The sequence below is a fragment of the Bradyrhizobium guangxiense genome (genome assembly GCF_004114915.1).
GTDB classification, from domain to species: domain Bacteria; phylum Pseudomonadota; class Alphaproteobacteria; order Rhizobiales; family Xanthobacteraceae; genus Bradyrhizobium; species Bradyrhizobium guangxiense.
Genome location: NZ_CP022220.1, coordinates 576,715 through 692,057, shown reverse-complemented (window position 1 = coordinate 692,057; position 115,343 = coordinate 576,715). Strand labels below are relative to the sequence as shown.

The 115,343-nt window shown below is 59.7% G+C and carries 68 protein-coding genes and 39 pseudogenes (1 of these 107 running past the window's edge); 45 read left to right on the top strand and 62 right to left on the bottom strand.

Annotation, left to right across the window (positions count from 1 at the left end; genetic code table 11):
* The 8 genes from X268_RS37785 to X268_RS37750 form a co-directional block, all read right to left on the bottom strand.
* A protein-coding gene (locus X268_RS37785) for a carbamoyltransferase family protein (protein WP_128929908.1) crosses the window boundary here: on the bottom strand, window positions 1-1,776 show its 5' portion. Its footprint begins 258 nt before the window's first position; 1,776 of the gene's 2,034 nt are visible here — the first part of the coding sequence; its start codon is at window positions 1,774-1,776; its stop codon lies off the left edge, out of view.
* A 139-nt stretch (window positions 1,777-1,915) separates the two neighbouring features.
* Window positions 1,916-2,704, bottom strand: a complete 789-nt coding sequence (locus X268_RS37780) for an ABC transporter permease (RefSeq protein WP_128929907.1) — start codon at window positions 2,702-2,704, stop codon at window positions 1,916-1,918.
* Window positions 2,701-3,615, bottom strand: coding sequence for a nodulation factor ABC transporter ATP-binding protein NodI (gene nodI, locus X268_RS37775; protein WP_128929906.1), 915 nt, complete (start codon window positions 3,613-3,615; stop codon window positions 2,701-2,703). The genes X268_RS37780 and nodI overlap by 4 nt, the downstream gene beginning before the upstream one ends.
* 8 nt (window positions 3,616-3,623) lie before the next feature.
* Window positions 3,624-5,336: a nodulation protein NodU gene (gene nodU, locus X268_RS37770; RefSeq protein WP_128930192.1), complete on the bottom strand. Its 1,713-nt coding sequence runs from the start codon at window positions 5,334-5,336 to the stop codon at window positions 3,624-3,626.
* A gap of 30 nt (window positions 5,337-5,366) precedes the next feature.
* Window positions 5,367-5,975 (bottom strand): SAM-dependent methyltransferase, encoded by a 609-nt coding sequence (locus X268_RS37765; RefSeq protein ID WP_128929905.1) that lies wholly within the window; start codon window positions 5,973-5,975, stop codon window positions 5,367-5,369.
* A gap of 80 nt (window positions 5,976-6,055) precedes the next feature.
* Window positions 6,056-7,366 carry a chitooligosaccharide synthase NodC gene (nodC, locus tag X268_RS37760; protein WP_128929904.1) on the bottom strand — a complete coding sequence of 437 codons (1,311 nt, stop codon included), beginning with the start codon at window positions 7,364-7,366 and terminating at the stop codon, window positions 6,056-6,058.
* Window positions 7,367-7,373: 7 nt separating this feature from the next.
* The gene (gene nodB, locus X268_RS37755; protein WP_128930191.1) at window positions 7,374-8,018 is read right to left on the bottom strand and encodes a chitooligosaccharide deacetylase NodB; all 645 of its coding nucleotides are present in this window, start codon (window positions 8,016-8,018) and stop codon (window positions 7,374-7,376) included.
* A gap of 11 nt (window positions 8,019-8,029) precedes the next feature.
* On the bottom strand, window positions 8,030-8,623 hold the full coding sequence (locus tag X268_RS37750; protein WP_128929903.1) for a NodA family N-acyltransferase: 594 nt from the start codon (window positions 8,621-8,623) through the stop codon (window positions 8,030-8,032).
* 725 nt (window positions 8,624-9,348) lie between these two features.
* On the opposite strand from X268_RS37750, the gene X268_RS37745 reads away from it, so the two are divergent.
* On the top strand, window positions 9,349-10,290 hold the full coding sequence (locus tag X268_RS37745; RefSeq protein WP_128929902.1) for a LysR family transcriptional regulator: 942 nt from the start codon (window positions 9,349-9,351) through the stop codon (window positions 10,288-10,290).
* 205 nt (window positions 10,291-10,495) lie between these two features.
* On the opposite strand, the gene X268_RS37740 is transcribed toward X268_RS37745, so the two are convergent.
* The gene (locus tag X268_RS37740; protein ID WP_128929901.1) at window positions 10,496-10,912 is read right to left on the bottom strand and encodes a MerR family transcriptional regulator; all 417 of its coding nucleotides are present in this window, start codon (window positions 10,910-10,912) and stop codon (window positions 10,496-10,498) included.
* Between the two features lie 560 nt (window positions 10,913-11,472).
* Here X268_RS37740 and X268_RS37730 point away from each other — a divergent pair.
* A pseudogene (locus tag X268_RS37730) lies at window positions 11,473-12,011 on the top strand (IS30 family transposase); the annotation flags it as partial.
* 151 nt (window positions 12,012-12,162) lie between these two features.
* Here X268_RS37730 and X268_RS41060 read toward each other — a convergent pair.
* From X268_RS41060 to X268_RS41050, 3 genes and pseudogenes are all read right to left on the bottom strand, one after another.
* Window positions 12,163-12,360, bottom strand: a complete 198-nt coding sequence (locus tag X268_RS41060) for a DDE-type integrase/transposase/recombinase (RefSeq protein ID WP_167506288.1) — start codon at window positions 12,358-12,360, stop codon at window positions 12,163-12,165.
* Between the two features lie 45 nt (window positions 12,361-12,405).
* A pseudogene (locus X268_RS41055) lies at window positions 12,406-12,450 on the bottom strand (hypothetical protein); the annotation flags it as partial.
* Window positions 12,432-12,824, bottom strand: a complete 393-nt coding sequence (locus X268_RS41050) for a transposase (protein WP_128929899.1) — start codon at window positions 12,822-12,824, stop codon at window positions 12,432-12,434. The gene X268_RS41050 and the pseudogene X268_RS41055, both read right to left, overlap by 19 nt.
* A gap of 655 nt (window positions 12,825-13,479) precedes the next feature.
* On the opposite strand from X268_RS41050, the gene X268_RS37715 reads away from it, so the two are divergent.
* On the top strand, window positions 13,480-14,532 hold the full coding sequence (locus X268_RS37715; RefSeq protein ID WP_245478039.1) for a pyridoxal phosphate-dependent aminotransferase: 1,053 nt from the start codon (window positions 13,480-13,482) through the stop codon (window positions 14,530-14,532).
* Window positions 14,533-14,569: 37 nt separating this feature from the next.
* Window positions 14,570-15,583: an LLM class flavin-dependent oxidoreductase gene (locus X268_RS37710; RefSeq protein WP_128929897.1), complete on the top strand. Its 1,014-nt coding sequence runs from the start codon at window positions 14,570-14,572 to the stop codon at window positions 15,581-15,583.
* A 1,024-nt stretch (window positions 15,584-16,607) separates the two neighbouring features.
* Here X268_RS37710 and istB (X268_RS37700) read toward each other — a convergent pair.
* The 4 genes and pseudogenes from istB (X268_RS37700) to X268_RS41100 form a co-directional block, all read right to left on the bottom strand.
* Window positions 16,608-17,415 (bottom strand): annotated as a pseudogene (gene istB, locus X268_RS37700) (IS21-like element helper ATPase IstB).
* A pseudogene (gene istA, locus X268_RS37695) lies at window positions 17,412-18,881 on the bottom strand (IS21 family transposase). The pseudogenes istB (X268_RS37700) and istA (X268_RS37695) overlap by 4 nt, the downstream one beginning before the upstream one ends.
* A 281-nt stretch (window positions 18,882-19,162) precedes the next feature.
* Window positions 19,163-20,188 carry an IS110 family RNA-guided transposase gene (locus X268_RS37690; protein ID WP_164934317.1) on the bottom strand — a complete coding sequence of 342 codons (1,026 nt, stop codon included), beginning with the start codon at window positions 20,186-20,188 and terminating at the stop codon, window positions 19,163-19,165.
* A gap of 330 nt (window positions 20,189-20,518) precedes the next feature.
* Window positions 20,519-20,833: pseudogene (locus tag X268_RS41100) on the bottom strand (integrase core domain-containing protein); the annotation flags it as partial.
* 271 nt (window positions 20,834-21,104) lie between these two features.
* Here X268_RS41100 and X268_RS41040 point away from each other — a divergent pair.
* A complete protein-coding gene (locus X268_RS41040) occupies window positions 21,105-21,236 on the top strand; it encodes a transposase (RefSeq protein ID WP_237867166.1) in 132 nt (43 codons plus the stop codon).
* 169 nt (window positions 21,237-21,405) lie between these two features.
* Here the strand turns inward: X268_RS41040 and X268_RS37675 are convergent, their stop codons facing one another.
* Together X268_RS37675 and dctA are read right to left on the bottom strand one after the other, a co-directional pair.
* Entirely contained in the window at window positions 21,406-22,077 is a 672-nt protein-coding gene (locus tag X268_RS37675) for an FkbM family methyltransferase (protein WP_128929894.1), read from the bottom strand.
* A gap of 839 nt (window positions 22,078-22,916) precedes the next feature.
* Entirely contained in the window at window positions 22,917-24,146 is a 1,230-nt protein-coding gene (dctA, locus tag X268_RS37670; RefSeq protein ID WP_206733223.1) for a C4-dicarboxylate transporter DctA, read from the bottom strand.
* A gap of 985 nt (window positions 24,147-25,131) precedes the next feature.
* Between dctA and nolL the strand changes: the two genes are divergently transcribed.
* Both nolL and X268_RS37660 read left to right on the top strand, forming a co-directional pair.
* A complete protein-coding gene (nolL, locus tag X268_RS37665; protein ID WP_128929892.1) occupies window positions 25,132-26,262 on the top strand; it encodes a nodulation factor fucose acetyltransferase NolL in 1,131 nt (376 codons plus the stop codon).
* A 9-nt stretch (window positions 26,263-26,271) separates the two neighbouring features.
* Window positions 26,272-26,558 (top strand): annotated as a pseudogene (locus X268_RS37660) (transposase domain-containing protein); the annotation flags it as partial.
* A gap of 1,897 nt (window positions 26,559-28,455) precedes the next feature.
* On the opposite strand, the gene X268_RS37650 reads toward X268_RS37660, so the two are convergent.
* Together X268_RS37650 and X268_RS37645 are read right to left on the bottom strand one after the other, a co-directional pair.
* Window positions 28,456-29,262 carry a helix-turn-helix transcriptional regulator gene (locus X268_RS37650; RefSeq protein WP_128929890.1) on the bottom strand — a complete coding sequence of 269 codons (807 nt, stop codon included), beginning with the start codon at window positions 29,260-29,262 and terminating at the stop codon, window positions 28,456-28,458.
* 2,635 nt (window positions 29,263-31,897) lie between these two features.
* Window positions 31,898-32,157 (bottom strand): annotated as a pseudogene (locus X268_RS37645) (transposase); the annotation flags it as partial.
* A 252-nt stretch (window positions 32,158-32,409) separates the two neighbouring features.
* Between X268_RS37645 and X268_RS37640 the strand changes: the two are divergent.
* Window positions 32,410-33,626: pseudogene (locus X268_RS37640) on the top strand (IS110 family RNA-guided transposase).
* Window positions 33,627-33,938: 312 nt separating this feature from the next.
* On the opposite strand, the pseudogene X268_RS37635 reads toward X268_RS37640, so the two are convergent.
* Window positions 33,939-34,188: pseudogene (locus X268_RS37635) on the bottom strand (transposase); the annotation flags it as partial.
* Between the two features lie 72 nt (window positions 34,189-34,260).
* On the opposite strand from X268_RS37635, the gene X268_RS37630 reads away from it, so the two are divergent.
* Window positions 34,261-35,649 carry a transposase gene (locus tag X268_RS37630; RefSeq protein WP_128929889.1) on the top strand — a complete coding sequence of 463 codons (1,389 nt, stop codon included), beginning with the start codon at window positions 34,261-34,263 and terminating at the stop codon, window positions 35,647-35,649.
* Window positions 35,650-35,700: 51 nt separating this feature from the next.
* Here the strand turns inward: X268_RS37630 and X268_RS37625 are convergent.
* Window positions 35,701-36,447, bottom strand: a pseudogene (locus tag X268_RS37625) (IS256 family transposase); the annotation flags it as partial.
* A gap of 776 nt (window positions 36,448-37,223) precedes the next feature.
* Between X268_RS37625 and X268_RS37620 the strand changes: the two are divergent.
* Together X268_RS37620 and X268_RS37615 are read left to right on the top strand one after the other, a co-directional pair.
* A complete protein-coding gene (locus X268_RS37620; RefSeq protein ID WP_164934295.1) occupies window positions 37,224-37,895 on the top strand; it encodes a response regulator transcription factor in 672 nt (223 codons plus the stop codon).
* Between the two features lie 56 nt (window positions 37,896-37,951).
* Window positions 37,952-38,332: a response regulator transcription factor gene (locus tag X268_RS37615; protein ID WP_128929888.1), complete on the top strand. Its 381-nt coding sequence runs from the start codon at window positions 37,952-37,954 to the stop codon at window positions 38,330-38,332.
* Window positions 38,333-38,639: 307 nt separating this feature from the next.
* Here X268_RS37615 and X268_RS41035 read toward each other — a convergent pair whose 3' ends face one another.
* From X268_RS41035 to X268_RS37595, 5 genes and pseudogenes are all read right to left on the bottom strand, one after another.
* Window positions 38,640-39,353, bottom strand: coding sequence for an ATP-binding protein (locus X268_RS41035; RefSeq protein ID WP_128929887.1), 714 nt, complete (start codon window positions 39,351-39,353; stop codon window positions 38,640-38,642).
* Window positions 39,354-40,267: 914 nt separating this feature from the next.
* Window positions 40,268-40,448, bottom strand: a pseudogene (locus X268_RS40445) (hypothetical protein); the annotation flags it as partial.
* A 346-nt stretch (window positions 40,449-40,794) separates the two neighbouring features.
* Window positions 40,795-41,721 carry an AAA family ATPase gene (locus X268_RS37605; protein ID WP_128929886.1) on the bottom strand — a complete coding sequence of 309 codons (927 nt, stop codon included), beginning with the start codon at window positions 41,719-41,721 and terminating at the stop codon, window positions 40,795-40,797.
* A 217-nt stretch (window positions 41,722-41,938) separates the two neighbouring features.
* A complete protein-coding gene (locus tag X268_RS37600; protein ID WP_128929885.1) occupies window positions 41,939-42,853 on the bottom strand; it encodes a transposase in 915 nt (304 codons plus the stop codon).
* Between the two features lie 131 nt (window positions 42,854-42,984).
* Window positions 42,985-43,296 (bottom strand): hypothetical protein, encoded by a 312-nt coding sequence (locus X268_RS37595; RefSeq protein ID WP_128929884.1) that lies wholly within the window; start codon window positions 43,294-43,296, stop codon window positions 42,985-42,987.
* A gap of 1,566 nt (window positions 43,297-44,862) precedes the next feature.
* On the opposite strand from X268_RS37595, the pseudogene X268_RS37585 reads away from it, so the two are divergent.
* The 4 genes and pseudogenes from X268_RS37585 (at window position 44,863) to istB (X268_RS37570) (ending at window position 51,609) form a co-directional block, all read left to right on the top strand.
* Window positions 44,863-45,919: pseudogene (locus X268_RS37585) on the top strand (IS110 family RNA-guided transposase).
* 2,105 nt (window positions 45,920-48,024) lie between these two features.
* Window positions 48,025-49,050, top strand: coding sequence for an IS110 family RNA-guided transposase (locus tag X268_RS37580; RefSeq protein ID WP_164934317.1), 1,026 nt, complete (start codon window positions 48,025-48,027; stop codon window positions 49,048-49,050).
* Window positions 49,051-49,331: 281 nt separating this feature from the next.
* Window positions 49,332-50,801 (top strand): annotated as a pseudogene (gene istA / locus X268_RS37575) (IS21 family transposase).
* Window positions 50,798-51,609, top strand: a pseudogene (gene istB, locus X268_RS37570) (IS21-like element helper ATPase IstB). Before istA (X268_RS37575) ends, istB (X268_RS37570) begins: the two co-directional pseudogenes overlap by 4 nt.
* A gap of 706 nt (window positions 51,610-52,315) precedes the next feature.
* On the opposite strand, the gene X268_RS37555 reads toward istB (X268_RS37570), so the two are convergent.
* Entirely contained in the window at window positions 52,316-52,522 is a 207-nt protein-coding gene (locus X268_RS37555) for a cold-shock protein (protein ID WP_128929882.1), read from the bottom strand.
* Window positions 52,523-53,541: 1,019 nt separating this feature from the next.
* Window positions 53,542-53,996 (bottom strand): annotated as a pseudogene (locus tag X268_RS37550) (IS110 family transposase); the annotation flags it as partial.
* A 203-nt stretch (window positions 53,997-54,199) separates the two neighbouring features.
* Here X268_RS37550 and X268_RS37545 point away from each other — a divergent pair.
* Window positions 54,200-54,461: pseudogene (locus X268_RS37545) on the top strand (transposase); the annotation flags it as partial.
* A 579-nt stretch (window positions 54,462-55,040) separates the two neighbouring features.
* Here the strand turns inward: X268_RS37545 and rpoN are convergent.
* The gene (rpoN, locus tag X268_RS37540) at window positions 55,041-56,645 is read right to left on the bottom strand and encodes an RNA polymerase factor sigma-54 (RefSeq protein WP_128929881.1); all 1,605 of its coding nucleotides are present in this window, start codon (window positions 56,643-56,645) and stop codon (window positions 55,041-55,043) included.
* Between the two features lie 1,262 nt (window positions 56,646-57,907).
* Here rpoN and X268_RS37535 point away from each other — a divergent pair.
* Complete coding sequence (locus X268_RS37535) at window positions 57,908-58,993, top strand: amino acid kinase family protein (RefSeq protein ID WP_128929880.1); 1,086 nt, start codon at window positions 57,908-57,910, stop codon at window positions 58,991-58,993.
* A gap of 580 nt (window positions 58,994-59,573) precedes the next feature.
* Here X268_RS37535 and ectB read toward each other — a convergent pair.
* On the bottom strand, window positions 59,574-60,854 hold the full coding sequence (gene ectB, locus X268_RS37530; RefSeq protein ID WP_128929879.1) for a diaminobutyrate--2-oxoglutarate transaminase: 1,281 nt from the start codon (window positions 60,852-60,854) through the stop codon (window positions 59,574-59,576).
* Between the two features lie 445 nt (window positions 60,855-61,299).
* Window positions 61,300-62,025, bottom strand: coding sequence for an outer membrane protein (locus tag X268_RS37525; RefSeq protein WP_128929878.1), 726 nt, complete (start codon window positions 62,023-62,025; stop codon window positions 61,300-61,302).
* An 866-nt stretch (window positions 62,026-62,891) separates the two neighbouring features.
* Between X268_RS37525 and tnpB (X268_RS41030) the strand changes: the two genes are divergently transcribed.
* From tnpB (X268_RS41030) to X268_RS41015, 7 genes and pseudogenes are all read left to right on the top strand, one after another.
* Complete coding sequence (tnpB, locus tag X268_RS41030) at window positions 62,892-63,158, top strand: IS66 family insertion sequence element accessory protein TnpB (RefSeq protein WP_367401008.1); 267 nt, start codon at window positions 62,892-62,894, stop codon at window positions 63,156-63,158.
* 69 nt (window positions 63,159-63,227) lie between these two features.
* Window positions 63,228-63,853: pseudogene (locus tag X268_RS41025) on the top strand (transposase domain-containing protein); the annotation flags it as partial.
* Window positions 63,854-64,136: 283 nt separating this feature from the next.
* A complete protein-coding gene (locus X268_RS37505) occupies window positions 64,137-65,162 on the top strand; it encodes an IS110 family RNA-guided transposase (RefSeq protein WP_164934317.1) in 1,026 nt (341 codons plus the stop codon).
* 281 nt (window positions 65,163-65,443) lie between these two features.
* Window positions 65,444-66,913: pseudogene (gene istA, locus X268_RS37500) on the top strand (IS21 family transposase).
* A pseudogene (locus X268_RS41095) lies at window positions 66,874-67,361 on the top strand (ATP-binding protein). Before istA (X268_RS37500) ends, X268_RS41095 begins: the two co-directional pseudogenes overlap by 40 nt.
* Window positions 67,362-67,467: 106 nt before the next feature.
* On the top strand, window positions 67,468-67,623 hold the full coding sequence (locus X268_RS41090) for an ATP-binding protein (protein ID WP_283818306.1): 156 nt from the start codon (window positions 67,468-67,470) through the stop codon (window positions 67,621-67,623).
* Between the two features lie 221 nt (window positions 67,624-67,844).
* Window positions 67,845-67,947: pseudogene (locus X268_RS41015) on the top strand (IS66 family transposase); the annotation flags it as partial.
* Window positions 67,948-68,079: 132 nt separating this feature from the next.
* Here the strand turns inward: X268_RS41015 and X268_RS40415 are convergent.
* A pseudogene (locus tag X268_RS40415) lies at window positions 68,080-68,190 on the bottom strand (IS110 family RNA-guided transposase); the annotation flags it as partial.
* Window positions 68,191-68,274: 84 nt separating this feature from the next.
* Here X268_RS40415 and X268_RS37485 point away from each other — a divergent pair.
* The gene (locus X268_RS37485) at window positions 68,275-68,952 is read left to right on the top strand and encodes a hypothetical protein (protein WP_128929877.1); all 678 of its coding nucleotides are present in this window, start codon (window positions 68,275-68,277) and stop codon (window positions 68,950-68,952) included.
* Window positions 68,953-69,080: 128 nt separating this feature from the next.
* Complete coding sequence (locus X268_RS37480; protein ID WP_128929876.1) at window positions 69,081-70,109, top strand: IS110 family RNA-guided transposase; 1,029 nt, start codon at window positions 69,081-69,083, stop codon at window positions 70,107-70,109.
* A 338-nt stretch (window positions 70,110-70,447) separates the two neighbouring features.
* Here the strand turns inward: X268_RS37480 and X268_RS37475 are convergent.
* From X268_RS37475 to X268_RS37465, 3 genes and pseudogenes are all read right to left on the bottom strand, one after another.
* Window positions 70,448-71,128: pseudogene (locus X268_RS37475) on the bottom strand (transposase); the annotation flags it as partial.
* A 948-nt stretch (window positions 71,129-72,076) separates the two neighbouring features.
* Window positions 72,077-72,235 carry a hypothetical protein gene (locus tag X268_RS39790; RefSeq protein WP_164934297.1) on the bottom strand — a complete coding sequence of 53 codons (159 nt, stop codon included), beginning with the start codon at window positions 72,233-72,235 and terminating at the stop codon, window positions 72,077-72,079.
* 656 nt (window positions 72,236-72,891) lie between these two features.
* Window positions 72,892-74,184 carry an MATE family efflux transporter gene (locus tag X268_RS37465; protein ID WP_237867200.1) on the bottom strand — a complete coding sequence of 431 codons (1,293 nt, stop codon included), beginning with the start codon at window positions 74,182-74,184 and terminating at the stop codon, window positions 72,892-72,894.
* A gap of 1,816 nt (window positions 74,185-76,000) precedes the next feature.
* Here X268_RS37465 and X268_RS37460 point away from each other — a divergent pair.
* Both X268_RS37460 and ccrA read left to right on the top strand, forming a co-directional pair.
* Window positions 76,001-77,542 (top strand): acyl-CoA synthetase, encoded by a 1,542-nt coding sequence (locus X268_RS37460; RefSeq protein WP_128929873.1) that lies wholly within the window; start codon window positions 76,001-76,003, stop codon window positions 77,540-77,542.
* Window positions 77,543-78,059: 517 nt separating this feature from the next.
* Window positions 78,060-79,337: a crotonyl-CoA carboxylase/reductase gene (gene ccrA, locus X268_RS37455; protein WP_245478021.1), complete on the top strand. Its 1,278-nt coding sequence runs from the start codon at window positions 78,060-78,062 to the stop codon at window positions 79,335-79,337.
* Between the two features lie 41 nt (window positions 79,338-79,378).
* On the opposite strand, the gene X268_RS37450 is transcribed toward ccrA, so the two are convergent.
* The 10 genes and pseudogenes from X268_RS37450 to X268_RS37410 all read right to left on the bottom strand — a co-directional run bounded on the left by X268_RS37450 (window position 79,379) and on the right by X268_RS37410 (window position 87,150).
* On the bottom strand, window positions 79,379-79,933 hold the full coding sequence (locus tag X268_RS37450; protein WP_232995630.1) for a plasmid pRiA4b ORF-3 family protein: 555 nt from the start codon (window positions 79,931-79,933) through the stop codon (window positions 79,379-79,381).
* A 43-nt stretch (window positions 79,934-79,976) separates the two neighbouring features.
* Window positions 79,977-80,129, bottom strand: a pseudogene (locus X268_RS37445) (transposase domain-containing protein); the annotation flags it as partial.
* Window positions 80,130-80,242: 113 nt separating this feature from the next.
* The gene (locus X268_RS37440) at window positions 80,243-81,244 is read right to left on the bottom strand and encodes a tyrosine-type recombinase/integrase (protein WP_128929872.1); all 1,002 of its coding nucleotides are present in this window, start codon (window positions 81,242-81,244) and stop codon (window positions 80,243-80,245) included.
* Window positions 81,241-82,166: pseudogene (locus X268_RS37435) on the bottom strand (tyrosine-type recombinase/integrase). Before X268_RS37435 ends, X268_RS37440 begins: the two are co-directional and overlap by 4 nt.
* Window positions 82,163-83,401 (bottom strand): tyrosine-type recombinase/integrase, encoded by a 1,239-nt coding sequence (locus tag X268_RS37430; RefSeq protein ID WP_128929871.1) that lies wholly within the window; start codon window positions 83,399-83,401, stop codon window positions 82,163-82,165. Before X268_RS37430 ends, X268_RS37435 begins: the two are co-directional and overlap by 4 nt.
* 41 nt (window positions 83,402-83,442) lie before the next feature.
* Window positions 83,443-84,637: pseudogene (tnpC, locus tag X268_RS37425) on the bottom strand (IS66 family transposase).
* Between the two features lie 36 nt (window positions 84,638-84,673).
* A complete protein-coding gene (locus tag X268_RS40405) occupies window positions 84,674-84,949 on the bottom strand; it encodes a transposase (protein ID WP_232995629.1) in 276 nt (91 codons plus the stop codon).
* A gap of 51 nt (window positions 84,950-85,000) precedes the next feature.
* Window positions 85,001-85,354, bottom strand: a complete 354-nt coding sequence (gene tnpB, locus X268_RS37420) for an IS66 family insertion sequence element accessory protein TnpB (protein WP_128929870.1) — start codon at window positions 85,352-85,354, stop codon at window positions 85,001-85,003.
* 375 nt (window positions 85,355-85,729) lie between these two features.
* The gene (gene istB, locus X268_RS37415) at window positions 85,730-86,491 is read right to left on the bottom strand and encodes an IS21-like element helper ATPase IstB (protein WP_128929869.1); all 762 of its coding nucleotides are present in this window, start codon (window positions 86,489-86,491) and stop codon (window positions 85,730-85,732) included.
* Window positions 86,492-86,505: 14 nt separating this feature from the next.
* On the bottom strand, window positions 86,506-87,150 hold the full coding sequence (locus X268_RS37410; RefSeq protein ID WP_128929868.1) for a transposase: 645 nt from the start codon (window positions 87,148-87,150) through the stop codon (window positions 86,506-86,508).
* A 246-nt stretch (window positions 87,151-87,396) separates the two neighbouring features.
* Between X268_RS37410 and X268_RS37405 the strand changes: the two genes are divergently transcribed.
* The 3 genes and pseudogenes from X268_RS37405 to X268_RS37395 all read left to right on the top strand — a co-directional run.
* Window positions 87,397-88,077 (top strand): hypothetical protein, encoded by a 681-nt coding sequence (locus X268_RS37405; RefSeq protein ID WP_128929867.1) that lies wholly within the window; start codon window positions 87,397-87,399, stop codon window positions 88,075-88,077.
* A 275-nt stretch (window positions 88,078-88,352) separates the two neighbouring features.
* Window positions 88,353-89,447, top strand: a complete 1,095-nt coding sequence (locus X268_RS37400; protein ID WP_164934298.1) for a C45 family autoproteolytic acyltransferase/hydrolase — start codon at window positions 88,353-88,355, stop codon at window positions 89,445-89,447.
* A gap of 65 nt (window positions 89,448-89,512) precedes the next feature.
* A pseudogene (locus X268_RS37395) lies at window positions 89,513-90,081 on the top strand (IS5 family transposase); the annotation flags it as partial.
* Between the two features lie 136 nt (window positions 90,082-90,217).
* Here X268_RS37395 and X268_RS41010 read toward each other — a convergent pair.
* The 6 genes and pseudogenes from X268_RS41010 to X268_RS37375 all read right to left on the bottom strand — a co-directional run bounded on the left by X268_RS41010 (window position 90,218) and on the right by X268_RS37375 (window position 93,969).
* The gene (locus X268_RS41010; protein WP_430648446.1) at window positions 90,218-90,451 is read right to left on the bottom strand and encodes a transposase domain-containing protein; all 234 of its coding nucleotides are present in this window, start codon (window positions 90,449-90,451) and stop codon (window positions 90,218-90,220) included.
* A gap of 12 nt (window positions 90,452-90,463) precedes the next feature.
* Window positions 90,464-91,173, bottom strand: a pseudogene (locus tag X268_RS37390) (IS66 family transposase); the annotation flags it as partial.
* Window positions 91,154-91,318 (bottom strand): hypothetical protein, encoded by a 165-nt coding sequence (locus X268_RS39785; protein WP_164938225.1) that lies wholly within the window; start codon window positions 91,316-91,318, stop codon window positions 91,154-91,156. The pseudogene X268_RS37390 and the gene X268_RS39785, both read right to left, overlap by 20 nt.
* A gap of 82 nt (window positions 91,319-91,400) precedes the next feature.
* On the bottom strand, window positions 91,401-92,057 hold the full coding sequence (locus X268_RS37385) for an IS3 family transposase (protein WP_128929865.1): 657 nt from the start codon (window positions 92,055-92,057) through the stop codon (window positions 91,401-91,403).
* A gap of 33 nt (window positions 92,058-92,090) precedes the next feature.
* Window positions 92,091-93,395 (bottom strand): IS110 family RNA-guided transposase, encoded by a 1,305-nt coding sequence (locus X268_RS37380; RefSeq protein ID WP_128929864.1) that lies wholly within the window; start codon window positions 93,393-93,395, stop codon window positions 92,091-92,093.
* 262 nt (window positions 93,396-93,657) lie between these two features.
* A complete protein-coding gene (locus tag X268_RS37375; RefSeq protein ID WP_128929863.1) occupies window positions 93,658-93,969 on the bottom strand; it encodes a transposase in 312 nt (103 codons plus the stop codon).
* A gap of 166 nt (window positions 93,970-94,135) precedes the next feature.
* Between X268_RS37375 and X268_RS37370 the strand changes: the two genes are divergently transcribed.
* The 6 genes and pseudogenes from X268_RS37370 to X268_RS37345 all read left to right on the top strand — a co-directional run bounded on the left by X268_RS37370 (window position 94,136) and on the right by X268_RS37345 (window position 99,243).
* Window positions 94,136-94,267, top strand: coding sequence for a transposase (locus X268_RS37370; protein ID WP_371746382.1), 132 nt, complete (start codon window positions 94,136-94,138; stop codon window positions 94,265-94,267).
* Between the two features lie 130 nt (window positions 94,268-94,397).
* Window positions 94,398-95,258 (top strand): tyrosine-type recombinase/integrase, encoded by an 861-nt coding sequence (locus X268_RS37365; protein WP_164935788.1) that lies wholly within the window; start codon window positions 94,398-94,400, stop codon window positions 95,256-95,258.
* A gap of 9 nt (window positions 95,259-95,267) precedes the next feature.
* Window positions 95,268-96,461, top strand: coding sequence for an IS91 family transposase (locus X268_RS37360; protein ID WP_128929833.1), 1,194 nt, complete (start codon window positions 95,268-95,270; stop codon window positions 96,459-96,461).
* Entirely contained in the window at window positions 96,458-96,697 is a 240-nt protein-coding gene (locus tag X268_RS37355; RefSeq protein ID WP_128929832.1) for a hypothetical protein, read from the top strand. Before X268_RS37360 ends, X268_RS37355 begins: the two co-directional genes overlap by 4 nt.
* A 270-nt stretch (window positions 96,698-96,967) precedes the next feature.
* Window positions 96,968-97,888: an IS21 family transposase gene (gene istA / locus X268_RS37350; RefSeq protein WP_128929861.1), complete on the top strand. Its 921-nt coding sequence runs from the start codon at window positions 96,968-96,970 to the stop codon at window positions 97,886-97,888.
* A gap of 129 nt (window positions 97,889-98,017) precedes the next feature.
* Window positions 98,018-99,243, top strand: a pseudogene (locus X268_RS37345) (IS256 family transposase).
* Window positions 99,244-99,778: 535 nt separating this feature from the next.
* Here the strand turns inward: X268_RS37345 and tnpB (X268_RS37335) are convergent.
* The 3 genes and pseudogenes from tnpB (X268_RS37335) to X268_RS37325 all read right to left on the bottom strand — a co-directional run.
* The gene (tnpB, locus tag X268_RS37335) at window positions 99,779-100,060 is read right to left on the bottom strand and encodes an IS66 family insertion sequence element accessory protein TnpB (protein WP_245470929.1); all 282 of its coding nucleotides are present in this window, start codon (window positions 100,058-100,060) and stop codon (window positions 99,779-99,781) included.
* Between the two features lie 496 nt (window positions 100,061-100,556).
* Window positions 100,557-100,658: pseudogene (locus tag X268_RS41005) on the bottom strand (hypothetical protein); the annotation flags it as partial.
* A gap of 27 nt (window positions 100,659-100,685) precedes the next feature.
* Window positions 100,686-101,609: pseudogene (locus X268_RS37325) on the bottom strand (IS3 family transposase); the annotation flags it as partial.
* A 66-nt stretch (window positions 101,610-101,675) separates the two neighbouring features.
* Here X268_RS37325 and X268_RS37320 point away from each other — a divergent pair.
* Window positions 101,676-102,035 (top strand): annotated as a pseudogene (locus X268_RS37320) (IS110 family transposase); the annotation flags it as partial.
* A gap of 331 nt (window positions 102,036-102,366) precedes the next feature.
* Here the strand turns inward: X268_RS37320 and X268_RS40400 are convergent.
* Window positions 102,367-102,924: pseudogene (locus X268_RS40400) on the bottom strand (IS110 family RNA-guided transposase); the annotation flags it as partial.
* On the opposite strand from X268_RS40400, the pseudogene X268_RS37305 reads away from it, so the two are divergent.
* Together X268_RS37305 and X268_RS37300 are read left to right on the top strand one after the other, a co-directional pair.
* Window positions 102,925-103,916: pseudogene (locus tag X268_RS37305) on the top strand (IS21 family transposase); the annotation flags it as partial.
* Window positions 103,913-104,257: pseudogene (locus X268_RS37300) on the top strand (ATP-binding protein); the annotation flags it as partial. The pseudogenes X268_RS37305 and X268_RS37300, both read left to right, overlap by 4 nt.
* A 34-nt stretch (window positions 104,258-104,291) precedes the next feature.
* On the opposite strand, the gene X268_RS40395 reads toward X268_RS37300, so the two are convergent.
* The 3 genes and pseudogenes from X268_RS40395 to X268_RS37290 all read right to left on the bottom strand — a co-directional run bounded on the left by X268_RS40395 (window position 104,292) and on the right by X268_RS37290 (window position 106,877).
* The gene (locus tag X268_RS40395; RefSeq protein WP_232995628.1) at window positions 104,292-104,528 is read right to left on the bottom strand and encodes a helix-turn-helix domain-containing protein; all 237 of its coding nucleotides are present in this window, start codon (window positions 104,526-104,528) and stop codon (window positions 104,292-104,294) included.
* Window positions 104,483-106,717: pseudogene (locus X268_RS41000) on the bottom strand (recombinase family protein). The gene X268_RS40395 and the pseudogene X268_RS41000 overlap by 46 nt, the downstream one beginning before the upstream one ends.
* Window positions 106,707-106,877, bottom strand: coding sequence for a hypothetical protein (locus X268_RS37290; protein ID WP_206733234.1), 171 nt, complete (start codon window positions 106,875-106,877; stop codon window positions 106,707-106,709). Before X268_RS37290 ends, X268_RS41000 begins: the two are co-directional and overlap by 11 nt.
* Window positions 106,878-107,465: 588 nt before the next feature.
* Between X268_RS37290 and X268_RS40995 the strand changes: the two genes are divergently transcribed.
* The 4 genes and pseudogenes from X268_RS40995 (at window position 107,466) to X268_RS37270 (ending at window position 110,380) form a co-directional block, all read left to right on the top strand.
* Window positions 107,466-107,813 carry a transposase gene (locus X268_RS40995; protein WP_430648436.1) on the top strand — a complete coding sequence of 116 codons (348 nt, stop codon included), beginning with the start codon at window positions 107,466-107,468 and terminating at the stop codon, window positions 107,811-107,813.
* Window positions 107,810-108,163: an IS66 family insertion sequence element accessory protein TnpB gene (gene tnpB / locus X268_RS37280; protein ID WP_128929788.1), complete on the top strand. Its 354-nt coding sequence runs from the start codon at window positions 107,810-107,812 to the stop codon at window positions 108,161-108,163. The genes X268_RS40995 and tnpB (X268_RS37280) overlap by 4 nt, the downstream gene beginning before the upstream one ends.
* Window positions 108,164-108,212: 49 nt before the next feature.
* Window positions 108,213-109,762: pseudogene (tnpC, locus tag X268_RS37275) on the top strand (IS66 family transposase).
* 42 nt (window positions 109,763-109,804) lie between these two features.
* On the top strand, window positions 109,805-110,380 hold the full coding sequence (locus X268_RS37270) for a YecA/YgfB family protein (protein ID WP_128929787.1): 576 nt from the start codon (window positions 109,805-109,807) through the stop codon (window positions 110,378-110,380).
* 34 nt (window positions 110,381-110,414) lie between these two features.
* On the opposite strand, the pseudogene X268_RS37265 reads toward X268_RS37270, so the two are convergent.
* Both X268_RS37265 and X268_RS37255 read right to left on the bottom strand, forming a co-directional pair.
* Window positions 110,415-111,280: pseudogene (locus X268_RS37265) on the bottom strand (IS66 family transposase); the annotation flags it as partial.
* An 883-nt stretch (window positions 111,281-112,163) separates the two neighbouring features.
* Window positions 112,164-113,676: pseudogene (locus X268_RS37255) on the bottom strand (ISNCY family transposase).
* Window positions 113,677-114,299: 623 nt separating this feature from the next.
* On the opposite strand from X268_RS37255, the gene X268_RS40385 reads away from it, so the two are divergent.
* Window positions 114,300-114,764, top strand: coding sequence for a group II intron maturase-specific domain-containing protein (locus X268_RS40385; RefSeq protein ID WP_232995625.1), 465 nt, complete (start codon window positions 114,300-114,302; stop codon window positions 114,762-114,764).
* A gap of 288 nt (window positions 114,765-115,052) precedes the next feature.
* On the opposite strand, the pseudogene X268_RS39775 reads toward X268_RS40385, so the two are convergent.
* Window positions 115,053-115,239: pseudogene (locus tag X268_RS39775) on the bottom strand (IS66 family transposase zinc-finger binding domain-containing protein); the annotation flags it as partial.
* Between the last annotated feature and the right edge of the window lie 104 nt (window positions 115,240-115,343).

Here is a 115,343-nt window from a genome sequence, read left to right as displayed (position 1 = left end):
TGCGGTGACGTGATCCGGGGTACGGCGAAGTGAAGTGTAGGCCGGTAAGGAAACGCGGAGCGCAGCCCAGTCCTCCGGCGTGGCGACGCGCTTCGTGATGAGAAGCGATCCGATCACGAGGGCGTCAAGATCTGTCGTAAGGAACGTGACCATTGCGTCGGTAACCGACTGCACGATCGGTTCGACATTGTTGTTGAAAGATGTATTGAGGAGGACAGGGACGCCCGTCCGCTTGTGGAATTGATTAATCAGCTCCCAGTACCGCGGGTTCGATCTACGTGACACCGTCTGCAGCCGTGCTGTACCATCGACGTGCGTAACCGCACCAAGCACACTTCGCTTGCAATCACGAACTTGAACGACAAAGTTCATGAACGGAAAAGCTCCCGCGGTCTTAGGAAGATCGAAAAACTCAGCGGCATGTTCCTCCAATACGGAAGGTGCAAACGGCCGGTAGCCCTCGCGTTTTTTAACGATGGCGTTTATGCGGTCCTTATTCTTTGCTGGTCTGGGGTCAGCAACAATGCTGCGGTTACCGAGGGCGCGCGGTCCAAATTCGGAGCGGCCTTGGACCCAGCCAACAACCGAACCGTTGGCTATCCATTCAGCTACCACGCTCGCCACGTTCGCGCTTCTTTGCACGTCGATATGCCCGCGCCATGCAGCAACCTCTCGCTCTACAGCATGGTCATCCCCAAGTGCCGGGCCCCAATAGACATGCTGAAGCCGCTCACGGGGTGCGGGACGTCCTTGTTCTTCGGAAACCATGAGAGCAGCGCCGAGTGCGCATCCAGCATCGTGCGCCGCGGGCTGCACGAAGATATCATCAAATAGTCCTGTATAGAGCAACTTACCGGTCATGGTGCAGTTGTGGGCGACACCACCAGCCAAGCATAGCCGCTTCATGCCGGTCACCTCACGGTAATGCCTGAGAACATGAAAAACAATACGTTCCAAGGCCTCCTGCAAGGCTGCACTAACATCTTTATGCTCTTGGGTGAACGGCATTCCCTTGCCGCGAACGTGTATGTCGTGCTCTAACGCCGGAGCGATGTCGTTCAAATGTATCTTGTAGCCACCGTTCTCCTTTAATTCGTAGAATTGCTGAAATAGTTCTCGGAAACGCGAGGAGTCCCCGTACGGAGCAAGGCCCATAACCTTGTACTCGTCGAACAAGCCATAACCGAGGCACTTGATTGCCTCTAAGTAAAACAATCCGAGGGAACCGTCCTCTGGGAAGGTATGTAGTTGAGTAAGACGACTTCCCGATCCAATGGCCACCATCCCGGAGAGGAAATCACCGCCGCCGTCGATTGCCAAGACTAGACCTTCGTCATAGCCGGACACAGCAAAAGCACTTGTTGCATGCGCATGATGGTGACTGACGAATGACAAGCGCGATGGCTCGATCTCTGTATCAAACTCCTGCGATAGCATAAGCTGTAGAAGGGTTCTGGCGTCGAGAGGGATGCCACTCTGCGTCTCCGAACCAAACAAAAGCCGAAGCATCGCGTTGCAATAGGACTCGGTTGCATAGAATGCGATGCGATCGATGTCCTTTAATTGCGCTCCCGCAGCAGCCAGGCAGTAGCGGATGGCCTGGGCGGGAAATTTGTTGGAATGCTTAATTCGGTTTAGGCGTTCTTCTTCAACCGCGGCTAACACACGCCCGTCACGCACCATGACAGCTGCGCCATCATGCAAGAATGTGTGCGAGAGTGCAGGTCGATATTCATGGACCTTATCCAATCCGCCGCTCAATCCAAGACACAGCATTCTATCCTCCAGCAAGTGTGGTAGTAATCATGATCTTTAGGGCGGCCGGGTAATGAAACGTCCGCGACGTTGAACGCGAATAGGCCGGCAAGCGCAGGCCGAGAAACAGGGTGTGCGTTCATTAAGCGGCTGGGCATCGTCAGTGTGATAAGCGTCGCCGAAATAGCTTTGCCGACAGTAAGAAGAGCAGTACTGCGTAAGCGAAAAGGACACCAACATGCGCGCCGATGCTATCGAGTGGTAGCCCGAGCATTGCAGGCCGTATTAGCGCAATCGAATGTTCCAAAGGTAACGCGGCTGCAGCCAACTGGAGAGCGGGCGGAAGGTGCGCAACGGGAAAGACTGCCCCGGATAGGAACACCATAGGGGTCGAGATGAGAGTCTGGTAGAACACAAAATAGTCGTAGCTTGGGGCAATCGCGACAACGACGAGCGCCGCGCTCGCGAACGCAAGGCCGGTGAGGGCGAGAGCGGGGAAACAATAGAACGTGGATAATAAGGTGCCATAGCCAAGCCCCGTAGCAACAAGCGCGATTCCGGTGCCCGCCAAAGTGGCCTTGCTTGCTGCCCAAACCAATTCACCGAGGAGGATATCACCCAGCGTGAGCGGAGTGCACATCATTGCGTCCCAGGTTCGTTGGCTGCGCATGCGAGCGAACGTTCCGTACAGAGTTTCGAAGCTTGCCGCGGTCATAGCGCTGGTTGCCACCATTCCGCCGACCAAGAAATCGACATATGAGTGACCGTCTACATTGCCGACAATCAGGCCGAGCCCAAAGCCGAGACCCAAGAGGTTGGTCAACGGGTCGGCCAAGTTGCCAAGCAGCGAAGCAGCGGCGGCCTTCCTCCATGCCAGATAGTTGCGGCGCCACACGCTGATCCAACTGAGTGCGTCCGATGGCAAGGCTGCTTTGGATATCGTCTTCATGCGTCTATCCTGTGTCCCGTCAACCGCAGGAAGACGTCTTCCAGGTTAGGCGGCCGCTCCAGAAGGCGCAGACCGGTGCATCCACGAAGCCGAAGCCGCACCGCCGCCTGATCCGGCGCGTAGCAAAACAGCGTCTCTCCCCTCACCTCGATGCGCGAAGCGTGAGGCTCTATTATCGCACGGAGCTCGAGTGGGTTTCCGCCGTAGACCTCGAGGACATCACAGCCAATCTGAGAGTCGATCAGAGCATTGGGCGCACCCTCGGCGATCTTACGTCCATTCTCTAGCACGCAGAGGCGATCGCAAAGTCGTTCAGCCTCTTCCATGAAGTGGGTCGTCAGCAGGATAGTCTTTCCTCGAGCGAGCAGAAGACGCAGGCGTTCCCAAATCAAGTGGCGGGCGTGGGGATCGAGGCTGGTCGTGGGTTCATCCATGATGAGCAGTTGTGGATCGTTGATCAGGGCACGGGCCAGCACGAGACGTCGCTTCATGCCGCCGGACAGATCCGCGACCCGTGACTCTGCTCTACCCTCAAGTCGCGCAAATTCGAGCAGCGAAGGCACAGCCTCCTCACTTTCGCGCGTATTCAGTCCAAAGTACCGTCCAAATATGAGGAGATTTTCGCGCACAGTGAACGCATCCTCGAGATTATCAACTTGTGGGACGACGCCGATGCCCGCGCGCGCCAAACGGGCGCGTGCCGGCACCTGCTCACCCAAAACAGTGATCCGGCCGGCATCGGGCGATATGAGGCCGAGGATCATCCGAACGATCGTGCTTTTACCCGCCCCATTTGGACCGAGTAGCCCGAAACACTCTCCCTTAGCGACGCTAAAGGTCAGACCCCGTACGACGCCTCGATCATGATAAGTCTTTTGGACGTCAGTCAGTTGAATCGCTGGATTGGACATAGGCTGTCTTAGTCAGTGACCAGAGCGGAATTGGATAATGTCAGACCAGCTTCGACGGATCGTTGCCAGAGAAAGCCGTCGCACCAAACATGGTCGACGCGACCCCAGTCACAAGCGCTAGCAACATCAGGAAAAAACCCCCGGCCAGGATGGTTGGCGCTCGTGTTGCAGAGCAGCGGAATTCCTGTAAGTTTCTCATACTCGACCAGAAGAGCAGCGATCTTTTGCGGAGACGTTCGGGAGATTGTTTGCAATCGGGCAGAACCATCCAGGTGCACGATAGCGGGAACTTTTGTCCGCCATTCGCGACGGGTTTGATGGTCGAAGAGCATGTAAGGATCTGGGCTGCCGGGATCGAAAATTTCAGCAGCCCGGTCCTCGAGGCAAATAGGAGCGACGGGACGAAATCGTTCCCGTAGCTTGATATCGTTCAGAAGGTCTTTCATCTCCTTGGAGGTTGCAGCCGCAATAATACTGCGGCCGCCGAGTGCTCTGGGTCCGAGCTCCGCGAGGCCGGTGAGGAACACTACGGGCTTGCCTGTAGCGATGAGAGCCGCAAGCTCTACGATGGTACAGGGCAAAGCCTCCCATTGGCCTGATGGGTTGCTTCCGGTCAAGGCCGGTCCGCTGTGAACTGACCACTCCAAAGGAGTCAAAGCGTTTGGCTCGGCCATGGCGGCGCAAGCCGCGCCAATTGCTGAGCCGCTATCATTTGGAAACGGGGGTACCCAAACTGAATCAAACAATCCCGTCGCGCGCAGAGCACTATTCCACTTTATATTAAGTCCACACCCTCCAGCGATGCACAGGTGCCGTAAGCCCGGAAGACCTGAGTGCCGTAGCAGAGCAAGTCCTATTTCTTGCTCCAGCAGCCGCTCCAGAAAAACGTGAAAAGATGCGAGTACATCTTCGGAAGGCGTACCGGTGAGCCGACGACCGCATGCCTCGAAAAACCAGTCAGTGGCGGCAAGTAAGGCTTCAGGATCGTTTATGCTGGCACGGTAAGCGCGAGCACGCTCGGAAGGACCGGCTAGACACGCTTCATACATCTCTTGAAAGACTGCCAGAATGCCCTCATCGAGAGCGCCTAGCCCGATATACGCCATAAGCTTACCTGCGACACCAAGATCCCAGCCTGCCCTGCTGGCTTGACGATAGGGCCCGAAGTGCTGCCCAGCGATAGCATAGGCATGGCCGATGAAAGGGAAAAGAGTGTCGAGGAAGCGGGCTCCGGTCGGATCTACATGATACAGGCGCGGAAAGATGCAGCCGTCCCACACTAAGCACAATGCAGGGGCTCGGGCTTTGGCGAAAGCACTGGTACAGTAAGCGCCGGCCACGTGGCCGGCTACGTGAGCATAGCTATGATAACGTAAAGGCACCCGATCGAGGACGAGGCCCGACCCGGCATAGGGCGTGAGGAGCGTGTTTTCGTGGGACTCGATATATGGCGCTCCCTTAATGGTGAGCGGCACCCCTTCACTTAGGACATCAAATTGCGAGTGCGTCAGCCCGTCCCAGCCGTCGATGACAAATCGGTCAACATCCGTGGGCCTTAAGCCGTGTTCGGCCAGCGCGAGAGTGACTGCGCAGAGGTCGGTGATGGCTTGATAGCGTGGATTATTGGCTCTCTTTTCTTGCTCTATGCAGAAGAGCAAGCGCCCATCTTCCACAACGGCAACCGCTCCGTCATGTGTCAGCTTGATTCCACAGATTCGCATAGTCACTCCGTGTTCGCCGCAGCGAATGCACTAGTCTGGCAAGTTCGACTTAGTGCGAAAAGACGCAATCAAACAATCTTCGTCGATGCTCGCGCCACGGCATTGTACGCGCTCAGTCTCGACCAGATGTTCATTCAAAACATCAAGCATTGTTTCGGCACCCGCAGGATGCCCCCAACGCTGACAAGAGGCGTCACGCGCTGATCCGAAAACGAGCCGTCCGCTGGGCGCCAGCATTCGCGTGAGCTTCTCGATGGCGTCACCCATCTGGCCGGTATCTTCAAGATAATAAAGCACTTCCGCCACCACGATCAGGTCGAATGGATTAGTTGCGTTGAGGTCCCGCACGTCAGAGATGTGCCAGGCGATATGAGGCCATTGAGCTTGCTCCCTTGCTCGAGTGATCGCACGCGGCAGAACGTCGATTGCTACGAGTTGCTGGCAGTGGGGCGCCAGCTTTGCCGTGAAGACGCCCGCTGCGCAACCCACCTCAAGCGCGTTACCGACCGCGCCTTCCGCGAGGCACAGACGGAGCAAGTGCGCGTGGCGCTCTTGCTCGAATGGGTTCGCGTTGAGCCGCCACGGGTCGTCCGCCTCCATCTCCCGCTCGAGCAAGCGCAGTACCTTATCGAATGTCATTCACCCTTCCTTACTTTAGTGCGCTTGTTTTCGCCGCGTTTGAGCGCGGTCCTAGATCACAGGCCGAGCGTTGGAGCGCCTTAACGGGTGGTCCCCTCCCCGGTGACCGCCAGCGCTGCCGGCTGTCGCCGAGCGGCATCATGGTGACAGGCGTCACGTTCGTGGATCGTTTCCGGAGCCCCGCAGAGTGATGCCGGAGGCGTCGTACGGGAGAGCCAGTTACTGTTATCCAATGTACACAATGCATAGGCTTTCAAGGGAAGCACTAGGAACAGATTGATTGGCGTGTGCAACGCGAAGCCAAGAAATCGCACCTCACGAGCACGAATCGCCGCTGTGGTGCACCGCATCAGCGTTAGCGATGAAATAGCAACGATCGTCAACCATGGTATGGTGTGCGTGGTCGCAAGCTGAGCGAGCCCGGTCATTATGGACAGAGCCAAAAGAAGAGGGCCAAGGTTCTGTCCGATAACATCTAATGTGAGATAGCCATTAAGATGAGGCAGCAGCCGCAGTGCTAGCAGCGTGTCGCGGAACGTACTGCGTGCCCAGCGTAGTTGTTGACGCAAATAAGGTCCGAGCCTGTCGGGAACGACGGTTGCGGCTATCGCATCTGGAACGTATTCAGTTCGAAACCCTGCCTGCAGCATAAGTATTGTGAGGTGACGATCCTCGCCGAAATCACTGGGCTTCCCGCGGAAATATTGCGTTTCATACTTGTCGAGCAGCGATGTAAGAGCCGAACGGCGATACATGGCGCAGGGTCCGCAGCAGCACATAACAGCACCGAAGCTGGCTTGTGCAGCGCGTTCTTCGTTACAAGCAAGCCAGTACTCCATGTCGATGAGCCGCGTGAGCCAAGTGCGATCCCGATTGGTCGCGACCAGATGGCCCATAGCGGCACCAACTTCCGGCTCGTGCATGCTAGCTGCTAGTTTTGTGACGACATCGACTGCGAGCGTCGTATCAGAGTCGACGTTGAGAACCAGGTCTCCAGATGACTGCCGGATGGCACAAATCTGCGCCTTCCTCTTGCCTACGTTCTTTCGCAGAATGATAAAGCGAAATCGTGTATCTTGCGCGTAAGCGTCGTGGACAGCTTTGACAGCAGCGAGGTTTTGAGAGCCATCGTCAACGACATAGACGCGCAGTCGTCCAGTAAAATCCTGGGCGGCAATCGAGCCTAAGCACGCCGACAGGGTGTCTGGCGTTTCATTGTAGCAAGGAACGATAACGTCGACACTGGGCATCGTTTCGTGATCGACGTCCGTGAGTGGCGGCGATGAGGCCCGGCTCTTTATTGCATAGATCATTTGAGCGCTCTTATAAAACGCTGAAAGGATTGTGTATGATCCAATCGCGGCAGTGCTGGCGGTCACAAGCAGGCTCATTCTGGTCTCAGTGAAAGTGAGGAATGGGACGAATTGCAAAGCCGCGACTGTGCAATGCGGGAATTAGCTGGCTGACGGCGCATACTGTCTGATCGCGCAGCCTTTGATCATGACCCCAATTGCGTTCATCGGGAGGGCAGCCATCGTGCAAAAGAACAATGGCTCCAGGTTGGATGGAGCTCAGTACCGCGCTGACGATCGCATCCGCACCAGGCCGAGACCAGTCGCGAGGGTCTACAGACCAGTGAAGTGCGCCGAGCCCAGCGCTCGCGGCGCAGGAGAGCACATGTTCGGTCCAGAGCCCATATGGCGCACGCACATGTCGGAGCCGAGCCTCCGGGCAAGCCGACTTAATGGCACAGTTCGCGTGTGCAATCTCCGACGCGACTTTCGTTGGCTCGCATTTCGAGAGATCGGGATGGTTCATGGTGTGGTTTGCGAGTTCGTGTCCGTCGGAAACTATCCTGCGCGTAATGTGCGGATGTTCTGCTGCATATCTGCCGATGACGCAGAACGTCGCCGGCACGTTATGTTGGGAGAGGATGTCTAAGATGTGCGGGGTATAAAAAGAGTGCGGCCCGTCGTCGAACGTCAAGTGGACGCTTGGTGAGTCAGCATACTGCCTGCCATCGCCAACGCTTGTTAAGTGCATAGAGAGGCCTGTCACAGTTCGGGCCCGTTTCGCTCAATTGTCGTTCCGGGCGGCCATTCGCTCAACGGCTTTCCGACAGGCAAAACGACGAGAAGAGCGTCGTCTGTTCGCGTGGGCGGCAAAGCAGGATAGACCTCCGCCAGCGTAGAACGGACGCGTATACCCGGAATGATCGAGGCCAGCCCTGGGCGATCGAGCAACCTCGTGATGTGCGTTTTGAGCGCATGACGGACTGTGCCAAATCCGAAAGGAACGCCCATCAGGTGTAGTGTAGGATACATTGCGCGTACAGAGTGTGGCACTCCCAGACCCTCTAGGTCGGGGCGTACCGCGTACAATCCGAGTTCGGCCACCAACACGTCGGCATCGCCGACCTTGATGAACCGTCGCAGCGCGCCAAGATGAGCCGCAACGCCCCTGCTGTCGTAGCCGACACATCGGAGCTCGGGCCTCGCACCCGCCCAGCTCCGATAGCCCTCAAAGGGACGTGCATTGAACGTTCCGGTCGGTCCGTAAGCCGCTCGTAAGAATGCCGAGAGCTGGATATGATCCGATAGCTCCAACTCATTCTCCCAGCACGTCCGCCACTGTATTGGGGGGCGCATCGACCCATCTCCTACGTTTGGCTTCATTGCCGTGTATGCATGAGGTGAGGCGCTACAGCAGGGTGCGCACGGAATCGAGCGCACGGGGCTGCTGCAGGCGCTCTCCTGCGGTTCGGCGAAGAACGACTTGGGAATGCGGCGCAATGCGTAGCAGGCCGCGGGAGCCCTACAGGAATCCTGCTAGAAAGAAGGTGGGTGCGGTCAGGTTGTACAATATACGATGGTATATCGGCGTCCTTTCGCGGACATATCGGCGTCCTGCGAGTTGCGAGACAAAGCACCTCTGATGTATTACTCGCCTTAAAGATGTTTGATGGGGTGATCGAGGTGGTTTGAATGTGTGAACTGGTACGGGCTACTAATGTAAGACATGGCGCGCTCGAACTGGGATAGCGCCTGTTGCTGTTTGCAAGGGGCACGCATGGTGGTGTCGATTGGATGGGGCGCGCTGTCCGATTGATCGTTGTAAAGAGCCCATTGCCGCTTGATAACTGGGTCGCGAGACCAAGGGGTCTGCAGGGCTGAGACCATATGTGAGCTTCAAGAAATGCCTGGGGCGGTGTCGCTATGATTCGCGGTTCACTATGTTCAATGCGCAGCGCCACGATCGTGGTCTCCAAAATCTAACGTGTTGCGTCGGACACGTCACTTTTATTCCATCGTGGCGCGCGCGGGTAAAATCGATTGTTTAGATGAGTTACATCTACACTGCGGATGAATGAACAATGCGGTTTCGTGGCCTAGATCTAAATCTGCTCGTCGCTCTTGATGCCCTGATAGCAGAGCGTAACTTGACGGCAGCAGCACGCAGCATCAACTTGAGCCAGCCCGCAATGAGTGCGGCGGTCGCCCGCCTGCGTGCGTATTTCAAGGACGAGTTGTTCACGATGAGCGGCCGTGAACTTGTCCTGACCCCACGCGCAGAGGCTCTCGCCTCACCTACTCGCGAAGCGTTACTGCACATTCAGCTTTCCATCACGTCTCGCGAGCCCTTTAGGCCGGACGAATCAAATCGCCGTTTTCGCCTTTGCATGTCCGATTTCGCGGCTATCGTGCTTATTCGCAAGGTGATTGAGCGCGTCGCGCGAGAGGCGCCCGGCATCAAATTCGAGCTGATGCCACTGGCCGATCCATTCGACCACCCCCTTCAGCGGGGTGCGGTCGACTTTATCATTCTTCCCGACGTGTACACGACGGATGAGCATCCGAAGGCCACGCTATTTGATGAGACGCTGGTTTGCGTGGGCTGCCGTTCCAACAAGCGATTGGCGCGACCGCTGACGTTCTCAAGCTACATGTCCATGGGGCACGTTGCTGTCCGGTTCGGCCGTTCTCGCGTCCCGTCAATCGACGAATGGTTCATGCAGGAGCATCGAGTTAAGCGGCGCGTGGAGGTCGTGGTTCAGGGCTTCAGCATGATGCCCCACATGCTCGTCGGGACGAACCGGGTAGCGACCATGCCGGCAACGTTGGTGCGGCATTTCGCAAAATCGCTACCCTTGCGCGTTGCAAAGCTTCCCCTGCCGTTGCCTGGCTTTACGGAGACGCTGCAATGGCCTGCACTGCACAACAATGAGCCTGCAAGCAAGTGGATGCGCCAGGTCTTGCTTGAGGAAGCCGCTCGCCTCGGTTCGTCACAGGAGGAACCAAGCCTGGCTCCTGAGTAGCGCGTCCCCCAATTGGGGCCGTTCAGACGCGGCGGAGCATGTCGCGCTAAGCCTTCAATTACTGGCCTCCACGTGACACGGGTTGGCCGCAGCAAATGACCCGCATGCCCTTGTTGGTCGTCGGAAACGGTGTCGCGCAGCGGCGTCCAGACAGGCGACGGCCCCACTCTGATTGCCGCCGAGCGCGCCGTTCGAGCAGAGGTACTCACATGTCGACTTTACCCGGAGGTCGGTTCAGATGGTTGGGTAGCTCGTCTAGCCGGACATCTGCGTCGACATTCTGAGCGAGGCGGCGCAGCAGATCGCGGACGGCGGTTGCGCGCATCACTTCGCGCTCTGCACGTTCCAGCTGCTCGCTCAACAAACGCGAAAGAGACGAGCGTCCTTCAAGAGCGCTCCGGATTTCCTGAAGCGAAAGGCCGAGCCGGCGAAGTGCGACTATGTGGTAAACGCGTGTCAAACTGTCGGCGTCGTACATGCGATGGCCGCCGCACGTACGCTGAGAAGCAGTGAGCAGTCCTGTCTGCTCATAGTGACGCAATGCCCGCACCGTGACGCCGGTGGCATCTGCAAGTTCACCAATGCGCCGCCACCGACGCTTATAGAATGAAGGCCTGTTCATAGCCGGACCTGTACAACCTGACGCCAGGGGAGGTTCAAGCGCTTTCGGACCGCTTGCCTGGCAGGGCGGCGGCGTGTCGTAGATCGAACGAAGCTTGCGATACGCGGGTGTTGCGGCAGGCCATGTAGCGCAATATTGCGCTAATAGCGCATCCGGCCTGAACTACGTTGAGGGCGCTACAAGCTGCATCAGCCTGACAAATGAACGCAGATCGTCCGCGGCGGACGTGCGTTCAAGAATGAGCGTCGCGAGTGCTGTGCGATTCGCAGGAGTTCGCATGCAATCGGGGAGCGCAACGACGGCCTCATCAAGAAGACGTCCGAGCATTAAGAGGTCTTCGGGAGTATAGATGCGGCCTGGCATATGCAACGTGGTCCCTTAGCTTGTATTCAAATCCGTCACGTCGGCGCGGCTCCTTACAAAGGGGTTTGGCTGCTATGAGGCAGAACGGAGACGGACCTGGGGCGCGTAGGACCGGAGACTTGAAAAAACGCAGGCTCCTCGGCCCGGGCACGGAGAAGCTCTCAGGTGCCCCCGCCTAGAGGAGCGAGTTTAAGCGACAACGCCCCGCCGAAGCGGCCGATCGCGCGGTGCCGGTCACTGGGAGGGAGACCTCATCCTTGGTCTTGGCAGCTCGGTGATCGGCACGCTGGTTGAGCGTACGACGCGCTTCACGATGCTGCTGCATCTTCCCCGGGTTGCGGGGCATGGCGAAGCTCCGCGCATGAAGAATGGGCCTGCTCTCGCAGGGCACGGAGCTGAAGCGGTGCGCGGCGCGATTACGCGCACCATCATCAGCTTGCCCGAAGAGCTGCGTCGTTCGCTGACCTGGGATCAGGGAGCTGAAATGGCTCAGCACGATCGTCTTAAGATCGACGCGGGTGTCCAAATCTACTTCTGCGATCCGCAAAGCCCATGGCAGCGTGGCACCAACGAGAACACAAATGGGCTGCTGCGTCAGTACTTCCCGAAAGGCACCGACCTGAGCGGCCACAGCGCCGACGAGATCGCCGCTGTGGCCGCGGCCCTCAATGCTCGACCGAGAAAAACCCTGGGTTAGAAAACGCCGGCAGAGGCCCTTGACGAGTTGCTATCGTGAGTGAACACAATCTGTGTTGCGACGACCGCTTGAATCCGCCTTGAACGCCGCGATCGGAATGGTGGATCAGGCCGGCACTTGGCCGCCGCGCCGCGATCGCCATCCGCAACGCCGCCAAGGCCAGCTCGGCGCGCAAATGATCCGCCATCGCCTAGCCGACAATCCTGCGGCTGTACAGATCCATGACGGCAGCCAGATAGAGCCAGCCCTGATCGGTCTCGATGTAGGTGATATCGGCCAGCCAGATCCGGTTCGGCGCAGTGGCGATGAAGTTGCGGTCGAGCAGATTGGGGGCGATCGGCAGGTCGTGGCGGCTGTCGGTGGTCCGCACCCGACGTGGCCGCGCCATGATGGCCCTGCTGCCGTGACGCCGCATCAACCGCTCGATGCGACCACGGCTCGCCCCGCGGCCCTGATCCTTCAACTCGGCATGGATACGCGGGCTGCCATAACGCCCGCGGGTGTCGCGGTGGACCCGCCTGATGTCGTCGACGAGGTCACGATTGGCAGCAGATCGTCGGCTCCCCGGGCGCGAGCGCCAGGCATAATGCGCAGCCGCTCGTTCTCTCGCTGCAAACGCGCGATCTCTGCCGCGTGGTCCGCCGACGGCAGCGTCGCCCGCGTCGTGGGGCGCCGCGCCGCCGCCGTCGGCTGCAGCCGAACCCCTCGCTGCTCCACCCACCGCCGCAGCACGGACTCTCGCAAGCCAAGCTCCTTGGCAACAGATCCGATCGAGCGCCAACTCGATGTTACGAGATCAACCGCTTGCCGCTTGTAGTCGTCCGTAAGCGACCGACGCTGACGTCCTTCCATCCGACACCTCCTGGCTCTTCGAGCCTACTACAGGTGTCCATCAATTCGGAGGAGGTTCACGGGTGCAACAAGGGAGATCGGTAATATCCGGAGCCAATGTGCGGTGTGGCACCGGGCTGTTTCTGATCGGTGCGGCATTCAGCGGCAGAGGCTCAACAGGTCATTTGAACAGGCCGGGGGGCAGGCGGTTTGCTTTTGGCGGCCCTGTGGCGAAAGGAGTGATCTGTGAACGGCGGCATTATTGGTTCGGATTGTGTGTGCTTCCAGCTGATTAATGTCGGTCTGCAGGAGCGGCCTTGGGATAAACCACTTGAATCGACCGCAGGGTCAGGTTGTACACGGAAAAGGTGGAAGCGCACAGGCGTGCCGAGTGAGCTCGATTGGTAAGCAATGGCTATGGCGATCGCGCTAGATGCTGTCGGTTAGGGCTGCATTTTGACGCCTTGCTGTGTGACAGCCTCGAGTGTCTTCAACCGAACCCATAGAGCCCAATGTGGGGCACTGTGACCGGCTTTGAACAAACCAAGAGGTGAGGTGCGGCTGGTCCGCAACAGAGATAGGGAAAGCAGCGCGACCTGCGGCAGCAGGCGGATGTCGGGCTGCATAGAGGAGGATCTGGATGTCAGGTGACGAGGAATACCTTCATCGACATGCTATGGCAGACAGGAGTCTCGCGGAAGGCAGATCCGCCGGGATCGCTGCGTACTCGCTGCCATGCGTGAACCTCAACAGGAACGAAAACCCGTTCCCGATGCCTGACGTAGTCATGCGGGCTGCGTTTGCCGCGATTGGAACCCACAATAGGTATCCGGAGGAGGACAGCGGCGGCTTACGATCAGCGGCCGCGCGAGCCTATGGGGTCTCTGTCGAGCAGGTGATCGCAGGAAATGGCTCATCGGAGATTCTCGCACTTATTTACCGGGGGTTTCTTGCCGCTGGCGATACTGTCGGAATGTTGTCGCCCGGCTTTTCGTTCAATCATAAATTGGCGGCGGTGAACGGAGCGCGCTTGCTTGAAGTTGATTGGGCCGATCACAATGCTCTGCCGGCGAGCCAAAGTGTTCGGCAGGCGGCAGGAGACGCAAAGTTCATCGTGCTCGCCAACCCAAATAACCCAACAGGGACATTCGTTCAGATCGCGGAAATTGAGCGACTGGTCGCTGAAACGGATCAGCTTATCGTGCTCGATGAGGCGTATGTCGACTTTGCTCCAGACAATGCACTGGGTCTGATCGACCGATATCAGAATCTTCTGCTGCTAAGGACGTTTTCGAAGAGTTACGCTGCAGCGGGCCTTCGCATCGGCTTTGGCCTCGGTAACCCGCGGGTGATTGCAAGACTGCGTAGCATACAGAACCCTTTCAACATGAGCGTGATTAGCCAGTCCGTTGGCGTCAGCATCCTCGAGCATCGTAATGCCTACGATCAGTGCATTGAATGCATTGTTCAGGAAAGGGAGAGAACTATGGTGGCGCTGTCGGCGCTTGGATTCTATGTCCTGCCATCACATGCAAACTTTGTATTGGCTCCCGTACCGCTTGGGTACGACGGTAGATGGTGGCAGCAAGCCTTAGAGAGGAAGAATGTGAACGTTGCGGTGTTTCCCGAGGGGGACCTTGGGGGCTTCATAAGAATCTCAATAGGTGCGGCGGAGCAGATGGACACCTGTTTATCTGTGGTCAGTGGCATTGCTGGGGGGCTGATCTGATTAATGAGAACGATTTCGTCAAATCGGGAGGACTAACGTGACAAATGTATCACGTCGAATACGGCTTGGAATCTTTTACCACTTGGACGAAGACGGTCTCGACTTATCGCAGCAGTATAACGATCGACTGGTGTTGGCCGAAGCGTGTGACCGGTTGGGATACCACGCGTACCATCTTGCCGAGCACCATTGCACACCGCACGGGCGATCGCCCTCGCCTAACGTATTTCTGTCGAGCGTTGCGCAGCGTACGAAGCAGCTCCGCATCGGGCCGATGGTCATGCTGCTAAGCCTTCAGCACCCCCTTCGGGCCTATGAAGAGGCATGCATGCTGGATCATTTGAGCGGCGGTCGTCTTGAGCTCGGTATCGGGTGGGGCTCTCTACCGATTGAATTGGGGTACTTCGGGGTTAGCGCAGAGAGCGCTCGCGAGCTGTATTCCGAAGGAATGGAGATCTTGACCAGAGCGATGCGAGGCGGGACCTTGTCCTACGAAGGTCAGCATTATCGCCTCCACGAAGTGCCGTTAGCAATTACGCCTTATCAGCGTCCCCATCCACCGACCTGGATTCCCGTGAGCCAGCCCGGCTCTGCGCGAGCGGCCGCTGAGATCGGTGCCAATATCGCGAGCATTGGCCCGGCCTCTATGGTTCGGAAATCGACTGACGCGTACCGCGCGTGCAATTGGCGCGGAGGGGCTCCGCTTGTCGGTTTGCTTCGCATGATTGTAGCAGACACTTCGGAAGCTCATGCGTATTCGCTAGCTGCAGCGGCTTACGACAGATGGCTCACGAGCTTTAGGGTCCTTTATGATCTCAGCGGGGTACCTGCCCCTCCGAACCTTCCGCCAACCTTCGAAGCAGCAATTGAAAGTGAATTGTGCGTTGTCGGAACCGCCGCTTCTGTGCGAAGTGTCCTTATTGATCACCTGGAGCAAGCGGGAGCTAACTATCTTCTCTGCCAAGTGGCCTTTGGCGATCTCCCGCTTGTTGCGGCCTTGAACACGGCGACTATTCTCCGGTCCGAACTTATGGCGGGAGGCGGCCCATGAACCTCTTAGGATAAGAGTGATAAACCTTTCGGTGGGCTGAAGCCCATGATCCTCTCTGGACAGGCGCTGCGGCGCCAGGTCGAGCGCCTGTGAAGCGGATGCCCGCTCGGCTGCACCTAGTGCAGTCGAGCGGGCACATCAAGTGTTCGAAGCATGGTTGTCCCAGGCGGCGCGGGTGAGTACTCCAGGTCTGCTCATTCGGCGGGCTTTCCGGGCGCTGAACGAGCGAGTGGTGGTGCCTCGCAAGGTGGCGAGGTCCGATGACCTCGAGGTGGGCTCTGTATTTAACAGGAGAGTGACGACCGACTGAGGGCGGATCAGTCAGCCGAGCAATGCGAAATGTCAAAGAGAGACAGAAGCTGTTGTAGTAGGAGGTTAGATGGCGAGAAGTTGGTTAGGAAGATGAAGGTTTGTGAACTTGTCGAGCTTTTGTCGAGATGCGAGCAGGATGCGGTAGTCGTCATCACGGACGGTTCGTCGTCCTCGATTGCCGTGGCTGTGGTTTGCACGGTCCAAACCGGATGGGCCCACAGCCAGCAAGCGAACCCCAATTTGTCATTCCTGCCCGACGGATTGGATCATGCCATGTTACCGAGAGGTAGCAATTTGGCGCGTGGGGTGAGATTACTTGGCCCTAGATGTGAGCCGTTGTTGCTCCTTCAGTAGACATTCCGGGGACGACAGTGCCGGCGTCTGTCCCCAGTCTGGCGTCATCCGTGCTTGACTGTTGGACGGGCGGCTCGTTCCGACAAAGGCATGGAACTTGGCGACTCCCATTTGGAACTTCTGGAACTACATCAGCAGCCGTAGACTTTGACTGACCCCCAACGATTATCCAGCCCTGAGTACACTCTGGCTGTTGGATTCCCGATTGGGGTCGTAGCGACGGGAGCTGATGTAGCGCGGCAATCTGGGTAGGAAGTGCGCGGCAATCAGGATGGCGAGGCGTGTCGCGGCCTGATGATGATTGCCGCGATGATTGTCGCGCGCAAGAGTTTTGTTGAACTCTGATTGTCGCGCAGCGTCAATCAGCGACGGTTTTGGATGTCGCGTGCGATGGCGGCCGTCCGGACCGCGTTTTCGTTCGAGGGCGGTCCGTCTGCGATAGCTCTCGACGTTCATCTCGACGATGGTGGCGTGATGAACGAGGCGATCGATAGCGGCCAGGGTCATGGCGGGGTCCGGGAAGACCCTGTTCCATTCGCCGAATGGCTGATTGGCGGTGATCAGCATCGAGCGGCGCTCGTAGCGTGCACTGATGAGCTCGAACAGCACGCTGGTCTCGGCCTGATCCTTGGTGACGTAAGCGAGATCATCAAGAATCAGGAGATCGAAGCGATCGAGACGATTGATGGCCGCCTCGAGGTTAAGCTCGCGTCGCGCTAGCTGGAGCTTCTGCACGAGATCGGTGGTCGGGTGAAGAGGACGCGCCATCCGTTCTCGATGAGGGCCAGGCCGATCGCTGCCGCCAAGTGGCTCTTTCCGCCGCCGGGCGGGCCGAACAACAGCAAATTGGCGCCCTTGCCCAGCCAGCTGTCACCGGCGAGCGCCATCACCTGCGCCTTTGAGATCATCGGCACGGCTTCGAAGTCGAAGCTGTCGAAGGTCTTTCCGGTGGGCAAACGTGCTTCGACAAGGTGTCGTTCGGTCCGACGGCGGCCGCGTTCGGCAATCTCGTGCTCGGCGATGGTCGCGAGGAAGCGGCCGGCCGGCCAGCCTTCCTTGTCGGACTGTTCGGCAAATTGCGCCCACAGCACCTTGATGGCAGGCAGACGGAGCTCATTGAGCAACAGATTGAGGCGCGCGGCATCAACCGTGTTCGTTACGCTCATGCGGCACCTCCGGTCTCGGCGGTACCGATGAGGCATTCGTAGGTCGCAAGCGGCACGAGCTGCACCACGACGTTCGGCAGGTTGGCGGGATCGGGGGCGAAGTAAGCACGTAGCCGGTTGAGGTCGGGCAGTTGGCCGGCCTCGAGGTCGGCGGTGAGCTGATCGGCGAGTTCGGTCTCGCAGCCGCGTTCATGAGCGAGCGCGAGGAGATCGACCATGATCCGGCAGGCTTTTTTGTCCGGCAAGCGTTCGCGCAAGCGATCGAAGGTCTTCCGATAGGCATCGCGCGGGAACAGCCGATCTCGGTAGACCAGATTGAGAAGTGCCATCGGCTTGCGCCGCAGGGAATGGATCACGTGCCGATAATCGACGACCTGGTCGTACTTGCCATTGGGATGCGGCCGCCCACGCGGCAAGGTGACGAGATGGGTGCCCCGACGAACACGTCGAGACGATCGTCGTAAAGGCGCACCCGCAGCCGGTGACCGATCAGGCGCGATGGCACCGTGTAGAACACCTTGCGCAGGGTGAAGCCGCCGGACGAGGTCACGCGGACGATCACCTCTTCGTAGTCGGAGGTGCGCCGATCGGGCAGCTCCTGCAACACCACGCGCTCGCTATCGATCCGCTTGGCGTTGCGGGCATTGCGGCGGCTGACGATCTCGTCGATGAAGCCGCGATAGGTGGCAAGATCGTCGAAGTCGACAGTTCCGCGCAGCAGCAAGGCGTCCGCGATTGCTCGCTTGAGATGACCGTGGGCCCTTCGATCGAGCCATTCTCGTGGCGACGCCTCGATTGTTGCGGGAAGGCCGCATGCCGTAATGGGCACAAAGGGCCTCGTATCGCTGCGTCAGATCGTCCCGTGCATCACGATTGAGATTGCAGAATGCGGCCGACAGACTGTCGGTCCGATGCTCCCGCGGCGCCCCACCGAGCGACCAGAGGGCATTCTGCAGGCCTTCCGCCAGGGCGACGAAGCTCTCGCCGCCAAGCACGACGTGGGCGTGCTCGAACCCGCAATAGGCCAAACGGAAGTGATAGAGACGATGATCCAACGGAGCACCCGCGATCGTCACACCCAACTCGTCCATGTCTGTGAAGTCGGAGAGGCCGAGTTGGCCAGGCTCGTGGGTTTGGCGGAAGATCACCTCCTGCTCCTCGCCGTGGACCGCCCGCCATGCACGGATCCGACGTTCCAGGGTACGACGGATACCGATGCCGAGATCCGGATGACGCCGTAGCATCTCCTCGAACACCGCCACCGGGCGTAAGCCAGGTGCCGCCTTCAGGATCGGGACGATCTCGGTCTCGAACACCTCGCTCAACGGGTCCGGTCGTCGCCGGCCGCGGGGCGCCTTCCTTTGCGATGGAAATCGGGGATCTCTCTCGATCCGATAGGCGGTCGACGCACTGAATGACGCCTTGGCCGCCGCCACTGGCGGGCTATCGGTCTGACGGTACTTCATGTAGAGCCTTCTGTGGTTGCCGCCCGCAATGCAAGAAGTTTCTGACCCTTTGGCGTGTGATCGAGTGCGGTCTTCTGTCAGGCCTTCCTTTACGGCATTTTCAGAAGCCGCTGGCCGGTATGGTGATCCGCGGACCAGGTCCAATTCTCATCTCCGAGCACGTCGGCTCTTTGGCTCTAGCTGGTTTCCTGATCCAGATCTGTTCGATCGTTGCGCCCATTCGGGTCGTCGCCTTCTCACACCCCCTTCGCCAACGTCAGGCTATTTCGTGCTGCATGCAGTCATGCCGTCACTGCCTGCGCTGGGTTCCGATAATCCTCCTTCCGGGTGAGCATGGCCCAAATCGTCCGAGCCATCTTGTTCGCCAAGGCGATCGCCACAAGCATGCGCGGCTTCCTCGCCAGCATCTGCGCCAGCCAGGATCCGCTAGGGATCGACTTGCGCCCGAGCCAGTTCAGCCGCGACATCGCCCCAACGATGAGCAACTGGCGAATGTCCGCCTGTCCTTCCTTCGAAACGCGTCCGAGCCTTTCCTTTCCCCCTGAGGAATGTTGCCGTGGGACCAAGCCGAGCCAAGCCGCGAAGTCTCGGCCACGTCGAAAGGCCGCCATGTCGGGCGCGAAAGCCTCGATCGCGAGTGCGGTCAGCGGGCCGACCCCCGGCATTGTCTGCAGCCGCTGCGCCGTGACCGTCCGCGTCGCCAACTTCTTGAGCTGCTCTGCCTTGGCATCGATCCGCTCCGTCTTGTAGGCGATCTGATCAATGAGACTCCGACATTCCTCGCGGACCAGTTCTGGTAGATCGCTGTTCGGATCTTCGAGGATTGCGTCAATGCGTTTAAGTTGTTCGATTCCTTGCGGGATGATATGGCCGAATTCGTAGAGAACAGAACGCAGCGCATTCACCAGATCGGTGCGCTGATGAACAAGGCGCTTCCGAGCCCGAAAGAGCACTGCCCTGGCCTGCTGTTCTTCCGATTTCGGCTCGACGAAGCGCATCTCGGGGCGCTGTGCCGCGATCACGATTGCTTCGGCATCAGCCGCGTCGTTCTTTTGGCGTTTCACAAAAGGCTTCACATATTGCGGAGCGATCAGTTTCACTTCATGGCCGAGCTTGACCATCTCCCGTGCCCAATAGTGGGCGCTGCCACAGGCTTCCATCACCACCACTGCCGATGGGTGGCCCGCCATGAACTTCCGAAACTGAAGCCGCGACAGTTTCTTTCGAAATTTCAAGTGTCCCGCCATTGACGCCCCGTGGAGCTGAAACACATTCTTGGCTAGATCCACTCCGATCACCGTATCCATCAATTTGCCGTCCTCTTCGCTTCGGGGTTCAAACACTGCGTTCTTGGCACATTACGATGCCGTCTGGGGAGGGCGGCAACCATCCCATCTCATCTGGTGATCTGTGATGTGTCGGCCGGGCACGCGAGTGATTCCTCTTGGCGGAAGAACCACTTGCATAACCCGCCGGCCGCGATCACCAGTCGGCGCGGTCCTCCTCGGGATCGCGCCGACGCTGGGCTCGTAACTCCGGTCGGGCTACGCCCTCCCTACGTCACGAGCCCAGCGAAACTCTCTCACCTTGATTGACGCTGCCTTCCATCCTGATCGCCGCGCGACAAGCTGACGCGGAGCCTTCGCATAGCGCAGTGCCAGATCCCGGCAGGTGAAGACGAACCCGAACGGGGTCTTCCATCCGAGCTGGGAGTGTGGTCGCGCGTCGTTGTAATCGGCCCGCCGGCACCCAGGCACGACACGGGCCTGGGCAGGGACGTAAACAGCGGCTCGCCCCGCAGCTGGCCATTGAAGTCTTCGATGCGCATTCTGCATAGGCTTGCCGGGCCCCATTTAGTGCCAGGCTAGGCGGCTCTGATCAGCCCACGACATGATGCCATTGCTGTCGGCCTCGCTGTTGTCGTTGACCACCATCTTGGAGTTGCCGCGCTCAATGGAGTTAAATCGGTTGCGCGATCAGCGGTTCGGACGCTGCAGACAGCCTGCGCGGCGGACGTAAGTCCGGTTCGCCGGCGGGGCGGAAGGCAAGCGGGGACCTAGCTGATCGAGAGATCGAGAAGCTCACGCTCAAGAAGCTCCAGCACGAGCAGTTCGGACAGTCCTCCGGAGCGAGGCGCATTGCTGGACTGGCTCGAGCTGCAGCTCGCTGGCCTGGAGGAAAAAGCTGGGCAGTCCAGACCGGTCTCAGGTGGCTGCGGACAAGATGGCGGTGCCATCGTTCGAGCGCCGCAAGCCAGCCCGCCGGCCACTGGCGGAGCATCTCCCACGGGAACGCATCGATCTATGCGCCACCTGCGATCTGCCCATGCATGCCTCCGGGCTGGGAATTGTCTGAGCCGTATCCTGGCGCGCTTTGGATAGCCAACGAGCCACCCTAGGCGGTATGCAAACAAAGCTTCGGCAACTTGCCACTTCATCGTCGGCCCCGCGATAGGAGTGCTGCGGTACAAACAAGCCCGCGAACCGCGCATGTCGGTCATCCACTCTGCCGAGCGTGGCTTTCCTCAAACAGACCGGAGCACCTTGTTTCTAAGCAGAACGTCGCCCTCAATCTCTCGCGGATACAGAGTAACCACTTCGAACGCGGGAAGGAGGTCAAGGATGGAGCGCAGTGAAAGCTGGCCTTCGTACAGTTCGCGGTCACTATACTCGGTGTAGATGAACCGTGTTCTGCCCAGGGTTTTCTGACCGCCAGCGATTACGTCCGACTCAGCTCCTTGAACATCCATCCAGATTAGATCAACAGGGCCGCTGAGACCAGCTTCGCCGCTCCAGTCATCCAGTCGCTGGGTCTCGACCAGAATCGAGTCATCAAAGCGAACCCAATCATATTCTGAAAGGTGATTTTTGGGTCTACGTATGGAGCCCGATAAGTCCCACCCCCTCGCATCTCCGTCCCCATTGCTCGGATGAAACTCGATGGTACCGTTTCGATCACTGATGGCGAGCTGCATGAGCGCCACGTTGGGTCGAGCCAGACGCTTATTCTCCTTGAAGCGAGCTATTGCGCGAGGGTCAGGTTCAAAGCAGTATACGCTGGCGTCTGGACACAGCTCAAGAAATCGCTGTGTGTCGCTACCATCATTGCATCCAATGTCCAAGATAACCGGGCATGTGACCCGAAGATGAGAAACGATCTTCTGGTGTATTTCCAGTGTAGGTAACGACTCTAGCATCTGTCCTTATCCTTTTCGTTGCGATGTGTGTTAACCGGTGGAACCAGGAGCCTGGGAGGTGCTGGCGGGTTGCTCAATAAGGGCACTCGTCGAGTAACGAGTAACAACGTTGAGAGGGCAATGGCAGCTCTGTTGCGAGGCTCTGGCGGATCATTGACCGGGGTAAGTAGCCTTTGGCTCAGAGCCGCGTTCACAAGTGGAAATTGCGAGGTCGAGGAAACGGTGCGGCTACCCGAGAGCACGCGATCGGAGGCGAGACAGGCAACCCTATGGTTGGATAGAGCGTCCACAATCGGTGAGATCTGGCCAAGCAGTAGGCAAATAGGAGCGTATCAACAATCGTGTTTCCGGTAGCGTTCTGCGCCCTAATATTCATTGAGGGATCTCTATTTGCGAGCTCGCACCGAGCTGCTGCTTACTATTGCGCGGCCCACCCTCGGCTGTACAATCGATTTCAATGATGGGCTATATTTGGCTAATGGATAGTTGGCCTCCAGAGGCCAGCGAAAAGGTCATTTAAATACAACACACGCGCAATCACCGTCCGATGGTGGCGCCTGGGGTCTGGCCGCGTGCTGCCGGGCGTACGGGGCCACCCGCACTCGCGATGATTATGGTCATTCAAACTTAGGTGGGGACCCGATGCCCTGCCCTCTCTAAGTTGATGTGCGACACCACGATGGCACGTCACTTACAAAGATGGCATCAATGGCCGTTGACATACTGCCGAGTGAACGGCTCCGGTGCTCGGTTTCAAGACCTATGTTCATACCAACTTGTGCACCGTGCAGGCCGCCGCGCCATGACAGGGTGCGAGATGACGGCCATAACGGCTGCAACTAATAGCTCAGAGCCGCATTAAAGGTCTCTCGGTCGAGCTCGCCCTCGGACGAGGCAACGATCACGCAGGCCACGCCGTTGCCACAGAGGTTGGTCAACGCGCGGCATTCGCTCATGAACTTGTCTATGCCCAGCACGATGGCCATGCCCGGCACGAGCCGTGGATCTACGACCGCGAGCGTCGCCGCCAGCGTGATGAAGCCTGCACCGGCGATGCCAGAGGCCCCCTTCGAGGTCAGCATCGCCACGAGCAGGATCGTGAGTTGCTGGCTGAACGTCAGATCGTAGCCGAGCGCCTGCGAGATAAAGAGCGTCGCTAGCGTCATGTAGATGTTGGTGCCGTCGAGATTGAACGAATAACCCGTGGGCACCACGAGGCCGACCACCGATTTTGAGCAGCCGAGACGTTCCAGCTTCTCCATCAAGGACGGCAGCGCGCTCTCCGAGGACGAGGTGCCGAGCACGATCAGCAGCTCGTCCTTGATGTAGGCGAGGAACTTGAAGATCGAGAAGCCGGCAAGGCGCGCGATAATGCCGAGCACCAGGAGCACGAATAGGGCCGCAGTGACGTAGAAGGTCGCGATCAGGCCCATCAAATTGAGGATCGCGCCGGTCCCGAACTTGCCGATCGTGTAGGCCATCGCGCCGAAGGCGCCGACCGGCGCCGCGCGCATTACGATCGAGATCACGCCGAACACCGCATGCGCGGCATCATCGATGAAGCTGCGGATCAAATGGCCGCGTTCGCCGAGCCCCAGGATAGCGAAGCCGAACAGGACGGAGAACAGCAGCACTTGCAGGATCTCGCCTTGCGCGAAGGCGCCGACCACGGTGTCGGGAATGATGTGCAGGATGAAGTCGACCGACTTCTGGCCTTCGGCCTGCTTGGCGTAGTTGGCGACCGCCTGCGCGTTGGCCGCCGCACTGCCGAAGCCCGCGCCCGGCCTCACGACATTGCCGATGATGAGGCCGATGATGAGCGCGAAGGTGGAGACGACCTCGAAATAGACCAACGCCTTCACGCCGATGCGTCCGACCTTCTTGGCATCATGGATATGGGCGATGCCGGAGACGACGGTGCAGAAGACGATCGGAGCGATCACCATCTTGATCAACTTGATGAAGCCCTCGCCCAGCGCCTTGATCCAGTCATTAGTGGCCAGGTGCGGCCAGCGCCAGCCGACGATGCCGCCGAGAGCAATTGCCGCCAAAACCTGGACATATAGCATTTTATGTGAGCGGGCTCCGGCACGCGGCTGCTCGGCGCGCCCGACGCCTCCAATGGGTTTGGTCATGTCTCCATCCTTCCTGGCGATCGGCTCCCAGTGTGCAGAACGAGCTTTGGCGTTGGCAGCGCCAGTGAGGCATAGTGGCCGGCATGTTATTGGGGCATGTGGGCGTGCTCAGGAAGGCGGCTTAAGCGGTTTCGCCTCAGGCCGATCCCGAGTTCATTCGAGTATTTTTAGGCTGTCGTGGATCAAACCAAAAAGAGCCAGCGATTGAGCTGTTTTTGCGCAGCCTCGTCGCCACCGGTCAGCGGGCAATAGCTGCCTTACACGCTCCCAGTCTAGGTGATCCAAAATCACGACCTTCATCTCCCAGTCGCAGCGTTCCGCCAAGAGGGTCTGTGGGCGTAAGCGCAGGTACTTCACTATTTCACGTTCCTGCATCCAATGTCTAAGGGCGCCTCGCTAGAGAAGACTGCGTTCTTCTTCGAGATCGATCAGGCTGCGTGGCGCATGATAGTAACGGGATGAGGAATCTGGTTATTCCCGGGCATCTGGATCATGCAGACGAAGTGTGCATGCGGACCTCCCCTATTCTCGTGAGCTTTGCCCTAAAAGAGCAAACTGCGTGCCACGAGTGTTACTGTTCAAGGAGAGCCTTATTATTGCGGAGACCATGGGGTGCGTAAACGCAGCCGATTGATTGCGGGTAGCAAGACGACTAATTGTGCAAGAGCTCTGGTAACGGTGGCCGGGCGGCGATCGTCTCACATCATTCACCATCTGGATGTGTCGCATCAATACAACCGATTGTACCAATCTGGAAAGATGAGCAAAGACGAGGAACGGAACGGCGGAATTGTCGCATTCGTCGCAATGATTACGTCAGTTTCGTCGGAGGGTGCACCAATCGGTCGGGAAGCCTTCGAGCCCGATCGGGTCAGCCCAACTGGCGCTCCGCGGGTCGTAAATCGCATGCCGAGGCATCATGTTTCATTGCTCAGCACAATCAACCGAGTGTAGTTCGCAGGCGCTCAAAGGAGCGCCGCGAGACCTAAGCCTTGATTTTGCTAAAGGCATGCTCATCATCTTGGTGATCATCGGACATTTGATACAATACGTTATTTGTAGAAATAACGAATATTGGCATTCGCCTTACTTCAAGTTCATCTACATGTTTCACATGCCGCTCTTCATGGCGATAAGCGGCTATTTGTCCCACGGAGCGCTAGTTTACAAGTCGCTGTCGCGCAGCGTCGCTGATCGTGTGAAGCAATTGTTGCTGCCGGCGCTATTTTGCGGCACGCTTCTCGAAGCAATCAAGTTGGGGGCGTTCAAGCTAGCTACGGGGTCAGTGCCAACAAGCCTGCGTGATGTACTGTTTGACCTTGCGAAGGAGCTAGTAGGCTCATATTGGTTCATTTGGACCACATTTGCCTCATTCCTCGTCATGAGGAGTCTTTTCGCGTTGTGCGGCCGGGTATCGGCCTGGGTGATTGGCACGTCAGCGATCTTTGTTGCCCTCACTCCGTTGACAGTTTCGATAGTGCCATTGGCGCGATACACTTACCCATTCTTTTGCCTTGGAGTCGTGTTCGCTCATTCGAAGGAATGGCGGACGGCCATAATCTCACGATACAAATCGCTCTTGATGGTCTTGCTTAGTGGAATGGCTTGTGCGTGCTATTTCAACTGGAACAAAACAACCTACGCCTACAACAACCTAGTACTGGTTCACGATACAAAGCAAGTGTTGCTTATGTTTCTTGGCTCTGCATCTGCCTCGGCAATTGCAATGGAAGTGTTGCTGCAGGTCTGGCGCTTTGGCTGTTCTAGTCGCGTGGTTCTCTTCGTTGCGGTAGGTCTTGGGCAGCGTACGCTGGTCCTTTATCTGATCCAGGGCGCCGTGTTCCGCTTGATGGACTTTATTTCGTTTGAAAGACCTTTCGAGCTATCAGTTAGAATCGCAATCGCTGCGGCGCTAGGGGCGGGAATTGTTGTCATCGCCGCAGCGATTCAGTGGATTGTGCGCGGCCTTCGAAGGATCTGGGAGTGTCGCCGGAGCGCTACTCGGATCGCTATTGGCCGTGTGGCCTCCGTTTGGGACAGAAGCGTTTAGCGTCGTGACGCCAGATGTGCCATCTTCGAACGCTTCCTGACCGATGGTCGCATCGAGCTCGACTCCAACATCGTCGAGCGCGCCATCAGGCCACAAACAATTACGAGAAAGAATAGTCTGTTTGCCGGCAGCGACGGCGGCAGACGAACCTGGGCGACCATCGCGACACTGTTGCAGACAGCGAAGAAGAACAACGTCGATCCGCTCGCTGGCTTGCTCTCACGCTTCAGCGTATCGCCAACGGCTGGCTGAGCAGCGAAATCCACGCCCTTATGCCATGGAACCACGCCATCTGACGGCCTCACCCTGCCGCTTACACTTGTGCCGTGGTTGGACACGATCATTCCTGGCTTGTCGCGTCGCTCGACGATCGCCGTCAGTTCGCGGGCGACGCGCCATCCTGAGATCCACTGGAGAACCTGTCTTGCACAAAGTCCAGCGACGGCTCGCGTTGGGCCACGCCTCGACAAGGGTCGTGGCACGGTCCCACGGTTTTGTGGCGAGCCCGCCGCTGGCGGACGGGGGGCCTTTCCCGCGATAAAAGTCACTAGATCCGGTTAGTTGCCGGGGCTCTCCCTCGCTGCCGCGGCTCGGCTAGTGCCGGCTATTCGGCTCGTGGATCGCTCAACCAGCCCCGCAGAGCCGTGCGCATGGTGACAGGAGCTAGCGCGATCATCCACTCTTACCCGACCTATCTGAAACCCACTTGGTAGCCGCACACACCTGGTGGATTAAATCGAAAACCGTACGCGAGCTCCAGGGGATATCAGAAAGATAAGAGAGACGAATTCGCGGCTGAGCAAGTTAAATAGCGTCCCATTTGCAGGAGATGCTCGCGCCTGATCGCTGTAAGGTAGACACACATGAATGGATCACCGCACCACGATAAGCTCGTGAGAGCCGAGCGATGCAGCGCACTAATCCAGACTCAACTCGTCAAAACGCGATGTCGTGACGGCAGGCGCAGAGCTCGTGTGGTCCGCGGGGCACCATGCTTTGAGAGTTGCATAATGTGACGCTTGTGATTGGGCAAGCCAGACGAGATACAGACATCAAATGCGATCGCGAAACCGCCAAATCGGGTTAGGGGGGCTCAAGCTCTATTTGCGCCCTTCCCTTCAAGGGTGAACGAGATGCAGCATCCTGCCCGGGGGGCGACGAATTTACCGAGATGTTGTGGAATACGGGAACGACCCCGCACGTTCCAATCCACATGGAACACGAGAGAATTGCACTGGCCCGATAGCGAAGGTTTGTCGTTGCCCACGACTGCTGCTTCGGGCGCAGGCCCCCTGAAGGGCGGATCACTAGCTAATGCCATCATCAATGGCGTGGTTACGAGAGGGATAATAATAGAGAGCCATCGAGTTAGGACCCTGATTAGCGCCGGTGACCGAGAGGCAAGCCAAGTTTTCGCGCCTTCTGACGCAGCGACCCAACGGTACGCTTTGTAAGCTTTGCAATTTGAATGACCGGTGTTTTGGCCCTTGAATGGGCGCGGAGTTCCTTCACGTCCGCTCTACTGTACTCGCGTCGCGCAATCTTCTTTTTTACCTGTTTTGCCATACTTGCTCCGGTGTCCTATTTACGCGAACAATATCAGGAAGGCACCGGTCTTGCCAAGGCTTACAAGCACTTCTGGGATGCATTCGCTAGTCGGCGGCCGTGCCAGCCTCATTCGTGAAGAGCGGCATGTCTTCGGCGGCATCTTTTATCGCCACCCCGGGGGAAGCGCCTGAATGTGCCAGCGTCGCATTTGCATCATCAGCAAGGATTGATCCGCGAACAGTCGGGACTTGCGAGCGCATGATGGATCGGGAGTATCTGTTCGCAGTCGCATCAACCGTTCCTCTCGCTTGAAAGCAAGTGAGCCTGTATAGCGCGACAATCTGGGTGGGGAGCTTCCACCCTAATTGCCGCGCGGCATGAGCCTGAGAAATCGGGGCGCAGCGAACGTGTTGATCTCCCACGCAAGTTAGGCGGCGCAGTGTCGAGCATTGTAAGCGAACTATCCATCACTTCGGGTGCAAGCTATGGTTGTTCTCACTTAGCCGGACGTGACCAAGCGCAGCGTTGGATCGGTAGCACCGGAATTATTCTCTGAGCAGTTCGCGCGCCGGGCATCCGTCGGATCAGGACCAGAAAAGCTCAGGGGATCGTCTGAACTTGTGGGCACCCGGCAGCGGCCATGCTTCATTGCCTTGCCAAAGTACGGTTCTTCGATTTCACTGTATGTCCCTTTGAGAAGCGGCACTCCTCGTTCGTTGGGGAAGCGTAGTGAATAAGGCCGGCGCGGTAGGCTTCTCTGATTGCCACAGTGCGCGTACTTGTACCCATCTTTCGCATAATGTTCTTCATGTGGAAGTCGACTGAATTCCCGCTGATGTGGAGGAGCCGGCCGATATGCCAGGAAGACCTGCCTTCCGCCGCGTGCAAGAGGATCTCTTTTTCACGTGGAGTGAAAGTAACATTCAGATATCGGTTCTCATCTGGTAGGGGCGCGATAAGGCCATAACCGATGTGGAATTGAGAGGCCAGTGCGGCGAGGTGAAGTAAGGAGCCTTTCGGATCAGCCCGATCGCTTTCGGAGGCAAACAGCGCCACGGATACATGGCCCTGCGCTGCGAAAAGGGGAACGCTTATGCCGCGCTTAAAGCCCGCTATTTTGTAGAAATCCAGTGCGCGTTGCTCTTCTGGCAGCAATCGACATCGTGCAGACAGCTCCTCCCAGCATATTGGGCGTGAAAAACGCCGTGATCGATGAATTGCGGGGTCTATATTGCCGTATTCGTGTTCTGCGTAGGGCTTACTCCAGTGGGATGGAAAGTTCGAGGCGATCATGGGGGCAGGACTTTCACGAAGGCGTTTGGGCGGGGCGTATGTTACTGCCGCATATGCTACTGAACCGAAGCCCAGCTTTCCTGCTTTGCTTACCAGCATTTGGAACAGAGGTGAAAGCGACTGCGTGTTGGCTGCGCAATTGATCAAGTCGTAGTTCATAGCTGCCACGCGATGGGTTCATGCTTGGGGAGTTGATTGCGGGGTAGACGAGCGGTCCGACTGATATCGACTGTCATCCGTCTCCCGGTGGCCGCCGAGATGAGGACCAGCGGGCTTGGTTGTAGGTCCTCACTCCGAGACGGTAGTAGCGACTGCCTTTCTTGGCGCTTTGGCATAAGACTGGGTGCGGGCGGTGGCGTCGCTCCTACGGTGTGATGCGCCGCTTGTTCCGACTCGTGCAGGACGAGCGGGATGTATCCGGCGGACCGGCGCTGCGGAAGCCGGCGAGCAAAACTAACGACGTGCTGCCTAAAGGCCCTGCTTTGTTTAAGGCGCGTGCGGCGTCCACATAGGCTCGGATGAACGCAAAGACGTAACTTTTTAGGTAATCGCGAGGTCAGCGTCGCGCGGTTGTCGTGAGCATTCACAACTCTATGACCGGGTTTGACGCGCTTTCTTGCGGTGTTCCTATTGCGTATGCGCCGCTGTTCGGTGTCTGAGTGGGGACAAGCTACGAAGCCATTGCTCATGTGGATCTCCAACGCTTTTATGCTCGGTGAGCAAGTTGCGTGCCGCTGGGTCGACCAGCTGCATGCAGGCGCCATGTTACGATTGTTGTTAAGAATGCCGTGGTGATGCGCGTGCTTAGGAGCACAATAGAACTAGCGGGTAATGCACAGCTGATGGGCGAGAGCGGTGACTTCTGTTCTTGAAGATGGAAGTCTTCGCTTGTGATCGCGAGCAGGCGATCACAATGAAACAGGGACTATGGGTCAGCCGAAATGGCCCAAGGGGTATCGATCGGATGCCACGCGAGCGCAGTTGCCCAGAGCTCGCTAACTTCCTGAGGAAATCCGTTATCGCTTAGGAGCGGCTCTGGCCGAGAGACCCTGACCTAAGCGGCACGTTTGAATCAGGTGTGTTGATTTGGGTTCCGTTCTCAAAAGACGATCGCCGATCTTCGGGCATGACAGTCGGGCGCGCTGCAATGTTCTATCGTGAGATCTCTTGGCCGCCGCATGCCCGGGCTAAGCGTGGTGCCCGCTCTCAGCGGTATCGAAGGCACCGTCAAGCGGCTAATAACACCAGCGTATACGGTGCTCAGATGCGGCGATTTACGCCGTCTAGCGAGGCCTTGCTTTAGCGGAATATTGGGAGGTAAGCGTCTTGTCAGTCACTCTGCTGAGCCAAGACAAATTGTGAGAGATCAACGCTAGTTATGGAGCGATCTAAAACAAACAGTTGTTGGGACCCAAGGGGCTCTCGCTTTAGCTCATTCAAGTCAGCCGAGCACGGCTGGCGCGGTGAGGTGTTTCGTTTCAGACGAGGAGCACAGAGGTGTGCCCCCAAAAAAACGTCGCATGCGCGCTATCCAACGCCTCTGTACGAAAAGGGACCCGGCTCGGCCGGCCCACCGTCCTCGGCCGCTCGTTTCGCTCCTGATCTCAGCGGTGACTACCGCTTGCGCGAATGCCATCGCAACCGTACCTCGGCTGGCCTCGCTCCCCGGGAAATACAAGGATGGTTGCGGAACGGTGGTCATGGCCGGTGGGCTCGCTTCGAAGGAAATGCCAGAAGAGCGTTCCGTGGTCGGGCTGCCTGTCCATCGCATGGAATTTATCTAGTCTTGGCCAGAACTCGACGCTCATTTGGCAACTTACTTCTATGCGACGGCATGCAGGGCAGTGAGTTCATCTTGTCGCCTCTCAGCGTGTCCCCCTCTTCTCTCTTGGTTAGTCGAGGCACGGCTCTTGCTGCCTACAAAGAAGCATCACCATCCCGCCTCCCTTGTGGTGATGTTAGGGGCGGGTTCGGCACGACCAGCTGCTGCCGGACCGCCCCGACGATCGTAGACGATAACAGATGAGAGTGGGCCTTAGGCCAACCTATTTGTGATTCGCGGCACGTGCCGTGCAAAGCGCTGTGTCCTTGCTGCATGGTCGCAGTTCGCTCCATGCTCCGTGACGCCGAACGTCTTGTGATCTGCGAGAAGATGGCGCGTTTAGCGGTGGATGATCGAGCCGTTAATCCGCGCGCAAGGGGCTGGTTCGCGAGCTCGCTTTGCAGGGGTGCCAAAGGACCGCTTGTCGGGTCTCAAACGAGGGCTCGTTGATGGAGCCGAATCGACTTGTTCTCTCGGCGATCTCGAAGCGCTGTCTGCCGTTGTGTTAGGTAGGAGCATGGGTATTGTGGCATGCCGTCGCTCATCCTCGCGGCTGCCTTTGATTGCCTCGATCAGAAGCGAAGTGTCCGCTGGTTCGCTTCAACAGAGTAGAAGCTTGTAGTGCAACGAGTAGCTGTTACGTTCTGTTACTCGAAGAACTGTGCTGCTTCGAGGACCTCGCAGCAAGTTCCTGATGGACCGTACTCGTTCGTGCGGCCCAATCAGTGGGACGTGGAGTTACGGTCTCGATTGGGCGCGTGATGATGTAAGAGCCCAGAGCCGCGCGACGATGCGTGGGGCAAAATTGATGCTCTCCCTTGCGCCTCAACCCAAAAGCGCTGACACTCAGCCTGGCTCGAGTCTAATTGGGGCCGGCCTTGGAGTTCTGCAGCTACGAGATCAGCGACAAACTCTTATGATTTGCGACCAATTCGAGATCGTGTTCCGTGGCGTGGTGTAGCTGAGTGCGGGTCACCGCGTTCGCCGGCATGGGCCGGATCGGTCGCTGGCGATTGCCGGGAAGCTGACGGCGGGATCATCGCCCAACGGGGCGATGGTTTCCAGTGTCATGTAGCGGCCGCGCTGGACCGCCCACTCGTCGTTCTGGTCGAGCAGGATCGCACCGACGAGGCGTCGATGGCGTCTTCATTGGGGAAGATGCCGACCACTTCGGTGCGGCGCTTGATCTCGCCATTGACCCGTTCGAGCGGATTGGTAACCGGTATGAGAGTTCTCGGTGCCAACGTTCCGCTGCGGTGTTCGACATCGTGGCGTATGGTGCGACCATCGGGACAGAGGCACCGGGAGCACGAAGGTGCGGGCAGGCCGATACACACGATGAGCCGAGAGCTCGTGTTAGTAGCTGGCCGCCTCTGCGACTTGCCCGGTTGCGCCGTGAGCGCGAGTCCGTAGTTGTCGTGTCGCCCGCCGCTCCCGCAATAATCAACGGAAGGGAGGACGCGCAGATGCGACGCGTGATTGGTATCGATGTTCACCGAACCTTCGGCGAGGTGGTAATCTGGAAAGACGGCATCCTTCGACATGCGGGCCGGGTCGACATGACCCGGGCCGCCCTTGAAGGATGGGCAAGAGTCTGCGGTCGACCGACGAAGTGGTGATCGAGGCGACTGGAAATAGCATGGCGGTGTCGCGGGTGCTGACGCCATTCGTGGCGCGGGTGACTATCGCCAATCCGTTGCAGGTGAAGGCGATCGCTCAGGCGCACGTCAAGACTGACAAGATCGACGCCGGTACACTCGCCAGCCTGCAGGCGGCGGGCTCCCTGCCGCAGATCTGGACGCCTGATGCGGAGACCGAACGCAAGCGCAGGCTGGTGGCGCGGCGCTACCAGGTCGTGCGGCATCGCACGCGGCTCAAGAACGAAGTGCATTCGATCCTGAATGCGCACCTGATCCCAAAGTGCTCGCATGCCGATCTTTTCAATGCCCGCGGCCGGGCGTGGCTGGCCGCTCAACAGTTTCCGGACGATGAGCGCGCGGCGATCGATCGGCACGTTCGTGAGCTCGACCGGCTGGCGGAGGACTTGGCCCTGCTCGACCGCGAGATCGCGCAGGACGCCATCGACGATTCCGCGGTCAACAGAGTGATGACGATCACCAGCGTGAATGTGACAGTCGCTACCGGGATCGTGGCGGCGATCGGCGACATCAGCCGGTTCAGCAGCCCGCAGAAGCTGGTGAGCTATTTCGGGCTGAACCCGAGGGTGCGGCAGTCGGGACTGGGAGCCGCCCATCACGGTCGAATCAGCAAGATCGGCCGCAGTCACGCATGCGCCATACTGGTTGAGGCGGCCTGGGCAGCGGCCAAGGCGCCCGGTCCACTGCATGCGTTTTTCGTGCGCATCCGTGCGCGGCGTGGCCACCAGATCGCCGCGGTCGCCGTGGCTCGGAAGCTCACTGTGCTCTGCTGGCATTTGTTGACAAGGGGCGAAGATTACCTGTGGGCCCGCCCAGCGATGGTCGCCAATAAGACCCGCGCGATGCAACTTCAAGCCGGACATCCGCAACAGAAAGGCAACCGGCGTGGACCAGCCTATACCTGCAACATCAAGGCGCTGCGCGATGGCGAGATGTCGATTGCCGCCCAGGCGGAGCGAAGCTACGAACGGTTCATGTCGCAATGGAAAGCGCGGCGGCCAAAAACCGGCGCGCGGGCGCCTCAGTTCGGCAAGACAAAATAGGGCAGTCCGGTGACGCTTGCAGCCGACGCGTCACGCTTCGCCACGAGGTCGCCCGCGCCCAACAATCATAATCGCAGCTGACGGCAACTTCCAGCCGGGCCAGTCCCGTTCCACGCAGCCGCCGTGCTCGGGCGGATCATGGCCAAGCCTTGCGGTAGCCGCAAATGCGGCCAGCCTTGACCGCCCCTGCGCGCGGCGGCTGCGTGATCGGTGGCCGGGACGGAAGAATGACCCGCGCGACCGAACAAAAGAATGGACTTACAGCGATTTTCGCAGTCGTCGTCTCGGTCTGAAGAAATCGCTTGTCCATCTCATCCGTCGAGTGCAGCTTGGCGCGATGCGCGGCTGGGAAGCTCATGTAGGCGAGCACGTCGGTTTCGGCCTCGTCGAGGAAGGCGGCGAGCTTCGGGAGCTTGGGGCGGAGCTGGTCGGTGATGCGCCGCCATTGCGCCCGCGCCTCCTCGGCATGGTCCTGGGCAAAGGCGGTGGCGATGAAGGAGGAGACGACGCGCCGGCCGCTCTTGCCGGCATGCGCCAGCGCGTTGCGCATGAAGTGCACGCGGGGGTCGTTGAAAAAGCTGCAATTGGCTGATTCCGTTCTCGTCGGCGATTCGCGATTGGCGGAGCAAACGAGATGCTGGGGCGCAAGGAGCGGGATCAGTTGGAGCTCTTCATCACTGGCTCGCTCAGACAGCTCGTCCCAGATGAGCACGTGCTGGCACGGGTCGATCGTGTGCTCGACCTATCTTGGCTAAGGGAAGAGGTCTCCGACCGCTATAGCGCGAACGACGGTCGGCCGGGCGTCGATCCGGAGGCCGCGGTCCGCCTGATGCTCGCGGGTCTGCTCACCGGCATCGTACACGATCGCAAGCTGATCCGAGAGGCTCAGGTTAACATCGCCATTCGCTGGTTTGCTGGTTATGGCCTGCATGAGCGGCTACCGCACCATTCCAGCCTGACGCGCATCCGCCAGCGCTGGGGCGAAGAGCGATTCCGTAGGATCTTTAAACGCACGGTCCAGGCCTGTCTGAAGGCCAAGATCGCAACAGCCGAAGTGGTTCACATCGATGCGTCGCTAATCCGCGCCAACGTGAGTTGGGATAGCCTCACCGAGCAGCATGCGGTGGATGTGCTGAGCGAAAATCAAAGCGAAGATGAAAGCGAGGATGAGAGAAAGGGCCGGCAAAGCGGGAAGTACAAAAAGGTCTGCACGACTGATCCCGATGCGACAATGGCTACGAATGCCCGAAACCGGCGGCTGGAACCCGCTTACAAGCAGCACACTGCCGTCGATGACAAGGTCGGTGTCATTCTGGATGTCGCGGTCACGACTGAACAAACGAACGAAGGAGAGATGATCGAGCCGCAAGTCGATGAGATCGAAGCGATTACGGGCATCGACATCAAGGTCGTCACCGCCGATGCGGGCTATGCCTACGCTAAAGTCTACGGCGCGCTCGAGCGGCGCGGCATTGATGCCCTCATCCCAGCTAAAGCCGAACCAATCAAGAGTCGCGTACCGCTCAGACGCTTCCGGTACGATGCCAAGAACGACATCTTGAAGTGCCCGCGAGGACGTATCTTGCGCCCCGCGCGGCCCATCAAGCACGGCCGTTTCTTTTACGCGAAGGCGAAGGATTGCACCCGGTGTCCGCTCAAGCGGGATTGCCTATCCAAAGGGCGGGTTAACAAAGCGGTCGTTGTCGGTGACCATTATCCGGCACTGCTGCGCGCCCGCCGCCGTCGCGAGCGATGGAGTAAGCAGGATCGACATCTCTATCAACGCCATCGCTGGCGCTCAGAGGGATTCCACGGCGAAGCCAAAACTTGGCATGGGCTGGCGCGCGCCGTACGGCGCGGTCTACCGAATATGAAGATCCAGGCCTACCTGACGGCCGCCGCCATCAACCTCAAGCGGCTGGCAACCGCTCTCCTTGCGCTTATTCTGTCTTGGATTGTCCCTCAAAATGCGTTTGCGGCTTCAGATCGCGCCGTAGCGCGGGCTTTGACGCGAGGGCCATGATAGGCCGGTCGCTGCATCGCGCGAATCTATGGGCCACTTCTTCAACGACCCCACGCGGCAGCGCTGCCAGGAGGCGTTGAGCACCTTGGCCACGGTCGCCTTGATCCCCTCGTGGGCGTCGGAGACCACCAGCTTGACGCCGCGCAATCCCCGCCGCGCCAGCTTGTGCAGGAACGCGGTCCAGAACGTCTCGGCCTCGGACGGGCCGATGTCCATGCCGAGCACCTCGCGCCTTCCGTCGCTGTTGACGCCGACCGCGATGATCACCGCGACCGAGATGATGCGCCCGTTCTGGCGCACCTTCACATAGGTGGCGTCGATCCACAGATAGGGCCAATTGCCCTCGATCGGGCGGTTGAGGAAGGCCTTCACCTTGTCGTCGATCTCACCGCACAGCCGCGACACCTGGCTCTTGGAGATGCCGCTCATGCCCTTCGCCTGCATCTGGTCGTCGACCGAGCGAGTCGAGACGCCGTGGACATAGGCCTCCTGCACCACCGCGGTGAGCGCCTTCTCGGCCATCCGCCGCGGCTCCAGGAAGCCGGGGAAGTAGGAGCCTTTGCGCAGCTTGGGAATGCGCAGCTCGACGGTGCCGGCGCGGGTCTCCCAGCTCCGATCGCGGTAGCCGTTACGCTGGCCCTGCCGCTCTTGGCTCTTCTCGCCGTACGCGGCTCCGGTCAGGCCCTCGACCTCCAGCTCCATCAGCCGGTGGGCAGCAAAGCCGATCATCTCGCGCAACAGATCAGCATCGGGGATCTTCTCTACGAGCGTGCGCAGGTTCATCATGTCGTCGGTCATCGGTGGTTCCTCGAGTCAGGTTGGCTGTCGCAATCCAAACCTTACCGACGAATCATCGGTGACCACTCGCAAAGCCGCTCGCTCGCTACAGCGCTATGGGGGAGCGCGCGTCGCGAGCGGCTTTGCTAATGAGCTACACCACTCCCTGGGACACGACCCCACTCTCGTCACTCCGAGATTAAGGAGGTAAGCCAGTTGCGAGTACCGCGTCGGAATCCAACGCCAAAAGGTGTGACGTATGCGCAATGCAAGCAAAGATGGTGTAAATGCTCGCCTCTCAGCGGGTAGTCGCAGGAGCGCCGGCTTGCCCTATCTGCCTCAATCAGGCCGTTTCAGCTGAAACAAGTTGCCTCGACCTGTACAACCCAAGTGGCGGCTGCAAGGTACCTTGCCACCTCATGCGGCAAGGATTCAGGTTGTTGATTTTGCTGGTATGTTGGAACGTGGTACTGTCGATCGAGGTGTGCCAGGAATATCGGAGCACGGTGATCTTCGGGCAGGCGAAGTCCTGAGCGGGAAGTCTGGGCTGGTCGCGCTCGTTTGCGGCTTTGTTCTCTACGTCAGGTTGAATTGCCGAATTCGGAGGGGTAGCTCGAGAAGAAAGCAGTGAGGGCCCGGGTCATACTTGTGTATACCGGAGCGGGCCTATAATCGGAAGTCCGTAGGTTTTGGGCGAGAGCAGTAATCGGCCCTCATCCCGGACCAAGCAGAGCCGTTATAAGGCCGAGAATCTAGGTTTTTTGGATTTGCCATGGTTCTGTTTGAAAGGATGGCACGTGAACGAGCGCTTGCAAGCATCGCAATTGGTGCCGGATCACAACGAAGCAGTGGTGCTGATTGTCGACGACGATGCCTCGATACGGAAGGCTCTTACGAACCTTTTCCAATCGGCGGGGTTGAAAGTGAAGGACTTTGCCTCCGCCGCGGAGATATTAAAAGCGGACCGCCCCGAGGGGCCGAGCTGCCTTGTGCTCGATGTTCGGTTGCCTGGATTGAGCGGTCTCGAGCTGCAATCCGGTCTCGCTAGCGCGAATATGCATACGCCAATTGTTTTCATAACGGGTCATGCGGATGTTCCAATGACGGTACAGGCAATGAAAGGGGGGGCGGTTGATTTCCTGACAAAGCCTTTCCGCGATCGGGATTTGCTTCGCGCAGTCCAGATTGCAATCGAAAGAGATCGACAAAGGCGAGAGCTTGAGAAGATGCGAGCCGGCGTGCGCTCACGCTTTGAAGGTCTGACGCAGCGAGAGCGTGATATTCTGACGCTGGTTGCGTCAGGGCTCTTGAACAAGCAAGTAGCGGGTGAGCTCGGCCTCGCCGAGATCACCGTCAAAGTCCACCGTGGCCAAGCCATGCGCAAAGTCGGCGCTAAGTCGCTCGCCGATCTCATAAGAATGATTGAGTTGCTGGGCCTGTCCCGCTCAAATGGAAACGTGCAAACCTGAGTACGAGCGGCGGCTCTCGGTTGGATAGCGCTGCAGCTAAAGGCTTTCCGCTTATAATGCCTCATCTCATCTCGATCATTGACGATGATCCGTCCGTTCGTGCCGCCACGAACAACCTTCTGTCCTCTCGCGGCTACGACGTTCAAGTGTTTGCATCCGCCCCAGAGTTTCTACGCTCGGAGGTGCTGGCTGCCACGTCGTGTGTAATCGCCGACATCCAGATGCCTTTCATGAACGGGCTTGAGCTGCTACGGCAAATGCGAAACGACGGTCGTCAAACGCCGTTTATCTTCATTACGGCCAATGCAGAGAGATCAGTTCGCGCCCGCGCAATCGAAGCTGGCGGTATTTGCCTTCTCGCTAAACCATTTACCACAATGACATTGATCAACTGCCTCATTGCAGCGCTCGAAGGACTTGACGACACAAGGAAATGAAAGCGACCACTCTTTGCGGAAAGCACCTCAACGGAATTGGTGAGTCTGAGATAATCGCCTGCACTCGCGGTACACGTTACGTCCTAATCGGAACTCTTGCAATTGCGATGCACGCGTGCGTTGACGGAGGCTCCTTGATGTTCAGTGCAGTTAATCTTGGCGGCCAAATCCTGCCGACGCGCTCATCTTACTGCGCAGTTTCAAGTGAAAGCTGTTTCCAGTTGAGGCGCTCGGGCGAAGTCGCACATCGTTGATCATGAAGCGGTCGCCGAACATCTTCGGCGGGGTTAACTCTCGGCCCTGGTCCCTAAAGGCTGAGCGTGGGCGAGTCGTACGCTTCCGGCGTCCGCTTCCTGACTATTGCCGAATAAGGGAGATTCGGTGGGCGGTGCGTCTTGAACGCGAATGCGATGGTTTTCCCCCTAAGGCGAGAAGTGGCCGTCAAGTTCGGAATGTCGGAATGTCGATTAACGTTCACAATTTCGGGGTTGCGGAGACGCGGGGAGCGCGCGTTCGGGCGTGATCTTCTTCCCGACTGTTGAAGCGCCAACTGTCGATTCCGCTTTCGATAATATCCTAATGAAGGTTCAGGTGGTCGAGCGGCGCGGTGGTCATCTTGGTGTGTCCGCAAGGACGCTCGGCCATTCCCGACTACCAGATTGGTGGTCACCAGCACGAGTGCGCTCGTAGGCGACCGATGAGGTGGAACAGGGAGCTGATTACCGGATTGGGCGAATGGCAGATTGCCGAGCTCGTCGAGAACAACGAAGTCCAACCGGGTCAGGTGATCGGCGAGCCGTCTTTGGCGGCCATCGCGGACCTCGGCTCCTAGCCTGTTGAGGAGGTGGACGTCCTTGTAGAAGCGGCCACGGGCGCCAGCGCGGACACAGCTGCGGGCAATTGCGATCGCGAGGTTAGTCTTGCCAGTCCCCGGGGCAACCAGCGTTGGCCGATGTCTAGGAGCCCGATTGAGATCCTCCCCGTTCCATCCGCAATGCGCAGCGTTAGTCGTCGTTGTCACCTTGCAAGCGGCTTGAGGGTGAGACCGATTTAGTTATCAGGCAACCTGATGGGATGTTAACGCTCCTGCCGGCATGGACGGTGCACCACCGCGTCCTTCCGATTGATCCCTGCTCCGCGGCTTGCGGTGGACGGTCGCTGGAGGTGCGCGCTCTTGTCGACGCGGTTTTATCCTCCTCTTAGGGTTATTCGTCCCATTTGTGGGGACGTCGTCGTGGCGAGCGCGTCACCTCACAGGGAGATCGGTTCGAGAGCCCTCCAAGATGCAGCAGCATTCCGATTGAAACTTGCCAGCAACGCTGGAGCTGTTGAAGGAGCTTCCTACCGAATCGCTCACCGACGGGGTGACCGACGCAAACGACATGAGGAGGACAGCGGTGAGCAAGAACACGCCTGAGCACGCTCCTCGCCGGGCCATCGTGCACGTTCGTCAGTCGGCGGACGACCAGGTTATCAACAACCGAGTGGACCGCGCCGGCAGTAAGGCTTAGGTGACGGTGCGCGGCAGCTTGGCTGGAGCGAGGTGAGCGTGATCGACCATGATCTCGGTCGCTTTGGTGGTGGCACCGCGCGTCGCGGGTTCGAGAAGCTGCTCGCCGCATTTGCGAAGGGCGAGTTGGCGCCGTGGTTTTGATTGAGGCCTCTCGGCTGGCCCGCAGGGCAGGCATCGTTATACACTCCTGGATTGAGACCACGAAGCAAAAGGCGCGCAGGAGTGAACTCTTCCATACGATATCTCACGGTCTCTCATGATCGGATCGAGAACGACCTAGCGCGACGGTCAGGGTGAGAGCGTATGTGGAGGCTCCCGAACGTGCGGTGGTTGCCCCGTGCAAATTCGCCCCCGGGGGGAACGGAGGAGAAGGCCGGCCGTGGAGCTGGCCGGGGTTGCGCAATGACCGGCTCCTTTCGTTACTAGGCATTTGCGACGTCGTCAGTTCGTGCTGTGCTGACGGCCGATGCAAGCAGCAGCGCGTTCGCCTGCTCGTTTCGCGAAGAGTTAAGGCGACGCTGAAGGGTTAGTAGGACCTTGTAAAATAGAGTATCCTGCGTGCAGTTTGGACAGAAGCTCGCTGCTCATCCGCCATGGTTCGGCTCCGCATCATGTTTGAAGTGCGACGGTCACACTAATGACGGGAACGATCAAGCTACGTACTCCTTCCCGGGTATTCAAAGCTCGAAGACCGCTGTTTTGATCGACGCGTCCGTGCTTCGGTAGCGCCAGCGGAAGGCCCGACGAAACGTGCCGCAGGGTGACCGTACCCCCGCCAGAGGTTCGTCAGGATCAATGGAGCGTAGCGTACGTTTGCCTCAGGCGGCAGGGCTCCATTGTCCGTCCCCCGAGTTGACACCCGGATGACGCGTGCCGAGCCACCACCTTCCGGCCGAGCTATTCGGGTCCTAAAACAGGATCAGCGTCGCCATAGCTTAGGAGTAAGACATCATTCTTTGTCCTCGCTCTCGCAGTCGAAGCGATTCTGACGCATGCTATTCAACCTTTCGAACACTGATCGCTCATTCTGGCCATAGAGCTTAATGCCAATGATGACTTCTCGCAGATGTGCTATATTGTAGCGTTTGGTTTGCTCGACCCAGCGGTCGAGCGTAGCATCGTCAAGCGATGGCTCCTTGGCTTTGAAGTAGGCGCGGCGGGGCTGGGCGGACGACATACCAACTTCCATGATGGTGTCAAAGCGAGAAGGGCGATCGACAAAGCGCCTGTCCAGACGGTCAGGGTGGTTGGTGGTCGCAACGTGCAGCACGTTCGCAGTTTGCGCGTTGCCATCGAGCAACGCAAGAAAGTGCTCAGCGCCCCATCTTTCCACGAGCTCGTCCAGATCCTCCATAACCATGACCACGGGCCGCTCGGGCTCAATGCGACGCAGCAGACCGACACACGCGCTAGCCAGTTGCGGGCGATCGATAAAGACAACTACGCCATTATGATCTCGGACAACGACCTGTGTCATTTGTCCGATTGCGCAGGTCTTGCCACTACCGGGAGGGCCCCACAGGAGCATGCCGCGCTTGTGCGTGAAGCCGTACTCGACGTACTTCTCGCGCAGAGCCCAGAACTTGTCGAACTCGACCAAAAGCCTCTCCGCGGCGGTGTCCGGCAAGTTCAAGAGCGTGTCAGTTACAGTCGGCACCTTTTCGAAAAAAACGGTGCAACTATTTTCGCGGCAGCGATAAGCACCTGCTGGCAATTCCAAGGAAGCGTCAGAGACTGGGAGGAAGGTCGTGCCGCTCCGCGCCCACAGCGCAGCATTAAGATGGAATTCGTGATCCATGTACTGGTCCACGCACTCGTCGACGCACTCGTCCACGCACTCGTCCTTGTTCTCGTTTACGGAGAAGGCCTCTTTCATGTACTTCCTCGATTGTTAGATGGAGTGTCAGAGTAAAGGGGTAGCAATAGTTGTGCCATCGCAAACGAGGTCCGTATAGCGACCGCGATCCTGACCGGCGGCAGTCACGTGGCTGGTGAAGGGAAGGCTTATGTATTCACCCGTTGCGACACCGATGTGTGGCTAATTCGACAGACTTGTCCGAAATCGACCAAGCAATGCCGCGGCGTTCTTGTTTTCAATGAAGTATCACTTCGGCATTCAGTGGCCTGGCCGTTGCGAGCAGTTGGGCGGTCTGGCCAGACTTATCCTCGTGATCGTGGGTCGACACATTCTTGCCTCGATTCCGTTCGGCGGGCCGAACTGTGTTTGGTCGCTCTTCGAGTACATGCCCATGATTAACGTTATGGCCAAATGCGCAGAGCCCCACACTGGGTGCTGCTGCAAGTCTAGTGTCCTGAACCAGAGCATTGGATCGGCAGAAGCGCTCGATTGAATTGGTCCATGGAAATGGTTTTGGATCGGCGTTGTGCCGTTCGATGAATGAAGCGATGTCGGCCCTGACGGCGGCAATGCTCCGATAGACGCTGCGCCTGATGTTCTTGTCGGTCAGGAGCTCGAAGAAGCGCTCCTGATTGAGCCATGACGAGCTGGTCGGGGTCAGGTGCACATGCCAACGCGGCCTTTTAACTAGCCATCGCCGGATCAGCGGGGTCGTGTGCGTGGCGTAGTTGTCCATGACGAGATGGACGTCGAGCCGGCGCGGGCTGGGTCTCGTCGAGGAGCTTGCAAAATTCGGCGGCGCGGTGAAGTCGGTAGCACTTGCCGATGACCCGTCCGGTCGCAATATCGAGGGCGCGACCAGCGAGGTGGTGCCATGCCTTTTGTAGTCATGGCTCCTTCGGGCCGGCTGGCCAGGTCGCATCGGCCACATCGGCTGGCTGCGGTCCAGAGCCTGGATTTGGGATTTGTCGCTCACACACGGGACGATGGCGTGCTGCGGCGGCGAGACGTAAAGCCGACGACGTCGCGGACCTTGGCCAGTAGGTACGGGTCTGTCGAGAGCTTGAACGTCTCCATCCGATGCGGCTGGCCCGAAGGCCCGCCAGATGCGTTGAACCGTCGACACCAACAGACCGCTCGCCTTTGCCATGCTGCGGGAGCTCCAATGCGTGGCGGGGCAGTTCTCCAGCGTTCGCACGGTCACGACTTCGATTCGGACATCATCAACCGTGCGCGGAGCCCCGGAACGCGGCTCGTCGTGAAGCCCGGCCACGCGCTGCTCTACAAAAACGGTGGCGCGACTTGCCTACCGTCCCGCCGCTCCAGGCGCAGCTTGGCCGCCACTTTCTTGTTCTGTCCTCCCTCCGCGCAGGTCAACACAATCCGGGCTTTCAGAGCCAGCGCCTGCGCCGTGTTCCGCCGCTTCGTCAGTGACGTCAGTGCGGCACGCTCATCATCGCTCAATATCAGGGGCGCAAGTAGCTGGACCGACATCAAATCCTTCGTCGCTATTCCAGCACCCAGCTCTGGCACAACCAAGCGAATCCAATGCGATTTTACGATTGCGAACTTGTGAGTCAGGACAGTAGTCATCTGGAATGCAAGTTCGTCACCGCCGGCGAGCTCGCTCGACGGCTCACGGCTTTGTTATGGGGGCAAAGATGCTTTCGGTCTCGATCAATGGATCGTGGATACTGCGAGGAGCGAACTGGCCTCGCTTGCGCAAGAGATCGACCGCGACATTGCAGCTGTCGCGGAGCCATCACCCAACCCTAGAGCACTATCCCCATCGACGGGCTCTTATGGTCCCTGCTGTCCGGAACGGAATCTCCGCATCGATAAGTGTAGCCTCTGCCGAGATTAGGTTGCGGCGCGGTGAGTAGGCCTCGGTGTGCTGACGTCGAGGCTCGATGTGGACGGCGGTAACTAACACAAGTCCAAATAGCGGCCGATCGATCAAGTTGCACGGTCGTCGGCGGGCTCTCTTTGTCAGGTGCGGCAGTTGCCGCGCCGTTGATGGCCGCAAATCAGCCGGCCTGGATGTTTAATTCTCTCTTCCTCAGAACAAGGAACCGGCACCCGGCGGCACGCCGCACCCGGGTCATCAGGGTCCCAGGGAGTCTCCCGGGCGGGGGGCTCCTGCGCGCCTTCCGGTGGGCCCTCTTGCGTGCGGGCTGAAGCAGTGCCTACCAACAAAAGCAGTGCGGCCGTAGTCAAAAGCGCGCGTTTCATCCGGTTTCCACTAGAACAGATACGAGAACTCCACAGCCAAGTATGCCATCCCAGGTGCTAAGGAGTAGCCGGCGTTGGTTCACCAGAGGTCTCGACTTCATTCCAGGATCGTACAATGTGACGCTAGGTGCGATTCAAGCCTTTTCATAACGGAGGCACAAAGTATCAACCTCACATCGCTTAGGTCAGCGCTCCCGACGGCATCGAGCGGGAGGGCGTGATTGCTGCCGGCCCCAACGTAGTGCCCGTCCTGGCGATCGGCCTGGCTTGTCGAAGCTCGGCGAACGCGTGACATAGACGCCGCAGGAGATTCCAGCTCAGCTACCATCTCCACCATTGTGCGGCGGCTGGTCTTGGCCATGAACAAGGCCCAGTCGATGACGGCGTCCACAGGTTTGCTGATCGCTTCGGTTTGTGCACTCTTACCGAGCTTGTCCGAGATCGCCCAGGATACCGGAATAGCGCCAGCACGGCGATCAGCAAAGCATGCTCTGCGTGCTCCATGCGTCCATGTGCGGTCATGAGTTCTTCGTAACTCGACAGTCACTCGCAACAGGCATGGATAGTGTTGCCGGAGCATGTCGGCGCCGGAGATGCACCTGGATGCAGACCTCGATCCGGCACTGGAGATGAATGCCGACGTATACCTGCATGACTGACAGCGAGATGGCCAAGACATTCCTCGACAGAGCGACGCCCCGGAGTGCCTAGACGCCACGTGTTCCATGCGTTCTCTTTTACAATTGCTTGCCGCCTGGAACGTCGTTATCAGGTTCGAATAAACTCACGGACATATTGGTCATCGCGGAGCCTGATTCTCCCGATATCGACGGCATGTTCGCCTCCTCTTCCGAGCTCCGCTAATGGGCCTCCTGCCCCCGCCAGCAAGCGAAGCTGGTAAGGGGCGGCAAAGACAAGGAGCACACCATGTCTCAGACACCCAATACCGCGATCGCCGTGATCGGCATCGATATCGGCAAGAACTCGTTCAACGTCGTCGGCCACGATGCGCGCGGCGCCATCGTTCTGCGTCAAAAGTGACCGCGTGGGCAAGTGGAGGCGCGGCTCGCAAATCTGCCGCGTTGCCTGATCGGTATGGAAGCCTGCGTCGGCGCACATCACCTGAGCCGCAAACTCGCATCGCTTGGTCACGATGCGAGGTTGATGCCGGCCAAATATGTCCGCCCCTATAGCAGGGGACAGGAGAACGACTTCAATGACGCCGAAGCGATTGCCGAAGCCGTGCAGCGCCCGACGATGAAGTTCGTGGCGACCAAGACCGCGGAGCAACTGGATCTGCAGGCGCTGCACCGGGTGCGCGAGCGGCTGGTATCGCAACGCACCGGCATCATCAACCAGATTCGCGCCTTCATGTTGGAGCGCGGGATCGCCGTGCGCCAAGGTATCGGCTTCTTGCGCACCGAACTGCCCACCATCCTTGCGACGCGCGCCGATGCCCTGTCGCCACGCATGTTGCGTGTCATCGAGGAGCTGGCAGGCGACTGGCACCGGCTGGATCAGCGCATCGATGGCCTCTCCGGCGAGATTGAAGCATTGGCCCGTCAAGATCAGGCATGCTCGCGCCTAATGACGGTGCCTGGCATCGGGCCGATCATTTCGAGCGCCATGGTGGCCGCGATCGGCACCGGAGACGTATTCTCCAAAGGCCGCGACTTCGGCGCTTGGCTTGCCCAAGCAGATCTCGACGGGAGACCGCACGATCCTCGGCAAAATCTCGAGGCGCGGCAATCGCTACCTGCGCGTTCTGTTCGTGCAGGCGGCGTGCGTTGTGCTGGTCAGGATAAAGAACTGGGAAAGTTATGGGCTCAAGTCCTGGATCGAAGCCGCCAAAAGGCGGTTGCACCACAACGTGCTCGCGATCGCGCTCGCCAACAAGCTTGCCCGCATCGCCTGGGCGGTGCTGGCCAAAGGACGCGCCTTCGAGCTGACGAGGACTGACGATGCAGGCGTCCGACCCGCTTGATCCTCGCGCCGTGCTGGGCGCGGTCAAGGCGCAGCCTGGCAACGCCGGAGCCAGCCGCAAGCCAAGCGCGACGGCTGGCCTTGACCGCCCCTGCGCGCGACGCGATCGACGTTCTGCGGGCCGGGACGAAGGAACGGCCCTTGGCTCGAACAAAGGAACTGAGCAAAATGAGGAGCAAGCGATGACGTAAGCCCCTATCAATAATTTCCAGCCGAGGTCTGCGAGAGGATGAGACGAGATGGAGGTTCGGTCTTCCCGGCGCATGCGAACACTGGTGACCCGAATGGTCCAATCGAGGCCTGTCCGCTAACGAGAACGCACGCGCGCTGATATCCATGGTGGCCGGAGCAAATGCTCCAATCAAAGGCCGGATACATTGATGCAAGACCGCTCACCGCCAGCTCGGCGAAACCACTTGCAACGCACGGCCGGACCATACATCGGGGTCATTTATATTGCTCCTTGCTATAGATCCGCTTCACCAGTAGCCGACAGTTTCGTCTCGCCGGTCGGTCACAAATCCGGGCAGTCGTACTGGCGATAACAACAGTGGCGTCCGTAACAACCGTGCCTATAACCGTGGCAGGGATATGCGCGGAACGGGTACGACCGCGGGCCGGTATGGTACGGACTGCAGCCATAACTGACCGGAGGGTATCCATAAGGCGGCTCCGCATATACGCAATAAGGGCCATAACAGCCGCCGCTCGTACTTGCGCCACGGAAGAGTTCGGCTCTTGCAAGACTGGAGATCCTCCGTTCGCAGTTGCAGTGAGAGACAGGGGACATCGTGGTCGTGCCTCCAGGAAAGGCCTGCACGACTCCGACACTCCTCGGCATCGGCGCTGCCGTCGCCAGCTCCAACTGGACAACCATCAGGACTCCCACCACCGTACAGCTCAATAGGGACTTCCAGCTGCTCATCGTTCGACTCCTTATCACGGTCGTTTCGACAGTCGGCTCCAAGATGTCGTCAAAAAGCTCCCGCCTGGCGGCCTGCGCAGCCAGTGCTGCTGATCCAAATATTGGCTGCCGCCAATCAAGTGCCACAGCCACATGATCGCTACGCTACTTTCCTACCCCAATGCCAAGACGTATAGCGCTTGCTTGGCGAACGAAAGCAGCACTCCACCGGCTGCGAGAGCGGCCACGCAGAGTGCCAAGATCACCGCGCGCTCCATGCTTTACCGTTTTAGGCGGTCGTGAGCGCCCGAAGGTGGGATCGGTCGAACAGTATCTTGGATAATGGACGTATTGGTCAGCGCGTAGCCTGATCTTATTGATATCGACCGCATCTCGAGCACGCCTTCTCCGCCATTTACAATTCCCCTCCAGGGCCAAATAAACCTCCCCGGAGTAGCTCCGGGCAAGCCTCTCAAGGAGAGGATCAGCAAGTCCGATGCCATCGGCGGGAGCATGACAGTTCTGACACGTATAAATGAGTTAGGGGATTCTGAGCACCATTGCGAGAGCGTCGCGACGCCATGTTAGTGCGACAACTGTCCCGAGTCTGACAGACGGGGACGTCAGTTGCGTTCTGGTGTTGATCCCATAATCAGACGTAGCACAGCTGCCCTCACTCTACAGCAGGCCTGCCGCTTCAGCTGGAGCATCGCGTTCCTCGCACCGTCGCCGCCATCGGTCAAAACGAGCAAACTGTGGCGCCTGAGCCGCTCGTGCAAGTCGCGTCCCGGTATAGGCAGCGTTCTTTGCTGCCAGTTCAGCGACAACCGGCGGCCACACTCGCTCGCGGACATCGAGTCAATCGCGCCGACGGGCGCCTAGTGTCGCGCGACGATCAGGATGGAAGGCAGCGTCAATCAAGGTGAGAGAGTTTCGCTGGGCTCGTGACGTAGGGAGGGCGTAGCCCGACCGGAGTTACGAGCCCAGCGTCGGCGCGATCCCGAGGAGGACCGCGCCGACTGGTGATCGCGGCCGGCGGGGGTATGCAAGTGGTTCTTCCGCCAAGAGGAATCACTCGCGTGCCCGGCCGACACATCACAGATCACCAGATGAGATGGGATGGTTGCCGCCCTCCCCAGACGGCATCGTAATGTGCCAAGAACGCAGTGTTTGAACCCCGAAGCGAAGAGGACGGCAAATTGATGGATACGGTGATCGGAGTGGATCTAGCCAAGAATGTGTTTCAGCTCCACGGGGCGTCAATGGCGGGACACTTGAAATTTCGAAAGAAACTGTCGCGGCTTCAGTTTCGGAAGTTCATGGCGGGCCACCCATCGGCAGTGGTGGTGATGGAAGCCTGTGGCAGCGCCCACTATTGGGCACGGGAGATGGTCAAGCTCGGCCATGAAGTGAAACTGATCGCTCCGCAATATGTGAAGCCTTTTGTGAAACGCCAAAAGAACGACGCGGCTGATGCCGAAGCAATCGTGATCGCGGCACAGCGCCCCGAGATGCGCTTCGTCGAGCCGAAATCGGAAGAACAGCAGGCCAGGGCAGTGCTCTTTCGGGCTCGGAAGCGCCTTGTTCATCAGCGCACCGATCTGGTGAATGCGCTGCGTTCTGTTCTCTACGAATTCGGCCATATCATCCCGCAAGGAATCGAACAACTTAAACGCATTGACGCAATCCTCGAAGATCCGAACAGCGATCTACCAGAACTGGTCCGCGAGGAATGTCGGAGTCTCATTGATCAGATCGCCTACAAGACGGAGCGGATCGATGCCAAGGCAGAGCAGCTCAAGAAGTTGGCGACGCGGACGGTCACGGCGCAGCGGCTGCAGACAATGCCGGGGGTCGGCCCGCTGACCGCACTCGCGATCGAGGCTTTCGCGCCCGACATGGCGGCCTTTCGACGTGGCCGAGACTTCGCGGCTTGGCTCGGCTTGGTCCCACGGCAACATTCCTCAGGGGGAAAGGAAAGGCTCGGACGCGTTTCGAAGGAAGGACAGGCGGACATTCGCCAGTTGCTCATCGTTGGGGCGATGTCGCGGCTGAACTGGCTCGGGCGCAAGTCGATCCCTAGCGGATCCTGGCTGGCGCAGATGCTGGCGAGGAAGCCGCGCATGCTTGTGGCGATCGCCTTGGCGAACAAGATGGCTCGGACGATTTGGGCCATGCTCACCCGGAAGGAGGATTATCGGAACCCAGCGCAGGCAGTGACGGCATGACTGCATGCAGCACGAAATAGCCTGACGTTGGCGAAGGGGGTGTGAGAAGGCGACGACCCGAATGGGCGCAACGATCGAACAGATCTGGATCAGGAAACCAGCTAGAGCCAAAGAGCCGACGTGCTCGGAGATGAGAATTGGACCTGGTCCGCGGATCACCATACCGGCCAGCGGCTTCTGAAAATGCCGTAAAGGAAGGCCTGACAGAAGACCGCACTCGATCACACGCCAAAGGGTCAGAAACTTCTTGCATTGCGGGCGGCAACCACAGAAGGCTCTACATGAAGTACCGTCAGACCGATAGCCCGCCAGTGGCGGCGGCCAAGGCGTCATTCAGTGCGTCGACCGCCTATCGGATCGAGAGAGATCCCCGATTTCCATCGCAAAGGAAGGCGCCCCGCGGCCGGCGACGACCGGACCCGTTGAGCGAGGTGTTCGAGACCGAGATCGTCCCGATCCTGAAGGCGGCACCTGGCTTACGCCCGGTGGCGGTGTTCGAGGAGATGCTACGGCGTCATCCGGATCTCGGCATCGGTATCCGTCGTACCCTGGAACGTCGGATCCGTGCATGGCGGGCGGTCCACGGCGAGGAGCAGGAGGTGATCTTCCGCCAAACCCACGAGCCTGGCCAACTCGGCCTCTCCGACTTCACAGACATGGACGAGTTGGGTGTGACGATCGCGGGTGCTCCGTTGGATCATCGTCTCTATCACTTCCGTTTGGCCTATTGCGGGTTCGAGCACGCCCACGTCGTGCTTGGCGGCGAGAGCTTCGTCGCCCTGGCGGAAGGCCTGCAGAATGCCCTCTGGTCGCTCGGTGGGGCGCCGCGGGAGCATCGGACCGACAGTCTGTCGGCCGCATTCTGCAATCTCAATCGTGATGCACGGGACGATCTGACGCAGCGATACGAGGCCCTTTGTGCCCATTACGGCATGCGGCCTTCCCGCAACAATCGAGGCGTCGCCACGAGAATGGCTCGATCGAAGGGCCCACGGTCATCTCAAGCGAGCAATCGCGGACGCCTTGCTGCTGCGCGGAACTGTCGACTTCGACGATCTTGCCACCTATCGCGGCTTCATCGACGAGATCGTCAGCCGCCGCAATGCCCGCAACGCCAAGCGGATCGATAGCGAGCGCGTGGTGTTGCAGGAGCTGCCCGATCGGCGCACCTCCGACTACGAAGAGGTGATCGTCCGCGTGACCTCGTCCGGCGGCTTCACCCTGCGCAAGGTGTTCTACACGGTGCCATCGCGCCTGATCGGTCACCGGCTGCGGGTGCGCCTTTACGACGATCGTCTCGACGTGTTCGTCGGGGCACCCATCTCGTCACCTTGCCGCGTGGGCGGCCGCATCCCAATGGCAAGTACGACCAGGTCGTCGATTATCGGCACGTGATCCATTCCCTGCGGCGCAAGCCGATGGCACTTCTCAATCTGGTCTACCGAGATCGGCTGTTCCCGCGCGATGCCTATCGGAAGACCTTCGATCGCTTGCGCGAACGCTTGCCGGACAAAAAAGCCTGCCGGATCATGGTCGATCTCCTCGCGCTCGCTCATGAACGCGGCTGCGAGACCGAACTCGCCGATCAGCTCACCGCCGACCTCGAGGCCGGCCAACTGCCCGACCTCAACCGGCTACGTGCTTACTTCGCCCCCGATCCCGCCAACCTGCCGAACGTCGTGGTGCAGCTCGTGCCGCTTGCGACCTACGAATGCCTCATCGGTACCGCCGAGACCGGAGGTGCCGCATGAGCGTAACGAACACGGTTGATGCCGCGCGCCTCAATCTGTTGCTCAATGAGCTCCGTCTGCCTGCCATCAAGGTGCTGTGGGCGCAATTTGCCGAACAGTCCGACAAGGAAGGCTGGCCGGCCGGCCGCTTCCTCGCGACCATCGCCGAGCACGAGATTGCCGAACGCGGCCGCCGTCGGACCGAACGACACCTTGTCGAAGCACGTTTGCCCACCGGAAAGACCTTCGACAGCTTCGACTTCGAAGCCGTGCCGATGATCTCAAAGGCGCAGGTGATGGCGCTCGCCGCCGGTGACAGCTGGCTGGGCAAGGGCGCCAATTTGCTGTTGTTCGGCCCGCCCGGCGGCGGAAAGAGCCACTTGGCGGCAGCGATCGGCCTGGCCCTCATCGAGAACGGATGGCGCGTCCTCTTCACCCGACCACCGATCTCGTGCAGAAGCTCCAGCTAGCGCGACGCGAGCTTAACCTCGAGGCGGCCATCAATCGTCTCGATCGCTTCGATCTCCTGATTCTTGATGATCTCGCTTACGTCACCAAGGATCAGGCCGAGACCAGCGTGCTGTTCGAGCTCATCAGTGCACGCTACGAGCGCCGCTCGATGCTGATCACCGCCAATCAGCCATTCGGCGAATGGAACAGGGTCTTCCCGGACCCCGCCATGACCCTGGCCGCTATCGATCGCCTCGTTCATCACGCCACCATCGTCGAGATGAACGTCGAGAGCTATCGCAGACGGACCGCCCTCGAACGAAAACGCGGTCCCGGACGGCCGCCATCGCACGCGACACCCAAAACCGTCGCTGATTGACGCTGCGCGACAATCAGAGTTCAACAAAACTCTTGCGCGCGACAATCATCGCGGCAATCATCATCAGGCCGCGACACGCCTCGCCATCCTGATTGCCGCGCACTTCCTACCCAGATTGCCGCGCTACAGCCTAGATCAAGCCCCCATAGTTACACGCTCACAAGACGTGGCTTCGTTCGATCCAGCGTCAAATAGGTCCCGTGCTGGACTTGCGGCGAGATCTGCGAGCGAGCGTCGACAATGCCGGCTCATACGAGGAGTCCCCACCGCGCCCTGCCTCCCGCCCTGGCACCGATACGCTCGACCAGCGCTCTTCACACGCGGCCGGGCCGAGTTCTTACTTGAAGAGCGTCGCCCACAGGCAGCCGACCATCTCGCGTGCAATGGCGGTGGTGACGATCACCCCGGCTTTGCTGGCCGCCGACAAGGGGTGATAGAGGATGCACAGCTTGACCTGGGCTCTTTGCCCGCTTGTTGATTGGTCGGCGCGATTAGGATGATCCCTAAGTTGCGAACTTCCTCGCCGCGCACTCCTTGGGCCATCGCAACCGAAATCGTTGCCTTGTGTACATCCAGCCCTACGAAAATGCTATGGTTCATCAGGCCCGCTCCCCATGCTTGGGGTTCGGCGCCGGACCATCCGGCGCAACCCTCGATAGGAGCTTGCCGCGGGGCCGCCCGTCACCTCACAGGGCGGACAAAGGGTCTAGGGGATGCTGAGGTCCTCTGCAAAGGTTCGGCCTGCCGCACTGGTCCTGAGCTCGTAGCAAATTCGTATGCCTTCGGCTAAGTCGCTTCTTCCGGCTTTTGCGACCGCGCTGGCGTGTACGAATACGTCCGGACCTCCGTCATCCGGTCTGATGAAGCCATATCCCTTTCTTGCGTTGAACCATTTCACGATACCTGTTGCCATGTGTCGAACTCCGGCGTCTTCAAAAGCTAACAAAAAGTACGCACTCAGCCAGCGAAGCTCATGCCGCACGCAAGGGCGCTGTAGAACAATGTAAGATTGCGAAAGAAGGTAAAAAGCCGTCGGTATGCCATACAATTGCGTATCTCACTTGATGCGCTCGCTTGTGCTCCATGAAAAGTGCGATCGCGGCGCGACAAGATTGCGGACTTTGGTGCACTGTCAGCTTGCCGTTGCTCAACGCAAGGCGTCATTATCGCATGTCCGAGCGACGCAGGTTGGAAGAAGAGTGAAAGGTGGTGGTGACCGTCATTCGCCGTCAGGCGCACCGCTCGGCGCAAAGCGGTCGAGCAAGTGCGCCGGTCGGTTTGGATGAGATCTACGGCGGTGAAAGCGGACACGGCGCTAGTGGGGGCAGCTGTGGCCGCTCGCATGGAATCCAAGCGAGAGCTCATGTCGCTACTTCGGATATAAGATGCACCGCCGCTTGCGATTGCAGCGCCTCGGCGCCAAAGTGTTGGCAGAAGTATCCTGACAAAAGTCATCGAGCACCTGTTCTCGCGAGAGACCAATGCATCTATTCTCATTGGCCGTTAAGCAAGTAGCGTGCCGCGCCTTATGACAACGGGACCAACTGCCGACTAGGTTGCTCTGCCGTTTTGGTTCTGGTGATGTAGGAGTGTGGGAGAGACTATGCTCCTGCTCGCAGCATTGCCTCGGCCGCAGAACATTTGGGCCGTTGCCCAGAAGCTTGAGAGTGACGCTCAATCTCCTGAGATAGGTCCTGGCGCTATGAGGGAGAGGCTCTTGCCGCATGTAGGCGGTCCATGACGGTATGCGCGGCAGCAGTTGCAGCGCCCATGCTGCCATCGTTGGACATCTAACATGGGCAGCTGGCGCAAAACTAACAATAATCGTACTGCCTGGTGTTAGATCAAGCGCACCGTTGCTGAAACCCGGCGGACGCGCGCTTGGCCCGACAAGTGGCGCGGACGATCTCGGGGACCGCGAGCAGGCCTGGAGCACTTCGGGATCAGGTGCGCGTGCAGGATCGATTGCACCTCGTTCTTGAGCCGCGCGATGCCGCACGACCTGGTAGCGCCGCGCCGCTAGCCGACGCTTGCGTTCCGTCTCTGCGTCAGGCGTCCGGATCTGCGGCAGGTGCCGCGGGCGCCTGCAGACACGCGAGTGTGCCGGCATCGATCTTGTCGGTCTCGACTTGAGCCTGGGCGATCGCCTTCACCTGATGCGAATTGGCGACAATCACGCGTGCCACGAACGACGCCAGAACCGGCGACACCGCCACTCTGTTCGCGGTCGCTTCGACCACCACCGCATCACTGGCCAGCAGGGTCTTGCCAAAACCGTCCAACGCAGTCCGCGTCTATATCAATACGGCCCGCATGTCGGAGGCTGCCATCCTCCCAAACCACCACCTCTCCGAGGTTCGGACGTCGATGTCAATCACCCGTCGCACTTGCACCTCCTGCCAAATCAGACCACATGACGGGAGCTACGGGCGACACGACAACTACGGATGCGCGCTCTCAGCGCAACCGGGCTGGTCGCAGAGGCGGCCAGCTACTAACCCGAGCTCGTGGCTGATCGTATGCATCGGCCTGCCCGCACCTTGGTGCTCCCGGTGCCTCTCTCCCGATGGTTGCACCATACGCCACTATCTTGAATATCGCAGCGGGACATCGGCACCGAGAAACTCAAATACCGGTTACCAATCCGATCGAGCGCCTCAACGGCAAGATCAAGCGGCGATCCGAGGTCGTCGGCATCTTCCCTAACGGAGACGCAATCGCCGACCTAATCGATGCGACCCTGTCGAGCAGAACGACGAATGTGCGGTCCAGGCGCCCGCTACATGACGCCGGAAAGCATCGCGCCATTAAGCGATGAATTCATCGTCGGTCTGCCCGACGTGGCAGGCTGATGCCTTCCGACCCGCCTGCCGGAAAATCGCAGGTAACCTACCGTCAGCTACACCATGCCCCGGCAGGGTGCTGGCAGCGGAGCTTGCGTCAATTGGATCGAACGTCTCTTCGTTTCTCAGCATTTGAGGCGCGGTATCTACCCGTCGAGGAGCGGCCTAGGCATCAACACGGCGATCTTGTGAGACGAAGTGTTCAAGCGTCCCACAGGATGCTCGCCGATGGCATCTTATGGTTCATCAGTGCAGGGTTGACCAAGCAATTTAGCGGCAGAGCTCCAATCGATGCTTCGGATGCCCTGCTTAAACCAGTCAACCCATTTCTTGCTTATGAAAATCGCGTAGCAGCCTGAGAGAGGATCACGCTCACGCGGGGCCATCGGGGCTGCGAAAGGATGCAGCCGTTGCCCCTGAGCCTAGCAGAACGGCCGTCGGGGCGACTTAACGCCCCAATTGGCCGTCTTCAATCTAAGGGCTTTAGGCGGTTGGGGGCAATCCCCGGCGCCTAGCAAGCTTGATGGTCCTGCCTGACAGCTCAACTATGCGTTTCTCCGCCGCTGTGAACGAAATCCTTCAATAGGATCAAGCCGCCTCCGTACGGTCTGGGGAATTGAGCGGAGTCGTTGAGGAAACATAGCCGAGAGCAGCTTGCTTCTGGCGCCGTCGCTCCACGGACGGAGGGATGCCCATTTTGCCACGGTATTTTGCGACCGTCCGGCGCGCTATATCGATCCCAGAGGAACGCAATAGCTCGACGATTGCGTCATCTGAGAGCACTGATGCTTGGGCCTCGGAGTCGATGAGCCTCTTAATGCGGTGGCGAACAGCCTCTGCCGAGTGAGCCGTCTCGCCGACGGCTGAAGCAATGGATGGTTTGAAGAAGTATTTGAGCTCGAACCGTCCACGATTGGAGGCCATGTACTTGTTGTTCGTTACGCGTGAAACGGTGGACTCATGCACCCCCGCGGCGTCGGCCACTGCTTTCAGATTGAGGGGTCGTAGATGCTCTACGCCGTAGGAGAAAAAGTCATGTTGCTGACGCACAATTTCGCTCGCAACTTTCAAGATTGTGTTCGCACGTCTCTCAAGTGAACTTACCAGCCAGCGTGCATCAGACCACTTATTGGCCAGGTAGGCCTTGTCATTACGGTTGCGCATTTTGCCCTTGAAATCGCGATAATAAACCTGATTCAGCGAAATGCTGGGAAACGCTTCACTGTTCAGCTCGACTACCCAATTGTGGTGATGACCCCGGCGAACAAAGACATCTGGGATCAAAAGTTCCAGGCGCACCGAACCAAACTTATGTCCCGGCTTCGAGTCGAGTGACCGAAGTTCCGCAATCATATCGGCGATGTCCTCATCGCTCTCTCCGCAAACGCTGCGCAGGGCAGGAACCCCCTCAGGTACAAGAGCGAGGTTCTCAACCAGTGCCTGCATCGCTGGGTCATAGCGGTTGCGCTCGCGCAGCTGGATCGCGAAACATTCTTTCAAAGAACGAGCGAAGACGCCAGGAGGGTCAAACGTCTGCAATGTTGCCAGAACGAGATCAACATCTGTTTGCGAGGCCCCCAGCCGTTTGGCGGCATTTCCTAGGTCTTGCGGCAAGTATCCGGCGTCATCGACGAGGTCGATTAGATAGCGTCCGATGAGTCGCTTTGTGGGCGACGTCAGCGCGAGTCCGAGCTGCTCGGTCAAATGATCGCGGAGGGTGATCTCTTTCGGTACGCACGCCTCTAGATTATAGTCTTCCTGACAAGATCGGCTGCGGGACGCCTCTGTGCCGACGTCCAGCCGATCTTGGTCCGAATTCTGAGGAATGTCCTCATCAAATGGCTCGGAATGAAGATCGTCAAGCTCCGGGCTGGGCGCCGCGTCGAGCTCGGGGCGAGTGCCAGGGTCTACGCTCAAGCCGTCTTGTTGGCTATTGTCGAACGCGTCGCTGTCAAGATCACTAGCGTCGTCCGGACCGCTGGCTTCGCTGAAGAGGTCGGTCGTTGTTCCGGCATCCTCTTGCGTCAGCATGTCTATGTCGCGCTCCAGCAATGGATTGCACTCGAGCTCCTCCTCCACGAAATCAGCCAGATCGAGATTAGACAATTTCAGCAGCTTTATCGCCTTCGCCAGGCGCGGCGATAGTACGGCTGATTGCGATTGCCGAACATTCTGCTGATATCCCAGGCTCATTGTAAGGTCTCTCCCCGGCTGATGTACGGCGTCTGTATGCGAGTTACCAATTGATGTTCGGCACGCAGACGGTTGTGGATATGGAAGCGCAAGGCGATCTCCCGCCCTACAGGCGCAGAGTCCCCTCTCGCTCTATCTTCATAGAATGTTTGATGGCCGCCTGTGGGGAGGCCAAGGATGCGGCCTGCTGTTGATAGTCTGGTTCTGGTGAACCGAGACGAGGGCGCCACGACAATGAACTGTCCAGTTGGCAAATAGAATCTGCGTTCTGATTGCCAGAGGCCATAGTTTTTGCCGGGTTTCGCATCGAAGTTGTCGCGGCGACCTACGCCGCAGGCGTGTGTCATCGTCCGGCCTTTCCACACAATACGTTCTTGGCCTGACACGATTGGCGCGCCTCGATTGTTAACAGGCGCAGGACCGGACTGCTTACCGGCGGTGGTCGCTCCAGCTGAAAAAAAGCGAGGGCTTTGTGTCCCGGCGGGGCCCGGGCTGAGGTAGAGCGCATATAATCGCTTGGTGCTGTCCCCGCCGAGGGTGGCATAGGGTCCGGAGCGCTTTTTGCAACGCTCCGCTTGCCGCTGCGGTCGCAGCACCATCTTGGGAACGCGTTCCCAGAGGCGAGCTCTTCCGTGCAAGGCCGTATTTGGCCAAATTCTGGCTCGGCGCAGTGGGTCGCCCGTTCGAGTGAACCGGGCGAAACACGTCGCTCCATCGCAGGTCTGGGGCGGCAAGTGCCGGAGACCGGGCAGCAACAACGCGGCGTGCCGGACATCATTCAACGGACTGAGCAAGAGGCCTCCCGAGATCTGTTCAGTGGAAGCATCAGCAAGAGGTGTGCCAAGCCAGTACGCCGGATGCCGCTCATGTCCCTTGTTGATGATCTCAGGTAGTGATGCAGTACGACGGAGCTCGCTGCGGTGTGTGAACTAGCGGCCCGATCGACCTTTGTGGCAACCGCAACAATCAAGATGGGCGACATCGAACAACGCGGGATGGAGGTCTCAGGCAACTAGCGCGCCATTGTTTAGGTGCATCGTCCTGTGCTGCCGCAACACGCCCAAGCCGCCAGCGAGATGCCGGGCGGCGCTAATCGTGAGCTATCTCGTGGTACAGCTATTGCTGCGACGATGACAAGCCTAGCGCGAGGAGCAGCTCTCAAGAAGCAGCCGGATGTCGAGCGCGCGAAGCGGCTCGTCGTCTGATCTAATGCGGCGCCGGGTGAGTTAAAGCAAGTGATCTCGCACGTTGGGCCACGGCGCATGTCAATCAAAGTAATGAAGTTTGGGGGATCGAGCTTTCGTGATGCGGAGGCGTACCGCGCTGTCTCCAGACATATAGTAGATAGGCTTGCAAATGACGCGCGGCAAGTCGTGGTCGTCGTTAGCGCGATGCACGGCCAGACGGACGTACTGAAGTCTCTAGCGCTCTCTGTGAATGAAATCTGCAGCACCGTTGCCTTGGACACCGTCCTGACAGCGGGAGAAATGATTTCCGCTGGACTTCTTGAGGCAGCATTGCAAAGACACTCGGTGCCGACATCATCGCTCTTTGGCTATTCGATTGGAATCAAGACATCCTTGGTTCTAGGTAGGACGGTCATCGAGGAGGTCGACAACAAACCGCTGCTAAAGGCGCTCGATTATGGCCGCGTGGTAATCCTTGCCGGAGCGCAGGGTCTGGATGAAGGTGGACGGGTCTCAATGCTCGGCCGCAATAGCTCGGATTTGACTGCGGTAATAGCCGCCGATATGGTGGGAAGTGGCGTTTGCGAAGTCTACTCGGATGTCTGTGGCATCTACTCCGCCGATCCGAGGATTGTGAGGCAAGCAAGGCTGCTCCCGACAGTCTCCTATGCCAACGCAAGTCGGATAGCACGCTGCGGGGCGAAAGTGCTTCACCATGGCGCAATCGACTATGCTGCCGGCCGGAGAATAGCCATCTCCTGCAAATCGTTACTGCCGAATGAGATGGCCGGTACTTTGGTGACTGACGCAGGAGGCGGGGTTTGCGTGGTCATCAACCCGTCAGCAACACGGGGTGCATTTCAAAGCGTCTTCGAAAAACGTAATGCTGAAGACGTTTTACGAAGGCTTGGTATCATGTGGATCGATCTCGAGCAGGATGAAAGCCCCGAGGGGTATTTGACGCATGACGCGGAGGCCGCGCTTACCGCTCTGCATCGGGAAGGCATCCACCCCGTGAGGAGTGCGCAGAAGATTGTTGTTTTAGCGCTCACCGGGTCCAAGCCAAAGACATACGAATTGCGAGATCTTGAGGCCGCTTCTTACTGTGCTCAGAGGGTCCATGCAGAGCTCCGCACTAGTGGGGTGGAAGCACCTCACTAGCCATCACCTCCTGATTGGCGATATACCGCGCTGCAGGTCGGGAGAGCCGGCTACTCACCGCGGAAATGAGTCGTCAGCGGCAACTTCACCTCCCTTGTAGAAGTCTTGAGATGGCTTGTCACGATGACCATCGCCGAGCGGACCGATCCTTCGATAAGTGCATTCCGCTACTGGGCAGTTGAGTTACGCAACGCCAGAACGCACGATCTGCCAGGTGCCTGCCAGGCAAGTGATGCGCAACCAATTACCGCGCGCCCAACATGCAAACGGCCTTCGTTAGCCTACTGGTTCTGTAGCCGGGCTCACCGTGAGTGCGGGCGGTTAGCGTATCCGTATCCGAGTCCAGGTTGACCTGGGCCGCAGTGTGATGCGGGTAGGCGACCTGCCCGACGACTAGGCCCGTCCCCAGGGAGCTAGTCGACTGAAGCTGGAACATGTTCAGGGAGAAACAAGAGTTAGACGGTCGTGGTACTCGAAGTGTAGCACCAGCGAGATGCGGAACAGGTGCTAGCCTGCCGCGGTGATCAAGCGTCTGGCGTGAGGCCTCGCCGAGGCAGCGAGGCCCGATGCAGATGTCATGTCAGAGCGGGGCTGCTTCCGCTAAGCTATCTTCAAAGATGTCCAAACCCTTAGTCAGCGTCTCCGGGTCGATCGTTAGCGGAGGAAAGAATTTGATGACCTCGTCCGCCGGGCCGCATCGTTCAATGATGAGGCCCCTATCGTACGCCTTGCGTGCTGCAGTCTCAGCGAGGTGAGTATTTCGGCAATCAAAGCCGAGCGCCATTCCGCGGCCGCGGACAGTGAAGTGGTCTCCATGCGCGCGCGCAATAGCATTAAGCCGGTGACGCATCAGCGTTCCCAGTCGATAAATGCTTTGCGAAAAGATCTCAGTGCGCCAGTAGATATTCAAAGCTGCAGTTGCAGAGACAAGCGCTAGGTTATTTCCTCGAAAGGTGCCCGTGTGCTCTCCCGGTTCCCATATATCAATTGCCTCTTTGATCAACAACATGGATAACGGCAGACCATATCCACTTAAGGACTTCGACAATATTACGACATCTGGTGACAACTCGGCGAACTCAAAGCTGAAGAAATCGCCAGTACGGCCGCAACCCATCTGAATATCGTCGACGATAAATATGGCTCCAATCTCTGCCGCTAGGGCTTGTACGGATCGTAGCCATTCCTTTTGAGCGACGTTGATGCCGCCCTCCCCCTGTACTGTTTCAAGGAGAATGGCGGCTGGCGCATCGATGCCGCTGCTAGAGTCCAGCAATATGTTCCGCAGGTGCTCCGCCGTATCAATCTCATCTCCAAGATAACCATCATAGGGCATTATCGTGACGCCGGACAGGGGGACTCCACTGGCTTCGCGAAGAAAGCGACTGCTGGTCGCAGCCGCGGCGCCGAGACTGAGGCCATGATAACCACGTGTGAATGAAATGATGTTGTGGCGCCCGGTTACTTTACGCGCCAGCTTCAATGCCGCCTCAACGCCATTGGCACCTGTAGGTCCAGTAAATTGAAATCGATAATCCAAGCCCCGCTCACGAAGAATAACTGAGTTGAAAGTCTCCATAAAGTCGACCTTGGCCGGAGTGGCCATATCGAGGCCGTGAACGACAGCATCAGATCCCAGATATTCTGTAATAGCTGCCTTTAGCTGATGATTGTTGTGGCCGTAATTGAGCGCTCCAGCCCCGGAAAAGAAGTCGATGAACCGTTCGCCCGTCTCGCTTAGCAGAAAGGGCCCGCGCGCATGACTAAAGCACGCTGGGAAGAGACGCGAGTACAGGCGAACGTTGGATTCCAACGTTTCTAACGTTCGAAGAGTACGTGAGGGGTCGGCAGAGTTATTCATGATCGCACCTTCACTTTGTCCATGAATATGGCTGGGGCACGTGACATACTCCACCATGCGGAATATTAAACCTCTCAGCGTTGGTAGTCCCTCGTCGAGCGAGGGAGAATCGTCGAGCCGGTGCGACGCTGTTGCGGTTTGGTCAGGAGGCCATTCACTAAGCGCGGCTTGAATACGGCTGGCATGCGCACTGTTGCCGATGCCGGACGGCTCGCCGTGGCAATATCAAGCTTCCAACATCGAGCTTGAGGCGGCGATATAGGGACTCGTCGGAGGCCAGACCGTGATCGCCGGGCGAAGCGAGCCTAATTATACGCAGCCCTCATGGATCAAGAGAGCTGATAACACCTATTGAAAGGCCGACGGCGATACAGGACGATGACCCTGGACAAAGAGCCCCGGCAGGCGCCGGGGCCCTCGATCATTGATTGAGAAACTGAGATCCTTATTTGCTCGCGAGTGGCCAGCCAAACTTGTAGTTGAGGCGGGCGGTGACGAGATCAAAGTCCTGACGAATGCGGTCGTTTCCTAGTCCTGTTGCGAAGCTAACGTCACTAGCCGGCATGAACACGTGGTCGTACTCGATGCCAGCTGACCAGTTCGGTGTTAGGCTAATCTCAAGACCGGCACCGGCCGTACCTCCCCAACGTGTGGTATCCGCGTCGCCCAGAAAGCCAGCCGAATTAGTGATCCGATAAGTGCTCCCTACCACAGCCGCGCCCGCTTTGGCGTAGAGCAGTACGTTGCCGGCCGAATAGCCAATCTGGCCGGTCAGCAAGCCGAAACCGTCGATGTTTGTGTGATTGGTGGTGCCCGGGTTGGCAATGCTAACGTTTGAGCCGCTGAGATCGGCCCAGTTGCCCAGCCCTTCGAGTCCGAGCACGGTATTGCCGAATTGCCAACGATATCCAATCTGGCCCCCTACTGTGCCGCCGGTTGCGTCGTGAGAGCCCTCGGGGATAGAGCCGAGAAAATCCCAGGAGTTATGGCTCCAGCCCCAGCCGCCATTGACGCCGGCATAGAAGCCGCTCCAGTCGTAGAGCGCGATGACAGCCGGGCTGGGCGTCGGCGTATTCGGAAATGCGGGACGCGCGGCGAGATCTGCGGCAGACGCGGACGTCGCAGCGGCCATCGCAAGAATGCTCGCGCAAACGAGTGACTGCTTTTTCATTTCGGTTGTTACTCTCTTTAATGGCCCCCAGTGTGGCCGTTGTATCAGCGCTTACGCGAATTGCTGTACCTGAAGTGCAACAGAGCTCGACGATAGCAGAGCCGAACCTGACGTAGTGTCAGGTTGTGAAGAGATAGTGCGAGCATGGCGCGCAGGCGTCGGAATTCGAGGCGAACGAAGGCGCCTGCGGCGCTCGATGTTGCGTGTTGGCTCGTGTAGCAAATGATAGCTGACAGTGCGTGCCGGCTGCGGCCCGGATGTATACGCCGTTATAGGCTTTTGTTGAATGCGGAACGAGAGCGCGTAAGCGCTTAGCGAGAGCGGATAGCTGTGCGAAGAAGCGTCCGGCTTGGATCGAGGTTTAGATGGGATTAGACGGCAAAAAGGATGTCCATTTGGACGTCTCATCGGCGAGGTCGGTGAGCCGGCTGGAGGTTCTTGGAGGACCTTCGGGGCGCCGCGTGCGTTCGGAGGCTGAGAGCCGCCTCGCACGGCGGCAACACGCCTCGCTCCCGAAACTGCCGTCGCCAATCGTAGATCTGCTAGCGCGTCGCTCCGTGCTTGCGCGCCCCTCGGCCACCGCGACACGGGATAACAGACTCTCGGCGACTTATCCGAGTCGCATCCGACATTCGCGCCGCTGATCGTGGGAGATGCGTCGGAGGAGTGTCAAGTTCCGCGATCAAGCTTGAGACGCCGCAATCGACGATGTCGTGTTGCAGACGGATACGGCGACAGATGGCGAGCAGCTGTCCGGGGTGATCCGCAAGGTGCGAGCGTCACGATGATCGCGGCCGCTGCTGATAAGAGTTACATTGCAACCGGCCGATCGACTTCCACTGTCGCCACGATGGGCTTACGGCGAAGTGCAGGAGATACTTCGTCTTGATCCATTCAGCGGAGGCGCCTTCGCGTTCCGATCGAAACGAGCGGACCGGATCAAGACTTTTGTCTGGGATCGAACGGGCCTGGTGTTGGTGCACAAGCGTCTTGAAGGTTGCAAGTTCGTTTGGCCAACGATCGCAGACGGCGTGATGCGGATATCACCGGCGATGTTCGCGGCACTGTTCGAGGGGCTGGATTGGAGGTTGGTCCGCCCGGAAGAAGCACGGCGCCCCCAGGCGGCGGGATAACTGCGGCAGAATGACTCGGCAGCTATTTTGAGCGTGGCACGCGCGGCGGCGATGTGCTCGAAATAGCGCATGAGCATCGCGGCGCTGCGCGACGAAAATGAACAACTGAAAGCCCTTTTGGCGCAAACGCGGGCGGCCTTGAGCGAGCATCAGGGGGCGCTGGCGGCGTCGGAGGAAGCGCAGCGTCGGCTGGAGGTCATCCTCGGCGAATTGCGGCGCGACAGGTTCGGCGCGAAATCCGAGAAGCTGCGGCCAGATCAGTATCATTTACCGTTGGAAGACGTGGAGATCGCGCAAGGCATCCTGGACGCGGCGCAGGAGAGAGCCGAGGCTGTGATCAAGGGCCGATCGCGGAGCGTACCGGATCAAGGTTCTCATCGCAATCGCGGCTGCTTGCCTGCCCATTTGCCGCGCGTGGAACGGATCATCGAGCCTGCGAGCACGCTCTGCCCGTGCGGTTGCGGACCATGACGAAGATCGGCGAGGACGTCAGCAAGCGCCTTGACGTGATCCCGGCGCAATGGCGCGTGCTGGTCACACGCCGCCCGAAATACATCTGCCGCCGCTACTCCGGCACTGTCGTGCAGGCGCATGCGCCGGAGCACGTCGTACTCAGCGGGCCGCCGACCGAAGCGGCCATTGCGCACGTGATCGTCTTGTCGCGCGGCGATCAGGATGGAAGGCAGCGTCAATCAAGGTGAGAGAGTTTCGCTGGGCTCGTGACGTAGGGAGGGCGTAGCCCGACCGGAGTTACGAGCCCAGCGTCGGCGCGATCCCGAGGAGGACCGCGCCGACTGGTGATCGCGGCCGGTCGGGATTATGCAAGTGGTTCTTCCGCCAAGAGGAATCACTCGCGTGCCCGGCCGACACATCACAGATCACCAGATGAGATGGGATGGTTGCCGCCCTCCCCAGACGGCATCGTAATGTGCCAAGAACGCAGTGTTTGAACCCCGAAGCGAAGAGGACGGCAAATTGATGGATACGGTGATCGGAGTGGATCTAGCCAAGAATGTGTTTCAGCTCCACGGGGCGTCAATGGCGGGACACTTGAAATTTCGAAAGAAACTGTCGCGGCTTCAGTTTCGGAAGTTCATGGCGGGCCACCCATCGGCAGTGGTGGTGATGGAAGCCTGTGGCAGCGCCCACTATTGGGCACGGGAGATGGTCAAGCTCGGCCATGAAGTGAAACTGATCGCTCCGCAATATGTGAAGCCTTTTGTGAAACGCCAAAAGAACGACGCGGCTGATGCCGAAGCAATCGTGATCGCGGCACAGCGCCCCGAGATGCGCTTCGTCGAGCCGAAATCGGAAGAACAGCAGGCCAGGGCAGTGCTCTTTCGGGCTCGGAAGCGCCTTGTTCATCAGCGCACCGATCTGGTGAATGCGCTGCGTTCTGTTCTCTACGAATTCGGCCATATCATCCCGCAAGGAATCGAACAACTTAAACGCATTGACGCAATCCTCGAAGATCCGAACAGCGATCTACCAGAACTGGTCCGCGAGGAATGTCGGAGTCTCATTGATCAGATCGCCTACAAGACGGAGCGGATCGATGCCAAGGCAGAGCAGCTCAAGAAGTTGGCGACGCGGACGGTCACGGCGCAGCGGCTGCAGACAATGCCGGGGGTCGGCCCGCTGACCGCACTCGCGATCGAGGCTTTCGCGCCCGACATGGCGGCCTTTCGACGTGGCCGAGACTTCGCGGCTTGGCTCGGCTTGGTCCCACGGCAACATTCCTCAGGGGGAAAGGAAAGGCTCGGACGCGTTTCGAAGGAAGGACAGGCGGACATTCGCCAGTTGCTCATCGTTGGGGCGATGTCGCGGCTGAACTGGCTCGGGCGCAAGTCGATCCCTAGCGGATCCTGGCTGGCGCAGATGCTGGCGAGGAAGCCGCGCATGCTTGTGGCGATCGCCTTGGCGAACAAGATGGCTCGGACGATTTGGGCCATGCTCACCCGGAAGGAGGATTATCGGAACCCAGCGCAGGCAGTGACGGCATGACTGCATGCAGCACGAAATAGCCTGACGTTGGCGAAGGGGGTGTGAGAAGGCGACGACCCGAATGGGCGCAACGATCGAACAGATCTGGATCAGGAAACCAGCTAGAGCCAAAGAGCCGACGTGCTCGGAGATGAGAATTGGACCTGGTCCGCGGATCACCATACCGGCCAGCGGCTTCTGAAAATGCCGTAAAGGAAGGCCTGACAGAAGACCGCACTCGATCACACGCCAAAGGGTCAGAAACTTCTTGCATTGCGGGCGGCAACCACAGAAGGCTCTACATGAAGTACCGTCAGACCGATAGCCCGCCAGTGGCGGCGGCCAAGGCGTCATTCAGTGCGTCGACCGCCTATCGGATCGAGAGAGATCCCCGATTTCCATCGCAAAGGAAGGCGCCCCGCGGCCGGCGACGACCGGACCCGTTGAGCGAGGTGTTCGAGACCGAGATCGTCCCGATCCTGAAGGCGGCACCTGGCTTACGCCCGGTGGCGGTGTTCGAGGAGATGCTACGGCGTCATCCGGATCTCGGCATCGGTATCCGTCGTACCCTGGAACGTCGGATCCGTGCATGGCGGGCGGTCCACGGCGAGGAGCAGGAGGTGATCTTCCGCCAAACCCACGAGCCTGGCCAACTCGGCCTCTCCGACTTCACAGACATGGACGAGTTGGGTGTGACGATCGCGGGTGCTCCGTTGGATCATCGTCTCTATCACTTCCGTTTGGCCTATTGCGGGTTCGAGCACGCCCACGTCGTGCTTGGCGGCGAGAGCTTCGTCGCCCTGGCGGAAGGCCTGCAGAATGCCCTCTGGTCGCTCGGTGGGGCGCCGCGGGAGCATCGGACCGACAGTCTGTCGGCCGCATTCTGCAATCTCAATCGTGATGCACGGGACGATCTGACGCAGCGATACGAGGCCCTTTGTGCCCATTACGGCATGCGGCCTTCCCGCAACAATCGAGGCGTCGCCACGAGAATGGCTCGATCGAAGGGCCCACGGTCATCTCAAGCGAGCAATCGCGGACGCCTTGCTGCTGCGCGGAACTGTCGACTTCGACGATCTTGCCACCTATCGCGGCTTCATCGACGAGATCGTCAGCCGCCGCAATGCCCGCAACGCCAAGCGGATCGATAGCGAGCGCGTGGTGTTGCAGGAGCTGCCCGATCGGCGCACCTCCGACTACGAAGAGGTGATCGTCCGCGTGACCTCGTCCGGCGGCTTCACCCTGCGCAAGGTGTTCTACACGGTGCCATCGCGCCTGATCGGTCACCGGCTGCGGGTGCGCCTTTACGACGATCGTCTCGACGTGTTCGTCGGGGCACCCATCTCGTCACCTTGCCGCGTGGGCGGCCGCATCCCAATGGCAAGTACGACCAGGTCGTCGATTATCGGCACGTGATCCATTCCCTGCGGCGCAAGCCGATGGCACTTCTCAATCTGGTCTACCGAGATCGGCTGTTCCCGCGCGATGCCTATCGGAAGACCTTCGATCGCTTGCGCGAACGCTTGCCGGACAAAAAAGCCTGCCGGATCATGGTCGATCTCCTCGCGCTCGCTCATGAACGCGGCTGCGAGACCGAACTCGCCGATCAGCTCACCGCCGACCTCGAGGCCGGCCAACTGCCCGACCTCAACCGGCTACGTGCTTACTTCGCCCCCGATCCCGCCAACCTGCCGAACGTCGTGGTGCAGCTCGTGCCGCTTGCGACCTACGAATGCCTCATCGGTACCGCCGAGACCGGAGGTGCCGCATGAGCGTAACGAACACGGTTGATGCCGCGCGCCTCAATCTGTTGCTCAATGAGCTCCGTCTGCCTGCCATCAAGGTGCTGTGGGCGCAATTTGCCGAACAGTCCGACAAGGAAGGCTGGCCGGCCGGCCGCTTCCTCGCGACCATCGCCGAGCACGAGATTGCCGAACGCGGCCGCCGTCGGACCGAACGACACCTTGTCGAAGCACGTTTGCCCACCGGAAAGACCTTCGACAGCTTCGACTTCGAAGCCGTGCCGATGATCTCAAAGGCGCAGTGATGGCGCTCGCCGCCGGTGACAGCTGGCTGGGCAAGGGCGCCAATTTGCTGTTGTTCGGCCCGCCCGGCGGCGGAAAGAGCCACTTGGCGGCAGCGATCGGCCTGGCCCTCATCGAGAACGGATGGCGCGTCCTCTTCACCCGACCACCGATCTCGTGCAGAAGCTCCAGCTAGCGCGACGCGAGCTTAACCTCGAGGCGGCCATCAATCGTCTCGATCGCTTCGATCTCCTGATCTTGATGATCTCGCTTACGTCACCAAGGATCAGGCCGAGACCAGCGTGCTGTTCGAGCTCATCAGTGCACGCTACGAGCGCCGCTCGATGCTGATCACCGCCAATCAGCCATTCGGCGAATGGAACAGGGTCTTCCCGGACCCCGCCATGACCCTGGCGCTATCGATCGCCTCGTTCACCACGCAACCATCGTCGAGATGAACGTCGAGAGCTATCGCAGACGGACCGCCCTCGAACGAAAACGCGGTCCAGGACGGCCGCCATCGCACGCGACACCAAAACCGTCGCTGATTGACGCTGCGCGACAATCAGAGTTCAACAAAACTCTTGCGCGCGACAATCATCGCGGCAATCATCATCAGGCCGCGACACGCCTCGCCATCCTGATTGCCGCGCACTTCCTACCCAGATTGCCGCGCTACATCGTCTCCAAGTTTGGCGACCATACGCCGTTCTACCGCCAGTCCGAGATCTATGCGCGCCAGGGCCTGCGGCTTGATCGGGCGACACTGGGCAACTGCGTCGTCAGGGGGATCTTTTCGAGAGCCCTCCAACATACAGCAGCATTCCGATCGAAGCCCACCAGCAGATGCTGGAGCCGTCGCCACGACCACCGTCCCAGCGGACATCGCCAGTCCGGCAGGCCGGACCAGGAACTTAAAAAATAGGGTTAGGCCTCCTTCGCCTGGCCCAGTCGAACGATGTGCCGTCGACCCAGATACAGTGCAGGATTACGGCGATCTTCCGGGCAACGGCTACCTTTGCCTTCTATCCTGATTGCCGTCGTCGATCGCTTACACAAAACTTCGGACATTCCCCAAGCTGAAGGACAAGCGACGCGAGGGCGCCAAAGTGATCAAGCGCTATCATGTTCCAGCCACGCCCTATGAACGCGCACTGGCGCATCCGAGGTTGAGCAAGGTCGTCAAACGGCGTCTTCGAGAGCTTTATCGCACGCTCGATCCTGTGGCCCTGCTGGCCGAGATGAGAGACGCCCAGGCGGAGCTCGGCACGCGCGTCGACGCCCGAGCGGGCAAGCTCGTGGCAGCAGCCAGCCCACCGGTACCGACAACGAACGCAGCAGCGTTCGCGAAGAGGCTCGGCAATGATGTGCATTTGGGGGAGCAGCGCATCATCCATCGGCGTCTGCAAAAGCCATACAAAAAGCGCATGAGAATGCCATCAATGCTCGATCCGCACCTCGCCGACATCGAGCGCTGGCTGGCGGCCGAGCCCCGTCTAACCGCGCTGGCAATTCTCGGTCGCCTCGCTGAACAACGCCCCGAACAATTCGGTCCGCCGCAGCACACCATCGTGCAGCGATTGTTGCGATCGCTCAGACGCAAAGCAGCCGAGACGATCATCCCGCGCACGGCTGAGGGTGCGGCACTGGCCGGTGATCCCGGGACTGGGGCCGCCGCTGCGTGTGATGGGCATTCCGCGACGTCCCCCAGTCCCTCCGATCCTGCGAGCAATGACGCAACCTCGGACCGGCTGACAGTGGGGTCTACATCCGTCAAGCGAAAGTAACATCCTCAGGTGAGGCAATACGGGGGGTCAATATTGCAAACGATGACGTAATTGCGGTCAGCGCTCGTGGGCACGAAAAGCTCCATTAGAATCGAGCTCTCGCAATCAACCGATTCGGAGAACCTGTCATGAAGCAATATGTCGGACTCGATGTATCGCAAAAAGAAACTTCGATGTGCGTGGTCAATGAAGAGGGCGAGGTCTTGTTCGAGGGGAAGGCCAAGTCCGACCCGGGGGCGCTCACGGCACTGCTTCGCAAGCGGGCGCCACAGGCGGAGCGCATCGGCTTTGAGACCGGCGCGATGGCGAGTTGGCTGTGGCATGAACTTCGCAGGGTCGATCTTCCGGTGGTTTGCATCGACGCTCGGCATGCCCACGCGGCCTTGTCGGTACGCATGAACAAGAGCGATCAGAATGATGCTCGAGGTCTGGCCGAACTGGTGCGAGTTGGCTGGTATCGAGAAGTCAAAGTCAAGAGCGAGGAAAGTCAGAAGATTCGCGCGATACTCGTCGCGAGATCCCGGCTCGTGGCCATTCGTCGAGATATCGAAAACCAGGTCCGCAGCCTGATCAAAGAATCCGGGCTGCTGTTTCCACGCGCGATAGGCCTGCAGTTCCGCAATCTGGTCCGTGACCTGTTGGCTGACGGTCATCAGCTCCTCGGTGTGATCGCGCCGCTTCTGTCGATCCATGAGCAGATCTGCAAGCAGCAAAGCAAGTTCGACGATGAAGTCCGACAGCTTGCGAGGTCGGATGAGACGACGCGTCGCTTAATGACGGTTCCTGGTGTTGGTGTGGTGACTGCCTTGACGTTCCGGCATACGATCGATGACCCATCGCGATTCCGATCAGCATCGAGCGTCGGCGCCTATCTGGGTCTTACACCGCGGCGCAGTCAGTCTGGCGAAACGGATATCAATGGCAAGATATCCCGATGGGGCGACCGTCTTCTCCGAACTTACCTGTTCGAAGCGGCGACAGTTCTGCTTTATCGGACGAAGAAATGGTCTTCTCTCAAGGCTTGGGGAATGAAGCTTGCCAAGCGGATTGGCATGAGAAAGGCAAAGGTTGCTATCGCGCGGAAGATCGCCCTAGTTCTTCACTGTATCTGGGTAGACGGCACATCGTTCGACTGGGGCCAGGCGAAGGAAGCCTGATCCGATTTGTGAAGTTCCTGGTCCGGTCCGCCGGACTGGCGATGTCCAGCTGGGACGGTGTTGTGGCGACCTCGTTCATTCGGCTGGTGGCGGCTTGACCGTACTCCGCTGCAGACGTTGAGGCACCCGACCCGGACATCATCATGAGGCGCTGCGCGACCTCGGAAAGGACCATGACCCCAGCGACGACGTCAACCGGTCCGAGCGATCCCAAGCCTGGCCGGCAAACCATGTATCACCCGCGCCCGTGCCGTCTCCGCAACCCTGACCAGCTGCGACGGCACGAGCGCTACCACCTTGCCGTTGGAGAGTTCAAAAATGTGAGCTTGACAATGACACATTACCCGGCCGAAATAGGTACGCATCGTCTCAGCGCCCGCCTGGCACGCTTGAACCGCTTGGCATGGGCGTAGCGCTAATGTTTTATCTGGGCGAACTTGCCCACCCTCGCATAGGACTGGAGTAAACGCACCCGGGTGAGCTGCGCCAGCCGCACCAGCTTCTCGCGCGCTCGGTTCAGAAGCTTGGCATCAGTCCGAAACATCACATTCTTGGGCTGCACCGTCGTGTCGACCATCACCCGGGAGAACTCCGACGGTTCGATCGCCTTGGTCCTGACGGCAACCGACAGGCTCTCTTAGCAGGGCCTGAAGCCGCTCCTCGCCCATACGGTTGCGCTAGCGCCTCAACGACGAGTGATCGAACACCAGTAGCCGGTGCTGGAAGAACTCCTCGCCGCAGAAGAACTGGTAATAGGGGTTCTCCACCCAGCGCTCGCACAGGACCTCGTCGGACAGGTCATAGGTGTGCTTAAGGATCCCGAGCCCTGCGATCAAGCGCGTCGGCAGCGGCGACTGGCTAGGACCGTCCGTGTAGACCATTCCGAACGCCTGCTCCAGGAAGCCCCAATCCACCGTGCGCGCCAGCGTCGCCAGCGAATGCTTTCTATCGATGATCTGATCGAGCAGGGAGCGAAACAGATCCTGCTCGCCGGTCTCGCGCCGCTCCCGTGGCCGCATCAAAACCTCCGCTCATGCACTCCGACGAGCAGAGGATCACGATTGAATTCGACGGAATACCTCATTCGATCTTGCAAGGAAATCGGCCTCGCCATCGCGATTGCCGGCAAAATCAATCGCCGGCATTCCTCGAACTAGCCCGTAACTTCAGGCTGTTCGCGTTACTTCACGGGGGACTAGCTTACGAGTGGCGAGCCGTTGGGTTTACGGTATGGCACAGTCGGGCAGCGTGACCTGGATTTTAGCCACGTGCTAGCCGCCTACTCTACTCGGCTGACCGTACGGAAAGAGTAATTCTGCGCGGGAGTCCAAGCGCGATGGGAAAAACGGCGTCTGTCAGGCGTCTAAGCGCGCGGCATTCTTCAGACAAGCGTCCTTCCAAATAGCTGCGATCGTGCTCTGGCAGCTCGCGTTCCAGGAGCTGGCTGTAGCGGTGAATGCGGTTACGATGACTACGCATGGCAGCCAATTCATCATTGATGGGCATCGGCTCTCTTGGCGAATCCGGCAATATCTGCTGGGATCTCCTGCGAAATCCTTGCCAAAGGCTGGCCTGAAGCAGCGTGGACCCACAGTTGTCTTGCATGTGCCGACTTGCTAAGGGCAAACCGATCTCGTAGCTCGCCCAAACAGACCTCGGAACTGCCCAACTTATTAGAATACCTGCCGCCGAGGAGCGTGGTGCGATACGGTCGCTATAGTGTTGCGTTTGCGACAGGACCCGAGCCTTTGAAGACAGGGGCGGCTCGGGCAGGCTAGAATCCATATCGGATGCGACTTGTCGGCGTTTTGCGCTAACTATCGCCGGAAAGAAGGCCGCCAAAGCGCGAATATTGCTTCCGATGGTGATGGAAGCGGACGTGCTCCCCAACAAGGTTGTTCGGTGCCGCATTGGATAATCACGAAGCGTGGGACTGCTTGCGCCGTACACCACGACCACCGTTGAAGTCAGGCAAGCCGGATGCAGTGGCTCGCAACGGGGCCGACCGGCTGCGCCAGAAGGCGATACTGCCATTCGATGTTGTTGCCTTCAGTGCACTTGTCGTTGTCATGATAGACATTCGTTGAATAGGGTTTGATCGAATGGAATGGAGGGACTTTAGCCATGATCGCTCTTTCCTTGTAGGAAGGGGACTATTGTTGCGCGTGCGCCAACGGCGCGAAAATAGCGCCCTGCCGCTGCGCTGAGTAAATCAACAACCGAGGAGGCCGGGATATTTGCCCGTTGTCATTTAAAAGCGGAATACGCGCTCTTATATGAGCGACGGTTCTGAACGAAGGCCCCGTTCGCTCGCTGCCACACGAGCTATGGAATATGGCCGCAGTACAGATCACATCTACATCGAGCGTCACTCACACCCTCGATTTACTGATCCCATACGAACTTCGCACCCTCCGGGACTTCGCACAGGAATTCGTCCTGGTGTTCCGGCTGCGTCATCCCGGCCGCTAGTTTCGACGCCCGCACCGTGAGCTTACCATCGGGGCTCAGATTGTGACGGATGTATTCAGTCACTGGGAGCCCCGATGGTAAGCTCATGGTGAGGACGGTGTGCAACCCCGTTTTTGTATGACTGTTTTCGTGGCCGGCGGCCTCCTCCGATTCGTAAGGCGGCCTTCGTAATGAGAGTATCTCCCGTCGAAACGCTAAAAATGCTGCTGCAGTCAGCGTTTCATTGCTTAAAGGCCGAACATGAAGTTCACCCCGGAGGCACGCGCGAGCACGGAATCTTCTCCTTGGGTTTAAGAGGCATAGGAGCGGCCTATACAGTAAAGCGACTTGCCAGCAACAGAAAACGGGTGACGAGGAAACCTGCATAGGTAATTGCGCCGGCGGATAACCCGATCCAGACTCCAATTGCACCAAAGACCCAGCTCAAGGCGAAACTGACCGGGAAGCCGATTAGCCAGTACGCAAAGATTGCGAACAGAAGCGGTTTTGCCGTGTCTTTCAGCCCACGGAGCCCGCCACCCGCAATGACCTGCGCTGCATCAGCTACGAAAAAGCTTGAGGCAACCATAAGGAGGGATGACGTCAGTCCGATTGCCGTGTCCGTGTCGTTCAGTGACTTGTTTAAGAAAAACGCGGCGATCCGAAAACGCGTCGCAATGACCCCAACCGTCACAAGCGCAGAGGCCAAAACACCGAGCAGGATCGCAGCCAGGCCTGCGCGCTTGATACCGGAGGCGTCATTGTGCCCGACCGCATGACTGACCCGCACTGCGGCCGCCATGCTGATGCCGAAGGGCACCGTGTAGGCGATTGTGGCGATCTGCATCGTAATCTGATGAGCGGCAAGCGCGCTCGGGCTGATCCTACCTACAAGGAGTGCGGCGGCGGCGAACACGCCGTATTGCATGATGACTGCTACCGAGATCGGCGCTCCGATCAAAATGATCGCTCGTAGGAGCGGCCAGTCGAAGTGCCACAGGTGCGCAAGCACCTGGTAGTCGCGGAACGGGCGGCAAGCTATTGCGGGCCATAGAGCTGCTACGAACATGCCCCAATTTACGAGGGCGGTCGCAATGCCGACGCCAAGAAGATCTAGTGGTGGCAGCCCGAGCTTTCCGAAGCCCAGAAGATAAACAATGGCCGCGTTGACCGGGATAGCGGCCAGGGTAATTCGGAAGATCGGTTGCGGCCGTCCCACTGCGCCCATGAAATGTCGAATGGCCTGAAACCACAGCGCTGGCGTCACGCCCCACGCGAGTCCAAGCAGGTACTGCTGAGATAGCCGTGCTGCGCAATGTTCCTGACCGAGGGCGAGCAGAACTTGTTCGCCTGCCGTACAAACAGCCATAATAGGCAACGAGAAAAGCAGGGCCAGCCAAAGCCCCATGCGCAGTGCACGCGGCACATCGGCCGCACCCTTGCCGGCAAGAGATTGTGCCGTCAAAGGTGCGATCGGCGTCAGTAACCCGGCGCCGAACGTGAAGCTTATGACATACAGGGTGGTGGCCAATGCTGCGGCCGCGAGCTCCCGGGGCCCAAGACGACCAACAAAGGCAAGATCCGTCGCCATCATTGCGACCTGAGCAAGCTGCGCCAGTGCCATTGGCCAAGCCAACACCGCGGTCGCACGGAGCTCGACAGCGAATCTACTCAAAACCGTTCGTGTCCTTGGATTGCGACGCAAGGCAGAAAGCTGCTTCATTTGGTGTATTTCGTGCTCGGTGAAGACGCCTGCCCGCCTCGAGCCCACGGTCCCGCGATGTTGGGCGTCGAGTGCAAAAGGTGTTGATTCTGTAAAGAAGGTAGAACCAGGTGCGTCGCAGCCCTCAGGATACGGTGCCCCGGTTCGATGCTAGTGCCGTCATTGGTAGGCCCAAGCGAGCCTGTGTCCGTTGACAACGAAAACGCGATCAACGTGCTAAGGTGCATGTTGGTTTGGAAGAAGACATGATGAACGTACGGAAGCCGCCATAGTGAGCGCCGCGCGCTGGTGCGTCTCTCTCTCCAAGAAAGTATCGCTAACGCTGTCCAGCTAGTCTTGAGGTTAAGTGCGCAGTGTAGGATGCGCCGAAGTGCCGTAAGGTAGTGCTCTGTCATTGGGGCGTTTTCTACCGTCCCGGCAGATGAGCAAGTCCTTTCAAAACCTGTGCCACAATGAAAGTCTGAGTGAATTTGCCGAAGGGAAGGCGCCATGAGGCGGACAGCTGTCGCATCTGCGACAGTCCCCGTTGGGAAGAGCGGGGCTGCTGGGTCACTCAGGGCTGGCACTTGCGGTCAATCCAACCAGCCGCGCAGAGTGTCACGGTCAACTCTTTGTGGTCCAAACAACCTAACGATTAAAGCCTCAAGTCAGCTTCGGGCCATGACCTCCTGCGGTTCAAAGCCTGAGGCGGCTGTAATAATAACTTGAAACCAGTTACTGAGTAGTATCTAGGTGTTTCTTTCGGGTTATTCGCAGTGCCAGTTCGGCGTTTGCCTCGCAATGTTAAACGTGAATAGCGATTTGGCGCCATGCAGCTTGTAGTCATGGCTCCTTGCGGCTGGGGGGCCAGGACGCATCGGCAACATCGGCGCGCTGCGGCCCAAAGCATGACTTGAGGCTACTACTGTGTGTCCGCACACGAAACGATCCTTGGGGAGCCCTAAAATCCGACGGCATCGCGAATGTCGATCAAGACGTACGGATCGGTCGAGCCTGAATCTCTCTGATCCGAGGCGCGGGGAGCCGGAAGGCCGGCGAATGCGGTGCATGTCGATACCGGCCGCCGCTGGCCTTTACCGTGCCGCGAAAACTCCGATGGTTGGTCGTCTTGGGGCAGTTTCCCTCGCGCGATCACCGGCTTCGATGCGGGAATCGGGCGCCGCCACTTCTCCCATTTCGGACTTCAGGTCCATGTGGTCGTCTCCTTCTGGTTCTGCCCTCTGCAAGAAAGCCAACACGACCCGGGTTCGCAGCTAGCCTGCACTGTATTTCGACCCTCGTCAGCGACTTCAGGTCGATCTCCATCATCATCATGATCGCGATATTGGGACAACCAAGTCTGTGGACCGACATCAGATAAGTCGTCGCCGGTCAGTAAGCCGATTCCAACACATCGAATGGGATTGAGTTTAGTTCTCCGATTGCGAGCTTGTGTTGCAGGAAAAGGGGGCCGACGCGCCTTGCCATAATGTCGACGCGGGCTCCAGAGTGGTGAAGCCGGATGAAAAGGTACCCGCGTGCGGCGGACAAACACGAGTGTCAGAAAAAGCATAGTAGTTGTCAGAGCAGCTGAGGTGTCTCTTGCGTTTCTACACTGTCCCAATTTGTATGAAATCGGCACGCGCTTTGCTCTGAGGCAAGGCAGGGCACGTGTCTCGGGCATGTCCAGCCAACGGCCGGATCGTCGACGTCGCCCTTCTCCACTAAAGGAAGAGCGATGTATCAGCCGTCTAAACGATTTCGGGGTATTATCTCAGGTAAGAGGCGCCGCCGTCATTCTGAGGTTTCAGATCGCGCAATTCGCGTTGCTGGGGGGCTCAAGCGCTTCGGCATTGGGAAAGGGGACAGTGTATGCATCTTAATGCGGAATGATATCGCATTCGTCGAAGTTACCGATGGGATCATGAGAGCCGAAGCCCTTGCAGTACCTGTAAACTGGCATTTCAAGCGACAGGAGATCGGGTACATTCTGGCCGACTGTGGAGCACGTTTGCTAATAGGCCACGCGGACCTCTTGCATTTGTTGGATGCCGATCTCGCTAGCAGATTGCCAATTCTAAGCGTTCCGACGCCGCCCGAAGTAGCAGAGGCGTACAAGATTGAAGGGACGCGCCTCAAAGTGCCGCACTTCGCGCGGGATTTTGAAGAGTGGATAGCGGATCAGCCGCTCTTTGCAGGAGCGCCCGCGCGGCAGCCGATGACGATGATCTACACCTCAGGAACGACTGGTTGTCCTAAAGGCGTGCGTCGTAGCCCACCAACCAGCGAGCAGGCGATCGGATTGGAGGAAATGCGAGCCATAGTCTATGGATCTGGCACTCGCGCGCTACTCCCAGGCCCGCTTTATCATTCAGCGCCGAATTTATTTGGAATGTGGTTCAGCCGCCGCGGTGGTGCGCTTGTGCTGATGCCGCGGTTCGAGCCTGAAGAGTTGTTGCGGCTGATAGAGGCGGAGAGGATCGACACCATCTTGATGGTGCCGACTATGTTTATTCGCCTTCTGCAGCTGCCCGACAGTATTCGACGAAGCTATGATCTCGCGTCCTTGCGACACGTAGTCCACGGGGCTGCGCCCTGCCCCCCGATCGTGAAGAATGCCATGATAAATTGGTGGGGCCCCATTATATGCGAGTTCTACGGCTCGACGGAGGCCGGTGCGGTAACATTTGCGAGTTCGCGAGAATCACTTGCAAAGCCGGGAACGGTCGGCAAGCCGCTAGAGCACGTTCAGCTGCGTGTGATTGGTGCAGACGGAAGAGAATTGTCGGCCGGACAAATAGGAGAAATCTGTTCACGCAACGTATGGTACCCACGGTTCAAGTACCACAATCGACCTGGGAGCTCTGCCGAGGCCGATGACGACGGTTTCACTGCTTCCGGTGACCTCGGTTATATCGACGCTGATGGATATGTATTTCTTTGTGACCGAAAACGGGAGGTTGTAATCTCAGGCGGTGTCAACATTTATCCCGCGGAGATCGAAGCGGCTCTCCATATGATACCGGGCGTTCAAGACTGTGCTGTGTTTGGCGTTCCGGACGCGGACTTTGGCGAGGCACTGATGGCGGTGATCGAACCGCGCCGACGGGAGGTGCTTAGAGTCCATGACATCCGCGAGAAGTTGAAGACGGTGTTGGCGGACTACAAGATTCCGAAAATAATCGAGATCCGGACCAGCCTTCCGCGTGAAGAGTCTGGCAAGTTATTCAAGAGGCTGCTGAAAGATCCTTATTGGGAGAAGTCAGGACGCAGGATTTGAGAGGACTCGAGACGGAACAAAACCCCGCATCTGAAAAGGCACTGTTCTGCCCGTGGGCCCTCGGCTTGAGGGTCGCTAGCTACAATTGGTTGCCGTCATGGATCTCCTCTGTCGCAAGGTCGTCAGTTCGGGATGCGCGATGACAGAAGGGTTGATTGGTCCTCTCTACGCTGACTGTGGCCGCGACGAAGCGGCTGGATGGGTCTACCGTTCGATGAGGTGTCCACTCCGACTTACCGACGTCGTAGTGCTAGGATGGTGGCAGATAGACTTAGAAGTCGAAGTCTCCAATGGAAGCGTTTCGTGCAGCCTCGACAGGCGCGGTCGACGATCCTGGTGCAAGGTGAAGCTGTCCCGTTTGCATCGTGTCCACGTTAAGCGTTTGCCTCCGTCTACTCCTCTCACTGTGGCGGCACGTTAATTGCTGCTTGCTTGGAGAGGCTGCGCAGGCCGACGACTGTACTAAGGCGGAGAGCACTCTGCCCGCGCACCACATCACAGCGCAGAGGAGTTGAAGTTGGACCCCAATACATCACGACAGGCCTCCCGCCAGAAGGATTTGTACAAGGTCGGCGAAGTGCCGCCCCTCGGACACGTTCCCGAACGTATGTACGCGTGGACCATACGGCGCGAGCGCCACGGGCCGCCAGAGAGTTCGATGCTGGTAGAAGTGGTGCCGACTTGGCCGATCGGCGAGGATGAAGTATTGGTCATGGTCGCTGCTGCAGGCATCAACTATAACGGAGTGTGGGCGGCGTTAGGGGCGCCGATGTCCCCCTTTGATGTGCACCTATGCTCCTATCATGTGGCCGGATCGGATGCGGCTGGAGTGGTTTGGGCGGTAGGAGCAAGGGTGCGCCGGTGGAGGGTTGGGGACGAGGTGGTCATCCACTGCAATCAGGACGACGGGGATGATGAGGATTGCAATGGTGGCGAACCGCTCCTCTCACCTTCCCAGAGGATCTGGGGATACGAGACGCCTGATGGTTCTTACGCCCAGTTCTGCCGCGTGCAGCCACGGCAATTGATGCCGAAGCCAGCTCACCTCAGCTGGGAGCAGGCCTGTTGCTACACGCTAACGCTTGCAACGGCTTACCGGATGTTGTTCGGACCCCCGCCGCACATTCTAAAGGCTGGCGACTACGTGCTGATTTGGGGTGCTACGGGCGGGCTCGGGGTATCTGCAGTGCAGCTTGCAACAGCATGCGGCGCCAATGCAATCGGAGTCGTTTCCGATCGGACTAAGGCCGATTATGTAAGATCGCTTGGTGCAAAGGGTGTTATAGTCCGCACTGAATTCAATTGCTGGGGCCCTATGCCGGCAGTAAATTCACCTCAATACGGGCCTTGGCTCAAGGAGGTGCGGCGGTTTGGAAGGGCAATTTGGGATGTTACTGGAAAGCGCGATATCGATATTGTGTTCGAGCATCCAGGTGAGCAAACATTCCCCGTCTCGACGATCGTCGTAAAGCGCGGTGGCATGGTAGTCGTTTGCGGCAGCACAACAGGTTTCAATCTTACCTTCGATGCCCGTTATATCTGGATGCGCCAGAAGCGAATTCAAGGTTCTCATTTCGCGAATCTCAAACAGGCAAATGCTGCGAACCGTTTTGTGCTCGATCGCCGAATCGACCCGAGTATGAGCGAGGTCCTGCCGTGGGAGGAAGTTGCGCGAGCGCATACGAAGATGTGGAAGAATCAGCACAGGCCCGGAAACATGGCTGTTCTGATCAATGCGCCGCGAATCGGACTACGAAATTTGGAGGACATTTTATCCGCGGCTGCGTTGCCTTAACCGTAAGCGCAGTTCTGCGGCTTTTGACTGGCCCTTGACGCCTATTTTGTTCGCGTCGCGCGTCGCCGCGGTTTCCATGTGTCGGACAGCGCGTTGACGGCGGCTTCGAGCGCCTTCCGGTCGACGATGTTGGGATCGAACCGCGCCGGACCCCAGAGGCGCATATGTTCGTGGTCCGGATGGGCAGGGTCTCTGATGGCTTCAAGGTATTCGGCATAACCCGGCGCACCGCCGACGTCTTCCGGAGGACAACGACCGGCGGCTTCGAGCAAGAAGGGAAGTCCCTCCGTCGTGGTGTTCTCGAACCATTTTTCGAGCTTGATCACATGGTCCCAGCTGTCGCCGAAGTCATAGAGATAATGGATCGTCTTGGCGCCAGTCTCGCGAACGACATCGCAAGGCCGCGCTTTGCTGGCATCCATGGGCTGGTGGGCGTAATCGTTGTGAGGATCTGGAATCCCCCAACGGACCTCACCAGCGAAGAACTCGAAGAGGTGGCTGTTCGTCCAGCCAAATGCCGCCTGAAGCGACAGATGCAGCCGATCCAAGCGCAGGGTGACGGGTACGACGAGGCGACGCATCACCTCCGGTTTCACGTCCTTGAGGTCACCTTGATCCGGACCGCGGTCGTGTTCAGGCTCATGCCGCCAGCCTCGGATCGTATGGAAGCATCGTGTAGATCGATGCCCAAGGGAGCAGTTCGTCCAGTCGCGCCGCAGGCCAACCATTGACGAGATTGGCGAGAACATCAGCGAGCCAGTGCTCGGCACTGACGCCATTGAGCTTACAGGTTTATGCCGCCCGCCGAACTATGCCGAACGGAGTTGGTATGGCACGCCGTTGTCACGCTGGCACCGCCGATCGCGTGCAGGGCAGCCCCATTCCATTCGGCATAGTCTGGTCGTTCAGAGCGCCTCCAGAAAGGCGAGCAGGCGGTCGTTCGGCTGGAAGCGGGTTAGCTTGCCGCGCTCGTACGGCTTGAGCTTCGCCAGGGCAGCTTCCTTGAGGGCGAGGTGGGCGTGCAGGTACGTCTGCGTCGTCTCGACCGATTCATGACCGAGCCACAGCGCGATCACAGAACAGTCGACGCCGGCTTGCAGCAGTTCCATCGCAGCGCTGTGCCTCAGCACGTGCGGCGACACGCTCTTGGCCTTCAAAGACGGGCAACTCTTGTGAGCGACACGAACATGCTTTCCCAGCAGGGACTGGACGCTGTCGGCACTGAGCCGGCCCCCGTGCACGTTCGGGAACAACGCTGTTGCTCCTTTCCGCAACGGTTCCTTGAGCCATGCCTGGAGCGCACACCGAGCGAGTGTGGTCAGCGGAGTGGTCCGCTCCTTCCGCCCTTTACCGACGCATCGCACGTGTGCGCCAGACCCGAGGTGGACGGCATCCCGGTCAAGGCCAGTCAGCTCTGAGAGGCGTAAGCCTGTCTGGGCCGCGACTAACAGCAAGGTGTGATCGCGGCGGCCAAGCCACGTCGTTCGATCGGGCGCTGCGAGAACCGCCTCGATCTCGGGGCGCGTCAGGAAGTGCACCTTTCGCTTGTCGTGACGCTTGCTCGGTATGGCGAGCACGCGCTGGATCAGCGCACTGTGTGCCGGTTCCTCGAAGGACACGAACCTGAAGAAGGATCGGATGGCCGTCAGACGCAGGTTACGCGTCTTCGCACTGGCGCCGCGCGTTACCTCGAGATCGGTGAGGAACGCGCCGATGAACGTTGCATCCAGATCGGCGAGCGTCAGGGCCGATGGGGACTTGCGCAGCTGCACCCGAGCGAACATGAACAGCAGCCGGAACGTGTCTCTGTAGGAGGCGATCGTGTTGCCGCTAACATTGCGCTGGCGCATGAGGCGCTCGGTGAAGAAGCGCTCGATCAACGTGGCGACATTGCAAGCGGGCTTCATGGCGTCACCTCCCATCGCCGATCGAGACGCCGCGCGGCTTCCTCCATCAACTCGGGGCAGGCCGAGAGATACCAGTAAGTGTCGCGCACGCAGACGTGGCCGAGGTAAGTGGAGAGCACTGGGAGTTGTTGCTCGACGTTCTTGCCTTCGCGATACCAGTTGAGCAGCGTCCGGATGGCGAAGCGATGACGGAAGTCATGCACGCGTGGCCCGGTACGATCACCTGGGCGCCGCAGCCCGATCTCTCTGGACAATCGCCAGAAGACGCGATGAACGTACTGGTGCAGCAAGCGGCCTCCCTGTTCGGCAACGAAGAAGGTCGAGCCGCAGCGTGACCCGAGCAGCGCATCGCGCCGGTGGGCGTAGTCGCGCAGCGCGGTTCTCGTCGTCGGATGCAATGGCAGGAGCCGCGACTTGCCGAACTTGGTCAGCCGGACCGTCAGCACGCCGGCGTCGAGGTCGACGTCATCACGCTCCAGGCCCATCGCCTCGGATATACGCATGCCCGTCACCGCGATCAGCCCGAACAAGGCATGGTAGGTCCATCGGCGCAGCCCGTCCGCTGGTGGCAGAGCCAGCGCTGCCGTCAGCAACGCATCGATCTCCGCGTCGCTGTAAACATAGGGCTTGGCGCGCTTCCATCCGGGCAGCATGCCGACGGGCGGCACCTCCGTTCTCGGGTCGAAGTTGGCGACATGGCGCGCGAACCCGCGCACGTCGCTCAATCGCAGCGCCCAGGATGCATGACGATCGGGCGGCAGCGTTGCCCATTCCATGGCCAGCTTCGTCGTGATGATCCTCGCCTTGCGCTTCTCCATGAAGGCGACGAAGTCGGCGAGCCGACGGGTCTGGTGCTCGTACTTGTATCCAAACCCTTGCGCATGCTCAGGTACTTATCGAGTGCGGCGCGCAGATTGGTCATTGCACGCCTCCCGGCCAGGGCAGGCTCAATGTTCTCAGCGCATCGATGTCGACCTTCGAGTAAATCCGGGTAGTGTCGTGGTTCTCGTGCCGCAGCAACTGTCCGATCTCCGACAAGGTGGCGCCAGATCGGAGAAGCTCGGTAGCGAGACTGTGTCGGAAGATATGGGCGCCGCGATGTGCGCAACCTTCGATTCCAACGCGATCGAGAGCGGCCTTGGCGATCATGGTGATCGCACATCCGGAAGCAAAGCCGACGTGTGGCGCGAGCGTACGGACGAACAATCGTCGGCACGACGACTTTGGGCGGCCATTGCGGAGATATGCAACGATGGCCGCGCCAACGTCTGGCGGTATCGGCATCCGTGCACGCTGTCGGCCCTTGGCGCGAACGAGTATCTCGCTGGCGCGCCAGTCGATATCATCAAGGGTGAGCGTCGCGACCTCGTCGGCCCGCAGGCCGAGCTTGGCTAGCAACAACAGAATGGCGTAGTCCCGCCGTCCCATCACTGTCTCTCGGTCGCAACCGTCGAGAGCCTTCCGCACCTGTGCCGCAGGCAGATAGGTCGGCAGAGTTGCGAGCTTCCATCGCCGCATCGATGGAACGCAATCCGCCAACGGGCGCGCGTTCAGCCCCCGATGGTGGAGGTAACGGAGAAAGGCGCGCAACGACCAGCACATCGCCTTGCCTGTTCCCGGGCTCCAATCCTGGGCGTGGCGCTCAATGTAGCGGATCACGTCCTCTTGGCTGATCTTGCCCAGGGCGGCGCCGCCGGAGCACACCTCGTGCAGGAACCTGCGGATGACCGGGAGATGGCGGACGATGGACCTCGGGGCCAAGCCGCGCTCTGATCGCAGGTAGGCATCGAACTCCTTGAAGATCCGTTCGTGCGGGGTGAGAGGCGGCAGCACCGACGGCGCGATCACGCCTTCCTCGCGCAGCACCGACAGCCATCGCTTGAGCGCGGCCCGGTCACCGGGTTGGATAGACTGCCTTCCGCCTCGATGCCGGAGGTACCGCTCAACGACCTGCTCATCGAGATCGACCAGCTTGTAGCGACGGCCCGCCATCCAACTCAGGAGCCCGCCAACCACGTTGAGGCAACGCCACGTGCCGTGCCGAACGAGCCTCTCTTCGATGAGACGAGCGGCGTAGCGCTCGACGAGTTGTCCGTGCGGCCCGCTTCTGAGACGCCGGTACAGCCGGCTTCTGCCCAAGTACTTTTCAACTTCCATCTTCCTGTTCTCCGCTGTTGAAAGCGGAGGCACAGAACGAACTATGCCGAACCGACCAAACGCCGGTCAGCCAGAAATCTGGGGAAAACGACCCGACTCGGCATAGTTCGGCGGGCGGCATAAACAGCCCTATGCCGCGCGCGGCATAGGGCTGTCTCAATGAACGAAGCCAGGACTGCCCAATCCTCGGCGCCCTCGTCGCACCCGGCAAAAAGAGAGTTCTTGGCGTTGAGCTTGATCGGCCGCATCGCACGCTCGACAGCATTCGTGTCCATCTCGATGCGCCCGTCATCAAGGTAGAGTGTCAGGCCGCTCCAATGACGGAGCGCGTAACGCAAGGCCTTCGCCGTGTCGCTCTTCGGTGCAAGGTGATCAAGCTTGGCCTCAACCCACTGCTTCAAGGCTGTAGCGAGAGGCCGAGCATGCGCCTGCCTGCCGGCACAGCCCTCCGCATCCGATCGGCCGCGGAGGGCCTTCTCGACTGCGTAAAGCTGGGCGATGCGTTCAAGAGCCTGGCGGGCAACCGGAGCTGGCGCCGGCGAAGCCTCGCGCTCGATCTTCACAAACTGGCGCCGCAGATGCGACCAGAAGGCGAGCGTCCCGGACAGGGCGTCCGCACGCCTCTCTCGGATCATCGTCTTGTAAGCTCCGTCGCAGTGGATGATGCCGCGATAGCCTTCGAGCAGCCTCAAGCCGGACGGCTCCACGGCCCGGTGCATAAGCGTAAACCACCCAGGTGGGTCAGGTCCGGCCCAGGGCCTGTCATCGCGTGACAGCGCCCAGAAGTAGCCAGTTTTCGTCCTGCCGCGCCCCGGATCTAACACCGGTGCGGGAGTCTCATCGACACAGAGCTTCGAGGAGGCGAGCAGAAGCTGGCGCAGACGATGCCTTCAATTCCTGGGCCGCATAGCCGACCCAGAAGGCGAGCGTGGAACGATCCAGCGCTATTCCGTGGGTCGCCAACATCTGCGCCTGGCGGTAAAGCGGCAAATGCCAATGATACTTGGCGTCGATCACATGCGCGACCAGCCGCTCGGTGGGCAATCCTCCCCTGATCAGTCGCTCGGGCGCAGCCTGCTGGAGGACGACGCCGTGACAGGCGCGGCAGGCCAGCTTGGGCCGGCGGGTTACGATGACGCGATACTGCGCCGGAACGACATCGAGCCTCTGACTCTCATCGTGACTGATCTCGAAGAGGTCGCCGTTACAACACGGGCAACTGGTCTCCGCTGGCATCAGGATTTCGACGATGCGCGGCAAATGCCACGGAAGTTAAACCCTGTTGGCTCTGCGCGCGGCAGCTCTCTTCTCGCAAACTCTGGGATTGGGGCGATCTTCGGCTGCTTCGAGGGCGGCGACGGCCTGATCGATATCCTCCAGAACAAACTGCAGCTGATCAGCGTCCAGCTTTTCCGAGGACCGACCGAACTGCGCATCTTTTGCAAGCTTGAGCAACCGCTCGAGCCTGGCGCAGCGATCCAGCAGAGCCGCGGCAAAGACCCGCAACTCGGCCGGATCGCTCGGCAGTTCATCAGGCAAATCACTCATTGCCCCGAGTCTGCCATGCTTCGCGCCCCGATGCAGCGAAGATTTGTATCTTTACGCAAGTGCTTTCGGCGGTGCGTCGCGAGGCGCATGCATGCGCGTCCAATCCATGCCAGCCAGAAGCACCGACAGCTGGGCGGCATTCATCCGCATCACGCCGGCCACAATGTGAGGCCATTTGAAGCCGCTGCCATCGAGCCGCTTCCAGTACATCACAAGGCCGCTGCCATCCCAGACGACGATCTTCACCCGGTTAGAGCGCATCGCACGGAACACCACCGGCACACCCTTCATCGGGTCATGGCCCAGCGTCTCCTTCGCCAACAGCGCCAAGCCCTCCGCACCTTTTCTGAAGTCTACAGGTTGCGTCGCCACGTAAAGCATGAGGCTCGCGGGCGGCGTCAGCATGAACGTGTCCGTCGAAGCGCTAAGAACACGTCGCTCAACACAGCAAGGCCAGGCGCCCCCCGCACCTCCACGCGTGCTCCCTGGAGCTCAACCGTCACAATGGCTGCTTCCGGCGACCTGGTCGGCTCTGCGGCCGCCGGTAGCGCCGATTCCGATACCACCGGCACGAACGACAGCGTCTCCGAAGTCGGCAGCACCAACTGGCCCAAACGTGCCCGGCGTCGCCAGTCGTGCACCTGCTGGGTGCGTATTCCGACGAAGTCGGCCGCGGATTCCGGGCGAAGCCGGCCGCCTGTACCGATTGAAGCCGGCCGTGGATTCCGATGATCCCGGCCGCCTGCCGAGGCGGGGTCTCGCGACGACGTCGTCATCAGGTCAGTTGGCGGGCTCGTCGTCAAGCGTCTGACGCTTGGCGGCGGCTTTGCGCAGGCTCTCGCCCTTGAGATTGAGCCTGTGGGCGTTGTGTACGAGGCGATCGAGGATAGCGTCGGCAATGGTTGGGTTGCCGATGAGCTCGTGCCAATGCTCGACCGGGAGCTGGCTTGTCACCAAGGTCGAGCCGCGGCCATGGCGATCCTCCATCATCTCCAACAGGTCGCGTTGCTGCTCGGCAGTCATCGGGGCAAGTCCCCAGTCGTCGAGGACCAGAAGCTCGACGCGCGCCAGGGTCCTGAGCAGGCGAGCGTGGCGGCCGTCGCCCCGCGCGAGAGTGAGCGCCTCGAACAGCCGCGGCAGCCGTTGATAAAGCACGGAGCGGTTGTCCCGGCAGGCCTTGTGGCCCAAGGCGCAAGCAATCCAGCTCTTGCCGACGCCGGTCGGGTCGATGATGAGCAGGTTCTGATGCCGGTCGATCCACTCGCCAGCGACGAGCTTTTGGAACAGCGGCTTGTCGAGCCCGCGCGGCGCCTTCATGTCGATATCCTCGACGACGGCGTTCTGCCGGAGACTTGCGAACCGCAACCGAGCAACCAGCCGCTTGTTCTCGCGCTCGGTCGCTTCACGGTCGACGAGCAGTGCGAGGCGCTCCTCGAAGGCCAGCGCGGCAATGTCGGGTTGTCGCTGCTGTTCGTCGAGGGCCTTCGCCATGCCGGTAAGCCCGAGCGCGACGAGGCGGTCGTGGGTGGGATGTGTCAACATCGTCTCTCCTTTCTTCACTGGTAGTAATCGGTGCCGCGGATATTGCCGTGTCGGATCGGTGGGCCGTCTGGCGGTCTCTCGTTGGCGTAGGCGCGATCGAGCCCGTGCTGCAGGATCGACTTGATCGAGCCGTAGGTGGTCGCGCCGATGTCGTTGCCACGCTGGCAGGCGGCCTCGATGCGGGCCGAGCCGTAGCTGCGCGCGAGCCGCAAAATGCCGAGACAAGCCCGGAAGCCCTGCTCGGGGTGTGGTTTGGCTTTCATGATTGCTTCGACGAGAGCGATCGTGGCAGGGCCGATCTTGGCGGCTTCTCGCTTGATCCGCGCCGGGGTCCATTCGGCATAACGCCGGTGCGCGCTCGGCATGTGCTCCGGGATCGTGGTGTGGCATTGGGGTACGTCAGAGCGGGCGTGGCTGGCAACCCGGCTGCCCTTGTGCAGGATCTCGACCGTCCTGTCGGTGACGCGCGCCTCGAGCTCTTCGCGGATCAGACGCGAGGGCACCGAGTAGTAGTGACCGGCGATCTCGACGTGATAGTCGGGCGCGACTCGGCACTTCTTCCACTCGGCATACTGATATGGCATCGGCGGCAGGGCGTTGAGCGCCGGCTTGTCGATCTGTGCGAACAGCTCGTTGCGGCTCACGCCGAGTTTACGCATGATCCTGGCATAGGATCGGCGTCGCCTCAATCCTATTGCTCCTAACGATAGGACATGCCGTCCGCACGGCCGTCGCTTTCACAGCATGGTTTTCCTTAGGCAATCCAGGAAGAGAACGTTTCCTAGCTACGAGCGGTCGGCCTAGATCACTCACCCTACAAGAGTAGATAGGCAGGAATCTCTTGCGGCCGAGCAGTGAGGATCGATAAAAGGATACAACCAGCCTCACACAGAGGACTAACAAATATGACATACACCTTGAATCCCTTGCTGCGCTTTCTCCAGGTTTACGATGACGCGGCCGCGAAAATGGGCATCAGGCTTTCCATTGGGTGTGATTTCAACGAGTACATCGCGATCACAGCCTCGCTAGCAGACAAACCCAATACTTATCCCATCTTTCGGCCAGACCGCTCACCGATTCGAACGGGCGAAGGGTATTGGCTTGTGGGTTTTGATAAGGAAAACAAAGTGGCGCTCGTCGAGGCCGCGCGCTTCTATGACCTGTCGCAAACCACCCTTGCAGCACACCTCGAAACGCTGAAGTTCTTCTATGCGAATCCGACGATAGATGCACATCCTGAAGATCGCTGCGTTTGTACTGCTCAGATGGCGCGCAGCATTACAGGTAAAGTGGTGTACCACGGGGATATCTGGATCCGCCCCGACTTCAGGGGCTCGGGCCTGCTCAAGATCATGACGGGGACTATGCGTGGCGTCAGTCTTGCGATGTGGGCTCCCGACTTTCTCTGTGGCCTAGCTGGGCGGTGGTCGTTGGATAAGAACGTCTATGATCCGGTTCACAATGAACCAGGCGGAGCAGACATTCACCTGGTGCAAGAGAATATCGTCGCTAACGATTGGCTGTTCTGGATGACAGGCTATGAACTTAAGCAATTGTTAGACGTAACGCCGGACCTGAACTGATCGTCTAACGTCGTTGCATTTGCGGGCTGCGGGCCGGAACAATACCGGCGACGAAGGTCTTGAGCTAACGCCCCACCGATTGCCGCTCTCTAGACTAGATGCCATACGCTTGTGAGTTAATGAGCGTGCCAAGCACTTCAGCTACCAGCAGCCTCTCCATCGGATCTCTATACACCATCCGGGTCACCGTACAAGGCTCACGACTTCGATCCGAGTTATCGCGTCGCTCCGCCCACCGCGTAGAAGCGGACATACCAATGCAAGGAGATCTTTCAATGAGTCTTAAGCTTACCGTCTTTACTGCGATACCCCGCGAAAGGGGACAGCAGCAAGGAGAGCTGATGCGATCGGAAATCGCGGCCAATGCTGACTTTTATTTAAAACGCTTTTGCGCTAACGGAACTAATCTTGCGCAAATTCAAGCTGAAGCAACTGGTTGGTTGCGCTTCCTTGAAGATCTACGACCCGACTACGTTGAAGAGCTGAGGGGAATTGCCGACGCTGCCTTTATGCCCCTCTATACGGTTGTGATGCTTAACGTCCGGCATGAGATTTGGCTACGCCTGATGGCACGTCGAGCCGCCGATCTATCGTATGGGATTTTGGATGGCTGCACGTCTGCCGGATTAATGCCCGAGGTAACCGCGCAAAATACAACAATGCTGGCGCAAACGATCGATGGGCAAGCGGCAGTTCGGGGCACCCTTTTTGTAGGCAAAGTAGTGACGCCCGCTAACCCGCAATGGCTGGGCATCTTCGAAGCAGGCTGCGCCGGCCCCATAGCGGGACTGAATGAAGCTGGGATCGGGCTAGTCTGCAACAGCTTGGTTTCGCCTATTGATGGCTCGGCACTCATGACCGCCCCGTTTAAGCTGAGGTGCCGGTCCATCCTTCAGGCGCCGACATTCGACCGCGCGATAAGCGCGATTATCCGCGCTGATCGAAACATCTCTATGAACTACCTGATTGGCCATGCTGATGGCGAGATTATCAACATTGAGAGCTCCCCCAATGACAAACGGTACATTTATCCTGAGGATGGGGTAATTTCACACGCAAATCATTTTGAGCCGGGAACACGAATACCTTCAGAATGGGAGCGCTTTGTGCCCGACAGTCCGTTTCGGTCCCGTCGCTTTGGTCGACATCTGCGCTCAAGGCTCGGGCAGGTGGATGTGGATCATATTTTGTTGGGCCTCAAAGACCATTTCTCTTACCCGGCATCCATTTGCTGTCACCCGAACCAGGATACGCAGTATCCGAATAGTACCCTTTCCGCCATCATTATGGATCTAAGCAAGCGTGTTTTGTTCGCCACTGACGGACCCCCGTGCAGCGCGCCGCTTGAGCGATTTGATCTTTGGATTTAGGGTCTGTACCTAATTAGCCGGTTCTGATTCCCTCGCACCGAGTTGATTCGGCACGGGGGACTTCGATGCGCAAAGGGCTGTTTTGGCTTAACGACAAGCAGTGGGCTCAGATAGAGCCGCATCTGCCGATGAACCAGACCGGCCCGGCGCGCGATGACGATCGGCGCATCATCAGCGGTATCATTCACATGCTTCAGTGCGGCGCACGCTGGCGCGATTGTCCGCCCGACTACGGTCCTTACACAACGATCTACAATCGGTTCAATCGCTCGGCCAAGCGTGGACATTGGCAGGCGATCTTTGAAGCGCTCGCCCGCTGTGGCAAGGACGGCGTGACTTTATCCATCGACTCCACCTCGATCAAGCGCATCGCTCGGCGAGCGGCGGAAAGGGGGGGGAGCATGAACAAGCGATCGGCCACTCGCGCGGTGGGCGGACCACGAAAATCCATGCGCTGAGCGACCCTGACTGCAGACCTTGCGCATTTCATCTCACTCCAGGCCAGGATGCAGATATAGCCGCAGCGCCGGCCCTTTTGGAACTCGCGCCACCGATGTCTGCCCTCATTGGTGACAAAGGGTACGACGGCGACGGCTTTCGCGCCGAAATCATCGATCGTGGTGCCAAGCCTGTCGGTATCCGCCGGGGCTAAGCCGCGACAGGAGCTTTCACCAATTCCACCGCTTGAGGAGCGTACGCATACGACGAAGGCCGCCTGATTGACGCATGCGCGCGAGCACGGCGAGTTCTACGATGGCGTTGCGTGAAGGTCAGGCGGCTTGCTGATCGGCGGACTTGCCGGCTTGGTGAAGGAGCTTCCATTCCCAGGGCAGCAGTTCGCGCAGACGCGAGGTGGGAAGATCGGCGATCCGGGCGAGGACGTCGGCGAGCCAAGCCTTGGGATCGACGTCGTTGAGGCGACAGGTCGTGATCATCGTCAGCATGATAGCGGCACGGTCGGCGCCACGTTGGCTGCCAGCGAAGGTCCAGTTGCGCCTTCCCAAGGCAATGCCTCTCAATGCACGCTCAGCGCAATTGTTGATCAAGCAGATCCTGCCATCGTCGAGGAAGCGGACGAAGCGTCCCAGCGCTTGAGCATGTAGTTCATGGGCTTCAGGACCTCGGCGGAGCGGGAGAGGCTTTCTCGCTCGCGGAGCAGCCAGGCGTGCATGTCGTCGAGCAGCGGCTTGCTCCGCTCCTGGCGCACAGCACGCCGCTCGTCGGCACCACGGCCGTTGATGGCGCGCTCGATCTCGAACAGGGCGTCAAGACGCCTGACCGCCTCCAGCGCGATCGGGGAGACCGGTTTGCCCTTGCCTTCCCGGGCGGCTTTCTCGATGTCAGCCAGCTCGAAGAATCCCCGCCGCGCATGGGCCAGGCAAAATGCCGGAGTGATCGGCATTGCTTTCCTTTTTGGATCGAACAACGGCTCGAAGCCGCCATAGCAATCCGCCTGCAGAATGCCGGCGAAGGCGGCCAGATGCCTCTGAGGATGTTCGCCCCGTCGGTTGCCCGAGGCATAATAGACCGCCGCCGGCGGCGCAGGCCCGGCGAACGGCCGGTCATCCCGCACATACGTCCAGATCCGGCCGGTCGTGCATTTGCCCTTCGCCAGGATCCGGATGGTGGGGTGAGTAGGCCGGAGGGATTTCACCTCCAGCCTCTCGCAGAACCGGGCGTGAGACTCTCGCCTCACCCGGCTCCCATCAGGCAATCTTGCCGCCATCGCCGAGTTGCCAATGCACAAAGAGCCTGCGGTTCTCACGCGCGATCTTCTCCAGGAAGAGACGCGCGCGTCCTAAACGGTGATGGAAGCGCTTGTACTTTCGCTTCAACCAAATACCTAACGTCTGGTTGATGTAGCGCGCCAACGGATAAAGCGCTGAGCGGGTGTATTGCCCATAATAAGCGATCCTGATCTTCCCTCGAAAAAGTGGACGGGTTAAGCGGCTTTTAGCTCCATTTCGATCGGGGGGATATATCCGATGGCGGAATGGAGCCTGGTTCGGTTGTAGAAGCCCTCGATGAAGGCGAAGATATCGCTCTGGACTTGAGCGCGAGTTGCTGCTGGATCGCCATCGTCAGGGCGGCAGATGCAAGTTCGACCTGCATATGATCCCGCATGGCCCAGCCGACGATCTTTCGGCTGAACAGGTCCATGACGGCCGCCAGATACAGCCAACCTTCAGCGGTCGGAATATAGGTGATATCGGCGAGCCAGACCCGGTTCGGGTCTTCCGCGGTGAAGTCCCGCGCGATCAGGTTCGGTGCGATCGGCAGACCGTGGCGGCTGTCGGTGGTGCGCACACGGCGCGGCGGTGCCATGATGGCGCGAATACCGTACCGACGCATCATCCGTTCAATTCGACCGCGACTGGGACCACGGCCCTGCGCCCGCAGGGCGGCATGGACGCGGGGGCTGCCGTAGCGTCCGCTGCTGTCTTGATGGACCAGCCGGATCGCTGCCCGGAGCGTGGCATTTGATTTTGCCCGCTCGCTCACCGGGCGCTCGCGCCGGGCGTAATAGCCGGCCGGCGAGACCTCGAGCACGGCGCACATCAGGCGGACCGGATAGGTCTCGCGATGGTCTTCGATGAAGCGGAAGCTCATGTCCGGGTTCCGACGAAGATCGCGATCGACTTCCTAAGAAACAGCCGGATTGGCGTCGCCCGGGATGGCCTGCAACACGAAGCCTAGCGATTTCGCCCGGCGCTGTAGGTTGGCGAGGACGCGGCTACGATATTGCTGCTCATATTGGTCGGCGCCAGGATCCTTGTAGCTCATGCCGTGCCGGAGTGTGTTGTAGAATAAAACCGCAATCTTGCGAGCCGTCGCCGTCACCGCCTTCGATTTACCCGCACGTGCTGACAACCGGCGATAGAATGCTCCCAGCGCTGTCTCGCTCCGCCCCACGGTTGTGGCTGCCAAACGCAACAACGCAGCTGCGCGACTTGAAGATCTCCGTGTGCGCGAAGACAGCACCTTGCCGCCGGAGATCTTGTTGCCGGGTGCGAGGCAGAGCCAGGAAGTGAAGTGTTTGGCGCTCGGCCATGCCGTTAGATCGATACCGCACTCGCCAATGAGCTTCAATGCGAGCGACGGACCCAACCCGTGGATCTCAGTCAAATCGACGCCCCGCACTCTGTACAGTGCGGTCCTGACATCGAAGGTGGGGGTGTTGACCTGCTTGGTCTTTACGCGCGGCTTGGCTAGGTTTCCGACCGGTCTTGCTCCTTTGGTGTTCAATGCACTGATCAGGACTTCGAGCTTGCGATCACAGTCGAGCATCTTTGCCTGATAAACGTCGTAGAGCTCCAGTGATTGAGCTAACGCGAAAACATGTTCGTGGCGGTCATTGCCTACGAGCGCTGCGCGGATCGTCTCGATCGATGAGTGGCAGCGCACGTCCCGATAGGTTGCCGGGACGTCGGGATTGCGTTCGCCTGCAACAATGGCTCGGATAATCCGCATGCCGGTCGCGCCGGTGATATCCGACACAACATGATGGAGCTGCAGGTTCATCTCCATCAGAGCCTTTTGCATATGTTGGATATGGGCGGCAGCATATTCCACGAGCCGCTCGCGCTGGCGTAGATAGGCTCGCAACGTTGCGATCTCGGCATCGGGTCGGAAGCTGCCCCGTAACAGGCCATAGGAGTGGAGCTGGCGTAACCAAGCGGCATCGCTGAGATCGGTTTTACGGCCAGGTACATTCTTGGCGTACCGCGCGTTGACCAGAATGACCTCAAACCCGCGCTGTTCTAAGATCTCGTAGACTGGGATCCAATAGACCCCAGTGGATTCCATCGCGACACTGGTCACGCCGCACATCTTGAACCAGTCCGCCAGTTCATGCAGGTCTTGCGTGAATGTGCCGAATGCACGCACTGGCTTGTCGGTGCAGGCCGGGTTTACCGCGGCCATGTGCATCTTTGATCCGATATCGATAGGGCCGCGCCGAGGTTGACCAGCTTTAGGTCCGGGCCGCGGTCGGTTGTCCTGTTAGGCATCGCAACTCCTCCGTCCGATGATGGGCTGGAGGGTCAGGGCTATGCCAATTTGTCATCTTCCTAATCGGGATCGCCGTCGAAACGGCGTCACCACTCTCAAGTCCGCATGCGCCCATGGACCACGTTTTTTAACGGGGACAGCGCCTCCAATAAGCTGACGGCCGCTACCCTCCGAGCTAAAGGATAGCACAAGGCTGTTTCTATTCCGCGCAGGCGCGCCACGACGCTGGACAGTTTTTTAAAATGTCGCGCTCCATGCGCAGCCGTTCGTTCTCCTGACGTAGGCGGGCGATCTCCGAAGCCTGGTCCGCCGGCATCGGCGTCGCCTGCGTGGTGGGTCGCCACGCCGCCGATCCCGGCTCCTGCCGGAGCTTATCTACCCACCGTCGCAGCACCGAATCCCGCAGACCGAGCTCCTTAGCAACCGACCCGATCGAGCGACCGCTCGACGCGACCAGTTCGGCGGCCCGACGCTTGTAATCCTCGGTAAACGACCGACGTTGACGTTCCATTCGACACCTCCGGGCTCAACGAGCCTACTACAGGTGTCCACTCATTCGGAGGAGGTTCAGTGTCCACCTATTTTGGTGGACACCTCATGCATCACGGCACTCAAAAGCAAAAGGTGCGGAGAAATTCGCGCTTACCATAAGACGACCGTTGTCACCGCGTATTGAAGTGTTCGCTGGCGCAGGTCGCAAGCGGTGGCCGGATGAATTGAAGGCACAGATTGCCGCGGAAAGCCTCGAGCTGGGGGCGGTTGTCACAGACGTCGCCCGTCGCCATGGCTGCCGGCCCCAGCATGCGTAATCCGATGCAAGCCGGCCACTGATTGAACGAACCCGCTACGCGGCAGTAGGGGGCAAACCTGCTGAACTGAGGTGTCCTGTCTGAGAGGATGTTGGTCTTCGCACCACCCCTCTCAAGACAGGAGACCCAGATGGCTACGATGAGCCCTCTTCGGCAGCGCATGATCGAGGACATGACGGTCCGCAATCTGTCGCCGTCGACTCAACAATCCTATATCTATGCGATCGCAAAGTTTAGCCGCCATTTCGGCTATGCCCCGGACCGGTTGAGTTTCGAGCAGGTCCGCGCCTACCAACTACATCTCATCGGCCAAAAGCGCTCGTGGTCCCACATCAATCAGGTGGCCTGCGCGCTGCGGTTCTTCTACGGCGTCACACTCGGGCAGACGGAGGCATTCGAGCGGATCATTGGTGGCCAGAAGCCCGACAAGCTCCCGCTCGTGCTTAGTGCCGAAGAGATCGAGCGCTTCCTGGACGCGGTTACAGGGGTGCGCAATCGCGTCGTGCTGGCGACGGCTTATGCGGCTGGCTTACGGGTTAGTGAAGTCGTCCGCCTGAAGGTGAGCTCGATCGACAGCAAGCGAATGTTGATCCACATCGAGAACGGTAAGGGCGGCAGGGATCGTTACGCGATGCTTTCTCCGCGACTGCTGGAGATTCTGCGTACGTACTGGATGCGAGCCCGACCGGGGCTGTGGCTATTTCCAGGCCAAGACCCAAGTGAACATGTCAGCGTCCGCTGCGTCCAGGCGGCCTGCCGCGCCGCCCGCCGCCGCGCTCGGCTTGCCAAGCCGATTACTGTCCATACGCTCCGGCACTCGTTTGCGACCCATCTCCTGGAAAGCGGGATCGACATTCGCATCATTCAAGTTCTGCTCGGACATGCCGACCTGGGATCGACCGCGCGCTACGCTCAGGTTGCGACCAACCTGCTCGCCCGCACGACCAGCCCATTCGATGGACTCTCCGTCAGGGTGATCCCACCCGACTGAGCTGCGCATATGCGCCCCGTGCTCGAGGTGGCGGACATCCTCCGCCGCCACGGCGGCGCCTTCCGTGCCGCGCAGGGTCCTCGGCTGTCCTCCGATCAGCGCCGTGTGATGGCGGCCATCGAGGCGTGTCGCACAGCGACGCTCGGCGGCCACGTCGAGCGGTGCGACGACTGCGGCCTGGTCCGCGTCGCCTATAACAGCTGTCGCGATCGGCACTGTCCAAAGTGCCAAGCGCTCGCGCGCGCCCAATGGCTCGCCGAGCGCCAGGCCGACCTGCTGCCGGTCCCCTATTTCCATGTCGTCTTCACCGTGCCGGCGCCGGTGGCCGCCATCGCGCTGCAGAACAAGACGGCGGTCTACGACATCCTGCTCAAGGCAGCAGCCGAGACGATCCGTCTCATCAGCGCCGACCCGAAGCATCTCGGTGCCGAGACCGGGATGATCGCCATTCTCCATACCTGGGGCCAGACCCTGACGCATCATCCGCATGCCCATTGCCTCGTGCCAGGCGGCGGGATCGCCCCTGATGGAAGCTGGGTTCATTGTCGCCCCGGCTTCTTCCTTCCCGTTCGCGTCCTGTCACGATTGTATCGTCGGCTGTTCCTGGAGCGCCTGCAGGCGGCGTTCAATGGCACCAAGCTCCAGTTCTTCGGCCATCTCGCGCACCTCGTCGAGCCAGCGGCATTCGCCCGCCATCTAACCGCCCTCCGCAAGGTCGAGTGGGTCGTCTACGCCAAGCGTCCCTTCGGCGGACCAGAACAGGTTCTGGCCTATCTCGGGCGCTACACCCATCGCGTTGCAATCGCCAACGGCCGGCTCCTTACCTGTGACCAGGGCCACGTCCGCTTCCGGTGGAAGGATTATCGCGCTGGCAACAGATCCAAAGTGATGACGCTCGACACTGAGGAGTTCCTTCGTCGCTTTCTGCTCCACGTATTGCCGAAGGGGTTTCGCCGCATCCGTCATTTTGGCTTCCTGGCGAACGCCTGCCGCGTCGCCAAACTCGCGCGCATCCGAGCGGCGCTAAAGGCGCCAGAGCCGCCTCCGCCTGCCGAAGCTGTCGACTATCGTGAGCGCTGCGCCATCCTCATTGGTCACCGCCTCGACTTGTGCCCCATCTGCGGAGGCCGCATGGTCGAGATTGGGCCTGTGCCGCGTGCGCAAACGCCGCGACGCGCAGCACCTCGCTGCGATACATCATGACCGACTACCTCGACTTGTTCGCTCCCACTGCAGGCATCGCCATGCCGACGTTCTCCGTCGGAACGATCAAGCACGCTCACAACGCGCGGCGAACGGGCGATAGTCAGCCGCTTGGGCTTGACGCGCCGTTCGACGCTATCGACGCCGGCATCCTCTGCTGCCAATATCAACGGCAATCTGCGGCCACACTCGCTCGCGGGCCCGACATCGGGTCAATCGCGCCTACCGGCGCCTAGATCGAGCCCCCATAGGTCCTCGCTCACAAGACGCGGCTTCGTTCAATCCAGCTTCAAATAGGTCCCGCGCTGGACTTGCGGCGAGATCTGCGACGCGGGACCTATTTGAACCCTCCAGTATTCCGACGCAATCCGGCCACCGATTCCGACGGAAGTCGGCCACCCATTCCGATCGAAGCCGGCCACCCTGTTGAGACCGCCTGACGCTCTCGAAGACGGCGATCGAATCGCGGACCAGCCCACCTTTGCGACCAAGCAAGGGAAGGTCTGATGCCCCCCGAGAGAGCGCCGATGCGGAAGGTTCGAGAAGTTTTGAGACTGCGGCACGCCCTTGGCGTGAGCGAGCGGCAGATCGCCGTCACGGTCGGCATCAGCCGATCGACGGTTGGCGAGTATCTGCGGCGGGCTGCCGTGATCGGCATCACCTGGCCGGTGCCGGAAGGGATGGACGACGGCGAACTCGAGCGCCGGCTGTTCACGCCGCCGACATTCGAGGAGAAGCCGGCGCGGCCGTTGCCCGACTGGAAGGCGGTGCACCGGGAGCTGAAGCGGCGCAGCGTGACGTTGCTCCTGTTGTGGGAGGAATATCGCGCGGAGCACGCCGACGGCTATGGCTACAGCCGGTTTTGCGATCTCTACCGGGAATGGAGCGAGGCGATCTCGCCGACCATGCGGCAGACGCATGGGCCTGGAGAGAAGCTGTTCGTCGACTTCGCGGGCGACACGGTGCCGGTGTTCGACGCCGCGACCGGCGCGCAGCGGCTGGCCCATGTCTTCGTCGCGGTGCTAGGAGCATCCAACTACACCTTTGCCGAGGCGCGTTGGTCGGAAGGGCTGGCCGACTGGATCGGGCTGCACGCCAATACGTTGCGCGCGATCGGCGGCGTGCCGAAGGCGATCGTCTGCGACAATCTGAAGGCCGGCGTCACCGCCACCTGTCGCTATGAGCCGGGCATCAACCGCACCTACCAGGAGCTGGCCGAGCACTACGGCACCGCGATCCTGCCCACGCGTCCGCGCAAACCACGCGACAAGGCGAAGGTGGAAGTGGCGGTGCAGATCGTCCAGCGGTTTGTGCTGGCGCGGCTGCGGAACCGGCGCTTCTTCTCGCTTGACGAACTCAACGGGGCCATCCGCAAGGCGATCGCGGACCTCAACGACTCTTATGCAGAGTCTTGTCTGATAAAATAGCTGCGACCGATAGTGGCTCGTGCCACGGCTCTGTGCGTTACGGACCTCCTCTGCGAGCGGGGCGGTAGGAGGGTGTCCGGAACGATGTGTAAGGAGGTTTCTGTGAGTTTACCTTAATTGGAGACTCACATGACCACCGATACGACGATTACCCCTGAACTGCTGGACCAGCTTCTTGCGAACTACAGCAAGCCCGAAAACCTGACCGGCGAGAATGGGCTGTTCAAGCAGCTCAAGAAGGCCTTGATCGAGCGCGCACTTGGAGCCGAGCTGACCGAGCATTTGGGCTACGAGAAGGGTGATCCTGCCGGCCGGGGCTCAGGCAACAGCCGCAACGGGACAAGCTCGAAGACGATCCTGACGGAGGATGGCGAGATCGAGATTACCGTGCCTCGCGATCGGGCCGGCAGCTTCGAGCCGCAGTTGACCGCCAAGGGGCAGACCCGGTTCGATGGTTTCGACGACAAGATCCTGAGCCTCTATGCCCGCGGCATGACGGTGCGGGAGATCCAGGGCCACCTGGCCGAGCTCTAAGGCGCCGAGGTCTCGCCCGATCTCATTAGCCGGGTGGCCGACGCCGTCCTCGATGAGGTCCGGGAATGCCAGAGCCGGCCGCTCGACGCCGTGTACCCAATCGTCTTTTTTGACGCGCTGCGGGTCAAGATACGCGACGAAGGGCTGGTCAAGAACAAGGCGGTCTACGTTGCGCTCGCCTACAATGCCGATGGCGAGAAGGACGCTCGGGCTCTGGATCGAGCAGACCGAGGGCGCCAAATTCTGGCTGCGGGTCGTCAACGAACTCAAGGCGCGCGGCGTCAACGATATCCTGATTGCCGTCGTCGACGAGCTGAAGGGGTTTCCCGAGGCGATCACATCGGTCTACCCGCAGACGCTGGTGCAGACCTGCATCGTGCACCTGATCCGTAACAGCCTTGCCTTCGTCTCCTGGAAGGACCGCAAGGCGATCCTGCCCTCGAAAGGCGATCTATCGGGCTGAGAGTGCCGACGCGGCGGCGCTGAGGCTTGCCGAGTTCGAGGCCGAATGGGGCAAGCGCTATCCCGCCATTGGCCAGATCTGGCGCAAAGCGTGGGAGCACGTAGTGCCGTTCTTCGCCTTCGCGCCTGGCATCCGAAAGATGATCTACACGACAAACGGGGTCGAGGCGCTACATCGTTCGCTGCGCAAGATCATCAAGACCCGCGGCAGCTTCCCGACCGACGAGGCGGCGCTCAAGCTGTTGTATCTCGCCCTCAGGAACGCTGGCGTTTATTGGCGGCGACCGGTTGAATGGACTGCCGCGATGGGGCAGTTCGCCATCCACTTCGGCGCGCGGTTTCCCGGAACAGCGCGCTGATGATCACAACCGACATCACGGCGCCGACCATGATCGTTTGGACCGAACCTTCGCCGTCAAGCCCCGCGCCTGCGGCGCGCCGCTGCGCGGCTTCGGGGCTTGACCGCTCGGTCCGGCCAAGCAGAATTATCGGCCATGCCGTCGATGCCAGCTTTCAATGTCTCAAACGCAAAACCCACCTTCACAGAAATCGCTTACACAAAACTTCGGACATTCCCGGCGGTAGCGGCTGCGACAACATCATCAAACTAGCCACTGACATTTATCGTGACCTCGCCCCCAAGTGTTATCCAGTCCTGAGTTCAGGTGCTCCGGGAAGGTCTGGCCACTCGGCGCGTCTTCCGACGCTTTCGCACGGGCGACCGCGAGCTCGGCGGCGATCTCCGTACCCTTAGCGCGCTCGGCTGCCGGCGCCGCCTTCAGGGCGGCAACGTCATCCGGAGCGGCGTCGCGATCCGCATTCATGCGACGCAGTGAATCACAGATTGAATGCATTGGGACTCCCAAATGTCGGCAATATGAGGATTTTCCTGGATTAGCCCCCGCTCTGCGGCCGCCAGCTCAGTTGGGGAGTCCACCAGTCGATGCCCTCGAGCATGTAAGCCATTTGCGCTGCCGAGATCGACACCGCGCCGACCGACGTCGACGGCCAGATGAACCTGCCGTGATCCAGGCGCTTGGCATAGAGCGACATGCCCAAGCCGTCATGCGAGAGAATCTTGACCAGAAGGCCGCGGCGGCCCCATAAGATATAGAGATCGCCGGCATGGGGATCGCGCTCCAAGCTTTCCTGAACCGCAAGCGCCAAACTTTGCATGGCCCGACGCATGTCGGTGTGGCCAGTCGCGATCCATACCCTGACGCCGCTCGGGAGCGGGATCATCGTCGTCGCAGAAGCTCAAAACCCCGCTGCAGCTCGTCGCGATCAACGCGAACACGACAGCCGCCGCTAAGCTCGATCTCGATGATTCCAGCCGTTGCGCGTTGCTTAGGAGGCGAAGACGCCAGTTGCGACGTGCTGATCGATGCCGGTGCACGTGTGATCTCGACAGGAACCAGAGCTGGCACCGCATCACCGCCCAGGCGGCTTGGCGCGCCTGCCGGAACAGCAAGCTATGCGAGGCACTGATTGCGCAGCAGAAGTTGCAGATCGCCAAGCTAAAGCGTCAGATCTGACGCCACCGGGGACGAGCTGGCGGCGGAAGAGGCTGTGGCAAACCGACGACGGTGCGCGGATTTACCCGCAAGCGCAGTTGGCGCTGACGTTCGAAGAGCTGGAAGTCGTGAGCCACCCCATGCCGGCGCGCGACGCCGCAGACCGTCTCGCCGGCCTGCAAACGTCTCCTCGACAGACGGACCTTCTCGTCGTAACTCCATCGCCGCCGACGCTCGGCACCCAACACATTGACCTGCATCCGCACGTGCTGACCTTGCCCCAAGTTTTATCCAGCCCTGAGTTCGCCCCGGTCGTTGGATTTGCCCAGTTGGGGGAGCGACGGGAGCTGGCGCAGAGCCTTCGGCATAACGCACAGCGCCAGATCCCGTCGCGGATGGCAGGTGTCGGCGAACTCGGACGGCGTTTTCCATCCGAGCTGAGAGTGTGGTCGTGCGTCGTTGTAGTGGGCCCGCCCGCATCCGAGCGCGACGAGGGCCTGCGCCAGTGACGTGAACAGCGTCTCGTTGAGCAGTTCGTCCCGCAGCCGGCCATTGAAGCGCTCGATGAACGCATTCTGCATGGGCTTGCCCGGCGCGATGTAATGCCAACCGACGGGGCTTTGATCGGCCCATGTCAGGATGGCGTTGCTGGTGAGCTCGGTGCCGTTGTCGCTGACCACCATCCTGGGCTCGCCGCGCTCGAACATCAGCCGGTCCAGTTCCCGCGCCACGCGGATGCCGGAGAGCGAGGTATCGGCGACTAGCGCCAAGCACTCGCGGGTGCAGTCATCGACCACGGTGAGGACGCTGAAGCGGCGGCCGCAGGTCAGCTGATCCGACACGAAGTCGAGCAACCAGCGATCGTTGCGGGCCATCGGCACCGTCATTGGCGCCCGGGTCCCAAGGGCGGCCCGCTTGCGGCCGCCGCGGCGGCGTACCGCAAGCCTCTCTTCCCCGGAACAGCTTCTTGTGGTTTGACCAGGTAGCCCTCCCGGTTGAGCAGCACGTGCAGGCGCCGACAAACAAAAACGACGGCGTTCGTGGGCGATCGCCCGCATGCGCTGCCGTAGGACGGCATCGTCCGCCCGGATTGTCAGATATCTGATGGTCATGCGGCAGCAGCCGATGGCTTTACACGCCCGCCGTTCGCTCATCCCGTGGGCAACCATGAGATACGCGACAGCTTTCCGCTTGCCCGCGGGCGTCACCATTAATGGGATGGACCGCCCCGTCCTCCTCCCTCATCATAGGAAGGGCAGACTAAAGAGGAGAGTATCATGGCCGATCGCAATTTGCCGCGACCCGCGGCTGTCTATGGAATCGACATTGGCAAGAACCTATTCCACGTCGTTGGCCTGAGCTGCGACGGCACACCTGTTCAGAAATTTCGCTTTCGAGGGGACACCCTTCTTCAGTTCTTTGCGCGCGCACAACCAAGCATAGTTGGCATGGAATCCTGCGTCGGTCCACAGTGGCTCGCCCGGAAGATACAGGCACTTGGTCACAAGGTGCGCCTGATCCCCGTGCAATTCGTGAAGCCCTACGTGAAGTCAAACAAGAACGATATCATCGACGCCGAGGCGATCGCTGAGGCCGCTACGCGACCGACAATGCGCTTCGTTGCCGTGAAGGAGGAGGACCAAGTGGATCTTCAAGCGCGTTTCCTTCGTCATTCAAACGCGCGGCAACTCGAGATTGAATATTCCGGCACCCTGACGCAAAGGTACACCGTACTCGAGGCAGAAAGCCCGCGTCTGATTGATCAGGCGTGTCCTCGAGCCGACCATCTGGCACGGATTCGCGATGCAGCGCTTCCAGTTGCATAAATGTATCCGGCCTCTCGCGAGTGGACTGCTGTTGCAGCCACGCCATGATGAGATCCGCGCACGCCGTTCCCAATAAATAGTTCGGGCAGGAAGCCCGCTTTTTTGCACAGGGCTTACGGCATGTTGATCCACTGTTTCGTCATCACTGTTCCCGAGCCTTGCAATCGAAGCCAGAAGCGTCAGGCAAGGCAGGATCTCTGCGTTCGTAGAGTGCTCCGGGCTTGTTCAAGACCACCCACACAATGCGGGCCATCTTGGCGGCTAGAGCGACAACGGCCTTGTTCGGATGCATCCGAGCCTGGAGCCCGTCGAGCCAGCTTCCTAGGCGATCGCGCGTCCGGTCCAAATGCCGGAAGCAGGATCGCGCGCCCTGCACCAAAAGCTTTCTCAGATAACGGTTGCCGCGTTTGCTGACGCCAAGCAACGTCTGTTTTCCGCCGCTCGAGTATTGCCTGGGCACTAACCCCAGCCAGGCAGCAAGGTCGCGGGCCTTGCGAAACTGCAGCCCATCACCGATCGCGGCAAGTACGGCGGTCGCACCCAATGCGCCGATACCAGGAATTGTCATCAGCCGGCGGGTGACGTCCTCTCGATCGGCAACCGCTTCGATCTCCTGTGTCAATTCGCGGATCCGTTCTTCGAGGCGGCGGAGATCGGCGAAGCGAGCGCCCACCAGGCGACGCATCACTGGCGACAAATCGGCGCACCGCTGGATCATCGTCTCTATCACGTCCGTTTGGCCTATTGCGGGTTCGAGCACGCCCACGTCGTGCTTGGCGGTGAGAGCTTCGTTGCCTTGGCCGAAGGCCTGCAGAATGCCCTCTGGTCGCTCGGTGGGGCGCCGCGGGAGCATCGGACCGACAGTCTGTCGGCCGCATTCCGCAATCTCGATTGCCATGCTCGGGATGATCTGACGCAGCGATACGAGGCCCTTTGTGCCCATTACGGCATGGGGCATTCCCGCAACAATCGAGGCGTTGCTCACGAGAATGATTCGATCGAAGGGGCCCACGGTCATCTCAAGCGAGCAATCGCGGACGCCTTGCTGCTGCGCGGAACTGTCGACTTCGACGATCTTGCCACCTATCGCGGCTTCATCGACGAGATCGTCAGCCGCCGCAATGCCCGCAACGCCAAGCGGATCGATAGCGAGCGCGTGGTGTTGCAGGAGCTGCCCGATCGGCGCACCTCCGACTACGAAGAGGTGATCGTCCGCGTGACATCGTCCGGCGGCTTCACCCTGCGCAAGGTGTTCTACACGGTGCCATCGCGCCTGATCGGTCACCGGCTGCGGGTGCGCCTTTACGATGATCGTCTCGAGATTATCGGCACGTGATCCATTCCCTGCGGCGCAAGCCGATGGCGCTTCTCAATCTGGTCTACCGAGATCGGCTGTTCCCGCGCGATGCCTATTGGAAGACCTTCGATCGGTTGCGCGAACGCTTGCCGGACAAAAAAGCCTGCCGGATCATGGTCGATCTCCTCGCGCTCGCTCATGAACGCGGCTGCGAGACCGAACTCGCCGATCAGCTCACCGCCGACCTCGAGGCCGGCCGACTGCCTGAACCTAACCGGCTGCGCGCTCACTTCGCTCCTGACCCGCCCACCTGCCGAACGTCGTGGTGCAGCTCGCACCCCCTTGCCACCTACGAATGCCTCATCGGTACTGCCGAGATCGGAGGTGCCGCATGAGCGTAGCCAATACCGTTGATACCGCGCGCCTCAATCTGTTGCTCAACGAGCTCCGCCTCCCGGCCATCAAGGTGCTGTGGGCGCAATTTGCCGAGCAGTCCGACAAGGAAGGTTGGCCAGCGGCCCGCTTCCTCGCCACCATTGCCGAGCACGAGATCGCCGAACGCGGTCGCCGGCTCACCGAGCGCCATCTCGTCGAGGCGCGGCTGTCTGCTGGGAAGACCTTCGGCGGCTTCGACTTCGAGGCCGTGCCGATGATCTCCAAGGCGCAGGTGATGGCGCTCGCCGCCGGTGACAGCTGGTTGGGTAAGGGTGCCAATTTGCTCCTGTTCGGGCCGCCCGAGTCCGATTCATACTGCCCACCTCGTTATGCCATTATAGTTCAAGCTCTCTTTGGCGGAGATCGCCAGACGACGGGCGCCGGAAGCGCCGCGCCTGCGCGGCGTTCCTGACCTCGGGGTGCTCCAGATCAGGCGCCTTGATCACCCAGGGTGCGCCCTTGCACAGCTGGTGCGCGGGCAAGCTTCGCTCCGCGATCAGACGGCGAACCGTCGATGGGCTGACCGTCAACGCAGCGGCGGCTTCATCCAGAGTAATTTCTCCTCTCTCCATGCGTTCGCCTTCCCGGTAGGGTGCGATAGCTTGCTGGTTGCGCAAGTGACGAACGCGGGCGCGGGTCCAGCTGTTACCGTGCCCCGTCGACTTGCCGCTCGGTCGAGGACCGCCGCGATCGTGCCGTCGGGCATCTGGCGTGCCAGAACACGCAGGAGATCGATGACATCTGCGGATGTGCTCCAGCGGTGTTGGCCCGTGCGGTTCTTTCTGGTCTCTAGCGCTGTGTGATCGCCGCCCTGCCAGTGGATCACAAGCTCAATTGCCGCATCGCCGACGCATACAACGATTTCGTGGATTAAGGTTCGGATGATCCCCTTGCGCGTGGCAGGCGTCGCCCCAGGACTGTTCCAGGCCCGCTCCAAATCGGAGCCAAGCGCAAGCAGCCGCTCGCGATCCGCCTCGCTCAGAGGACTCTCCGGCTTGGCCAACAGTGCACCGCGCTCTTCCTCGAGCGCGCGGACGGCCAGCAGACGTTCATTCCAACGTCGCTCCAGCTCGCCGGCGACCAGGCGATTGTCGGGATCGACAGCCTCATATCGCCGACGAGCCCGAGTGGCCTCATAGCGCGCTTGCTCACGCTTGGGCAGGCGTATCTCGCTGTGAACGCCGCCAACCCAGTGGACGACGAGGACGATCTCGGAGGCCGCATCATCGATATCGGCTACGACCTCATGGATGAGGGTGCGCACAATGCGCTTCTTGAGGCGAGCATCCGTCGTCGGCGCATCCCAGACCGTTCTGAGGTTCGAGGCCAGAACGCCGAGCGAGGCTGGATCAGCAATGGGGGCAGGCATCGCCGCATTATGCGTGGCGATTTTGCCCTCGACCTCCGCTGCGTGAGCGAGCGTCCTGTTCCAGCGCGCTCCAAGCTCGCCCGCCACCAGCCGGCTCGCGGGGTCAGCGGCATCGTATTGCCGGAAAAGCCTGGTCGGCGGCATAGCGCGCCGCTTCGAGATCGCGACTGAGAGCATCGCGCACCTGATCGCGCCGTTCCCCTGGCTTCCTTGGCGGCAGCGGTTGCGGCGGCGATAGCGCCCGGACCGATGACGCCAAGCAGTGCTTCCTCGATTGCATCATCGACGGGCAGTCCGCCGAAGCCGATGCAGTGAGGGCCGCCATTGTCCATCCAGGCGCGGCTACAGCTATAGCGCGGGATATGGTGGTTCATGCCGGAGTACCGGAGTGTGAGCTTGCGACCGCAGCGCTTGCACCGGATCAGACCGGCCAGCAGCGCGTCACCATGCTTGGGCGCGCCGTGATGCCGACCGGTGGGAGCGTTGCTGCTGACCATGGTGCGGATCGCCTCGAACCTCTCCCAGCTCACATACCCGTCGTGGGTGTTGGGCTTCAGCGCCAGCCATTCGCTCCGCGCCTGCGGCGGATCTTCACGCTCACACCCACGGCGCTGTATCCCGCCGCGACAGCCGTCTTACCATAGGCATAGGCGCCGCCGTAGACCGGGTTCTCAATGATCCGGTGGATGGCGGAGTAGCTCGGTCGCCGCCAGGCCGTTGCGCCGTTGGTCCGCTTCACCGGCAGATCGAGATTGTACTCGTGGAGCCAGCAGAACGGTCGCGCGCTGCCGAGTTCCTCGACCTTGTCGAACACCAGCTTGATCGCTCCTGGACACGCCGATCCGGATCTTTCTCATAACGGTCGCCGGCCTTCACGAAGCCGACGGGCGCTGCCACAACCAACTCGCCCCGGCGCGCCTTCTCGTAGCGGGCCGAGAGCGAGCGCTGGCGCAACAGATCCAGCTCGTACTCGTTGAGGCTGCCCTTGAGCCCGAGCAACAGGCGATCGTTACCGTGCCTTGGCGCGTAGATCGTCTCCTGATCGATCAGAACGGTATCGACCACGCGGCACATCTCGATGAGTTGCTGCCAATCCCGTCTGTTGCGAGCGAAGCGCGAGACTTCGCGGGCGCAAACCGCACCAACTTTACCGAGGCAAACCTCCGCTACCATCCGCTCGAAGCCGGCGCGTTGTACGCCGCCGGCGGCTGAGCGACCGAGATCATCATCGATCACTTCAACCTCTGACCATCCGAGTGCCGTCAGTCGGTCCCGCATGGCGTATTGCAACGCGCCGCTCTCGCGATTGTGTAGCACCTGATGTGCTGAGGATTGACGCACGTAAAGTATCCCCTTCTCCAGATGATGAGGCCTGACCTTGTCAGAGATCATGACCGACCTCCTTCGCGCGCGGCGTCGCTGTCGTCGCGGCATGGTCGAGGATCAACTGCGTCATCAGACTCGTAAGGGCCGCCTGCGCTTCCGCCGGAAGCTCCGACCATGTGGGCGCACCGGTGGCGCCGCTCGACAGGCCGCTCCCGAACAGATCCATCTGCTGCGGCCGCGGTTGTTGATTGTGTCGGTATCCGCTCCCTGGCATTGCCGTCTGGCGTGACATGAGTCGCTCCCCGATTCTGACCGTGAGAGCCTCTGGATGCGCCAGAAAGCAGGGCAGCTGATGGCGTTCGATCCTTCAACGCCAGATCGAGAAGCGCAGAAAGCGCCGCAAGCGCATCGATGCTGACAAACGGTTGAGCTGTCAAAAGCTCGGCGTCAGGGCATGCCGTCCGGTCGAACATCCCTGCTGGCACTTCCAGCCAACGATCTCCTTGCGATCCGTCCAAGGTGCAGCGAAAAACAACATCAAAGCCTTGTCGACGGCTCCATGAACGCAAACTCGGCGCCCAAACCATGGATGATGCCGATAAAGAACCTCGCGAAGAACGGTCCTGTGGCCGTTCTCAAACGTTGTTGTACAACGAACACCGCGGACACTCGGCCATCGGCTATATCAGCTCGGTCGAGATGGAGCGCAAGGTGGGATTAGCTTAACGGGGTGTCCATCAAACCGGCAGCACGCTCAGTGATCACCGGGGAGCGCCGACGGCGTCGGTGGACTAGCGAGGAGAAGGCCCGGATCGTGGCAGAGAGCTTTGAGGAGGGTGCGAACATCTCCGAGGTTGCGCGGCGCAATGGCGTTTCGCGCGGGCTGCTTACGGTGTGGCGCCGCCAAGTTGCGGCGGCGGTGGGGGGCAAGGCACCGAACTTCGTGCCAATCCCAATTGGTCCGGGGATCGATCGCGGGACAGCGGGCGAGCATGAACGTATTTCCGGGCTACAGACGAGGCCTTTGGAGATCGCCGCGCCGCCGGCCAAGGTTTGCGGAGTTGTCGAGATCGAGGTGAACGGGGCGCGCATCCGGGTCGAGCCGGGCGTTGAGCTGGCGACGCTGTCGACCGTGCTGGCGGCGCTTCGGGGTATCCGGTGATTGCGCTACGCTCTGACCTCAAGGTGGTGCTGGCGACACAGCCGGTCGATTTCCGCAAGTCGGTGCATACACTGTCGGCACTGGTGAGCGAAGCGCTGCGTGCGAATCCGTATTGTGGTGACGTCTTCGTGTTCCGCAGCAAACGCACGGACAGAGTGAAGCTTCTGGCGTGGGACGGCAGCGGCATGGTGCTGGTGACGAAGTGGTTGCACCAGGGGCACTTCACCTGGTCGCTGATCCGCGAAGGCGTGGTGCATCTCAGTGCGACACAGCTCGCAATGCTGCTCGACGGACTCGAGTGGACGCGCGTCTCGGCCAAGCTCGTGAAGCAGCCGGCAATTGTCGGCTGAGAGGAGAGGATTTCGCTGGAGCCTGCGCGCGCGGAGGTATGGTCCATTTATGGCGATACGCCCCGGGACGTTTCCGACTGATCCAGCCGCTCTAACGGAGATGGTGCTCGCGCTCGACGCCAGAACGAGAAGCTGCGTGTTGCGGTGCAGACGCTCAAGGAGATGATCTTCGGGAAGCGCTCGGAACGCCTTGCCACGCTCGTGGCCGAACAGCTTGCGCTTGAGCTTGACGATCTTGAGACCAGTGTCACGCCGCCTGCAGCTGCCAACGACGATGCACCTGCGGTGAAGCCGTCCGATAAGCTACGTAAGAAGGCGCGCCGCAACATCGGCGCGTTGCCCAAGCATCTGCCGCGCTGTGAGCAGGTCCTGGAGCCGGAGGTGACGGCCTGCCCGTGCTGCCAGGGCCAGCCTCACAAGATCGGCGAGGACGTCAGCGAGGTGTTGAACGTGATCCCGGCGCTCCTGCGCGTGCTGCGCACGATCCGTCCCAAATACGGCTGCCGCGGCTGCACCGATGGCGCGGTCCAGCCAAAGTGCTGCCGCGCCTGATTGAGGGCGGTATGGCCTCGACGGCCCTCGTGAGCCATATGGTGGTCTCGAAGTTCGCCTGGTATTTGCCGCTGTACCGGTAAGTTCAGATCCTGGCCGGCCACGGCATCCATCTTGACCGCGCGACACTCGCGGTTGGGTCAAACGTACCGCCTTGTGGCTCAGGAGCCTTTATGAGCTGTAGCTGCGGATCATTCAGGCTGCGCCGCGCGTGTTCTGCGACGAGACGCCGATGCCGGTGCTTGATCCAGGACGACATCGTCCCCGCATCTGCCAGTTCTGGGCGCATGCTATGGATCACCGGCCATGGGGTGGCCCCTCGCCGCCGGCGGTTACCTACGTATTCGCCGACGGCCGCGGCACCGAGGAGATCGCCGGACAGTTGACGGGCTTTTGCGGCGTTCTGCAGGTGGACGGTTATGCCGCCTACAAGGCCGTGGCCCGCCGTCATGGCGGCGCGATCCAGCTCGCCTTTTGTCTCGTCCATGCTCGACGCAAATTCGTCGAGGTGTACAAGTCCACGCAGTCGCCATTCGCGCGCGACGTGATTGAACGGCTGCAGGCGGTCTATGCGATCGAGGCAGAGATCCGCGGCAGCAGTGCGGAGCAGCGGCTGGCCGCCCGCCGCACCAGGAGCGCCCCGTTGATGGTGGCGCTCAATGCGCTACTGATTGAGATGAGCTGTTTTCCCAATCGAAGCTGACAGAGGCGATCAACTATGCGCTCAATCACTGGGACGGACTGACGCTGCTTCTCAGCGATGGCCGCGTCGAGGTCGATTCCAACACGGTCGAGCGTTCCATGCGCCCGATTGCCATGGGAAGACGCAACTCCTTGTTCAGCGGGAGCGAAGGCGGTGCCGAGAGCTGGGCCATCCTCGCGTCGCTCATGAACACCGCAAAGCTCCATGAGCTCGATCCGCAAGCCTATCTGACCGACGTGCTGGAGCGCATTGTCTCCGGTGGAACCAAGAGCCATCAACTGCGCGAACTGCTCGCCTGGCACTGGAAGGCGGCGCGCCAGCGCACCGCACAGGCCGCGGCATGAGCCCGGTCGTCATAAAGCAGCGTCGTCAATGACGCAGCCGAGATGCCACTCGAGGAGCTCGAGCGATGGCTGCAGGCTAGGGTCGATCAGCATCCTGACGCCACCAATCTCCCCATGCTCGACGGCTACGTCGCCGCAATCGTGGCCGGACCGGTGTCGATGAGCCCACTCGACTGGATCTGCCCGCTGCTCGCCATCGATGCCGATGCCTTCAACCACGGCGGCACCCCGGAGTTTGCAGCCATATCGGCTGTCGTCCTGCGTCACAACGACATCAGCAACACCCTCTCGACCGCACCCGACAGGTTCGCGCCGATGCACCGGCGTAAACCCAGTGGAGACGTCGATCCGCGACCATGGTGCCAAGGCTTCTACGCCGCGATGCGGCTCAAGCTATTGGCGTGGGCACCGTTGCTGGACATCGGCAACGTCAATCACGGCCTACTTCTACCTATCCTGCTGCACTGTCGCGACGATCAGGGCCGACCGCTGCTTGGACCGCCACGAAGCGGCCGCGAGACCAAGAAACTTCTGCGTAACGCCCACGCCGATATTCCCACGGCGGTCGAAGCCTTGCGGCAATACTGGATGCCGATCCGCTACGCCCGCGCTCACTGATCACTGCGGTCGTGGGAGCTCATGCCGGTTACAGTTAGTCGGCTTGGCGCGGGAGCTTCCATTCCCAGGCAGCAGTTCGCGCAGACGCGAAGCGGGAAGATCGGCGATCCGGGCGAGGACGTCGGAGAGCCGGGCTTTGGGATCGACATCGTTAAGACGACAGGTGGTGATCATCGTCAGCATGATGGCGGCGCGTTCGGCGCCGCGCAGGCTGCCGGCGAAGGTCCAATTGCGCCTTCCCAAGGCGATGCCGCGCAACGCTCTTTTGGCGGCGTTGTTGCTGAGGCAGATCCTGCCATCGTCGAGGAAGCGGGCAAAGTCGGCTCAGCGCCTGGCATGTAATTCGTGGGCTTCAGGACCTCGGAGGAGCGCGAGAGGGTTTCTCGCTCGCGCAGCAGCCAGGCGTGCATGTCGTCGAGCAGCGGCTTAGCGCGATCGGGGAGCTGGTTTACCCTTGCTGCCTACCCTGGCGTTCTTCTCGATATCGGCCAACTCGAAGAAGCCCCGCCGCGCATGCGCGAAGCAGAATGCCGGCGTGATCGGCATCGCTTTCCTTTGCGGGTCGAACAACGGCTCGAAGCCGCTATAGCAATCGGCTTGCAGGATGCCGGCGAAGGCGGCCAGATGCCTCTGGGGATGCTGGCCTCGCCGGTCGGGTGAGGCGTAATAGACCGCAGCCGGCGGCGCCGGCCCACCGAAGGGCCGGTCATCCCGCCCATAACTCCAGCTCCGGCGGGTCGTGCACTTGCCCTTCGCCAGGACGCGGATGGTGGTGTCGTCGCCATGAAGGCGCTCGACTGCGAGTACATGACGCTCGATCAGCTGGAAGAGCGGCATGATGGCGAAGGTTCCGTGGCCGACCTGGTCAGCGAGCGTCGACAATGGCAGGTCGATCCTCTCGCACTTGGTTGAGCGGGATATGCATGCCGAACTGTGCGTCCAGCGAAGGCTGGCATGTTCAGCAGGAGTAAGTCCTGCCGGGGAAAAAGTTAGCTCCCCGTAGTGTGGGTAGCAGAGGAGATAGAAATAGAACCTTTGAAGCCTATCGACAAAACTCCCTTGGGGAGACCACGAGTCATCGGGCCGTATCAAAAGAGAACGCGTTGTGGCCTCGAAAATGCTGAAAACCGAAAGTCGAGCCTGCAGTTTAGGGGCGAAGGCAGCATGATCCATCGAATGCTAACTGACACGACGGGTCATTTCGGCGGGGTGAAAGCGACAGCACGGTGACAAGGACATGCCGAGCAACTGGAGAAGCCTTCATCCCGGAGAGAAATCGCCGGAAGAAGGTAGGTCGTATAACCGGAGATCCCGGGAAATCGACCGAAGATGAGAAGGTGGCGGCCGGGACTGGAGTAGCGATGAAGCGGAGTAACTCCCGTGGAGCAAAGGGTCCCTGCCATTTGTGATGTCTCTAACGTAAGGAAGGCAAGGACGAGATGATAAAGGCGTCCATCGATTTGCAAGACCTGAGGCGGAGACTATACGTCAAGGCGAAGGCTGAACCGTCCTGGCGTTTCTGGGGTCTATACGTCCACGTGTGCAAGATGGAGACCCTGCGCGCAGCGTATGAGATGGCGAAAGAAAACGACGGCGCACCGGGAATAGACGGGGTGCGCGGCGGCGATCAGGGTGAGACTCCGTATTGCCTCACCTATCGATGCTCCCGAGTGCGATCGGTTGCCTCATTTATTTTGCTCCCGGCTTGGGTTGAGGAGGAGGCCGGGTGCGGAGATGGCCGGGGTTTCGGAGCGCCCGGCCTCCTCCGCTGGCGTCTGCCACATCATTGGGTTGTTGTGACCTCATGCCCCAGCAGCGTTTCCTCCGTAGGAACGAACAACAACGCGTTCGCTTGCTCGCTGCGCCAGGATTTAAGCCTACGCTGAAGCGTTCGAAGAAGCTTGTTCGGATAGGCTCCAGGATATTCCGCCTGCAACCGGAGAGCAGTTCGCTACCAGTCCGCCAAGGCTCGGCTTCAAACCATTTTCGCAAATCTAGCGTTGCCCGGATGAGCGGGTCGGGACGCCGCCGGCCTCTTTTCGCTTTCACGATTGGCCGATCCGTCGGTCGCATAGCTCCGTCTTTCCAGGCGGTTCGTAGGCTTGCCAGGAAGAGATCGATCGGTTGCGATGCCGCAGCAGGATGGGCGATTGGCTGCGTATCAGCGAGCGCCGCGAGGCGTTCCTGCGCGCCGCGGATGTCGCGCAACAACGCGACCGGGTCGAGAGCGGCATAGATTTCTTGGAGATGGTGACGAATCGCATCGGGCGTGCGGGCGTCGGCGGCCAAGCGCTGGTGTGGCGTTGCCGGTGCGCTGTATGTCTTACGCACACGAGCACCGTCGCGCTGCTTGGCCATCAGTTTGAATGAGGGTTGGAAGAAGTTCACGAACAGCCGCGCCGATCGATAGAGTTCAGCCAGCAGCTTGGCCGCTTCCAGGCCCTCGAGCCGACGATAGCCGACCATCCTGCGCACGACGGCACCGTTCTTCTGCTCGACGAACGCCTGGTCGTTCTTCCGGTAGGGCCGGCAACGCGTGAAGACGATGTTGGCCGCATCGCAGTAGGCTTTCAGCGTCTCATTCATGAACACCGTATCATTGTCCGTATCGAGGCCGACAGCGCAAAAGGCAATTGTTTGCGCAATTCCGTCAACACCGTGCTCAACAGTGTTTGTTCGCGCACGATCAGAGGAGCGCACTCCGTCCAGCCGGTAGCAATGTCGGTGAGCACGAGGGTCTGGATGAAGCTGCCGCGCGCCGATAGACCGCTATGCGCTACAAGGTCAGCCTCGACGAACCCCGGCGCCGGATCGTTCCAATCTGCCGACGTCCGTATTGGAATACTGCGACGCAACGAGTGCGTCGCGTGCCGTCGGCGCTTGCGACCTAATCCTTCTCGGACCCGTGCCAACGCGCGGTCGATCGTCGCAGCACTCATTGCCAAAAGTTTGTCGCGGATCTCGGGAGCAAGGTCGAGGTGGCCGTGCCGTTCCATCGCTTCAATCAGCGCAGGCATTAACGCCTTCAGCCGCTTCCCGCAGATCCGGTCTGACGCCTCCCAAAGCAGCAAGAGCGCGTTGTGTTCCGCCTCATTATAGATCCGACGTCGCGCCCGTCGGCCTGCGCTTACGTCTTCCTGGCCTCGAAGTAGACGCATCGCATGTTTGCGATGGAATCCGGTGATGTCGACGAACTCGTCTAATATCCGCGCCTTCTTCGCACGATCCGAACGCCGATAGCGCGCGCCCGCCGCCGCCGTCAGTTCCTTCCGCGTTGCCATGCTCAGCCACCCCATCTGCGCCCCCGCTTGTTCCCGATCCAGGGGAGCAATTTACGTGAGGCAACGGCTCAGCATCCGGTAACAATTAAGGCGAGGCAATGCGCGCTCTCATCCTGATTGTCGCGCTATAACGGGGTGACGTTCGAAGCCATCGAAGCGCGAGGCGTGGAGTCTCTGCTCGAGCAATTACGAGACGAACTGATCGAGCGCACTTATAAGCCACTTCCATCAAGGAAGCGGGAAATACCGAAGGACGGGGGCTCCAAGGTCCGCGTTCTGTCGATTCCGGCTATCCGCGACAGAGAGGTACAGGGGCGCTCAAGCTCATACTCGAACCTGTATTCGAGGCGGATTTCCAACCGGGATCGTTCCCAAGCGGACAACACATGAAGCGATCAAGCGAGTTGCTAAAGCAATAGCTGAGCGGAAGACGCGGGTTCTCGATCTTGATTTGCGGGCCTACTTCGACAACGTCCGGCATGATCGGATTCTGGAGAAGGTAGCCCTGCGGGTTGATGATGGGGACGTCATGCATCTTCTGCGGCTTGTGCTGAAAGCTTCTGGCAAGAAAGGCGTTCCGCAAGGCGGCGTAATTTTCACCCTTGCTCAGTAACCTCTACCTCAATGAGGTGGACAAGATGCTGGAGCGAGCACGTGAAGTTACACGTCGCGGCAAGTACACCAATATCGAATATGCACGTTTTGCTGACGATATGGTTGTCTTGATCTATGCCCACCAGCGACATGACTGGCTGCTCGGCGCTATAAACAAGCGCTTGCGGGAGGAGTTCGCCAAGTTACAGGTTGAGGTGAATGATGAGAAGAGTCGCATAGTTGACCTGGCCCGAGGCGAGAGCTTCGGCTTCCTGGGAATCGACTTCCGCTATCTCCGCAGTCTGCGCGGAGTGATGCGGCCGTATTACACGCCCAAGCTCAAAAAGCGGACGGCGCTTCTGCGGGGGCTCAAGGAAGTGTTTGGCAGCTATCGGTCGCAACCGATTAGTCGGGTGATAAGCCTGATCAATCCAAAGCTCCGAGGATGGGTAAACTACTTCCGGATAGGCGATTCCAGTAAATGCTTCCCTACATCAGAGACTGGGTAGAGAGGAAGGTCAGACGCCATCTGGCGAAGGCACGGAAACAAAAGGGCTTCGGCTGGAAGCAGTGGAGTAACTCGTGGCTGTACGACACCTTGAAGCTGTTCAACGGCTACCGGGCGAGTGCCGCCGAAGTAAAAGCTGCTCCAACATGATAGGTCCATAAGCCTTGTCATGAAGCAAATGGGAGCGCGTAGTGCGGGAAATCTGCATGCTGCGTGCGATGTGGCGGGGGCTGGAAACGTGCATGACCGGGAAAACTGGTTAAGCGGCGCGCCAGTCCTCGACCCCACTGTCGAACAGGATCGTCGCCAGCAATTGCGGACCGATGAAGCCGCGCGGCGTGGCATGGAACGGTGCCGGCGGCTGGCTGATCTTCTCGCAATCGCGGCAAGTGAACTTCTCTCGCACGGTCTCGATGACCTTGAACCGGCGCGGGATCTCCCAACGTCTCGGTCACATCCTCGCCCAGTGCTGCAACAAGCCGTTCCTTCTCATCCTGCGACCACCGGCGCCGCCGCTCGGCCGATGTGATCACCTCCGCCCCTCGAAATCGGCATAGTGCTTCTCCCAGGATTACCCGTA

Coding starts and splice junctions, on each gene's coding strand:
- X268_RS37740 (WP_128929901.1), bottom strand. CDS start 10,912: ATGAACAGGCCTTCATTCTATAAGCGTCGGTGGCGGCGCATTGGTGAA.
- dctA (WP_206733223.1), bottom strand. CDS start 24,146: ATGCTATATGTCCAGGTTTTGGCGGCAATTGCTCTCGGCGGCATCGTC.
- X268_RS37615 (WP_128929888.1), top strand. CDS start 37,952: ATGCCTCATCTCATCTCGATCATTGACGATGATCCGTCCGTTCGTGCC.
- X268_RS37480 (WP_128929876.1), top strand. CDS start 69,081: ATGAAGCAATATGTCGGACTCGATGTATCGCAAAAAGAAACTTCGATG.
- X268_RS37780 (WP_128929907.1), bottom strand. CDS start 2,704: ATGAAGACGATATCCAAAGCAGCCTTGCCATCGGACGCACTCAGTTGG.
- X268_RS37460 (WP_128929873.1), top strand. CDS start 76,001: ATGTATCAGCCGTCTAAACGATTTCGGGGTATTATCTCAGGTAAGAGG.
- X268_RS37505 (WP_164934317.1), top strand. CDS start 64,137: ATGGATACGGTGATCGGAGTGGATCTAGCCAAGAATGTGTTTCAGCTC.
- X268_RS41060 (WP_167506288.1), bottom strand. CDS start 12,360: ATGGCGCGGCCACGTCGGGTGCGGACCACCGACAGCCGCCACGACCTG.
- tnpB (WP_245470929.1), bottom strand. CDS start 100,060: ATGCAAAGTTTGGCGCTTGCGGTTCAGGAAAGCTTGGAGCGCGATCCC.
- X268_RS37430 (WP_128929871.1), bottom strand. CDS start 83,401: ATGGAAGTTGAAAAGTACTTGGGCAGAAGCCGGCTGTACCGGCGTCTC.
- X268_RS37765 (WP_128929905.1), bottom strand. CDS start 5,975: ATGACATTCGATAAGGTACTGCGCTTGCTCGAGCGGGAGATGGAGGCG.
- X268_RS37360 (WP_128929833.1), top strand. CDS start 95,268: ATGCGCCCCGTGCTCGAGGTGGCGGACATCCTCCGCCGCCACGGCGGC.
- tnpB (WP_128929870.1), bottom strand. CDS start 85,354: ATGCTGACGCCGCCCGCGAGCCTCATGCTTTACGTGGCGACGCAACCT.
- X268_RS37440 (WP_128929872.1), bottom strand. CDS start 81,244: ATGAAGCCCGCTTGCAATGTCGCCACGTTGATCGAGCGCTTCTTCACC.
- X268_RS37555 (WP_128929882.1), bottom strand. CDS start 52,522: ATGGCAACAGGTATCGTGAAATGGTTCAACGCAAGAAAGGGATATGGC.
- istA (WP_128929861.1), top strand. CDS start 96,968: ATGCCCCCCGAGAGAGCGCCGATGCGGAAGGTTCGAGAAGTTTTGAGA.
- X268_RS37290 (WP_206733234.1), bottom strand. CDS start 106,877: ATGGATCTGTTCGGGAGCGGCCTGTCGAGCGGCGCCACCGGTGCGCCC.
- X268_RS40405 (WP_232995629.1), bottom strand. CDS start 84,949: ATGAGTGATTTGCCTGATGAACTGCCGAGCGATCCGGCCGAGTTGCGG.
- X268_RS40395 (WP_232995628.1), bottom strand. CDS start 104,528: ATGGAGAGAGGAGAAATTACTCTGGATGAAGCCGCCGCTGCGTTGACG.
- rpoN (WP_128929881.1), bottom strand. CDS start 56,645: ATGAGCCTGGGATATCAGCAGAATGTTCGGCAATCGCAATCAGCCGTA.
- X268_RS37600 (WP_128929885.1), bottom strand. CDS start 42,853: ATGGCAAAGGCGAGCGGTCTGTTGGTGTCGACGGTTCAACGCATCTGG.
- X268_RS41050 (WP_128929899.1), bottom strand. CDS start 12,824: ATGGAAGGACGTCAGCGTCGGTCGCTTACGGACGACTACAAGCGGCAA.
- X268_RS37580 (WP_164934317.1), top strand. CDS start 48,025: ATGGATACGGTGATCGGAGTGGATCTAGCCAAGAATGTGTTTCAGCTC.
- X268_RS37365 (WP_164935788.1), top strand. CDS start 94,398: ATGGCTACGATGAGCCCTCTTCGGCAGCGCATGATCGAGGACATGACG.
- nodC (WP_128929904.1), bottom strand. CDS start 7,366: ATGAGCCTGCTTGTGACCGCCAGCACTGCCGCGATTGGATCATACACA.
- nodB (WP_128930191.1), bottom strand. CDS start 8,018: ATGCACTTAACAAGCGTTGGCGATGGCAGGCAGTATGCTGACTCACCA.
- nodU (WP_128930192.1), bottom strand. CDS start 5,336: ATGCGAATCTGTGGAATCAAGCTGACACATGACGGAGCGGTTGCCGTT.
- X268_RS37525 (WP_128929878.1), bottom strand. CDS start 62,025: ATGAAAAAGCAGTCACTCGTTTGCGCGAGCATTCTTGCGATGGCCGCT.
- nolL (WP_128929892.1), top strand. CDS start 25,132: ATGTTTCATTGCTCAGCACAATCAACCGAGTGTAGTTCGCAGGCGCTC.
- X268_RS37400 (WP_164934298.1), top strand. CDS start 88,353: ATGAGTCTTAAGCTTACCGTCTTTACTGCGATACCCCGCGAAAGGGGA.
- X268_RS37355 (WP_128929832.1), top strand. CDS start 96,458: ATGACCGACTACCTCGACTTGTTCGCTCCCACTGCAGGCATCGCCATG.
- X268_RS37465 (WP_237867200.1), bottom strand. CDS start 74,184: ATGGCACTGGCGCAGCTTGCTCAGGTCGCAATGATGGCGACGGATCTT.
- X268_RS37270 (WP_128929787.1), top strand. CDS start 109,805: ATGCCACTCGAGGAGCTCGAGCGATGGCTGCAGGCTAGGGTCGATCAG.
- X268_RS41040 (WP_237867166.1), top strand. CDS start 21,105: ATGGCGGTGCCATCGTTCGAGCGCCGCAAGCCAGCCCGCCGGCCACTG.
- X268_RS37650 (WP_128929890.1), bottom strand. CDS start 29,262: ATGAACTACGACTTGATCAATTGCGCAGCCAACACGCAGTCGCTTTCA.
- ectB (WP_128929879.1), bottom strand. CDS start 60,854: ATGAATAACTCTGCCGACCCCTCACGTACTCTTCGAACGTTAGAAACG.
- X268_RS37595 (WP_128929884.1), bottom strand. CDS start 43,296: ATGACTACTGTCCTGACTCACAAGTTCGCAATCGTAAAATCGCATTGG.
- nodI (WP_128929906.1), bottom strand. CDS start 3,615: ATGTCCAATCCAGCGATTCAACTGACTGACGTCCAAAAGACTTATCAT.
- X268_RS37405 (WP_128929867.1), top strand. CDS start 87,397: ATGACATACACCTTGAATCCCTTGCTGCGCTTTCTCCAGGTTTACGAT.
- X268_RS37715 (WP_245478039.1), top strand. CDS start 13,480: ATGGCAGACAGGAGTCTCGCGGAAGGCAGATCCGCCGGGATCGCTGCG.
- X268_RS37745 (WP_128929902.1), top strand. CDS start 9,349: ATGCGGTTTCGTGGCCTAGATCTAAATCTGCTCGTCGCTCTTGATGCC.
- X268_RS37385 (WP_128929865.1), bottom strand. CDS start 92,057: ATGAGCTTCCGCTTCATCGAAGACCATCGCGAGACCTATCCGGTCCGC.
- X268_RS37675 (WP_128929894.1), bottom strand. CDS start 22,077: ATGCTAGAGTCGTTACCTACACTGGAAATACACCAGAAGATCGTTTCT.
- istB (WP_128929869.1), bottom strand. CDS start 86,491: ATGTTGACACATCCCACCCACGACCGCCTCGTCGCGCTCGGGCTTACC.
- X268_RS40385 (WP_232995625.1), top strand. CDS start 114,300: ATGCTGGAGCGAGCACGTGAAGTTACACGTCGCGGCAAGTACACCAAT.
- X268_RS37410 (WP_128929868.1), bottom strand. CDS start 87,150: ATGCGTAAACTCGGCGTGAGCCGCAACGAGCTGTTCGCACAGATCGAC.
- X268_RS37630 (WP_128929889.1), top strand. CDS start 34,261: ATGCTGGGGCGCAAGGAGCGGGATCAGTTGGAGCTCTTCATCACTGGC.
- X268_RS37605 (WP_128929886.1), bottom strand. CDS start 41,721: ATGAAAGAGGCCTTCTCCGTAAACGAGAACAAGGACGAGTGCGTGGAC.
- X268_RS37535 (WP_128929880.1), top strand. CDS start 57,908: ATGTCAATCAAAGTAATGAAGTTTGGGGGATCGAGCTTTCGTGATGCG.
- X268_RS37375 (WP_128929863.1), bottom strand. CDS start 93,969: ATGGAACGTCAACGTCGGTCGTTTACCGAGGATTACAAGCGTCGGGCC.
- X268_RS39790 (WP_164934297.1), bottom strand. CDS start 72,235: ATGGCTAAAGTCCCTCCATTCCATTCGATCAAACCCTATTCAACGAAT.
- X268_RS37750 (WP_128929903.1), bottom strand. CDS start 8,623: ATGCGCCCCCCAATACAGTGGCGGACGTGCTGGGAGAATGAGTTGGAG.
- X268_RS37690 (WP_164934317.1), bottom strand. CDS start 20,188: ATGGATACGGTGATCGGAGTGGATCTAGCCAAGAATGTGTTTCAGCTC.